Below are 107,537 nucleotides of genomic sequence, written 5' to 3'. Positions count from 1 at the left end.
GCATGGCCCCAGTGATCTGCGGATGGTACCGGGCCACGGCCAGGGCGATGCGCAGCCCGCTGCCGTCGGGCCGCTCTTCAGCGCTGATGGCTTCTGACATGATGCTCCTCCTCCTCTCTTCTCCAGCCATCGTGGCTCGTCTGGCTGATGGTCTCACACGCGCCTGGGCCTGATCCCGCAGAGATCGTGAGAAGATGGCCCAGGCGCCGGCGACGAGTGTCGAGATAGGCGCGGTTCTCTTCGCTGGCAGCGATTTCCAGCGCGACACGCTCGACCTGGAGGCCGGCGGTCTGTAAGGCCCGTAACTTGGCCGGATTGTTAGTGAGCAGGCGCAGGCGGCGCAGGCCCAGCTCGGCCAGGATGGCGATGCCCTCGTTGTAGGAGCGCGCGTCGGCAGGGTAACCAAGACGCTCATTGGCTTCCACGGTGTCGGAGCCGTTGTCTTGCAAGCGGTAGGCGTGCAGTTTGCCGGCCAGGCCAATGCCACGCCCTTCTTGGGGAAGATAGAGCAGCAGGCCACGCCCTTCGCGGCCAATGAGAGCCAGGGCCTGCCTGAGCTGGGCCTGGCAGTCGCAGCGCTGTGAGCCAAAGACCTCGCCGGTGGTGCAGGCCGAGTGGAGACGCACCAGCGGCGGCAGGTCGCCCCGATCAAGCTCCCCCAAAATGAGAGCCAGGTAGTCACGCCCCTGGCGTGTGTCGCGATAGTGGCAAAGGCGGAAGTCGCCTTCAGGTAGCGGCAGGCGCGTCTCATTGACCAGGATGACAGGCTGCTCGCGCCGAAAGCGGGAGATGGCGTCTACAGTGATGAGGCCCAGGCCGTGACGCTGAGCAAAGCGCAGCAGAGTGGCACCACGCGCCGGCTCGCCTTCTTCATCAAGGACCTCGCAGATGACTGCCCCTGGCTCAAGGCCGGCCAGACGCATGAGGTCAACCGCTCCCTCGGTGTGCCCGCGCCGGCCCAGGGTGCCGGCTGGATTGGCCCGCAGTGGGAAGAGATGGCCCGGGCGCGCGAAGTCTTCTGGCTGTGCGGTTGGGTCGACAAGCAGACGAGCGGTTATAGCGCGATCGCGGGCGGAGACACCAGTAGTGGTGCCGCGGCGGGCATCAACGGAGGCCGTAAAGGCGGTGTCCTGCAGGGGGGCGTTGGCGCGCTCGGCCAGAGGAATAGCCAGGGCATCGAGCCGCTCGCCGGCCAGGGCCACACAGAGCAGGCCGCGCGCCTGCTGGAGCATAAAGTTGATGCGCTCAGTGGTGGCGAACTGGGCCGCCAGGCAGAGGTCGGCCTCATGCTCGCGTGTCTCGTCGTCGCAGAGCAAGATCATCTGGCCGGCCTGCAGCCGGCGAACGGCGGCAGGCACTGAGAGCCACAGGTCATCGGTCTCTAACAGGTGGTTTGCTGGCATCACATGATCTCTCACTTTCTCGTCAGGTTCTGCACTACTTCTGCCTCCGACGGGGCGGCAGGGGCGTAGCAGACCTCGCCCTCGATCAGCAGGTCGTCGCCCAGAGTCTGGGTGCACCGATCGCGCAGCGTGGCCGCCAGGCTCAGGCTGGGCAGGCCCTGGCCGGCGAGAGGGACTGGGGCGCCAGCGCCGCCGATTAGCACGGGCGCGACGATGACGGCGACGTGATCGATGCAGCCACAGTCGAAGGCGCTGCCTGTGAGGGCGGCCCCGCCTTCGAGGAGGATATGCATCAGGTCCTCGGCAGCCAGACGCTGCAGGGCCTGCCGGAGATCAACGCGCCCCGTCGGCTCACAGGGCACTTCGATGAGACGTACAGCCGGACGGGCCAGGGCTGCGCGTTGCTCGGCGGGAACCTGCTCGCCGATCAGCAGCCAGGTCTCTCCAGCCTCGGGCGTGTTGAGCAGTCGTAGTTGTGGCGGGAGTTGGCCGCTGCTGGTTATGATCAGCCGTCGCGGCGGCTGGAGACGTGGTCTGCGCTCGCTGCTGGCGGCCAGGCGCACGGTGAGCAAGGGATCGTCGCGGCGCGCCGTCCCAGCTCCCACCAGGATGCCATCGACGCGGTCGCGCAGCTCGTGGGCCCAGGTCCGAGCTGGTGATCCGCTGATCCAGAAGGAGTCGCCAGTATAGGCCGCCATCTTGCCATCGAGGGTCATGGCCCATTTAGCCGTGACATAGGGGCGCTTGCTACGCACAAAGGTGGCAAAGGGACGCAGCAGCTCGCGCGCCTGCCGGGCCTGGGGATCATCCTCGTCCAGCAGCGCAACCTCTACCCCGGCCTGCTGGAGCTGCGCCAGTCCGCGCCCATCGACCCGCGGGTTGGGATCGCGAGCGGCCACGACGACGCGCCGGACCCCCGCGGCAATGATGGTCTCGGTACAGGGCGGCGTGTGCAGCGCGATGCAGCACGGCTCTAATGTCACATAGAGATCGGCCCCTCGGGCCTGTGGGCCAGCAGCCCGCAGCGCCTCGACCTCGGCATGAGGTCCATAGGGCGGAGCCGTCGCTCCCTGACCTACAATCTGCCCGTGGCGCGCAAGGACAGCCCCCACCGGCGGGCGGGGACTGGTGCGCCCCTCGACGCTGCGCGCCAGCGCCAGCGCTCGCAGCATCAGGGACCGTTCCAGTTCGCTCAACAGAATGGCAGGCCCTTCTTCAGGCATGGGCATGGCATTCCTCCAGAGCAGGCAGCGCCAGCGGCTCCTTTTGTCCGACAACGGGAGCCGGGGCCGCTTCTTGTGCAAATACGGCCTTGGCTTCCGTCCCCGACGTCCCCGGTCCTGGGACCTCAGCAGTGGGCAGCAGCGTCTCAACCAGGCACTGCAGCGGGCTACCCTGAGCGACCATCAGGAAGCTGCTCAAGAGGGCGTGATGCTCCTCGGGCTTCACGCTGAAGCGAGCCTGGGCCTGGGCAGCACGTAGCCGCGCCCGGGCTCGGTGCAAGAGCTGGCGGCAGGCGCTGGCGCTTCTGTTGAGCAGGCGGGCGATCTCGTCGTAGGGACAGGCAAAGGCTTCGTGGAGGAGAAAGACGGCCCGTTCAGCGGGACTGAGCCGCTCCTGCAGGAGCCAGAGAGCACGCGCCAGGGCCTCACGCTGTTCAAGGGTCTCAACAACCAGCGCTTCCGGCTCTGGCGTTGTCCTCGGCCCTTCCTCCGAAACCGGCAGCCAAAGGCCAAGGGGCTGCTCGCGCTGCACACGGGCCGATTTGAGGCGATCGAGGCAGAGGCGCGTCACGATCGTCTGCAGATAGGCGCGTAGCGAGCCTATCTGCTGCGCCGCTGCTGTAGCATAGCGGATGTAGCTTTCCTGGATAATATCCTCGATCTCATCGCAGCTGCCCAGCAGGCTACGCGCAGTGGCAAAGAGCAGAGGATAATAGCGATCGAACTCTTCCAATCGTCAGTCTTCTCCTATCGGACTATACCGTCGGCCCTGGAACTTCCCCAGGTCATGCCCTCGCGCTGCCATGCGACAGCGAGCGCGGGGGCGTACGGGCTATACCGCCGATCGGGAATTGGGAGAGGCCATCGGCTCAGTCAGCTCCTGAGCGCTGGCTCACATCCCTCACCCTGCCCCGAAGACATCGTTCTCTATTTTTGCTTTCTATTAGAGGAGACGAGTCAGCCCCCTCTTCTGTGACAGCTTTGCTGCCATCCTTCTGCTCAGTGCGGCTGCCAGCCAGCAGCCATACGCTTGATTTCTCAGAGGCGACAATGCTACGATTGAACAGGGCTTCAGAAGAGGAGAGCGCAGCCTATTCTATCGCCTTCTCGCGTCTCGCCTCGTCTCGCCCCGCCGGCACAAGGAGGAACCGCCTATGACAGAGCCTCAGTCTCCACAGACTCCTCAGATCCAGCCGTCATACCTGCCAGTCGCCGGCGCGGAGCGATCTCCCGTTCTACCCAGCAACGGCGCTGCCTCCCCAGCCAGCGCGCCTGAGCGCGGCCAGGAGCAGGCGCAAACCATGCTCCGCGACTACCAGTATTACCGCGAGATCTTCCGCGGGCGTCCCCTGCCTCTGGCTTATGTGGACCTGGACCTGCTAGAGGAGAACATTCGTCTGACACGCGAGCGCGCCGGCGGCAAGCGGGTGCGCATCGCCTCGAAGTCGCTACGCAGTGTCACCATCATCAAGCGCCTTCTGGCAGCCGAGCCGACCTTTCAGGGTATTATGGCCTTCACCGCTCGCGAGGCCGTCTATCTGGCCAGCCAGGGCCTGGACGACCTGCTGATCGGCTATCCGACCTGGCACGAGGAGGATATCGCAGCGGTGGCACGCGCTAGCGCGGAAGGGACCCACATCACCTTGATGGTCGACAGCCTGGCTCACGTGGAACAGATCGAGGGCGTGGCCCGCCGCTACGGCGTGCGCCTGCCGCTCTGCCTCGACATCGACATGGCCGTCGACTTCCCCGGGCTGCATTTCGGCGTCTGGCGCTCGCCGCTACGCACGGCGGAACAGGTGCGCCCGGTCATCGAGCGGATCATGTCCTCACCCCATGTCTGGCTCGATGGCATCATGGGCTACGAGGCCCAGATCGCTGGGGTTGGCGATCGCTATCCGGGCCAGGCCCTCAAGAACGCTCTGGTGACCTGGCTCAAGCGCCGCTCGTTAGGCGAGATCGCCGCTCGCCGCGCCGCACTGGTGGCCCTGATCAAGGAATACGCCCCCCAGGTGCGCTTCGTCAACGGCGGCGGCACCGGCAGCGTGCATACAACGCGCCTGGAAGCCAGCGTCAGCGAGATCACCGTCGGCTCGGCCTTCTATGGCCCGACCCTCTTCGATCACTATCGCAATTTCCGCTATCAGCCAGCGGCAGGCTTCGCCATTGAGATCGTGCGCCGCCCGCATCCGCAGATCTATACCTGCCTCGGCGGGGGCTACGTCGCCTCCGGCGCCGCAGGTCCCGACAAGCTGCCGCAGCCTTATCTGCCCCAGGGGGCGCAGCTCATCGCTACCGAGGGCGCCGGCGAGGTCCAGACTCCCATCCGCTACAGCGGCCCCGTGATGCTCTCCCTGGGCGATCCGATCTTTCTGCGTCACGCCAAGGCCGGCGAGCTGTGCGAGCGCTTCACTCACCTGCTGCTGGTCAGCAATGGAAGCATTGTCGACGAGGTAACCACTTACCGCGGCGACGGCCACTGCTTTCTCTAAGCAGCGGCCCAGCGGCTGGCAGTCCGCCAAGAGCAGGCAGCCACTGGCAGTGAGACAGGCCGCCCCCGACTCTTGCCAGGCCCGGCGTCTTGCTTCTAAACTATAAGAAATCCCCCGGCGGACCAGGCAAGAGAAGCATGGAAGGCAGCAAGCAGGCAAGGTAAGAGAGAGCAGAAGAGCACACCAGCAAGCAAGCAAGCAAGTAAGTAAGTAAGTAAGCAAGCAAGCAGACAAGAAGGAAGGAGCAGAGGCGATGATTGCCGGAGAGAAAGAGAGCTGGCGGAACTGGTCAGGTACCGTTGCCTGTCGACCGGAGATCATCCAGCCAGCGAGCCTGGAAGAGCTAGCCAGGACCGTCGCCGAGTGTGGGCGCGCCGGGCGTCACCTGCGCGTCGCGGGCGCCGGTCACTCGTTCACCCCCCTCGTCGAGAGCGACGACGTGCTGCTCTCCCTGGACCACCTGCAGGGCCTGGAGAAAGTTGACCGCGAGCGCGGTACGGCAGTCGTGCTGGCTGGCACACGCCTTGGGAGCCTGGGTGAGCTGCTGCTCGCCCACGGCCTGGCCCAGGAAAATCTGGGCGACATCGATGTACAGAGCATCGCCGGGGCCATCAGCACCGGCACCCACGGCACGGGTCTCCGCTTTGGCTCGCTCTCCACCCAGGTGGTAGCCCTGACCCTGATCACCGCCAGCGGCGACCTCATCGAGTGCTCCGAAGAAGAGAACCGCGACCTCTTTAAGGCCGCCCAGGTCTCACTCGGCACCCTGGGCGTCATTGCCAGGGTCACCCTGCGCGTCGTGCCAGCCCGTCCCCTACATTACATCGGACGCCGCGCCTCGCTGGAGGATTGCCTGGACAACCTGGAGCGCTACCGCGAGGAAAACGAGCACTTCGAATTTTTCTGGTTCCCATACACGCCCTGGGTACAAGCGAAGTGGATCAACACCACGGAGGAAGCCGTCCGCCAGAACAGTCGCTGGGGCCGGTTGTGGAGCAACGTGAACCAGCTCATGCTGGAGAACGGCGTCTTCTGGCTGCTATCGGAGGCCAATCGCCTGGTACCAACCCTTTCGGCGACCGTCAGCCGCATCTCGGCCCTGGGTGTGGCCAGCGTTGACGAGATCGACTATCCCCATCGCATTTTCGCCACGCCGCGCCTGGTGCGCTTCGTCGAGATGGAGTACAGTATTGCGGCGGACCAGCTGCGACCCGTTCTTGAGGAGATTCGCGCCTGCATTGAGGAGCAGCGCTTTAAGGTGCATTTCCCAGTCGAGTGCCGCTTCGTGAAGGGAGACGACATCTGGCTCAGCCCGGCCTATGGGCGCGACTCAGCCTATGTGGCCGTGCATATGTATAAGGGGATGGAATACAAGCCCTATTTCCGCCACGTAGAGGCCATTTTCCGCCGCTACGAAGGGCGCCCGCACTGGGGCAAGATCCATACGCGCCGCCCCGAAGAACTGGCAGCCCTCTACCCGCGCTGGCACGATTTTCGCCGCCTGCGCGCCCAGCTCGATCCCCAGGGCATCTTCTTGAACCCCTATCTGCGCGAGCTGTTCGCCGTCGACGAGCCGCTTCCCACACCCACCAGCCAGCCCGAGCCTGCTTCCTCCTGATCAGGCCAGCCAGTCAGCCAGGAGAGGAGTCGGCAGTGTGATCCAGTTCACAATCTGACTGTGAGCTGCTCCATTGCTGGCTCCCGGCCCCAACAGACATACTTTTTTTAAGGAAGCGAGCACTTATCAGGCCAGGGTCGTACAGCGGCAGGCCCGTCGTGACCTGCTCCGCTCGCCCGGTCGAGGCGGGAGCGATCTCTCATCCATCTCTTGTTTTGTCATGTATACTCTCTTTTAAAGCATATCCCAAAAAATTAAAGGTTAAAAAGTGAATGATTAGAAAGATAGCCAAAAGACGCCCTACCTCGGCCCGTCCGCTGTTTCTGGTTCTGAGCGTCCTCAGTCTGGCGCTGGCGGTCTGGCTACTGCCAACAAGCGGAGCTGGTCACTCTCAGAGCCAGGCCAATGCCGCTCCGATGGTGCAGGGTCAGCTAGCCAGCACCCCCTCGTCAGGCGGCTACCCGATCAAGGTCTTTTTCTCGCGCTACCCTGTCTCTGTCACGAGCGATCCAACCGCTGTCTCGCCGGTAGAGCGCATCTCGCCGACGCTTTCTGTGGGCACCTTTGCCTTGCAGATGCTCATCGCCGGACCGACGCCCAGCGAGCGCAGCGCTGGCCTCTTCAGCGAGCTGAATACGCTGCTGAGCGGCCCCTCGAACTGCGCGGCCCCGCTGCCGGTCGGTGGTCCAGACTTCACCCTGACGCTGAACCAGCGCGGCAGCCGCAGCGAGCCTGGTACAGCCACTGTGCGCTTCTGCCGTCAGCTTACCTCGTCCGGCATTGGTGCTGATGCACGGGTGCAGGCCGAGATCACAGCGACCCTGACGCAGTTCCCTGGCATTCGGAGGGTGGTGATTCTGACGCGCGACGGCCACTGCTTCGGCGACGAGAGTGGACTGGATCGCTGCTTGAGCTAGCTTCGATCAGAGGTCAGGCTGTAGGAGAGATGCGCCGCCCAGCCCAGGCGCAGTCGCAGATTCCTCATCTCTCCACGCTGTGCTCCTTTCCTGTCTTGTACAGGGGGATCGCTTCCCTAACGCAACGCAGCGGAGCCGTCTCATCCCCTGGGGGGATGGGACGGCTCCGCCTCCTCTGTACCTGTGCCCGGATGTGGTGCAATGCTGCTTGAAAGCACCGGGGCAGGCGCTCCTCAGCCTCCGGACCGGGGTTCCGGGCCGAGGAGCGCCACCAAGACCCCCGCGGGCAAGGACGACCCGAAGGAAGAAGCACAACTAGGGAATGATTATGTCTTGTAAGACCACTGGCTGATGGCGCGTATAGTCCAGCTCGTCGGCCTGCTGCAGGCCGGGCGGCGTCAGGGTATCCATAACCTTCGGTACCGTACCTGGATCAACGGCGCAGTGCGGGTCGCTGCTGGCCGTGGAGCAGACGCCGAAGGTATAGGGGCCAGGCGTGCTGGTGAAAGCGCGCGCCTGATCCGATTGGAAGCCATCCTGGCCCGTCAGGGTGACCGTGAAGCCCCAGCCTGATCCAGGCTGACCAAGGCTGGCCTTTGGGACGCTGAAGGTGATAAAGTGCGAGATGCTGTTTGCGCTGATGCTGACGCTTGCCAGAGTTGTGCCCTGCGCATCGATGTAGCGCTGTCCAAAGCCCTGGACCTCGATGAGCCGACTCCAGGCCGCCGAGGCAGCAATCACATAGTTGCGCTGCGGGAAGGACGGCGCCGTCGAGGTGTCGCTGGGGGCGGCATTCGGATCGTGCACGTAGACATCGATGAGCTGGGCCCCGAGCGGACTGCCAAAGGTCGGCATCAGATCGCGCACCTTCAGCTTGAAGACGATGCTGTCGCCGCTATCGATGACGCGAAACTCCAGGATGTCGAAGGCCCCAGCGTGGAAATCGCCAGCGGTCGGGTAGGCATAGTTGCCCGGCCCGTTGTCATCTCCCGCAGGATCGCTGACGTCGAGCAGCACGGTGCCCGGTGTGTAATCCCAGACAATAGTGCGCGTGGCGTGGGCTGTGGCCCCCTGCGGGCTGACAGCGACCACGGTGATGACGGTGGTGCCGCCGCTGATGGGCAGCTGGACGCTGAAGGTGCCGTCCGCCGCAGCGACCGTGCTCACGAGCGCTGTCTGACTGTTGTTATCGGTATTGGTGCCGGCTACGTAGATCGTATTGCCCGGTGCTGAGCTGCCGCGCACTGTGACCGGTGAGCCATCGACTGCCGTCAGATCGCCGGGGGAGGCGATGCTGAGCACGGCCTGGCCCGGATGCTGCAGCACATAGCGGGTATAGGTCGCCGCGGGTCGCTCCAGCAGGGTGCGAGCGCCCAGGTCGAGGAAAAGGCGCACAAAGGCCCCTTCGGCCCAGGTGAGTGGCGAGGCCGAGCCGGCGGGATGGCCATTCTGGAAGCCGATGGAGGCCACCGTCGGGTCAGTACCATAAGGCGAGGGAGCCAGGTCGGGTAGCTCCCAGTCCTGTTCAGGAATGAGGCCCACGCCCGAGGCAAAGCGCTGCATGGTGACCAGTAGCCCGCTCGCCATTGCCAGATCGCCGTTGGCCAGGGCATACTCGCCGCGCTCCTCGTCGAGCACTGGCCAGACATGGCCCGTGCCGACACCGGAGGGCGCCCAGGGATGTCCATTGCTGGCTGCGTCGCCGTAGCCGTCGCCGTTATAGCGATGCCAGCCCGGACCGCTATTTGTCTGGCTCTTGATGGTGGCATCGACCACCGGCAGCGATTCGGCGATCACTGGATCGTTGGCCGGCTTCAGTCCGAGACGAACCAGCTCCAGGAAGCCAGCATCGATGACGCTGCGCTGATCGAGGGTCGGGCCACCATTGCCCAGGTTATAGCTAATGGCTGCGTTGGGATCACCCGTTTTCGACAGGCGGATATAGTACGGGTGACTGGCCAGCGGGCCATTAGTGGTCACAGCCCAGTGCTCCAGCGAGCGCTGCCAGTCGTCAGCCACCCCCAGCCAGAGCCGCGCATTGGCCTCATCGCCATTGGCACGGGCGATCTGGGCCGCCGCCACCAGGCCGGCGATCTCAGCGGCGATCGTCGAGGGCGAGTAACCGCTCTGCTCTTCCCAGCGCTCCACCCCGTAGGCCGGGCCGTGGCTCATCACAAAATAGGCCGCAGGCTTGATATGATGTTGATAGAGATCGGCGCTGGTCATGTGGAGCTGATAGGCCATCAGGATCGGATAGCTGGTCTCATCGAGCTGAGTGCCGAAGGAATCGGGAGCAAGCTGACCGTTGAGCAGACTATTGCGCGGCATGGAGCCGTCAGGACGCTGCTGATGGTAGAACAGGAAGGTGACGGCGTCGCGCGCCGTCTGCAGGTCGCCATCCAGGAGTAGGCCGGTCCAGGCTTCGTAGAGGTCGCGCGCGAAGACCTCGCGATAGGAGCCGAAGAAGAGATTGTTGGGATCGCCGGCGGAGACAGCCTGTCCCCAGGGTGAAGCCAGGCTGGCAACGATGGCACCGGGAAAGGTCTTGTCCTCGGAAGCCTTGATAACGTTGGCGCTCAGATAGTATTCACGTCGCAGCGTCTGCCATTGGGCGTCATCGACACCCGGCAGGCGGGGCGCCGGACGTAGCCCAGCGTCATAGCGCAGCCAGCTGGCGACATAGTCGGCACGCAAACGCGCGAAGGGAACTGTCAGCGAGCCGCGCGCCGCCTGCAGAGCCTCTGTGCGCGTGGTCCCAAAGCCCAAGGCGACAGTTAGCTCGGCTCCGTGACTCAGGTCCAGCTGGGCCGTCTGCACCACGTTGCCATCGTCGGCCTCGTCGTAGCTCTGCGTCAGGGCGTGGGACTGCTCAAGCTGCAGCAGGCCATCGCTGCCCGCCCCAAGAAAGCCGTTGCTGACCTGCAAGAAAGGTCGTGAGGCAGCGAGAGCAGCATAGACCGGCACAGCATAGCTACGGTTGGCCGCGTTGCTGTGAGTATTGGTGTCGAAAGCCACAGGCAGCGGCTGACCGGTCGAGGTATCGGTTAGGGCACTGTCAGCTCCGCCGTTACCGGAGCCGCCGCCGCCGTTACCGTTGATCGTTGGATCGAAATACAGATAGAGATGATAGTCGCTCAGGCTGCCAACCAGGGGCATAAAGCGCAGGTGGATCACGACGCTGTCGCGCGCCGGATCGGTCAGATAATCAGTAACGATGCGATAGCGACCGCTGCGAGCCGTCGTGACCACGCGACAGTCGAGGACCGCCCCATCGAGCAGCTGCACACTATAGGTGGTATCGCGCGTTTGCAGGTCGGTAAAGGTCTGCCCATCGGTCACAATATACTGGAGGGCTTTCACATTGGTGTTATCGATGGTGGGATAGTAGACGTCGCTAAGGACACCGTCGGCCAGGGTAAACCAGACTTTGGAGGTCGTATTGCGGGCTGTGCCGACGCAGTCCTTGCGCGCCAGGTCGAAATAGGCCAGGGCCCCGGGTCCATCGGGGGCCAGACGATAGGGCTGCCGGGCCTGGGCACTGGCAGAGCCACCAGGGAGGACCAGCAGCAGCGCACAGCAAAGTAGCGCGAGGATCAGGCGTGTCGGTGCCGGCTGCCTCAGCCAGGCATCATAGCCGGAACTGGCGTCCTGGCTCCTTCCATGCATCAGACGCTGCATGCGTTGAACCTCTTCGGCAATCATAGCAGCTTTTACCTTCGAGCGGAGGTGGGAGCTACACTATCCAGGTGCGTCTCTCTCCTCCTGGCCGTTCTTCCCTCTGCCCTGTTCTCTCTTCCCTGCTCCCCATTGAGGCAGTTTCCTTCTGGAAAGCCATAGTTGCAAGAATCGTGCCCATTTCTGTGCTACACACAGCACACAAAGGAAGCGGCACCGAAGGCAGGCCGATCCCTGACAGTGCAACATACCAGCCGGGCGGCGAACGCGCTTACGCCACAGACTCTCAAGACAGTTTCTTTCTTACTTTTTACTTCTTACCACAAATATTATTTATCTCTACAATAACTAGATAAAAATACTTATATCCTATTCATTGACAGTTGCAAATATATTGATCATATATATTTTTGCCACTGTCGTGCTAGACAGAGCGAACGGAAGAGGAATAGTTGTGAGAGCATCTTCGCGGAGAGGAGGACAAGCATGCAATCGTGGCCGACGGCAGGAGCAGCCTATTTGCCGGAGGGATCTGGCGCGACGGGGCACACTCCCTGGCAGCAGCTGCCGCAGCGAGGCGGGTGGCTCCTGCTCCTCATCTTGCTGTATGGGCTGGCCGCCCTGCTGGCTCTAGCGGCGAGCCTGGTCAGTGTCACACTGGGCCGAGAGGCCGGCCTCAGCATTGTTTTCTGTGGTCTCCTGAGTCTGCTCCTTTTCCTGCTGGTGAACATTCTGATTCTACTCACTGATGGCCGACACTTCTGGCAACCGGGTGGCGGGCAGCCGTGGACAGCCCGAGGTCGCTGGCGTAAGTTCCTGACCGGGGTGCTCTATCTGCTCCTCGTGATCATGCCCCTGATCTACCTGCGTCAGGCCGGACGCCACTATCTTGAGGCAGCCGCCCCCCCCCAGGAGAGAGCCCTGCTGCAAGTCTGGCGCGGCTGGGGAGCGAGGCAACGTCTGGCCTTCGGGGTAGGGGGGAGCATCCTGCTGCTACTCTGCGCCCTCTGCTCCTGCCTGGCGGGCATGCTGAGTCAGAGCTTCATCCAGGCAAGCATGCCATCGGCCTCTCCCACAGTCCCGGCGGAGAACCGCGCCGTCTCCCTGGCGGCTTCACCAACTGCTGGCAGCACGGTTACCGCAAGCAGCGCAACCCCAACCCCAACAGCACGCAAGCCGGGTGCGACCTCTGCTCCGACCCGTGCGCCAACACCAACGCCAACGCCCAAACCGACCCCTACCCCATCACCGACACCCACACCATCGCCTACGCCTTCACCCGTGCCTACCGAGGCACCCACCCCCACACCAACGCCTACGCCAACGCCTAAACCGACACCTACCCCATCACCGACACCCACACCTACCCCTACGCCTTCACCCGTGCCTACCGAGGCACCCACCCCCACACCAACACCCACACCTACCCCTACGCCTTCACCTGCCCCCACTGAGGCGCCCACCCCCACACCGACGCCTACTCCCGTGCCTACCGAGGCACCCACCCCCACACCCTGCCCTGGCGTCAACTGCAATCCCTGGGGCTACAACTTCGATCCCACCAACGGTAGTCTCATCTACTCGCCTCCTGCCGATTTTTGCAGCTACTTCGACTGCATCTCCAGCTTCTGGGAGGGCAAAGGCTACGTCGTCGAGTGTAGCGACGGCATGTACAGCAAATCGGGCGGCATCCGCGGCGTCTGCTCGGGCCACGGCGGCGTCTGGCGCCCTCTTTACGCCCATTAGACTGCCAGGCCATACGCTCGTCCGTCGCGTCGCGTCGGCAGGCTGGGGCTGGGTCAGCCTCAGTCGCCGACGCGGCAGCTCTCCGCAGTGCACATCTCGGTCTCAATGCCAGCCTGGAGAGGAGAGGAAGCCTGCTGCCCCGCGCGGGCCGACGGCACCTTGCCGCGCGTATTCACCAGCAAGACCCCCACAATGACTATCAGTCCTCCGAGCAGTTCGAGCAGTGTGGGAGCTTCGTGCAGCCAGAGCCAGGAAATCGCCAGGGCCAGAAGCGGGGAAATATTGAGAAAGCTTGTGGCCAACGAGGCTGGCAGGCGAGCCAGAGTGAAGGCCCAGGTACCGTAAGCGATGGCCGCCGGGAAGAGGCCCAGATAGACTACCGCCAGCGTCGCCGCCGGTGTCGCCTGGGGCCAATCGTGTAGCAAGGCTGGCGCGAAAGGCAGCATAAAGAGTGTTCCAGCCCACATCGTGTAGGCCGTCATCTCGCTGCTGCTATAGCGCTGCATGTAGCGTTTCTGGACGATAAAGTAGACGCTTTCGCAGAGCGAGGCGAGCAGCACCAGCAGGGCGCCGGGGGTGAAGTGGAGACCCTCCTTGCCACCAAGTGAGATAATGGTGACGCCTACGACGCTGATGGTGATGCCCAGCCAGCCCCAGAGCGTCAGGCGTTCGCGCAGTACGAGCAGGGCCAGCAAGGCCGTGAAGCAGGGGACCGAGGCCACCAGGAAGCTGGCTGTGCCGGCGTTGACGGTCAGCTCACCGAAGGTCAGGCCAGCGTGGTAACCGGTGATGCCTATCAGGCCGAGCACAAGCAGGCCGGGCAGGTCGCGCCAGGCGGGCAGGCGCATGCGCGTGAGCAGGGCATAGAGTGCCAGGGCCAGCGAGGCGACGAGAAAACGCAGCAGGATGAGGGCACCGGGCGAGTAGCTCTGCAGACCTGCGCGAATGCCGGCGAAGGCCGAGGCCCACAGTAGCAGGGTGACGATCAGCGAGAAGGCGGCCCGGGCCTCGCCCGCTTTGGTCGAATGCATCGTTGCAACCTCCATTGCCAAATACCAATAGAGGTAAGTGTAACCCAGGCCCGCGCTCCTTTTCACCAGCCAGGTGCCGGGGAGGAGGCCGGCCAATGCCGCTCATACTTAGCGCAGCAGCGGGGGCGAATGAACCGTCCAGACTGGAGCCGGCTTTTGTTCATACTTTGCAGCAGGTTGAGCAGCAAGCAGCAGCGCTCATGGCGGTGGGTATCGTTTGCTGAAACGTTGGGGGACTCTGCGTAAGTGCGGTAATCCATTTGCACAATCTCTGCGTATCCTTCTCACGAGGCGGAGGCGGGTGGCCAGGGAATGCTTTGCCGCTCTGGTTTCTCAGCAGTGACGGCCCCATCCCGGTTCGGTGAACGGGCGCACGCCGTTCCCCTTCCTGGCCATCGCGCGCCGCCTTGCTGTTCGGGGTCAGGGCAAGAGATGACTTCTCAGCCAGCCAGTAGCAATGCTCCCTCAATCCAGAGCAGCCCCTCATGCAAGGGGACACGATGCTTACGATTCTGCCATTTGACATTGCGAGCGCGCAGCGGCTCAAAGCGCCAGGAGCGGAAGCCGCTGGCCAGGGCCAGCTTGCCGAGCCATTGCTCCACGGGCACATGAATCCCATAGGGGGCAGAGTCCCCTATCACCAGACAGACCAGCCCCCCTGCGGCGGTAACACGGCGCAGCGCCTGCCAGCTGCGGGCCATATCCAGAAAATAGGCGGCGATCATGGTATGGTAGGCTTTTCTGCCGCCATGCAAGAGCCGCTGCTCCTCTAAGCACGTGCAGGTGGCCCTCAGCTCCGGCTGCAACGGGGTCAGCAACGGATCAGCCAGCAACTGATCGGTCTCCTTCACCAGGTCACTGACGTGCTGGGTACAGGAGCGAACCAGATGGCGACGGACGGCCGGCTGCAGATCACGCCAGCGCTCGATCTCCCCAAAAAAGCAGAGTTCCAGACGGGTGGCATCGGCATAGTCATAGTTGTTGGCATAGGGCGGAGAGGTAATCACCAGCTCGGCCCAGCCGGCAGGCACTCCCTCGCAGGTGCGTGCATCGCCTCGCAAGATGCGCCCTTTGCCATCTCGCGCCTGCCGTTGCCAGCAGGACATGTCATCGGCCATCATCTCGACCCGGGAGAGAAAGGCCTCAAAAGGATCAGCAACCTGGGCTTTTGTCTTAGAAGGCAGGACATATTGCCACTGGGCCGTTCCTACCGAGGCACAGGGACGCAGAATAGCGGCCAGCGCCAGCCAGAGGAGTGCGGAGAGTGCCGCAGGCCAGGCAGACATCTGCTCCTGCCAGGCCCGTTGCAACTGTCTCAGCCGCTGGAGCGTCTCAGGCCGATAGCATCTGAGTAGCAGCTCAGACGGCTCCTCGGCAATTGGCGGCAGCGTCCGAGCCAGAGCAACAAGATCGGAGGCAGCTCGTCGCAGCAAGGAGACCTCTTCTCGCCAGTGCAGCTTCGCCTCCGCTACCCGTACGAGGAAGGGATGGGCTTCCAGACCCAGAGCTTCCAGACCAGCATATTCGGCTTCGACCCTGGTTGCGCTCACGCTGCAGAAGCTGACGCACCCAGAGGGCAGAGAAGCCAGCCGGATAACGGAACCAGCGATGCACAGGCAGGCTCAGATTGTCGGCAAAGGTGCCGCTGCGTTCAGGCCGCACCTCTACTGGCAGCGACTCCAGCTCGGGAAAGAGTGTTTCAGAGAAATAGCGCTCTTGTGCCACAGCTCTCGCGACGGCCTTCCAGGATGATGGCAACCAACTATCCTAGCACCATCCCTGGTCAGCATTGCTCCTCTCTCAGATCCAACATGTGTGCAGCTCGCCCGTAGTCTACTACAGAGGAGACTCACCACCGGCCCGCCCTGGTCCAGCAGTACTGCGGCTGCCTCACGCGGGGCCGAGGCGGCGACCCGGAGCAGGCCAGCCGGCTCACCTTCCTCCTTCCGGCAGGACCAGCCCGGTGACCGGGCACCGGACCAGACCACCTGCCGCCAGCAGGCCAGCGAGCAAGATCAGCGCCGACCAGGCTAGGAGGGCTTCAGACCTCCACTGCCAAGCACAGAGAGCACGAAGCGGGCCGCATTGTCGGCAGCGCGGCGCTGGTTCTCAGCCTTGTTCTCGCGCTTATGACCGTCACCCCAATCGCAAATGGCCTTGACCACGATCCACTCGCAGCGCTCGCGCATGGCCGCCGCATAGAGGCCGGCACCCTCCATCTCGCCCCCGATGGCCTCGGGTTCGATGGCCAGCAACTGCTTGAGCAGGTCAGGATGATCGACGAGCTTCTCGCCACTCAGCAGCAAGCCGAAATGCGGCTCGGCCCCGTTCCAGTCTAGCTTTGCATCGCGGAAGCGGCTCAGCAGGCGCGGCGAGGCGGTGGCGCGGTCTCCACGCGGCACCAGAACCATTTCACCGTGGGCGCCGGAGCCAACGCGCTGCGGCTCGTAGCTCATGAGCTGCCGCGAGACCAGGATGTCGCCAAGTTGCTGCTCGTCGGGTCGCAGGCCGAAGGCGATCCCCACCATGATCACCGCTGCCGGCTTCAGAGAGCGAATGGCTTCGCTGACCGCCAGCGTCGCCCCGCCGGCGCCCAGGGTTCCCATCTCGGTGCGCAGCAGCCAGGTGGCAGCCCCACCGATCTCGCCTAAAAAGTAGTAGGTCTCGATCCGACCATACTGACGCTCGAAACGCGCGCCCCACTCACGCAGGGCAATCTCGCGCACAGCTCGCACCTCGACATCGGTGGCCGTCACGAGCAGAACATCGCAGCGCTGAGCGGAGAGCGTCGAGCCGCTGCGGCGACTCTCCGCCGTCTGGCTCCCGCCCGCCTGGGAGACAGGCCCAAAGGAGGTAGCCACAGGCGCTGCCGCCGGCCCAGGTCTCTCCTGCCCTCCTTCGCCGGCAGCCAGCTCCTCAGCCAGCATGCGAATTTGTAAGGCCAGATTTTTCAGCTCCTTTTCGCGCTGCGCCGGCGGGAGGGCGTGCAGCGCTCGCCCATTGGGAGGGAAAATGACCAGATCGGCAAACGGCTCTAGCTCGTAAGGGCATTCCCGCAGCTTCACAGGAAAGAGACGCACACGCCCAGGCTCACGCTGATGACGCTCCCAGGCAAGTTGCCGTAGCTCCGGGTAGAACGGATCATTGAGCAGATCGGGGCTTAAGAGCACCAAGATGATGTCTGCGGCGCTCAGGCGACGACGGAGTTCCTCACGCACCAGTTGCCCGGCACGGAGCTGCCGCGGCTCCCAGTCGTCGATCAGCCCGGCTGTGCGCAGCGGGCGGAGGAAGGTCTTCAGCTGATCGAGCAGGCGCTCATCGTCATCGCTGCGCGCGCAGAGATAGAAGAGGTTGACAGCCACGAATCACCTCGTTTTCTTCTTCGCAGGACCGTCTTCCAGAAACAGAAATTGTACAGCATAGCTATAAAGGAAGGAAAGCAGCAGAACGGGCCGGGTCTCACAGGCTCACATAGGCCCTCCCAGTCCGCCGCTCGGGCTCTCGCTTCTTGCAGCGTACTGGCTCACATTTTGATCACCTCATCCTGTCTAATCATTATATAGAACTATTGTACGCGAAGTATAGCCCGTTTTAAATCGATAGCCTGTTTGTCTAGGAATATCAGCAAGCTATTAAATACTGCTTGCTTGTTTACGACAACATATGATCAACAGTAGTGAGAATTGATGGCAATGCCATTTACAAGAGAGCAAGCGAAGTGTATTTTGGAGAAGAGCGATATGATTCAACGAGTTTGTGGACAATCAGAGGTGAAAGTAATCGACGGAGTGATGGCAACATGAGAGGATGACCTCCACGATTCTAGTAAAGCCGGATGTTGCAGCATATCTGAAGTAGGAAGATGGCATCTCTGATGGTGCAGAAAGGATTGCATCATGGGAGAGCACAAGGAAGAACAACGTGTACTGATCGTCACAGCCCTGTCACTAGAGGCCCGGGAAGTGCAGAGCCATCTGAGTTCCTTGAGCCGTCTCTTGCTTGCCACGGACAGCCAGTATGAAATTGGAGAGTTCCGGGACACCAGGGGGAGCTGCGAAGTGATCCTTAAGGAGAGTGGGCAGCTGAACAAGACCTGTTCAGCCGTGACAGCACGTGCTATTGTGGAAACCAGGCCAGGGTTGGCCATACTGATCGGCGTTGCCGGTAGTCTACGCGACGCGATCCCAGGCGACGTGGTTGTACCTGAGCTGATCTACGACTACGAATCGGGCAAGGTAGCCGAGCACTTTCTGCCTCGCCCACGTCCCCACCGTCCTGATGCGCATTTGCTTGATCTTGCTCGCAGCATCGCCCGTAGCGAGAGTTGGCTGCAGCGCCTCCCATCCATTCCTCAGCCGAGGCCTGCATGCTACACTAAACCGCTCGTTGCTGGCGACATCTTACTGACCTCCAAAGCTTCGGGCCTCTACCACTTTATCCGCACCTACTATAGCGATGCGGTTGCCGTGGCGATGGAGGACACCGGCTTCATGGAGGCCGCTTATCGGACCCAGACCCCGGCTATTGTAGTGCGAGGAATCTCCGATCAGCTTGACGACAAGCAAGAGCGCGACGCTCAAGGCTATCAGCGGCTGGCCATGTCCCATGCCTGTGCCTTTGCCTTCGAGCTGCTGTCTCAGTGGCTCCCCCCCAGTACCCAGCCAGCCCCTGAGACGCCGCCTGTCGGTCCCGAGTCCTCCACAACAGCTCTTCCATCCAACGCCACCCCTTTGCCAATCTTTCTGCAGCAGCTTCCTGCCCACAAGGGGCTACTCGGCGAGGCCCTGAATATGCTCTTGACTTCTCCTATGATCTATAAGGATCAATGTCGGCACTACTGCCAGCAACTCCAGAGACTGGCTACGCAGTTGCAACAGGTTTTGATGAACCCTCCCGCTGATCGCGCCCTGCGCCTGCGCCTCGATAATCTCGCTCAGGCCGTCAAGGAGCTTCAACAGGCTGTCGAGCACCTGCGTCAGTGCTGCCCTCCCGGAGACACTCGACAGGAGCAGCGCGCTTACCAGGGGGCCTTCCAGCAGACGTGCCACTCCCTTCAAAAGGCCCTGGAGTGCCTGGAGCGCCTGTCTGAGTCACAAGACAAGCGTCCTCTTTAAGGAGCTGTATCCCCTGGGTTATAATAAAACCCGTGGCCGCGGTTGGCCAGGGTTTTGATTACCCCAGGAGACTGCTCTCGCGTGAGCACACTCATGATGAACGACTCGCATATTTCCTTTTCTCCTGGCCAGAACGATGATGAGGTATGGACACACCAGTACTTACGCACCGTCAAAGATAGCTTTGAGGAAATCCGCGCTATTCTCCTCTATAAAGTCAATCAGCGAGAGATCGGGGTCGCTATCTTGAATGGCTTCGATCAAGAGCTACGCAGCATCTACGAGCAACTAGCCACGAATCCTATCCTCAAGGCTACCCTCAAAAATACTCACTCCCTCACCGAGGCCATCGATAAGGCAAAGATGAGCATTAATCTCGCTATAGATCTGCAAAATATGCGCCAGACGTATGAGAATCGGAAGCGTCTCTATCTCGAATATAAGAATATTGCGATTGCCCTCTCTAATGCCATCGATATCCTCGACGATGCTCTCTCTACCCCTATTTGAATATTTGTTCTATTTTTTTTAATGCATCCTTCACAAGGCTTATGGTAATATCATATCGATTCGAGGTTCCGCGTCGCAGATAAAGCAAGCAGACAGTGACCAGGGAGTGATCGAGAGCGGGAGACTCACCAGTGTCGGCGACAAGCATATGAGGAAAAGGCTGGACTTGTACGTCTATATAAGTGATGCGATCAATCGCCTTTGAGATTCCCGCTTGTCATGCTCAGGCAGGCTCTCTGCCGCTACGACTACTCAAGTCAGCGCACCTGAAGCGAGAGGAGGGAGGTTCGCTTTGAATGATACTGTTGGCAGGCCAGCGGAGCTGTCCTCCGCCCCAACGACGAGGCACTCGCTCGACCAGTTCCGTCAGACCCTGAATCATTATTGTGCTGTGATTGGACAGCAACAAGAGGCGCTTTCGTTAGAGTACCTTGCTCTGCGGAGCCAGGCCTGTCTCCAACTGGACCAGCGCCTGCGCCTGCAGCGCCTGCTAAGCCAGTATCATGAGCAGCTTCTATCGTTCCGTGGCCTGTTAGAGCAGCCTCAGCAGCTCCCCGATGAGATCGTTCCTCGTCGCTATCTACCCCTGCTCTTCCTACACAATGCCGAGGGCCAGACGCGCCATCTGCTCGATCTACTGATAGTGCTTCCGCCTGCTGAGCAAGAGCGCGCTCCGGCCCGGCAGCGCCAGCGTCAACTACAGACCTTCGTGCAGAGCTGGGAGCAGCTGCTCCACTCCTCCGAGGAGCTGACCTTTCATACGCGCGCGCTCTGTGACCAGACGCGCTTTCTGCTGCGCCGTTTCAGCTGCGAAGCGAGGGGGGATACAGCCCCCCAACCGGCTGACGGCGATCAGGCCGCTTCAGATCGCTCCGATTCCGCTCATTCTTCAGATCAGTCTACTGAGCCATCCTCATCCGTTCCACCTGACCAGTGCGAGAGCCAGTCTGGCCTGGATACTCACGGGTGCTAGGCGCCAGGACCTGCCCTTGCATTGAGGGAGCCGGCGCGCGAAAATAAGAGGTATGGAGTACCGCACACTTGGACGAACTGGCTTACGGGTCTCACGCCTCTGCCTGGGCACCATGCAATGGGGCTGGACGGTCGATGAGCCAACAGCCTTCGCTATCATGGATGCCTTCGTTGAGCGCGGAGGCAATTTCTTCGATACCGCCGATCTCTATACGCGCTGGATTCCGGGCAAGCGCGGCGGCGAGTCCGAGGAGATCATTGGGCGCTGGCTGCGTGCACGCGGCAATCGCAGTCAGGTGGTGATTGCCACCAAGGTCTATCATCCGATGGGCGAGGGACCAAACGACCGCGGCCTCTCGCGCAAGCACATTATAGAGGCCGTTGAGGCCTCGCTACGCCGCTTACAGACCGACTATCTCGATCTCTATCTGGCTCACGCCTTCGACGCGGAGACGCCGATTGAGGAGACGTTGCGTGCCTTCGACGATCTGCAGCGCAGCGGCAAGGTACGCTATATTGGCGCTTCCAATTATCCGGCCTGGCGCCTGGTCGAGGCGCTCTGGTGCGCGCGCTATGAGCGCACGGCCCGCTATGAGGTGTTGGAACCACACTACAATCTGGTTCATCGCGCCGAGTTTGAGCAGGAGCTACAGACGATCTGCCTGCAGTATGGCCTTGGCGTGATCCCTTATAGCCCCCTGGCTGGTGGCTTCCTCGGCGGCAGCTACCGCCGCGGCGAGGGCCGCCAGAGTGCGCGCGCTGCCGCTGTCCTGGGGCGCTACGATCAAGAGCAGGCCTGGCGCACCCTGGAAACGGTCCAGGCTGTCGCCGAGGAGACCCAGGCTACGCCCGCAGCGGTGGCCCTGGCCTGGCTGCTGGCGCAGCCGGCGGTGACCGCGCCGATTATCGGCGCCAGCCAACCGGCTCATCTGGAGGACGGCTTTGCCGCTCTGACGCTCCAGCTCGCGCCGGAGCAGTTGGCTCGCCTGAGTACGGTCTCACAGGGCCTCTAGCCTGCTCTGCTCGCCTCGCTCAGCCGGGCGCCTTAACGCCTCATCTATCTACCAGAACAAGAGGGCAGGCCCTCGTCTCATCCTGATCCCATGCCTCGCCGCCCTGCGGCTCGTCGTCCGACTGGGTAACCAGCTCCCAACGGTGGCCAGGCAGTGGATACGGGGATAAGATGAGGGCCTGCCTTGCTCTACTGCGCCTGCTTCTCTTCTTCTTTCTGAACAAGCAGGGAGATTGGCCGTTCCCCGGTGAAGGAGGCTCTGCTCTGCGCTCTGCAGGTCTTTTTCGGTTTCTCAGCAGTGGACTCCGATGGCTTGCCCAGCCTTTCTTCGGCGCTCCCTATTCTGCTTGTCCGGATCTTCTCTTAGCCGCGACCGACGCCGCTGCTGGCCACAAAGGGGACGCGCTGTTCGACGCCGGCGTCCTCGGTGCTCACCTCATGATAGCGATAGCTGTTCCCTTCGGTGGGGCTGAGATAGCCAGCGTCCTGGACCACCTGGGGGGCGTCGGCTACCGTGGCGATGAGCACGGGCGTGAAAGCCCAGTTATCAGCAGGGCTTAGGCCGCCGATGACGCGCCCAAGGGCGCGATGCTCGGCCTCAATACAGGCGATCTGCCCGGCCACCTGAGCGAGATCGGGCCGCCCCATCGCGGCAAACTCTTTGATGGCTGCCAGGAAGGCCGAGTCAAAGACCCCCTCTAGCTGCTGTTGGGTCTCAATAAAGGTTTTGAGGTCGCTGAAGGTCTGGGCCCCTTTGGGGAAGCTGAAGGTGTCAGCCAGCGACTGGCCTCCGTTGGCTGTGAAAAACTGCTGGTGGATCTGCTCTTCGACCAGGGCCGCCTTGAGATAGGCCAGATCGTCGCCGCTGAGGCCCAGCGCACTGGCATTGGCGATGCCGTTGCTGTAGAAGGTAACGGCCAGTTGTTCGGCTGTGCGGGCGATCGAGAGAATCTGCGTGACGGCATCATCGATGGTGATGAGCCGCTCGGACAGCGCTCCCTGAGCCCGCACCGCCAGCGGCCTGGCGCCGCTCTCAAACAGGGCCAGGCCACCGGCGGCCAGCCCCAGGCCAACAGTGGCCCTCTGGAGAAAGCGCCGACGCCCTTGCGCCTTGCGCGGAGAGCTACGATCGATAGAGGTCTGCATGGCGATGGACTGATCCTTTCTGTAAAGCTTGAGCTAGAGCTTGCTCGCGTTTTCCGGCTACCTCCACAATCCACCGCCTCCTCTCCTCACAGTTCCACTCTAGCAGGCTCTCTAAGAAAAGGATCTACATCTATCGATTCCAGCGAGGGGCGCAGGGCGCGAGGTCAGGTCAGGGACGCGGCGGCAGCTCCCGCTCGTCGCCGTAGAAGAGGGCCAGTGTCAGGCCAAAGGCCAGATGGCGCAAGAGGTTCTGCCCAAAGGAGGGCCAGGTCGCCAGGCGCGGGAGCTGGCCACGGCGAATGAGCGGATGCAGGCGGTCGGCCAGGGGCGTGAGCCACCAGACTGAGGCCAGAAAGCCTTCGCCGAAGAGGAGTCCCTTGAGCCAGATCGGGCCGGGCAGGCGCGGCCTGACCAGAGCGGCATAGATTTCGCCCAGCAGGACCCCATTGAGGAGATGGAGGCCCCAGGCCAGGAAACGGCGACCGTCAGACCGTTTCGCTCCTCCCCCGAGCAGGCCCTCAATGAAACGCACATCGCTGAAATGGTTGCCGCTGAGACGCTGATCCAGGGCCATCACAAGGCTGTAGACGCCAGTGGCCAGGAGGCCGGCCAGCGCCGCCCGCCCAGGACGCCAGGTCGGTGGACGACGTTCAACAAGCTCTTGCATCGTTTCTCGCTCCTTCCCTTCTCCTCACCCGGCAGGGCGCAGCCGCTCCCGCTGGTCGGCCAGCACCAGCCGCGCCGTATGCGCTCCACTGCTGAGGGCCCCGTGGATGCTGCTCGAATGCAGGTATTCGCCGGTTAGATAGAGGCCCGACTCCCCACTGCGCGCCTCCGGCAGATGGGCGAAGATGCCCGGCGGCTGGGCAAATTGAGCGAAGGGCAGGCGATAGACGGCCAGCAAGCGCCACCCACTCAGGTCGCGCTCTGGGAACCAGACAGCCAGCTCCTGTAGAGCGTGCTGAGCCAGCCGCTCATCATCTTCTTCAGCCTGGGTCGCTTCATCCAGGATGGTGACCGAGAGCAGGTGCTGCCCCGGCGGAGCGTACTGCGGAACAATATTGGTGAGCTGCACAGCATGGTTGACCAGGCCGCCAGGCTCGCAGTTGAGCAGCAGGACCGGCTCGTCGTAAAGCGACTGGGGACCTGCGAAGTAGAGGCAGGTGCAGCCGCGGCCTGCAGTTGGTAAGGACAGGCCGGTAAGATGGGCTGCCGTCGGGCTAGCGGTGGCGATCACGACGGCCGCGGCCTGCAGCTCCTCGCCGCTCTCCAGACGCACGCCCGAGATCCGCCCGTCCTCACGCAGTAAGGCCACAACACGCGCACCCAGACGCAGACTGCTCGCTGGCAGAGAGGCGGCCAGCTGGGCCGCGATCGCCTCCATACCCTCCTCCGGTAAGACTATATCGCCGCTCGCCAGCATGCGCCAGACAAAGCGGAGCATGCGCGCGCTGGTCTGCAGCTCTCGATCGAGAAAGATGCCGCCGAAGAAGGGCCGGGCGAAGTGAGCGATGAAGCCCTCGCGGCTAAAGCCCCAATGGCGCAGGTACAGCTCGCTGGTCTCGTCAAGCGTGGCCACGGGCCAGGCCGCCGGGCTTTCCACAGAGACCGTCTGCAGGATCGTGCGCGTCAGGCGCAGGACGCGCCACTTGTCGGTCAGCGGAATGAGGGGGTTACTGGTAGAGGCAGCCAGCCAGCCAGGCTGGCGTCGCGGATCAGCCAGCGGATAGCGTCGGCCCCCTTTGACCAGCAAGGCCCCGGGCAGGAAACGTCTCGGTCTGAGCGCAGCGAGATCAAGCTCGCGCTGCACGGCGGGATAGGCAGTAAACAAGACCTGGAAGCCCCGGTCGAGAAGAAAGCCCTCGGGATGGCGATCGGTACTGACGCGGCCCCCGGGCCGGTCGGCGGCCTCCAGTACCAGGACGCTCAGCCCGGCGCGACTCAGGTGGCGGGCGCAGGTCAGGCCGGCCAGACCGGCACCGACAACGATGATCATGGTGACGCCTCTCTCCTTTCTCCATCAGCAGGCAGCGCGATCGCTGCTTTACCACACCTGAATTAAGCACGTGAAGGCGCCCGGCTAAGAGTCACCTCAGCCTTGCAGATCGCTGCCCTCGCCGGCTCCGGGCAGGGGTCCAGCAGCGATCAGGCCCAGTTCCTGACGCAAGCGCAACAGGGCCAGGTCCTTGGCTTTGCACTCAAGCATGACATCATAGTCAGACCAGGGAACGGCAGCGAGAAAGGCCCGGAAGCGATCGACATTGATATACTCGCTGTGGGCACCCGGACGCTTGCCAGGGTCCTGTTCGGCGTAGTGCAGCTTGGGCCGGCGCCGGCCCCAGGTCGTCAGGATGCGTTCCCAGGGCAGGCGCTCCAGCGGCGTCTCCGCGCCACCGTTGAGGGCATGATGCAGGTTGTCAACCACCAACGGCAGGCCACTCGCCTCGCAGATCGGCAGGAGCTGCCTCACCGACCAGCAGCGCTCATCGTTCTCCAGGCGCAGCCGCCGGCGCACACGCTCCGGTAGCTCATCGATGTGAGCCAGGATGCGCCGCAGCGTGGCGGCGCGGTCGCCGTAGACACCACCACCATGCAGGATGATATCACCTTCGAGGCCGAGTCGCTCCATGACCTCAGCATGATAGCAGAGGTCGCGATAGCTGCTCTGCCAGACGGGGCCATCGGCAGAGATGAGCGTATATTGACCAGGGTGCATCGACAGGCGCATCCTGCCCGCGCGAGCCAGCTGCCTCACTTCGGCAACCCGGGCCGGATCAAAGCGGATCTGCTCTAGCGCCACCTCGGGATGAGAGCCAAGCGGCACCAGATCTGAGGAGATGCGAAAGACGCTGATACCCTGAGCCAGGTTCCAGCGCAGGATGGCCGCGAGGAGCGCCAGGTTCTCATCGACCAGGGCCTGGAGATAGGCAAGGCCGCGCTCGCGCAGGGTGGCCAGGCGCAGACTGCGCATCTTCCCCCCCAGCGAGAGGTTCACACAGGCATAGCCAAGTCTCATGCCGCTCCTTTTCCTCCCCATACGGGCGGGCGACCAGGCTCACAACTCTCCTTCAAGCACGGCATGCCAGGTCCTCCCGCACAAGACGAGCCGTAATGGCGGCGGAAAGCAGGACGCCCGGGATGCCCGCCCCGGGATGGGTGCCAGCGCCCACAAAGTAGAGGCCCCCAACCTGGGCAGCGCGGTTATGTGGACGGAAGTAGGCCGATTGGAAAAGCGTCGGCTCCAGCGAGAAGGCCGCGCCCAGATGACTGCGCAGTTCAGTGGCAAAGTCGAGGGGCGTAAAGCGCTGCTCGTAGACGATGCTGGCACGCAGTCCGTGCAGGCCCGCCTGCTCTTCCAGATAGCGCAGGATGCGCTCGCGGAACGCCAGCGTCTCGCGCTGCCAGTCGACACCGTGCCCAAGATGGGGCACCGGCGCCAGCACATAGAGGCTCTCGCCACCAGACGGGGCCAGCGTGGCATCGGTGCGGGTCGGCGTGTGCAGATAGAGCGCCAGATCATCCGGCAGACCCTGGCCGTCAAAGAGCTGCTGGATCATCTCCCGATAGTCGTGGGGCATAAAGATGGTGTGATGGCGCAACTGCGGGTACTGCTGCTTCAGTCCCAGGTAGAGCAAGAAGCAGCTCATCGAGTAGCGAGCCTGCTCCAGGCGACGCACCAGCCCTCGGGGGCGTACTTCGGCGGGGAGCAGGCGCAGATAGGTGGTGGCGACGTCGCTATTGGCCACCACCGCCTCGGCCTGCAGGAGAGCGCCGTCGGCCAGTAACACGCCCCAGACCTGCCCGGCGCGCACCAGGATGCGCTCCACGGGCTGGCCGCAGCGCAGCTCGCCGCCTAGCGAGGTGAAGAGGCGCGTCATGGCCTCGACGAGCGCATACATTCCCCCGGGTACGAAGTGGACGCCACCCAGGCGCTCCAGATAGGGAACAATGCTGTAGATAGCGCTGGCCCGGAAAGGGTTCCCGCCGATGAAGAGGGGATGGAACGAGAAGACCATGCGCAACTGCGGATGGCGGAAGTAGCGCGAGACAAAGCGGTAGACGCTGCGGTGGGCCCCCAGGCGCACCAGCTCCGGGGCCACGCGCAGAAAATCGCTCAGGCGCAAGAACGGCTCGCCGGCCAGCTCGGCAAAGGCCCGCCGGTAGATGCGTTCCGTCGCCGTCAGGAAGGCGCGATAGCCGGCCACGTCGCGTGCTTCAAAGCGGGCGATTTCGGCTTCGTCTGCAGCGGGGTCGCCCCAGTAGTCGAAGTGATTGCCGTCGGCAAAGCCGATGCGATAGAAGGGGCGCAACGGCACCAGGGTCAGGTCGTCGTCCAGATGGCGCCCGGCAGCCTGCCAGAGATCCTGCAGGAGCCAGGGCGCGGTCAGCAGACTTGGCCCCATGTCGAAGGTGAAACCCTCGGCCTTGAGCTGGTAGGCCCGCCCCCCAGGCTGGGAACGCGCCTCGATCAAGATGACCTGGGCCCCGGCGGCCTGCAGACGAATGGCCGCCGCCAGGCCGCCGAAACCGGCCCCAATGACAATCACTCGCGGGCGTGCGCCGCTTCCCCCCGCCGGCAGCCTGTTAGCAGCGGATGTCACGCTGGAGCGACTGCTCATGAGTGCAACATCTCCTTTCCGGGAAAGAGGCTCAGGCCCAGCCCCTGGTCGTGATCAAGCCCTGAGAGCACCCGCACGCAACTCTCGAGCGCACTCATGAATTGGGCAGTGTCGGCGTAGAGGCGACGGAAGAGGGGCGCCCCCAGGCGCAGGGTCAGCGATGGCGGGCGTGTCTCGCTCCAGATGATACCTGCCGGAACCACTGGAATGCTGCTTCCGCTCGCGCGCTCGGCCAGCTCCACGAGACGGGCCAGGCCGGGCCGGAACGGGAGCAGGGCCTGCTCCGGGGAGCGCGGTGAGGGCTGAGGATCAACCACAGGATAACCCTCGGGGAAGATGACCAGCAGGTCGCCGCGAGAGAGCAGGGCCTGGGCCTGACGTAAGGCCCGACGTAGATAAGGAGCGACCTCGCCCATACGGTAGGCACTGATGGCAGCACCTTGCTCCTCGGAGCGCAGGCGCTCAGGACGTAAGATGACTGGCCAGCCGGCCAGAGCACAAAGCAGCTCCATGAGCTGACGCTGCCAACGGCTGCGCGCCCAGTCGAGGGCGACCAGAATGTGCACCGGACGCGGGATCACCCGCAAAAGCAGGCAACCATCGTAGAGATGGTGATAGTGGCGAGCGGCGACAATGACCGGACCGCGGGCCGGCAGGTACTCGCGTCCCTCGACAATGATGCGCAGCCGGCGACGCCAGAGCAAGAGGGCTGCCCCGGCACGTATGACCAGACGGGTAATCCTCCGCAGCAGGGCCGGCCCTTCTGCCCGGCTGTGCGCTTCAAAGCCACGGCTCCCTTGCGGGGCCTGGGCCAGATCTGGGGCCAGCCCAGCCTGCTCCGAGAGCGTCGGTACAGCGGTTCCACTTCCGCGCTCGCCTCCTTCGCTGCCATCGCGGCGTAGCACCAGGGCCGCCGGTAGTATGCCCAGCAAGAGGCCCAGCAGCGGCGGCAGCCAGAGACCCACGCTCAGATCGAGGACAATGGCAAAGAGGGTATTGGCCGCATAGATGCCAAAGGGCAGCCAGGCCACGCCCTTCAGACGGCCTTCTTCGAGATCGCTGCGCCAGAGCAGGCGACTGACCCCCATATAGAGCAAGCCAGTGACCGACCAGCCCACCAGATTTTGGACGGGCATGCCGAAGTAGGCGCCGCGTACTCCCCACTGCCAGAAGTGCAGAGGCAGCCGCTCGCTGGCCATCGCCGGATCAAGCGTCAGGTCCCAGACGGTCAGCAGGTAGGCACCCAGCAGCACAGTCCACAGGCCACGCCCTCGCTGGCCGACGCCTTGAGCGCGACGGGTCAGGAGCAGATGGGCCAGCAGAAAGGAGGAGAAGCCCATGTAGAACCAGGAGAGCGGGATCGAATAGGGAACGTGATCAAGGATCTTGAAGCCCAGAAAACTGTTGTAGGAGTAGGGGCCGAAGGGAAAGCCGGTCGAGGTTCCGATCAGCTCTATGCTGAGCGAGATCAACGTCGAGGCGGCGAAGAAGATCAGGGTGCGGCGTACCCCCACCACCCGCAGCCCAAACAGGAGCACCGTGGCCGCCCCAAAGAGGATGTGCAGCGAACCGGCATAGTTGATGCCGAAGCTGAAGACCGAGACCAGCAGCGGGCTAAAACTCCACAGTTCGGGATGGGGCAGGGCGATCAATAGCCCGGCGAGACCGAAGATGAGCGCCGCCAGATGGCAAATAAAGAGCACCTTTACGGCTTTCATGCAATACCTCCAGGAGCGTTTCCACGGATGACGAGGCGTCCGCGCCAGCGATGACGACGCCGCAGGGCCTGGCGGCCCAGCTGCAGCGTCACGACCAGGTCGCAGAGCGGAGAGAGCCAGTAAGTCCAGGGTGGACGACGATAAGCACGACGCATGCCCACCAGGGCCCCGAGACGGAGCAGCAGCAGCCCGGTATTCAGGCCCAGCATGGCGACGAGCAGCCAGAGCGAAGCCTGCCGCCAGCGCCTGCGCCCGGCGACCAGCGTGCCCGCGAGCAGGCAGAGCAGGGGGAGAGGCAGAGCCTGGACCAGCAAGACCTCCAGCCAGCCGAGGCAGGTATGCCAGGCGGGACTGAGATGATCATGCAGAGGCAAGGAGCGCGTCCAGTTCTGCCAGGCTTCGCGCGCCGTGCGATACATCTCGACGGAAGCCAGGCTCCCCCCTTCGACGAAGGCCAGGCGTCGACCGCCCTGCACCAGCAGGCGCGCTAAGGTGATGTCCTCACAGAGCGAGTAACGCAAGGGGGCAAAGCCCCCACAGGCAGCCAGGGCCTCGCGCTGCACCAGAAAGCATTGGCCATTAGCCTGGACGCGCAGCCTATCGACCGGCCCCTCATACACCACGCCCGGCAGGCCGTAGCGGTAGACGAGGGTGGCCAGTAGCGAGGGATGGAGCAGGCCCAAGAGCGGCGCCGGCGGCAGCTCCTGCTCCGTGGCCAGGCTGAGGGCCGCCAGCCCGTCGCGGCTGGCGCGGGCCAGCAGTGCGCTCACCAGGCCCGGCCCTGGTCGCACGTCGGCATCAATGGTCAGCACCCAGGGGAAGGTAGGCGGAAGTGCACGCCAGCCGGCTTCCAGACCCCAGACCTTGCCATTCCAGCCGTCAGGAATCGGGGCAGCGGAGAGCAGGCGCAGACGGCGATCGCGCCGGGCATAGGCAGAGATCAGCTCGTCCGTCCCATCTTCGGAGCCGCCATCGATGACCAGGATCAGCCCAACCTCTGGCCCTTGGGTGAGCAGGCCCTCCAGACAGGGGGCCAGGCGTTCGCGCTCGTTGAGCACAGGCACCAGCACCGCCACGCTGGCCTGCGCGGCGGCATCAGCATGAGGCGAAGAGAGAGCCGTCGGGCGCTGGCCGCCGGTGCTGCGCAACCAGCGGCGGATCACGCGCAGGGCCAGCACCAGCTGCCCTGCTGAGAGCGCGCCCAGCCAGCCCATCCATAGTAGCTTACGGCTCATCCTCAAGGCTCACCTCCAACCCGAAAGCCCCGAGCTGCTCACCACGGCGCCAGAGGCGATCGAGGGTCAGAGCAAGCATGGCCTCGCGCAGCTTCTCCGTCAGGGTTGTATGGGCGCGTGCGCGCAGCACATCGTAGTCGTGCTGCTCAATGGCGTGCAAGATGCGCCGGTAGAGACGCCCGGCCAAGAGAATCGGCAGGCGGCGATCGGGCGGCAGGAGCCAGACCCCGGGCAGGCTTTGGGCATAGCAGAGATGGGTTCGTGCCACCTCGTAGCGCATGAGATCTCGGAAGGCCGCATCTGGCCCCTGACCAGTATCGAGCAGTTGCTGCAAATGAGAGCGGGAGAGACCGAAGCGGGTCAGGTCCTCCAGAGGCAGATAGAGGCGTCCTTTGCGCAGGTCGCCCCCGACATCGCGCAGGATATTGGTCAGCTGCATGGCGATCCCGAGGCCCTCCGCCGCCGCCAGTGCTCCCTCGGAAGTCGCGCCGAGCACGTGGGCCAGGGCCAGCCCAACAGTCCCGGCCACACGATAGCAATAGGCCCGCAAACGGGAGAAGCTGGCGAATTCGCGCGGCCACAGATCCCAGTGCAGCCCCTCTAGAAAATCCAGGAAGAGCGTGCCAGGTACTCCGTAGCGCTCTATCACCTGCGTCAGGCGGCTCCCGAGCGGCTCGCGCGGAGCCGTTCCCTGGCGGTCGGCCAGGAACCAGGCCCGCCAGGCACGCAACTCTTCGGCGATGGCACGCGGCTCCTCCTCCGGCCCACGCTCGTCGACCAGATCGTCGAGCGTGCGGAAAAAGGCATACAGAGTCACAAACGAGGGACGTAGCTCCCCGGGCAGGAAGCGTGCCGCGAAATGGAAGGTTCTCCCGTGGTGCGCAAGCAGGGCCTCCTCTTGGGCTTCACTCGCTGCAGCGGCGGGTACAGAACAGAGTGAGGAAGTGCTAGCAAGCTCCTCTGGCTCTGGAGGTCCAGCTGAAGCCGAAGACGCCCCCTCTCTCTGAAAGCTCGGTTTAACCACGCGCATAGCGGCTATCTGCTCCTCTCCAGCCGGCCCGGCCTTCTCCTGTTCGGCCAGGCCAGACCAGGCCAGGCCAGAACTGGCCCCAGTCCATGCCTGGCTCAGCCGACGACAGGAGGCGGAGCAGCCGAGAGCTTCTTCCCAGGTCTGTCAGGCAGGGGACAGACTGGCAGCGGCGAGGGAAAGGGCAAAATCCGCCTGGGGAAGAGCGCGACGGCGACAGGCCGGGCAAGCATCATGGGCATAGCGAGCGTCATACGCTCCTGATCCTTTCCATATGACGCTCCGCCCGGCCCATTCTAGTAACAGCTCTTTGGCCCTTCGGGATGCCGCGCGCGCTGGAGCCTGCCAGCGCGCAGGGCGAGCCCACACGCAGAGCGCTGGGTGAACGGCCCGACCCACCAGGCAGGTTCCGCCCCATCAGGAGCCAGGAGAGCTGGCAGCAGTCGGCACTGGCGCTAACAGCTGCAGTGCACGCTGGCCGCTGGCCGCTATGTGGACAAGCAGCAGACGCCCATCGCGTAACCAGAACGGGAAGAGCTGGCGTGCGCCGGCCTCCGGCTGCGGCAGCACAATAGGCGAACCAGAGAAGATGTGGACGTGGAGGCGTCCGTCGTCGCTGTAGACCAGGGCGCGCCCATCGGGCGACCAGCTCCAGCCATCTAGCTCTCCCTGCAGCGGGAGACTGAGCAGTGGACGCCCGTCGGGGATCGCCAGGGTCGTCAGCAGCGTGTGACCTGCCGCGTCGCGCCGTGCATAGGTGAGGCGCTGGCTGTCGGGCGACCAGCCAAAGCTGGTGATGGTGAAGTCGCCGATGGGCACCAGCGCTGTCACCTGACTACTAGCGTGGTTCATCAGATAGATGGCGCGCCCTGGGCCATTCAAGCCTTCGTTGCTGACGAGCAAGGCCAGATAGCGCCCATCGGGGGACCAGGCCAGGTGCTGGACGGTCAGGCGCAGGTTCATGGTGGCCAGGAGCTGCGTCGGATGCCCGCCGCGCGTCGTTTGCCAGAGCTGGGTTTGCCCGTTCGCCCCAGTGACATAGGTGATGGTCGTACTGCCCGCGCCAGGGGTCCAGGTAGCGGCCAGAGCAGCCTCACCCAGCGGGTACATATACTGACCATAGGGCACAAGCGCCAGCAGCGGCTGCTCAGCCCCGGGCGGCGTCACCACGGTGACCAGGGCCGTGCCATCTGGCGACCAGGCGGCGTCGTGAGCCTCACGCATCGCCAGCAGTTGACTTCCTACAGGATCGCTCAGGCTGGCGGTATACATTACTCCGGGGTCGCGTCCATCCTGGATCACCAGATGGTGGCCCGTGGGATCGACGGCTACCAGGCGCCCACCCTGGGCTAGCGCTGGTGGGGCCGCCAGGGTCTGCACTACCTGGTAACGCACCCCATTGGCCAGCGGCGGCGCTGGTGGTGTCTGCGGCAAGAACAGCAGCAGTACGAGCACAAGGCAGAGCAGTAGTGTCAAGGTCGCCGCCAGGGCCAGAACCAGGCGCGAGCGGCGGCGGGTGCGCTGGTCGCGGCGCTCAGGAGCACGAGGGGGTAGCCCACTGAGGATGCGCGCACGCAGCTCGGGAGAGAAGTGAATATGGGCGGCCTGCTCCTGCAGGGCGCGCCGAATGACCTCCCCCAGGAGAACATCATCCCCAGGGGTCCGATGATTGACTCGCTCCCGCTCCTCGGCCCCCTGCCGCCCGCGGCGCTCTGCCGACTGGGCAGACTGGTCCGTCGGCAGCTCCTCGCTCGGCTGCGGCTCGTGAGGCGCATCACTCATGCTGTTCCTCCCTCCCTGAAGCGATCTGAGACGGGGGCTCATCGGCACCGGCGGCCTCTTCTTCTGCCGCTGGCCGCTCCTGAGATCTGATCTGCAAGAGGCGGCGCATCTTCTTGAGCGCCAGCTGCAGGCGCTTGCGCAGGGTGTTTTCGGCTACCCCGAGCATGGCGGCGATCTCCGGCATGGTTAGACGATGGTAATAGAAGAGAACCAGCACCGCGCGTTGTTTGACAGGGAGGCGCTGCAAGGCCTCTACCACGTCCAGCCAGTCCTCGATCCGTCCCTCGCGCTGTGTCGCCTTCTGTAGCAGCTGCTCCTGCTCTTCGCCCGTGAGACGCTCACGCAACAGCGCCGCTTGACGCGCAAGCTGGCGCTTGAGGCTAATCGCCTGGTTCACCAGGATCTTGAGCAGCCAGGAGCGCAAAAGCGCCGGGTCGCGCAAGGTCGCCATGTTCTTCCAGGCGAGAAAGAAGGTCTCCTGGACCAGATCCTTTGCTCCTTCCTCATCCTTGACTAACAAATACGCTGTGCGCAAGAGCAGCCCCCCATAGGTATCAACGATGCGCGCAAAGGCCTCTTCATCGCCGGCGAGGCAGCGCGCCACTAGCTCCCTCTCCCACGAGGAGCCAGGGACATCTTCCGCCTGACCCGCTTGACCCGGACGCTCCGCTGGCGACAGCGATTCTATTCCTTCCGCCCCCGTCTCTCCAGCAGGCGACCCCAACCGGCTGTCTCTCTCCACTCCAGATGGTTCCTGTGACACAATGTGTACCTCTCGTTCCTCACATGGCGGCCCCCCGGCCCCATGTTTGTCTTCCTCTTCGGTGGCTTCTCTGATCCAGGTGTTCCATTCTCAGGACGTGCAGAAGATGGCGAATAGGTAATCAGGCGGCGATGTTAGATACTGGTACCATTTTGCGAGAGACCTGACGTCTCCTGGATTGAAGCTTCGAATTCCGGGTACCTCTCTGTTCACGGCCTTCCTGGATCAGGGACGATCGCAATTTTGTCCTGTTGTCTCGTCATCCTTCCTCCTCACTGGGATGATGTGAACACAGGAGCGGTGGCTCTCGCGACTGGTGCGCGCCAGGCCACCTGTGTCGGGCGCGTGCCAGTCGCCATCAGCCTATCTTCAACAAGGAGGATACTTGATGCGTCGCAATGCTCTATCGGCATGTATGAAAGCGGTCCCCGCCTTTTTGCTGGCGCTGGCGCTTGTGCTCTGGCTACTACCTGGGAGGCAGGCCGCCGCTCAGGGCAACGCCCTGGTGCGGGTCGTTCATGCCTCGCCGGCAGCCGGCAACGTCGATGTCTTTGTCGATGGCGGCAAGCTCTTGAGCAACTTCGCCTTTGGTACGGTCACCGATTATGTCTCCGTGGCAGCGGGGCCGCACCGCATCCAGGTGGCTCCGGCAGGCAAAGGCATCGATGCGGCGGTGATCAACGAGACCGTCTCGGTTGATGCCGATATGGCCTACACGGTGGCCGCCATTGGCGACAGTGCTTCGAATCTGGGCCTGCAGGCTTTTGTCGATAACAACCAGCTCAGCAGTGGCATGGCCAAGGTACGGGTCTACCATCTCTCGCCCAATGCCGGCCCGGTCGATATCGTTACTGGCGGCAAGACGGTCATTAGTGGGCTGACCTATAAGAACGCCAGCGACTATTTGAGTGTGCCGCCCGGCTCCTATACCTTCAATGTGACGGCCACTCAGGCCAATGCCACCGTACCGGTCTCGGCGACCTTGCAGAGCGGCATGGTCTATAGCGTTTTCGCCGTGGGCCTTTACAAGGGCACCCCGGCATTGAAGTTTGTGGTGGCCGCGGTGAGCGGTGTGCCTGGCATGCCCAATACGGGTAGCGATCCCAATGCCCTGCCACAATCGGCGAGCACGACCACGGTCCTTCCCTGGGTGTCTGGTCTGATCGCGCTGGGGGCCCTGGGCGCGCTGGGGGCCGGCGCATGGGGGATCATGGCCCGGCGGCGTCGCTCGGCGTAGCGCAGGTTCGTCCGGGCGCTCGCCGCGGGATGGGAAGACGAGCTCCCGCGTTCAAGCTCAAGATGCTTCGGCACTCTCTCCCCTCCTCCGACAGCGGGTGCGGCTCAGCGAGCATTCCTCCTGAGCTGCACCCGCCTCTTCTCTACGAAGGAGCCTGGTCTGTGGAAGGAATGGCAAAGCCTACATGTCACGACCGCGGCCAGCCAGGTTTTGGTAGTGGCGGCGTGCGCCGCTGGCTGCTCTTGCTGCTGCCAATCCTGCTGGTCAGCAGTGGGCTGCTGGTGGCAGGTTGCGGCGCGGTCAGTCCGCCAGTAATGGATGGGAACGCAGGCGTGGAGCGCCAGCCCCCGGCTCCGGTGACGGTGACGGCGACAGCTCCTGCAGCAGTGCCCAATCCGGCGCCGCCGACCCAGCTCCTCATTCCAGCCATTGGCGTAGCGGCTCCCGTCGAGCATGTCGGCCTGGGTGCCGACGGGACGCTGGTCACGCCCCAGCGGCATCCCTGGGATGATGTGGGCTGGTATCGCTTCGGGCCTTTGCCAGGGCAGCAAGGAAGCGCAGTGATAGCGGGACATCTCGACCGGCCCGGAGGCTACCCGGCGGTCTTCTGGAACCTGCACCTGCTGCGACCCGGTATGGCGCTCACCGTTGTGGACGAGCGGGGGCAGCGCTGGCATTTCCGTGTCACGACTGTCGCCTCCTACCCACCCGAGCGGGCGCCGCTCTTTCACATTTTTGCCGATCGCTCGGGGCACTATCTGAATCTCATTACCTGCGCCGGGACCTGGATTCCCAGCGAGCATCAGACGACGGAACGTCTGGTTGTCTACAGCGTGCTCCAGGGAAGCTAGCTTCCTTGGGCACCGCTGGCCGGCGCTGCGGCAGGGGCCGAGGCCGAGGTGGGACCGGCACCTTCCTCAGCGGTGGCGCGCGCCGCCGCCAGGCGCGCCCGTCCGGGCAGGGTCAAGGCCAGGGCAGCAACCGCCAGAGCCAGCCAGAAGGTCACGATATAGGCATCATTGATGCTTTGCATGAACTGCTGCGGTACCAGCGGGCCGAGTAGTTGCCCCGCGGCGGCCTTCTGGGCGGCAGCGGCTGGCAGGCCACGCATCTGCAGTACCTGCACGAGCTGCAGGAAGCGCTGACCAAGGGCGGTGGCAGCATTGTGCAGGTCGTTGCGGGCGGCCTCCTGGTAAGCCGTGAGCTGATGGGTCACGATGGTACCCAGCATGGCGATGCCGAAGGATTGGAAGACGTTGCGTGTGGCGTTGAGCAGCGAGCTGGCGCGTGGGAGCTGGGCCGGCTTCAGGCCGGTCAGGGCCACGGTCAGCGTGGTCTGCAGTGTCAGCCCCAGGGCCACGCCCCGAATCGCTGCCAGGGCCATGATCTTCGTGTAGGAGGCATCCAGTGTCAGATGGGCGAAGCCCCAGGTATTGACAGCCAGCAGCAGGCTGCCGACAAAGATCAGCCAGCGCGGGCCGATGCGGTTATAGAGCGCGCCGGCCAGGGGGGTGACGATCCCCGAGCTGATGGCCAGCGGCAGGACCAGCAAGCCGGCCTGCAGGGGAGTGCGCTCGCGCAGGCTCTGCAGGTAGATTGGCAGCAGGAACTCGGCGCCGAAGAGGGCGATCGTGCTCACCCAGCCGATGACACTGGCCACCGTAAAGGTGCGGCGCGTGAAGAGGCGCAGATCGAGCAGGGGATCACGCCGGAATAGCTCAACGACCACAAAGACGGCGAAGGTCAGCAGGCCGATGGAGAGCAAGGTCAGGATACGGGCCGAGGTCCAGCCTTCGCTTGAGCCGCGCTGGATCGCGTAGAGCAGAGTGCCAAAGCTGATCACCGAGAGCAGAATACCAGGCAGGTCGAGACGGGCAGCGGTGCCGCGCCGGCTCTCGCGCAGCCAGAAGAAGCCGAGCAGCAGGCCGGCCAGGCCGACCGGGATATTGATGAAGAAGATGTAGCGCCAGTCGAGGTACTCCACAAAGTAGCCACCGAGCACGGGACCGCTGGCCGGGGCGACGACCAGCGGGATGCCGTAGAGGCCAAAGGCCAGACCGCGCTGCTTTTCAGGAAAGGCCCCAAAGAGTAGCGAGATGCCCAGAGGACCAAGCATGCCGCCCCCCAATCCCTGCAGGGCCCGAAAGACTACCAGCCAGGGGAGCGAGGGAGCAAAGGCGCAGAGCACCGAACCCAGCACGAAGAGGAAGAGCGAGATCAGGTACATGCGCTTGATGCCAAAGCGCTCGGCCAGGTAGCCGGCCAGGGGCGTGATGATGCCCAGGGCCAGCACGTAGGCAGTAAGGACGCCGTCGACCTGGTCAACGGGCGCCTTGAAGACATGCTGGAGAGTGGGCAGAGCTACATTGACGGCGGTGGCATCCAGGATCACCATGAAGGTGCCAAAGACGACCGAGAAAAGGACTTTCCAGCGATAGTTTGGGTCAGCCGGAGCCGCTTCAGCGGGCGCGGCGGGCGCTGTCGATGCCTGCCGCCGCTCTTCAGGCTGTGGCTGACCCCCCAGGGTCATATCGGACTCCATTGTGGAGACCTCCTTTTACTTATCAAGTGATAAATTTCTGCGACAAAAAAAGAGGATGCTCAGCGTGCCAGGCCGTAGAGGAGGACGTGCACGAGCAGGGCAGCCTGCTCGCTGGCGAGGGTCTCGCGACGGCTCTCGGCCACGGCGGGCAGGGTTTCGCGTCCCCAGACGACGAAGCGGGACATCAGGCTCATAAAGAGATAGGCGGCCATCCTGGCGTCGACGCCGCCTTCGCTGGGCGAGCGCAGCAGGCCCTGCTCCAAACCCTCGCTGAAGACTGCGGCGATGGGCGCAATCAGGCTCTCTTCGAAAAGCGTGTGGAGCTGCGCGCGCACCTCGGCTGATAGCTCGTAGCGGATGTCGTGCAGCATCAGCGCCAGGTCGTGGCGGGTCGTCGTGAGCAGGTAGCTGGCGAGGCGGCGCAGGCGTTCGGCTAGAGGCTCGCTGCGGCGCGCGATGCGCTCCAGGACCGCTTTGAGGCGGGCCAGCTCTTCGCGGGCCATCGCCAGATAGAGGGCTTCTTTGTCGGCAAAATAGTGATAGAGCGCCGGCTGCGTCAGGCCGCAGGCATCAGCAATCTGCCGCGTGGTGACGGCTCGATAGCCGTATTCCATAAAGAGCTGTTGGGCGACCTGCAGAATGAGGCGCCGTGTCTCTTCGCTCTCTTCTTCTTTGACGATGCGCGTCTGACCCTCGCGGGGGCCGCGCCGCGCTGGCTTTTTCATGCTGCTGCGCCAGGCCGCCTTTCTTTCCCGATTGGTCTGTTTATTTATCAACTGATAAGGAGTATATCCCGGGAAGGCAAGGATGTCAAGGGCCAGCCACGGGAGAATAGGGAGTAGCGAGCATGGGCCTGCAGCCCGTTTAAGGTGGTGCTTCAAAGGAGGGCAGGAAAGCCTTGTGCATTCTTGGTGAGTGTCGCCTGAATCAGATCCCTCAGATCGTCTTTGGCATGCACTGGCACATGTACGTAGGGGGTCACCAGCCTGCGATCTTCCTGGCGTCTTTCGGAATGTTTGTCTCCGCCACCGCCTCCAGCAGCCAATAGCCGTTCTCGTGCTCCATCCTTCCCTCCTCGCTCGCCGGCCTCGGCCCGGCAAGCAGGGAAGAGCTCCCAGCAGAGGGACGCCCCTCCCTGCCCAGGTTCGCCGGCTCTTCACTTTAGCTTGTCTCCTGGCTTCAAGCCATAGATGATATATTTTTCCCCTTCCTTTACGACCTCGCGGAAGGCTTCCAGAGCGGTTTTCCTGCCAGTCTGTACTGTCCGATAGGTGTCATTCAGCTCTCCAAATATGAAAGCGGCCCTGAAGCGTCAGCAGTGGGCCGGTCCTGGTTTTTCGCTCTCCCAGAAGCACCCCCCTCCGGCGGCAACCGCCCTTCTCCTGCTCGTTCGCCAGCGGTCCTGCTTCCCCTGGCTCCTCTTAGCTCCCCAGCTCCTCCAGCCCACTCCGCTCCAGGATCAGTCGATACGGTTCCCTGCCAGCCATGCCCTATATCCCCCTCTCACTCGCTAGCCCTCTCTCCCTGCGCTGCTCCTCTTCCCTCCAGTATTTCCTCCCCTCATGCTCGATCAGCCCCGCCAGCCACTCCCCCACACTCTCCGCGATCCGCTTCCACTCCTCCGGCCCATAGCCACTGTCCCCGTCGATCACCCCCCACTCCTCTCCCTCCCCCATCTCCAGCACGATCAAATCCCCATCTCCCAACGTCTCCCCGATCACCAGGTACCGCTCCGGCCACCTCGCACTCCCATACGCCAGTTCCCTAGAGACTGTCTGGCCATACACCTCCTCCGCCCGATAGAGCCGATAGCCCCACTGTCCCGCCTCCCCATCCACATACAGCTCCATCCCATTGCTCACCTGCAATAGCTCGCGATATCCCCTTGCCAACCCTCCCCTCAGCTCCTTTCCCCCCTGCCGCAAACTCACCTCCAACGACCTCACCTCTTCCTCTCCTGCTGGCTCCCCAAACTGCATCCACGCCTCCCACTCCTGCCCCTCCTCATCCCTTACCTGCACCTTCCCCCTCGGCCCAACCCGCGCCTTCAGCTCCTTCAGCCTCTTGAGTCCCTCCCGCGTCCACTCCGCTGCCTCCCTCCCTCGCTCGCTCCGCTCCTCCCTCTCCTTCCTGCTCGCTCCTCTCCTCTCTCTCCCTCGCTCCCACTCCCACTCCCGCCACCAGGGCACCATCAACCACCCATGCACCTCCCGATCCACCGGCACCAGGTTCTCCTCCTCATTGCTCCCTCCATACTCCCTCGGCACCACCTGCACCAGATCATAGCGCTTCCAGCCCCCTGGCAACTCCTCCCTCCCCTGCTCCCTCCACCTCCTCACATACCTCCTCCTCTCCGCATACCCCCACGGCTCTCGCTCCCAGGCCGCCAGCCTCCTCCTCTCCCCAAGCTCCGGCGCCTCCACCCGCTCCCCCGTACGCGGGTCCACCACCACCGGCCATCGCTTCCATCTCGCCCGCTTCCTTCCTTTCTCTTCTCCTTCGCTCTGCCCACCCCTCCGCTGTGGCGCAAACCACTGCCAGTAGCCAGCTCCTTGCGCCGTCACCAGCCAGCTGAGCCATTGCCCAAAGCTGTGCGCGATCGCTCGCCACTCCTCAGGCTTCTCTTCGCAATCCCCATACAGCACGATCCCCTCCCCACTCTGCTCACTCACGTCCCCTGTCTCCAGCACGATCGTATCCCGGCCCCCGATCAGCTCCCCGACCACCAGCCCACTGGGCAGCCAGTGCTCATCATAGAGCGTCGCCTGCCACTCCACCTGCTTGCTGATCAGCTCTGCCGTGCTGAAGAGCCGGTACCCCCACTGCCCATACTCCTCATCTCGGTACAGCACCGCGCCATTGCTCGCCTTGAGCCACTCGCGATAGCTCCACGGCAGCGGCACCTTCACCCCCGGCAACGCCAGCCGCAGCCTCGCCTCCAGCTCCTGCAGTTCCTCCTCGCTGGCGGGCTCCCCAAAACGAAAACTCACTTCCCAGCGCCAGCCCTCCACTAGCACGCGCAGGCGCCCTCGCTCGTCCAGGCTCTCCCGCAGCGCACGCATCACCTGTCTCGGATCATACCCTCGGCGATGTTCTTCGATCCGCTTACTTGGTTCCATGGCTCTCCTCCTGTTGATGCGCTTCCGGCTCGCTCTCCTATCCACTGGCTGCCCAGGTCTCCCCCGGCTCTCTCGAAATTCCTTCTTGCCCGCTCTCCTAAAAGCGGAGAGGCTTCTTCACTACTCCCCACCCCATCAGCGGCCCTGCTCTCCCTGGCTCCTCTTAGCTCCCCAGCTCCCCCAGCCCACTCTGCTCCAGGATCAGTCGATACGCCCTCAGCTCCTCCTTCGGCAGTCTTCCCAGCAGCCGCCTCGCTACTTCCCCCTCCTCCGCCTGCGGATACCTTCTCGCCACTTCCACCAACGCCGGCGCCATCCACCCCTGCACCCCCGCCCGCTCCAGCACCCTCAGCCACACCCTACACCCCCGCTCCAGCGCCGCTTTCGACCATCCCCGCCCTCCCTGCTGCTCTTCCTCCCCCGCCAGCGGGTCCAGCTCTCTCCTCCTCCGCTCTTCCAGCAGCCAGGCCAGCTGATAGTACCCCACTCCCCTGCATCCCTCCACGACCTCTCCTGCCAGCGCTCCCTGCGCCAGCAGCCTCCCGATCCCTTCCTGCCTGCTCTCTTCCTCTGCCTCCCCCAGCTCCTGCACCGCCTCCAACACGTAGGGCAGCAGTTCCTCCTCTTCTATCCCCCGCAGCTCCTCCCTCACCTCCTCCTCACTCAGGTCCTCCATTCTCCTCACCAGCACCCGCAACCGCTCCGCCCCCTGCCCTCCTGGCTCCTGCTCCTCCTCCCTCCCGACCAGCTCCCCCAGTCCCGCCCGCCGCAAAAGCTCCCGATACGGTCGCAGTTCCTCCTTCGACAGCCTCCCCAGCAACTGCCGGGCCATCTTCCCCTCCCACGTCTTCAGCTCCTGCCTCGCCACCTCCACCAACGCTGGCGCCATCCACTCCTGCACCCCTGCTCTCTCCACCACCCTCAGCCACACTTCCACCCCCGCAGACCTCTCCCCCGCCCATCCTCTACGCCACCGCCCCACCTCATAACTCAACAAGTAGAAGGCCACCGGCCCACACCGCTCCACCAGCCCCTGCTCCGTTCTCGGCTCCACCAGCCATCCCGCCAGCCCCCCATACACATCCAGCACCCAGAAGTCATAGCTCGACAGCCCACAGCCCGCCGTCTCTCCCTCCTCCTGCTCATCCCCCTCCCAATGATACGGGCGTCCTGGCACCAGCAGCGCCACCAGCAGCTGCGGGAGCAGCTCCACTGCCGGTACCCCCCATAACAGGGTAAACACCCCACGCTCATATTGGGGATCTCCCACCAGACGCAGCGCGCTGGCCAGCGCCTTTGCATTCCACGGATACCCCAGTTCCTGCAAGAACACAAAGATCGGGGTCATCCTCCCCCTCTGGCTCCGGTCCTCCAGCAGCGCCGCCAGCACCTCCACCACTCGCTCCCCCTCCGCCCGCAAGCGCTCCTTCAGCTCCTGCAGCCGCAGTCTCTCCCGCTCACCGCTATGCCACCACCACTCATGATAGCTCTCCACATAGTCTTCCACCAGCGCTCCCAGCTCTCCCCACTCCCGCCCCATCTCCTTCCCAGCCCTCTTCTCCTCCTCACTCCACTGCCCCACTCTCCCCCATTTCTCCCGCTCTGCCTGAGGGGCTGCCTCCTCGCCCACCAGCTCCCCCAGCCCCAGCAAGCGCAGTATCTCCCGATACCGCCGCAGCTCCTCCTTCGGCAGTCTTCCCAGCAGCCGCCTCGCTACTTCCCCCTCCTCCGCCTGCGGATACCTCCTCACCACCTCCACCAGCGCCGGCGCCATCCACGGCTCCACTCCCACTCGCTCCAGCACCCTCAACCACACCCCCAGCTCCCGACCCCCTGGCCTCACCCACCCCGCTGCCGGCTCTCCCTCTCTCATCCTCTCTTCCTCCAGCTCCCACACCACTCTGACATACGCCAGTCCCGTCCCCCTCTCCTTCCCTACAGACCCCAGCTCTCTCACCATCTCTCCCAGCTCCCCCTCCTGCCCACCCACCTCTGCCCCCCGCTCCACCCACCTCGGCTCCAGCAGCCTCATCAACCGCTCTTCCTGCCTGCCCGCCCCTCCCTCCTCCGGCAGCTCCCTCAGCAGCCTCTGTACTTGCTCCAGCTCCCCCGCCCCCGGGTAATGCCTCATCACCCCGATAAGCCCCGGCACCATCCATTCCCGCACTCCCCCCCGCTCCAGCAGCTCCAGCTCCATCTCCAGCCAATACAGCCGCTCCCCCTCCCTCCAGCTCCGCGACCGGCACGTCCATAGATCATCGCATAGCAGCTGGTAGTAGATCACCTCCACACACCCCCGGACCACCCCCCGATCCATCCCGGGCAGCAGCAGCAGATCCTGTATCCCATAGACATCCTCCTCCCAGGTCGTCTCCCCCGTCGTATATCGCTCGTGATACGGCTCCCACGGCCACAACAGAGCTGCGATCACATGCGGCACCAGCTCCTCCACCGGCACGCGCTGCAGAAAGGTCGCCGCATCAAGCCAGGCCCAATTATTGCGATCGCCCACGTGGTTGAGCACCGCTGGCAACGCTGCCACCTGCGCCGGCAAGGCCATCTCCTGCAGCAGCTCCAGGGCCGTCGTCGCTGAGCCCCGCCGTGGGGGCTCGGCCAGCGTCTCCAGCAGCACCGGCAGCAGCTCCTCCTCCTGCGCCAGCAGACACTCCCTCAGCCTCCTCACCCGCCCCACCAGCCGCTCCCACCCCACCACTCGACTCCGATGCACCAGCAGGTCGTAGCGATCGAAGCGCTCTTGTATCGCGCTCATCTCTGCACCTCTCACAGCTTCCTGGCACTTTTCTTGTTCAGCACACCGAGCACACCGCCACCTCCCCACCCAGCCGGCCCCCGGCAGGGGCCCTGGTCACGAAGGAGTGCACTGCTCCCTCCAGCCCCCAGCACACATCTAGACCCTGGTATAGAGGCCAATCAATCCCTGCAGCGCTTGATAGTAGTCTTCCAAAGTCATTTCCTCCCCCTCAGGAGCGATCACAATGTGGTAGACTCCCCAAGCCGGTCTCCACTCATACTTGAAGATCAGCCCATCTGGCGCTACGGTACCTCGCGGAAGTTTGAAGAAAGGTCCCTTGAGAAATGAAACTGGCTTGTCAAAGTGAGAAAGGCCTTTAATCGTTTTACCTTCAATATCTTTCCCTGGCCTCAAGGTGAGGTTAAGCCGCCCCGTACGTCGGTCCGCCGCGCGGTAAGCATCCGTCACCAGCGTTTTCGTTCTAAAGTCTTCTTCCTGCGGCGGCTGAGGGGTAGCGGAATCTTCCTCACCCCCACCAACCGGCCCTGCCCGAACGGGCTGATCAGGAGGCAACCCCGGGTCTCCTCCCCCTCCATCCAAGCGGAGAACAACTCCCCTATTATCTCGCTCCTCCGCACCCTCTCCTTCCTTGCCACTCTCACCACTTTCTCCATCCACACAGGCCATCACCGACGTCGTCATACAGTGCTGGCCAACGACATCCACCGTGACCGTGATCCCTATGGACCCGCAGCTCATCCCCACCTGTATAGAGACGCCAGTCAGCACATCCCCTATAGCCAGCGAGCAACTCAGCGGGAGCTGGCCCCCCACTGCTCCCTTCAGCGAGACCTGACTGACCAGCTTACTGCAGCCTACCACATCGTTGTAGTAGGTCTCCATACACGGGGCTGGAGTTTCCCCCTGGCCACCACCGCCATCCCCCGTCCGCGGAACCCTGACTGAGACACACCAGAGACAACCGCCACCACCAGCGGCGACCCCAACCACCCCACCAGCCGCATGCCCTACCGCCCCCCCTTCCTTCACCGCACTCGATCCCCCCCCACCACATCCCCCTACCCCAGGGCAGACATACATCAGCCCCGAGGGATCGTTGAACGTCTCCGGGTTCCCTGCAACGTAGGCGTACGGATCCCCCCCCTGCGCATTCCCCTGGACCGGGTCCGCCGACAGAAACAGCCCAACCTGCGGGTCATAGTAGCGCGCCCCATAGTAGTCCAGCCCGCTGACATCATCCCCATACTGGCCCGTAAACCCTCGCGCCGTCCCCATGTCGCCCGCCCGGTAGCGCTGGTTCCCATACGGCCCATACCCCTGGTTCCCAACCAGGGCCGCCGCCCCATCCGCATTGCTGAAGGTCGCAACCACACTACCCACCTGGTCCGTCAAGAAAAGCTGCGTCTTGCCCGGCTGGCTCCCCACACCGCTCAGCTCGCCCAGCAACTGGCCCCCCAGGTCATAGTAGTGCGTCGTGCTCAGCAGGCGCCCATCACCGGTGTAGGCATGCTCCTCCAGCCCGAAAGCGTAGACCGTCAGCGTCGCCGACCCCGGCGTCACCGAGCGACGTAGCACCCGCTCACCAGTGGCATCGTAGACATACCACTCCTCCGCCGAGGCAGTCGGATTCTGCCAGTGCACCAGCTCATCCAGGGGATCATAGTCCAGTGTCTGCGACGTCCCGTTGAGACTGCGCGTAGTCATGTTCCCCCAGAGGTCGTAGCTCGCCGCGTAGGGCGCCACCACGCCGCCAGTGCCTGAACAGGTCGTTCCGGCAGGGTAAAGCCCCGTCAACTGGTGCGGGTGCGTGCTGTCGCAGTAGAGGTACTGCAAGGCTGGCCCATTGCCATTGAGCGGCCCCTGCCACAGTTGACCGAGATTGGTGTAGCTGAAACTGCTGCTATAACCCGCCCCGCTGATGATATTGGAGGGCGTGGCACTACCACAGAGACCATTGCCCGCCGCCGGCGGCGTCCCCAGGTTGCCCGCCCAGACAAGGCGCTCCTGCGCGTCATAGCAGAAGACCTGCGTCTCGCTCCCGCCGGAGTTCGCTACACCCGAGACAGTGCTCTGCTGCGTGGTCAGGCTGAGGACGTTGCCAGCGACATCGTAGCTGCGCGTCTGGCTGAAGATGCTGCCACTCTGACCGCTACCGCTGCCCCAGAGCGCCTGCACCGCCACCGGACGCAAATCGGCATCGTAGCTGAATTGCTCCGTGGCGGCTGGAGCACTTCCACTGGCTGTCTGGATCGTCACCGTGTCAGGCAGAGCGCGCGCGTTGTAGGTCACGCTCGCCAGCAAGGGACTGCTCCCCGTCGTGGGACTGAGAGCGACCAGGGTGCCAGCGTCGGGATCATAGACCTGCGTGAAGCTGTAGCCCGGGTCACCCGCTACACTGGTGCTGGTCGTGGTGGTCGTGACCTGATCGGCGTCGTTGTAACTGATCTGCTGCTGATAGGTCGGCAGCGGGGTCGTTACGTTCCAGGAGGCCGGCAACCCCAGCGCCAGCGTACTGGTCGTCAGGCGCCCACGCTGGTCATACTGGAAGCGTTCAGTGACCGTCGCCGAGCTGCCGTCGGGATACCAGGTCGTGGCAACGCTCTGCGTGAGGCGACCAACGGGGAAGTCGCTGTCCCCCTGGCTACCCAGGGTGCTTGTGTCGTAGGTGTTCTGGACAAAGGGATGGGCCCCGCTGCTACAGGCCACCGCCACGCTCTGGGCCGGGGCTGCGTCTTGCATACAGACCAGCCGCCCCAACAGGTCATAGATGTAGCCCAGCGTGCGCGAACCGGAGACATCGGTCACTAGATGCCCATCGGGATCATAGCTATAGTCGTGGGGACCACGATCGGGATCAAAGAGGTGCACGAGCCGGCCCAGATCATCGTAGCTCATGCTCGTGCTGACACTGGTGATGGTCTGGCCGGCCTGCGGCGCTAGATCGGTCACGGTCACAACGGTCGGTTCGTCAAGGGCGTTGTACTGCACTGCCCGCTGAGCGGCTACGTTGCTACTGATCGCCGAGGCCGATGGGCTGGCCACGCTGTTGTAGGTCTGGCTGTAACGAGTGCGGCCCAGGGCATCGCTGAAGCTGACTGTCATGTGATTGTCAGCATCGATGCTCTGAACGTAGCTGTAGAGCGTGCTGTCTCCGACCGGGCTCCCCAGACCGTAGTTGACACAAGCGGTGTAGGTCCCACTCAGGACCGCCGAGCAGGCAATCCCTGGCTCCTGGCTGGAGCCGTAGTTTGGATCACGCTCAGCGATGACCCGCCCGAGCGCGTCGTAGAAGGTGACAGTGCCGCCAGGCGCCTGGCCATTGATGTCAACGGCGCCGTTGGGATCAACCCAGCCGCTGCCGCTCGCAACCTGGAATGGCACGCTCCGGAAGACGCTGTTGGTGCTGTCGTCGTAGACCGTGAAGACGATCGTGTCCTGACCCGACGTGGGACCCGGCGTGCGCGTCTCGACAGCCCGCCCCAGCGCATCGTAGAAGGTGCGGCTGACAGCGTTGGGGTAGAGGCTGCTGACTGTGTCAACTTCGTAGCAGGGCAGACTGCTGCTGGCGGTACAAGCGGAAGGATTGACGGTCTCTTGATCCGTATAGCTGGCCGTCTCCAGCGGCAGCGTGACGCTGGTGGTCGTATTGGCGCCATTGTAGCTCACGTTCTGACTGGTGGTCTGGCCATTGACATCGGTCGTACTGCGCAGGAGGCCGCCTTGAGTATAGTCATAGGCCAGGGTCACCGTCTGCCCCAGGGCGTTCGTCTCACTAACGGGACGAGCCTGATAGCTGTCGTAGGTGGTGCAGCCGGTGTAGTGACCGGTGGTCCAGGCAGAGGACATGAAGGAGGGGGCGCTGCTCAGGCTACAGCCCGCATTCGCGTAGAGGCTGGGGTTGGCCACGCCAACGGCGTCAACGCTCGCCAGCAGATTGCCATCGGCGTCGTAACCGTAATAGGTGGTCAGGGCCGTCTGGCTGGGGTTGGTGCAGTCGCTGGAGGTCGTGACAGTTGTGGGCCAGCCGGCAGCCGGACGCGGCACCCCCGAGGCCGCCCCCTCATCGTAGCTCGTGTCCTGGCAAAGCCAGACATGGCCGCTACTGTCAGTGAGCTGGCTATGCACAACCGAGCGAAGATTGTGATAGACCCAGCCGTTGATGGTGGTGTCGGTGGGCTGATAGGTCCAGCTGCGCGTGATCGTGGGAGCGTTTGAGGCCGTGATCTGCTGCGAAAGCAGGTTCTGATACTGGCTCTGATCGATGCCGTCGGTGGAGCTGTAGCCCGCGTAGGTATTGCTGACCTGGACCCAGGGGGCATTACTGTTGTTCGTCCCCTCGTAGAAGGTGGTCTTACTGGTCAGCAAGAGCACAGCACAAGGGACGTAGGTGAGATCGTAGCGCCCATCGCAAGCATTGTGCATGCCGTTGCCGGCGTAGACATTCCTGGTCTGCTTGAGCAGCGGGCTGCTGGTGCTGTTGCCTTGATAGATGTCCTCCTCATAGAGATTGCCCGCCGTGTAGTTGCCACTGTCGCCAGCCTGCGAACCCCAGCCGTTGGTCGTGGCGTAGGCTCGTGCAATCAGGTTGCCAGCAGGGGTCGTAATGTAGACCCACTGGAAGCCGCGAAACTCCTGATGGTAGAAATCCATCCAGTCGCCTTCGCTGGGGGGAGCCCAGCTATCGGCCAGACAGTCGCTGTCGCCCTGGGAGTCTGTGGGACAACCGGTGCCTACAACCTTGAGCCGATAGTGGAAGACATAGGTGGCTTTGGGAATGGCCGAGGCGCTGCTGTCTGTGCCCAGAGCGGTGATACGGGTGACAACCTGGACGCCCCACTGCTTATCGTCGGGATGAGCAAAGGTCCCCGTACAGTCGCTGTGCGTACTGCAATAGAGAGGATCGTGGCGATCGTCACCGCTGGCGCTGTCATAGGGGGTGCCGTGAGCGTTCGCGGTGGCCGTGGCATAACTGATGCTGGCTCCCTGACCAGTCTGCTCATCAACTACCCGGGTCAGATAACGCCAGTAGGTGATCTGAGTATAGTGTTGCTGGCCATTCTGTATGGAATGGCTTAAATCGATATAGCCATCGGCCAGCCCGTCCGAAGTATAGGTCAGTACCAGCGGCCTCAGGTTATGCGCAGTGCCGTTCTGATAGACGGTTGGAGTAACCTGGGTGAGCAGGTGATTGCCAGCGTCATAGGTCTGGATCTGAGTATAGTCATCCCAGGCCTGTGCAAAGGGATCGTCGTGGTAGGCGAATTGATAGCTATAGGCTCTGTGCGAGGCGCTGCTGTCATCACCAATGTAGCTGACAATCTGCTGCAGGCTGAAGGTGCTCATCACGGACGGAGCCGATAGACCATTGGGATGATCCAGGGGATCATCGCAGCGCAGCGTGGTATCGGCGGGAGGCGCCTTGCTGCAGTTGTAGTTTGTTCCGTAGCTGGTGACATAGGGCTCGCTACTGAAGGGAGCACGGTAGTAGAAGTCAATCGTGCCGGCCACACCGGAGGCATCTCCGTAGACAATCTGACGCGGCGCCGCGCTGCGCACCCCATGCGAGGTCTTGTCTTGAAAGTAGGTGATGTTGATGTAACGCCCCGCGGTCCCTGGCCCTTCATTGGCCAGGGTGATTCGATTCAGGTCCCACTCGTAGTTCTGGCGTGTCCCATCGCTCTCAATGACATATTGCAGTGAGTCGCTGGTACAGCCGAAGGTGTAGTAATTTCCAACAGCGTCCCAGACCTGGAAGCAGGGCGTGCTGGTATTCGCATTCATCATCTGAATGCGATAGCCGTTAATGTGCTGTGGGGTGAAGCTGGTGGTGCTTCCCGGATTGGGCACAAGGCGATCGCTGGCACCAGCTCCGCTCAGGAAATACCAGGTTCCCGCTTTGGCACTGCCGCTGGGATAGTCGTCAGCAGTGATCGCTCCCAGGCCAGATAGGGACCAACCTTCCCCCAGCATGCCACTGGGAGCCGAGGTGTTGTGACGCTCGTTGGTGCTCTCGCTGGAATAGACCAGGGCCAGGGCCGGCGTCGTGCCCGGCGGACCAGCGACGACCGAGAGTGGATAGCTGTAGGAGAACTGCCCTGAGTTGCCTTGCACAGCGTCCAGCAGCGGGGTCGGTGGTGCACCATTCGCTGCAGCACCGCTGATGGCCAGCGTGCCACTGGCCAGCGCTGTGACCTGAGCCGACAGCGTGTGCGTTTGCGGGTCGTTCTGGAGAGGAACCTGATACTGGGAGAAGGGTTGTCCAGCAGCACGCGCTGCCGCAATGGCATCGGGCCAAGTCAGCCAGAGCGTGCCCGGGTCGAGATCGAGGCGGGCCAGGTCATCTGGTTGATAGTGGTAGAGGAGGGTAATAGGCTGTTGCAGACGAACGCCGCTCACCAGACGACCCTGGCTGTCGGTAACCTGGATCTGATACATACCCAGCACACTGACCGCCGCAGGGAAAAGACCGTGGAGCTGGGTCACGTTCAGTGAGAAGGGGGGTGTCGGCGTACCCGTCGGTGGAGGAGTGGGTGAGGGAGTAGGCGAGGGAGTGGGTACCGGCGACGCCGTGGGTGAGGGAGTAGGCGTCGGAGAGGCTACGGGAATGGGAGTAAGCCGCGGGGAGGGAGAGCTAACGCTTGCGCTGGAAGCACTAGTGTTGACAATCTGCGCCTGCGAAAAGTCAAGTGATCCAGCAGGAATCTGGATCTCTAGACGCCCATCACTACCCTGGAGATCCAGAACACCGCTGCCGTTGCCCGCTGAGCCGCTCAACAAGGCCGGACTCAGGCTCTGCGCAAGAGGCTTCATGGTCGCTGGCTGAGCGCTGGGGAGCGTGGCCAGCTGGGTCGGCTCGCTATCGACAGGCAGAGCCGGCACCCTGGCTGGGAAGCTGAACGAGTCTGGGTTATTTGCTGGCTGACGCTGCTGCAGAAACTGGGCAAAGGTCAGCTGCGCCGGAGCCAAGGCCGGTGGCCATGATTGGGCATGCGCTACCGGCGCGATGAGTGTCCACTCCTGCCCTAGCAGATGCCATATGAGCAGGCACATGAAAGCCAAAAATAAAAAAACCGTTTTTTCCGCCTTCACGAGTAATAGTATTTCTAACTGTATGGGGACAAAAACGGCCTGAATCATTATGAGGAGCATTCGAAGACATAAAAATACCCCCCTGATCATGTGGATCACTGCAAGAGTAGGCTGCAGGTAGACAGTACGTATATATATAGAAAGAGGAGGGAATCGAGAAGGATCAGAGTTTGATCCTTAGAGTGCCTCTCCTATATATAATATCCTGTATATGATATACTCTAATAAATAATGATTGTCAATATCTGGCTGCTCAAGTAGAGCAACTTTACGAACAGAGTTCCACAGTTAGGAAAGGGAGGCACTATCCTCCTTCTAACCAACGAAGCTTCTCTGGCTTGAGAAGCCTACGCTAAGATACAGAGCTTTACCTGGACATAGGGGTGGCAGCGGAGTTCAAGGCGACCTGCCATGATGTATACTAAGCAATAACAACTATGGTCAGCCTGGCCGGCCTGTTGTCGGGGGAAAGATGCAGACAGCAAGACACCCCACCCCTACATCAGCACGGCAGCATCAACAGGCCAGACCAGGGAAGAAGGTGCAGCAGGCTTCTCTGTGAGCCTGCGCCGTCCCCTTGTCGACGGGAACGATAAGGAGGGAGAATCTGTATGGCCGCCACTACCAAGGTCTACCGCAGCGAGCTGACGCCGGTCAGCTTTTTGGAGCGCAGCGCTCTCGTCTTCCCCAATAAGGTGGCTGTAGTCCACGGCGAGCGCCGCTATACTTACCGCCAGTTCGCCGAGCGCGTCTATCGCCTGGCCAACCAACTGCGCGCCGCCGGCCTGCGCAAACACGACCGCGTCGCCTTCCTCAGTCCCAATGCCCCCGCCCTGCTCGAAGCTCATTTCGGCGTGCCCGCCGCCGGCGGCATCCTGGTGGCAATCAATACGCGCCTGACCAGTAGGGAGATCGACTATATTTTGAAGCATTCCGGCTCACGCTTCCTCTTTGTCGACGCCGAGCTGCTGCCACTGGTGGAATCCTTAGAGCTGCCCGGCGTCGAGCTGGTGCGCATCGATGACACCGGGCAGCCAGACGATCCCTATGAGCAGTTTCTGGCCGCCGGTTCGCCAGAACCACCGGAGAGCTGGCTGGAGGACGAGGAGGAGACGATTTCGATCAATTACACGTCAGGCACAACGGGCAACCCGAAGGGCGTGATGTATACCTACCGCGGCGCTTATCTGAACGCCCTGGGCGAGGTCATCGAGACAGGCATGAGCAGCAGCAGCGTCTATCTGTGGACGCTGCCGATGTTCCACTGCAATGGCTGGTGTTTTCCCTGGGCAGTAACCGCTGTGGGAGCACGCCATATCTGCCTGCGCAAGGCCGATCCTGGTCTGGTCTGGGACCTGCTGGAGCAGGAAGGGGTGACGCACTACAACGGAGCGCCGACGGTGCATATCTTTATTGTGAACCATCCGAAGGCCCACCCCATCGAGCGCGGGGTAACGGTGACCGTCGCCGGCGCGCCGCCGTCGCCGACGCTGCTGGCGCAGATGCGCCGTCTGAATATGCGCCCGATCCACGTCTACGGGCTGACGGAGACCTATGGACCGTACACGGTCTGCGAGTGGCATGAGGAATGGAGCGCGCTGCCCGAGGAGGAGCAGGCCCGCTTGCTGGCGCGCCAGGGCCAGGGCTACGTGGTCGCCGAGCGGGCGCGCGTGGTCGACAGCGAGATGCAAGATGTGCCCTGGGATGGGCAGACGATGGGCGAGGTGCTGATGCGTGGCAATAATGTGGCCAAGGGTTATTATGAGAATCCCGCGGCGACGGAGAAGGCCTTTGCCGGCGGCTGGTTTCACTCTGGTGACATGGCGGTCTGGCATCCCGATGGCTATATCGAACTGCGCGATCGCGCCAAAGACATTATTATCTCGGGCGGCGAGAACATCTCAACGATCGAGGTCGAGCAGGTGGTGGCGCGGCATCCCGCCGTGCTGGAGTGCGCGGTGATCGGTATCCCCGACCCGACCTGGGGCGAGCGCCCGAAGGCCTTTGTGACGCTGAAGCCCGGCCACGGCGCGACGGCGCAGGAGATCATCGAGTTTTGCCGCCAGCATCTGGCGCATTTTAAGTGCCCCGTGGCAGTCTCCTTCGGCGCCCTGCCGAAGACATCGACGGGCAAGATTCAGAAGTTTGTGCTGCGTGAACGCGAATGGGCTGGACGCGAGAAGCGTATTAATTAATTAGGATAAGAAGCAGCGGCTGCTGACCATGTTTCTCCAGAAGAGCGCCCAGTCTTAGAACCGCCTTGGGCGCTCTTCTGGGCTGGGCCCGGCTGTCTCCCGCTATGCCACTTGAGTGGCGACCACGCTCTTACGCCTCCACTGTGCCTCTTGCTTTCTTCCCTGCTGTTACATATACTGGTTACAGTCGGTTAACGCTTATCTATCTCTAGCTGCGTTGCTGCACCCTGAGCAAGGCAGGACGTGAGGGAGGGCAATGGAAAGGCCCTGCGCGATTGCAGTCTTGGTTTCCTGGTCCGGGACTGTTACCGATGGCACCTGGCACGAGCGCCTGCTGAGGCTGCTGAGGCCGCTGGCGGCTCAGGGTTGGATCGCGCTCGGGGACGATGGCCCGCCCTCTATTGACTGCGCAGGTGGTTCTTCCGGTGCTGCTCTCTTCCTGGCTCTGCTCAGCCCCGATTATCTGGTCTCGCCGGCGTGCCTTGCTGAACTGCAGCAGGTTCGGCAGCGTCATGATGCCGGTGAGAGGCTGCTCCTCCCGATTATGCTGCGCGCCTGCGCGTGGAGAGAGAGCGTGGTCGGCGATCTGACGCCGCTGCCCGCCGATGGGCTGGCGCTCGTCAGTCGCGACGATCCCGAGGAGGGACTGCGCCAGGTTGAGCGCGGTCTCCGTTGCGCTCTGGGCCGTCTGCTCTTTGAGCGCATTCGCCAGCGCGACGCCGTCGCTGCTGAGCTGCTGCTCTTCTGCTCCTGCCTGGCGCCTGCCCCTGTTCCAGAGAGCCTGCTGACAGAAGGGCTGGCCCGAGTGTCACACCCGCTGGCCGCAATGGCTGCTGATCGCTCTGCCCTGATGGCCGCGCTTGCGGCGCTGGAAGCCGATGGTCTGCTCGCCCGTGCGCCTCAGAGCGGCAATCTACAGCTCCATGAGCTGGTGCAGGAGACCCTGCCTGAGCAGTTGCCTGCAGAGGAGCTGACAGCCCGGCAGCGATTGGCCATCGAGGCCCTGGTCACCGCTTACCCGGGTCAGGAGCCAGAGCACTGGCCCCTCTATGAGGGTCTGCTGCCGCACGCGCTGCACTGCGCCGCCTGGATCGCGAAGGAGCCAGCGCTGCAGACCGCCGCCGCAGCCAGCTTGCTTCAGCAGGCCGGCACCTATCTGCACCAGCACGGACGCTATCAGGAGACAGTCCCTTTATTTGAGCAGGCGCTCTCTATTCGCGAGCAGGTGCTCGGCCCCGAGCACGCTGAGACGGCGGCTTCGCTCCACGATCTGGCCTTCGCCTATCGCCTCGTGGGTCGTCCCTCGGAGGCCCCACCTCTGTTTGAGCGCGCACTGGCTATCCGCGAGCAGGCGCTCGGTTCCGCTCACCCTCTGACCGTCGCTACGCTTGAGTCTCTGGCTTCTCTCTATTTGAGGGCAGGACGTTTGACTGAAGCGTTCCCTCTCTTCGAACGCCTGGCCCCGCTCGCCGAGCAGGTTTTCGGTCCATCCCATCCTAAGACGATTGCCGCCCTGAACACGCTGGCGCTCTGCTACGAGCGTCAGGGCCGCGTTCCAGAGGCGTGCGCCCTCTTCGAGCATGCTCTCTCGCTCAGCGAGCAGGCTCCTCAGCCGGTCCCGAGCCTTACCGGCGCTATTCTGCAGAATCTGGCGCTCCTCTATCGCAATCTGGGCCGCCTGGCCGAGGCCCTTGCTCTGCTGGAGCGTGCTCGTGCAATCTGCGAGCAGACCTTCGGTCCAACTGACCGGCGCGCCGCCACTATCCTGTACAATCTGGCGCTTCTCTATAAAGATGTGGGTCGCTCTGAGGAAGCGCTGCCCCTGCTTGCGCGCGCACTGGCCATCTACGAGCGCTCAGCTGGCCCTGATCATCCGCTCACCCGCCGGCTACGCGAGACCTACCGCCACTTCCAGCAGGCCCACACTGAGCAGTGATAGCCCCTTTCCTCCGCTCGATCCTTCCGACCACTCAAACCATCCACGACCGCCACGAGCAGCGACGACTCCAGCGCCCGTCTGAAGCAGACCGGCTGACCATCCCTCGCTCCTCGCACTCACTTAACAGCTCTCCCTCCCCAAAAGCAAGCGGACCGGCGCCGCAGTGCTCACGCTGCAACACCGGTCCGCCTCTGGTCTGCTTCCTTCCCGCCTTCCCATCTTCCTCCCTCATTAAACTATAAGAAAGCGCCATGCGCCTCCTCATTTCCCAGATGGAAGTACATACAAGCAATGACCAGGGAAAAGAGACTCACAATCAGCAGCGCATTACGAATAGCCACCTCGAACTGCCAGCCCAGCCAGACCACCAACAGCGTCACCACCAGGCCGAGAACCCCCAACGTGCGATAGAGTCCCACACTGGGATAGACCATATCAGACACCCCTTTCCGAGATGCTTCCTTTCGTCCCGTCGCTGACTTGCGCAGCTCACAGCCGGGCCGTCCGCCCACAGTGCTAGCAGGCCCAGATCCTCAGACAGCGCACAGGCGACCAGTCAGCCACCGAGCATCGATCGCACTTCTCTCTATAGCACGAGCGCCGCCGAAAGGCAAGAGGTCCTAGCCGCCCCTGGCCGGCAAAGCAAAGCACCCGCTGCAGTGCCTTGCTCTGGTTCATCAGGCCCACACCGACTGCAAGAGCATCGCCGCCCGCAAGGCCCCATAGAGAGGCGCATCGGCTCCAAGCTGTGAGGCCACCAGCGGCGTCTGCCGCACACTCGGGGACCCATAGCGCTGCAGCCCTTCGCGCAAAACCGGGGCAAAAAGATCGAAGGCCCCCGTCAGCGTCCCCCCAAAGATCAGGACCTCGGGATCAAAGACGCTCGCCAGGCCCGCCACCGCTATACCCAGCACTGCCGCACACTCATTGACCAGCTTCACACACGTCGCCTGCCCCTCGCGCGCCCGCGTAATGATCTCCTCCAGCGACAGCGGCGGATCAAGCAAACGTCCCTGCGAGGCCAGCATCGAAGCCGAGGCATAGCGATCCAGATAGCCATGCTCAGCATCAGGCGCCTGCTGCCGATCCAGGGCCAGCCAGCCCAACGCCCCGGCGCTCCCGTGGGCCCCGTGCACAATGCGCCCTCCAAGCATCAGCGCCCCATTGATCCCCGTTCCCACACTCACCAGGGCAGCACTTTGCCGATCGCGCGCCGTCCCACGCCAAATCTCGCCCAGCAAGGCCAGCTGCGCATCGCTGGCCAGCATCACCGTGATCCCCAACCGCGCCCGCAGATCATCAGCCAGATCGCGCCCGTTCAGATAAGGCAGCGAGGGCACCCAGACCACTCGCCGCTCAGTACAGTTGCCAGGAATACTCACCCCCACGCGCCGAATGGCCTCGCCAACGCGCGAAGCCTCCTGTACCTGCTGCACCAGCACCTCTAGCAGCTCTTCATAGCTGGCCGGCACCGCTACCGGCGGCGTCAGCACGACCTCCTTCTGTTGAAAGTAGGCCCCACGTAGAGCCTGTTCACTCACCTCAAGACCGAGATACATGCTTCACCCCCTGTCCTTGCCTGGCTGCCGCCCGCCGGAGCAGAGCAGACGCCAGCCACTGCGCTGCGCCTTCCGTCCCCGTCCGACCACCCCTCCCTCCACCACACTCTTTGTGATTCATTGTAATCTTACCGCATCATCCCGCTAATCAGCAGGAACCCTACAGGCAACCTTCTCACCGTCCAACGAACTCCCACTACCTCCCTACCACTTCTATAACGCAGCAACCTCAGCCCACGACTCCAACCACAGAGGAGACTTCTTCACCCCTGGCTCCAGCAGATCGACAGGCAAGCACCAGAATAGAGCCAGCCAGCAGGGGGAACAGAACCAGGAGAGAGATACCCACAAGAGAAAGAAGCACACAGCGAGCGTTTGCAGCGGCTGCCGACAAGCAGGCGGTTTGACCACGCTGCCCCCGACAGACCGCTGCCCTCACTCAGCGAGGGAACAGACAAGAACAGTAGGAAGTAGGCAAAAAGCCGGACTCCACCAAGCCTTACTGCTGGACCAGCCTGGCCTGCAGGCGGATCTCCGTGGCGGCCAGCGCCCTTGAGACCGGACAATTCTGCTTGGCCTCATTGGCCAGCTCCTGAAACTTCGCCTCATCGATCCCAGGCACCACCGCCGTGGTCTCCAGCTCGATCGGACCAATAACATAGCCCTGAGCTGTGGGATTGAAGTGCACCCGCGCGTTCGTCTTGACGCTCGTCGGCGTAAAGCCAGCGCGCGCCAGACCCGCCGAGAGAGCCATCGAGAAGCAGGCCGCATGCGCCGCCGCGATCAGCTCCTCGGGATTGGTCCCCGACGTATCGTCACCCATGCGCGTCTTAAACGAATACTGGCCCTCAAAGGCCCCTGTGCCCAGCTTCAGCTGACCCTGGCCACTTTGCAGGTCACCTTTCCATTCCGCCTCAGCGGTGCGAACTGGCATAGCAAGATCCTCCTTACGCAGATATCGAGATCGTTTCTCATCTCCTGAGACTCAGCCGTAAACAGGCAAGAGAGCCTCTCTCAAGATAATAGCACACGGGAAGCAGGACCCCAGAAGTGACCTGAGTCTCATTCCAGGACTCCTCTGCCCCTGCTCCCCGTGTGCACAGTCCTGACCAGCTGCCAGCCCGCTCGCTCGCTCGCTCACTGGCTCAGCCCAGCGGCCACCGGCCAGCCGCTATTCGCCTGAAGCGGTCGAGAAAGCCGGGCGCCCATCAAAGGTATAGAGGTGCTCGGTCTGAATGAAGTCGAAACCAGCCTCGGCCAGACGATGCAGCAGAGCAATGACCTGCTGCGGACGTAGGGCCTGCCCATCGTCGGCCAGGAAACGACAGCGCCAATGATCGGTACAGAAGGTCTCGGGCAGCCCATTGGGCCAGACCTTCGCTCCCCGATTCGTAATCATCGTCAACTGCAGCCCATCGCCCTCCAGCCGCTTGATGGCGTCGCCCAACTGATCAGGGCCACCGCCGCGCCACTCCAGAAAGACATCCACCCCCACCAGATCCTTCTTCTCCAGCGGCTCCTGACTGAGGTGCTGAATGTTGGCCAGCTTCGGCGCCGCCGTGTAGTTCACCGCCTTGAGCGTCTGCGGCATCTGACCCAGACGCTCAATGATGGCCTGCGCAAACTCCTTCGTTCCAACCTTCTGCTTGCTGACTCCCTCGCTGTAGATGTCGTAGGTATGGATACCATCCTCTAGCGTGCGCAACCAGGCGTTGTGCACCCGCGTCGCCACCTCCGGCTGCCCGATATGCACGAGCATCAGCACCGCCCCCAGCAGCAGACCCGAGGGATTGGCCACGTTCTGACCAGCGCGCCGCGGCGCCGAGCCATGAATGGCCTCAAACATGGCACACTGGTCACCGATGTTGGCCGAGCCAGCCATGCCCACCGAACCAGCTATCTGGGCCGCCACATCCGAGAGAATATCACCGTACAGATTGGGCAGCACCACGACATCAAAAGCTTCCGGTGTATCCGCCAGCTTGGCCGAGCCAATGTCAACAATCCAGGTCTCGTTCTGGATGTCCGGATACTCGGCGGCCACCTTCTCAAAAATCTTGTGGAAGAGACCGTCCGTCTGCTTCATGATGTTGTCTTTGACGAAGCAGGTGACTTTCTTGCGGTTGTAGGCCCGCGCATACTCGAAGGCGTAGCGAATGATCTTCTCGCTGCCCGGACGGCTAATGAGCTTGAGGCTCTGCACCATGTCGTGCGTCTGCCGGTACTCGATGCCGGTGTAAAGGTCCTCTTCGTTCTCACGGATGATGACGACGTCCATCCCCGGATACTTGGTATCCACGAAAGGATAGTAGGCAACACAGGGACGCACATTGGCGTAGAGGCCGAACATCGTGCGAATGGTGACGTTCAGACTCTTGTAGCCCCCTCCTTGTGGCGTGGTAATGGGCGCTTTGAGAAAGACCTTGGTACGGCGCAGGGACTCCCAGGCGCTCGGCTCAATACCCGAGGGCACACCGCGCAAGTAGACCTTCTCTCCTACTTCGATCTCTTCAATGTCGATCCGCGCCCCAGCGGCCTTGATCACTTCCAGGGTGGCCGCCATGATCTCCGGGCCAATGCCATCCCCATACGCAACGGTAATGGGCGTATTCTGTGACATGGATCTTTGTACCTCTGTTGCGTCTCTAGTGGTGACTTGCGTTCTCTGGCTAACGAACCAGTGGGTTCTCAGTGGAGATTGCCACTTAAGTATAGCACACGACTAGCTCAACAGGACCAGCCTCTCCCCCGACTCGCTCCTGCGGCTGGGAATAAAGCGGCAGGCGTCGCTGGTTATCTTTAAACAAATGCAGCCCTATGATCTGATCATTGTTGGCGCCGGCCTGGTGGGGCTGGCAACGGCGCGCGAGTATGTGCGACGCCGTCCTGGCCTGCGCCTGCTCCTGCTGGAGAAAGAGCCACGCATCGCCGCCCACCAGTCGGGGCACAATAGCGGCGTGCTGCACACCGGTATCTACTATACCCCCGGCTCGTTGAAGGCCCGCGCCTGCGTGGCCGGCCATCGGGCCATGCTGGCCTTCTGCCGCGAGCATGGCATTCCGTTCCAGCTCTGCGGCAAGGTAATCGTGGCACTGACGGAGGAAGAGCTGCCACGCCTGCAGGCCCTCTATGAGCGCGGCCAGCGCAATGGGGTCCAGGGTCTGGAGCTAATCGGCCCCGAGCGCCTGCACGAGATCGAGCCAGCAGCAGCGGGACTAAAGGCTATCTATTCTCCTAATACAGGGATCGTCGATTTTACGCGCGTGGCCACCACCCTGGCCGCGGAGATCAGCGCGCACGGCGCGGAGCTGCGCCTGAGCTGCCAGGTGGTAGGTCTCTTGCCGCGCGCCGATGAAGTGGTGGTCCAGATCCGCACCCAGGCACCGGCAGCCTCGGGTCAGAGCAGCAGCCGGGAGGAAGAGCTGAGGGCGCGCGCCGTGATCACCTGCGCCGGCCTCTACTCCGATCGCCTGGCGCACCTGACCGGCGACGACGGCGGTCTGCGCATCGTGCCCTTCCGCGGTGACTACTATGTGCTGCGCCCCGAAAAGCGCCCGCTGGTGCGCGGCCTCATCTATCCCGTCCCCGACCCGCGCTTTCCTTTCCTGGGGGTCCACCTGACGCTGCGACCCAACGGCGAGGTCTGGGTCGGACCCAATGCCGTACTGGCCCTGGCACGCGAGGGCTATGATCGCTGGCAGCTTCACCCGCGGGAGCTGTGGGAGACCCTCAGCTACGCCGGCTTCTGGCGTCTGGCGCGGCGCTACTGGCGCATGGGCCTGGCCGAACTCTATCGTGACTACGTGAAGCGCGCCTATGTGCGCCAGGTCCAGCGCTATGTGCCGGCCCTCGAAGAGCGGGACCTGCTGCCGGGTCCGAGCGGTGTGCGGGCCCAGGCCCTGGCTCCCGATGGCAGCCTGGTTGATGACTTCGTGATCCGCCGCGGGCAGCGCGTGCTGCATGTGCAGAATGCACCATCGCCGGCAGCCACCTCTTCGCTGGTGATCGCCCAGATGATCGTCGACGAGGCCCAGGCTCAGTTTGCCCTCTAGCTCGCGCTCTTTCACGCCACCCGCAGCCTCCCTCATCAGCAAAGGCTCCCGATTGAGCCTGAGCCTGCATTGATCCCTGAAAAGACACGCTGGCCCGCGTTCTCCTGTATAGACATCGAGTACCGAAGAGATGCAGGAGGATCGTGATGATCACGCTCAATTCCTCAGAGCCGGCCTCGGCTTTCAGCGAACAGATCCAGCTTCAGACCGCTACTGATCAAGCGCCTGCGGACCTGCAAGTAGCAGCTTGTGAGCGTATGCTGGCAGCGCTCCAGGAGATAGAAAGCCAGCTTCTCCGCGTCGAACAACTCCTGCGCGCGGTCAACCTGCAGCTTGTCGAGGCACAGGCTGCCTGGCAGGGAGAGCTGGCCGCCATGAAAGGCAGGCTTCATTATCTCAGCGATGCGGGAGGAGGACCAGAGCGCCTTCACCCAGTCCGCACCTCACCTCTCACCGCTGATCCCCAGCCCGGCGTCAGCACCAGCGCCAACGCCAAAGGAGCTTCTCCGCCCGGGCCAGCCATTATCTCCCTGCAAACGCATCCCCGCTATCTGCCGTCCACTGAGGCTGGCTCGACCACTACCCTCCCGCCGCTCTACATCACCTGCTTCGGGCGCTTCACCGTCCGACGTCTGCACACCCAAGGGGCACTGATCCAGCTCTGTCGCAACAGCAAGGGACAGGCCATCTTGCGCTATCTCCTGGCTCAACCTCAGCAACAAGCCAGCATTGATATGCTGATGGCCGATCTCTGGCCAGATGAAGAACGCGAGACCAGTCGTCATAAGCTGCAAATCGCTGTCAGCGCCCTGCGCGCCTCCCTCAACGGCGAGCAGGTCCAGTCAGGCGGCGGCTATATCCTGTATAAAGAGCAGACGTACTTGCTGAATCCTGCCGCCAGCTTCATCACCGATGTCGCAGAGTTCCGGCGCCTCTTCGCCACGGGCCGCCAGGCCAACGATAGCGATGTCACCGCTCGCTGCTATGAACAGGCCTGCAAACTGTACAGTGGCCCCTTCCTGACAGAGGACCTCTATGCCGAATGGTCGTTTCTAACACGCGAGGAGCTGGCCCGGGCTCACCGCCAAATGAGTACCTGGCTGGCCGAGTACGCCCTGCAGCGCGGCGAAGCTGAGACCGCCCTGACCTGGGCCAGCCTCCTGCTGAAACTGGACCATTACGATGAAGAGGCCTACCGCAAGATAATGCGCGCTCATAGCCTCAGCGGCAGACGCAACGAGATGCTCCGCTGCTACCAGCAATGCTGCCAGACTCTGCGGGAAGAGCTGGGCCTCGAACCACTGCCCGAGACACGGCGTCTCTTTGAGCAATTGCTGGGAGCCGCAACCCCTTCCCCCCTGCCATAGCAGCAAGCAGACGTCATCATAGCAACCATCAGACAGGCCGGCCCCCGCCTGTCCACTCGCTCCTTCCCCCGTTTAGCTCAAGCGCTGGATAGCATTGCTGGCAGCAGCACAGACGAACATCGGGAAAAAGTTGCCTGGCTGCTGCCCCGCCGTTACGACATCGGAAGGCGCCGCTCCCACATGCGCCACCGGATGAAGCACCTCGGGATGATCCACCAGACTGACGTACCAGACCTCATTGGTAGGAGAGCGCTCGGGCACCAGGATGGCCGTTTGCAGGCTATTGGCCCAGTGCAGGAAGAAGAGAGGGGCCCCCTGACTACGGGCCAGCTGCGTGCGCGTACCGGTCGCCAGATCGAACCGGCTCAGGGTACCGCTGCCGTCCGGCTGCTGCTCGGTTACATAGAGCGTATGATGATCGGAAGCTAGCAGGACTCCGATGGGATGCTGCAAATCGGAGAGCACCGTTGTCACTGTTCCACTGTTCAGATCAACTTTGACTACACTGCCCAGCGGCCCGCTGTCGTTGTAGAGCGCCACATAGGCTACATTGCCATCAAGAGCGATTTGATGCGGCGCCGCCAAGCCGGAGGCCACGACGGTAGCTTGACTGCGATTGGCCCCGACCGCGAGATTGACACGGTAGAGATTGCCCCCGCGCTCGGTCAGGTAGAGCGTATGGCCATCAGACGCCACAGCCACATCTTCAAGCAGGCCGTAGCCAGTGCCCAGCACCGAGTAGGCTGGACTGCTCCCCGAGGCATTGGTCAGCAGCGAAACCTTGCCTCCATACTCGACGAAGAAGAGTCGATCACCGGAGTTGACGTATTGGGCGCCGATGGGAGCGGCGAGGCCCGTGACCACTGTTGTGACCGTCTGCGCCTGCGGTGGCGGGGGATTGGCCAGAGCAGTGGCCGTGGCATTGGCCTGGGCCGTCGCGGTGGCATTGGCCTGGGCCATCGCCGTCGCCTGGCTGCTATTCTGCGCCGCCGCGGTGGCATTGGCCTGGGCCGCCGCCGTCGCCTGGCTACTGACCGCCGCCACTGTGGCCGTGCTGGCTCCCGTCTGTACCAGGGCCGTCAGGGTGGCCGCCACATTGGGGGCGGGAGTAGAGACCGCCGTCCCCGGCTTGCCTGGCAGCGGCACCAGTCCCCGAGCCAGGGCCAGCGCCCCCCCAGCGATCAGGACCACCGCCAGCAGGGCCGGGATGACCCAGGGTGGCAGCAGCGCTTTGTTGACAAACTCGCCAGCGGCACTCTGGCTACGCTGCTCCCCAAGCGCTTTCAGATGCACCTGGAAGGGAATGCGCTCCTCCCGTCCTATCAGGCGCCGCCGTTCCTGCACGCTCAGCCCGACTCGCGCTTCCCGTCCGGTATCTAGCTCCAGCGGGTTCACCCGGAAAAGGTAGCGCAGTCGCTGCTCGTCATCTTCTCCCTCCAGCTGATAGCGGGCTGGCGCGTTGCCAGCATTGGTCACCGCCAGGGTGTAGGAGGCCCGGCCCCGGCCACTGGCGCGCCGTGGCTCCAGCCGTAGCATCTCCTCGCTGAAGGGCTGCACAGTCCAAATGCAGCTTGTCTGACTGTATTCCTGGGGCACCTCACGCGAGCGGGCCCGAATTAAGACATGGTATTGCCCGGCGCGATGCGAGGGACGACGCGCGACATTGACGGTCAGGGTGACTGTCTCTTGCATGCCGGGATTGAGCTGCACCTCTTGCCCGGCGCCATGCAGCCACTCGGCAGGAACGCCGTCGACCGTCGGCGTGAACCAGTCAACGGTGCTTCCCATGTTGGTCAGGGTAAGCTGGACGGTGGCCGTCTGACCCGGCACCAGCGTCAGGGTCTTGGGCGAGGCCACCAGGCCAATACGCTCCGAGACCAGCGAGGCCGGCCCCTGGCTGCTCGCTGTGTTCGCAATGGTGGGTGTGGCATAGTTGCCATAGGTGCTACTCCCCATGCCCGCAGGCCGGCTGGCACCAGGGAGGGGAGCCGGCCCTGCTCCTGAACGGATGAAGGTCGCTGGGGGACTGGCACCTTCCAGACGCAGCCAGAAGGGGCCAAGGCGGACCATCTGCCGCTCCTGCCAGACCTGGCTGACCTGCGGCATGAGACGCACCCCCTCTAGTAGGGTGCCGTTGCTCGATCCCAGATCCAGAACCCGCACCTCTTTGCCGTCCCAGGTGATGCGCAGGTGCTGGCGCGAGACCTGCTTCGAGAGCAGAACGATGTCGCTTCCTTCCTGCCGGCCTACGATGATGCCCGCCGGCCTGACTTCAACGACCTGCAGCGTCCGCCCGCTCTCATCGATGACGCGCACCCGAGGCACGTCGCTATAGCCCGGCATGGTGGATACGGTGGGCGGCGCCGGGAGCGCTGACGGCGAGGCCGGCGCATCCAGGGTGGTGCGCGTCTGCAGACTCGCTTGCTGCGGCCCAGGCCCCGAGGTTGCCGCTAAGGCCGAAGCCCCCTCTCCGCTCCCCCCCAGCACGTTCTGCAGGGCATTCGCCAGCGCTTGCCCCGTGGCAAAGCGCTCCTCGGGCTTCTTGGCCAGACAGCACATGACAATCTCTTCGAGGATGGAGGGTAGTTCAGGCCGCAGCTCGCGCAGACGCGGCGGCGTGGCGTTGACGTGCTTGTAGATGGCGTCGGCTACGCCGCTGATCTGAAAAGGCAGGGAGCCAGTGAGCATCTCGTACAGGACAACCCCGAGGGCATAGAGATCGCTGCGCCCATCAATAGTCTTGGCGCCAAGACATTGCTCGGGCGACATGTAGGCCAGCGTCCCCATCGGTGTGCCGGTGACTGTCTCAACCCCTCCTTCTACCAGACGCGCCAGCCCGAAATCGCTGATCTTGACGAGATAATGCTCACGCCCCGACCCAGAGCCAGCAAGATGCCGCAGCAGGAGATTGGCCGGCTTGATGTCGCGGTGCACCACCTGAAGGGCATGGGCCGCCGCTAACCCCTGCGCAATCTGGATGCCCAGCATGAGCACTTGCGGCAGCGGTAAACGCTTCTCACCCTGCCGCTTGAGCAGGCCACTGAGCGCCCCGTCGCCCATGTATTCCATGACCATATAGAGCAGGCCATGATCATCGCCGTAGTCGTAGATCTCGACAATGTTGGGATGGTGCAGGGCCGCCGCCGCTTTGGCCTCCTGCAGAAAGCGAGCACGAAAGTCTGAGCGCGCCGCAAAGCTGGGCAGCATGACCTTGATGGCCGCCGGGCGATCAAGCAGCTGATGCACGCCGCGAAAAACCTGGCCCATTCCTCCCGCCCCCAGCACCGCCTCGATCCGATACTGCCCGACGGTCCGGCCTATGTACTCTTCGTTCATCATGGGATGACCTCCAGTATGTACCCGGCATGCGCTGGCTTGTGTAACTGAATCAGCTCTTCCAGGAAGGCACGATCAACTAGCTCACCGCCCACCCCCGGGGCCAGCCTGACACGTACATGAAAGATAAATGGCTCTTCCGGCTTCTCAAAGATCTCAGGCTGTAGTCCAGTGCAGACTTCAATCATGCGTTTGAGTCCATAGAGGGTACCGCGCCAACTATACAGTTCCCAGGCTTCAGCCAGCAGACGCCGCTGACGCGCCTCCGGCCAGTGGGGATTGAGCGGAATGTCCAGCCAGCTCGCCAGCCAGGGCAGGAAGCGCGTCGGGCAGGTGCGCGCATCAAAGTACATCTCAATATGATCCTGGCGCTGCTCCAATGGCTCCCAGATGTCTTCAAAGATGTGGAGGAAACGCTGCAGAAAATCGCTCTCCTGGTAGATGTCGGGGAGATAGCGCAGATAGAGGCCACCGATACTCGGCCCGGGCGGCGTGCTCAGGGGAGTGACAGGCCGCGCTGCCTGCGCAGCGGCGGGACGCACTGTCGCACGCGGCGGCACGACTGGCGTTGGAGGCCGCGCCTCTGCTGCTCTCTTTTCTGCTTCAGCCGACCCGACTGCCAACGGCTCCGCCGTGGTCTTCGGAGGCTGCTCCTGCGCCGGTGTCGGCAGGCGTGGGGCCGTCCCCGCCTCCGCCTCATAGGTGAGCAGATAGGGACCAATCTGAAAGCTCGCCCCATCGCGCAGCAAGTAGGGCTGATGCGGCAGCAGGCGCTGCTGACCCACCAGGGTCCCGTTCGAGCTGCCCAGGTCTGTCAGAAGGCAGCCCTGGGGTGTCAGGCGCAGCTCAGCGTGGTGGCGCGAGATGATCTGATGATCAAGCATCAGATCGCTCTCCGGCCCCCGCCCAATGCGCAGCACCGGTGTCGTCAGGGGCACCGTCTTGATGATGTCGCCCTGCAGGCGGACAACAAGCTGTGGCGTGGCCATCTCTCTCAGCGCACCTTTATCTGATGTTGCCCGGAACAGATGAGACCGTGACGGGGAATCTGGACCGTCTGCTGATTCGCCGGCAGGGGCTTCTCCGCCGCTCCCGCTTCGCTAACGCTGATGACCAGATTCTCCACATACTCAACATGCTCAATACGCTGCAAAAGTCCGTATAGCTCGGAACGGTTGAGCGCGCGCCCGAAGGGCCAGCCGTTGCCGCGTGGTCCCCCGAGATAGGGATTGAGGTAGCGCCGCAGGGCCTCCAGGGCCTCTTGCTGGACCGCCTCGATCAGGGCGGGATCGCTGTGTTCCGCGACGCGCAGCTCGGCCTGAACTGAGACGCTCACATACTGGGGTGAATGGACCTCCAGGGCGGTGCCGAGCAGACGCCGGGGCTGGAGATAGGAGAGAACGGCGCTGCGCAGCTCGGCGGAGAGCGCCAACTGTTCCGGCACCAGGGGTCCTTCGGGTTGATCAACCTGGGGCAGGACGATGACAAAGACCTGCCCTGGACGCGGATCACCACGTCCGCCCGGCTGGGGGCCGGGGGCCAGACAGCGTGCGCGCGCTACCCCAGGCACCTGGCAGGCCAGATACTCGTAATCGTCGGCAGTCACGGCCCGAGTGCGTGCGCGCAGCTTCTGGGGCGCTCGCAGCCGGGCCTCCTCCAGGCTCTGGGCATCGCGCCCACCAACGGCGGCGGTCCGGTTGGTGACGTGGGCCACATAGGGGATCGAGGTCTTGAGGACCGTCAGGGTGCCACGCGCGACATTGCCGACCACGCCTCCCCCGTAGCGATAGCGCTTGAAGACCAGCAGGCTCCCTTTCTCAGGGACACGGCCAAAGCGGTAGACAGTGCCGTCGGGCTGCAGGAGGGCCGGCCCGAGCGTGAGCGTGCCGTCGAGCTTATCGAGGGTGAAATGGCGATCGTCAGGACCGGATTCGGCAAAGTCTTCGACCTCGTGCCAGATCTGGGGCTTGTCGCCCGGCGGCTCGCTGACCAGATATTCTTGTTGTGGATCGAGGGCCAGAATGGGGGTATGCTGGAGCTGAAAGACCTGGCCCGGGGTGCCATCGCTGACACCTAGCACTTCCTCTTTGGCAGTGATGGCATGGCGCGCATTGACGGTCCCCCCGCGAGCCTCGACGCGCAGCCGGCGTAGTACCGGCGAAACCTGATAGGACCCCGGTCCTCCTTGCGCCTCGGTCAGTCGGCAGCGCAGCCAGTAGCCGGTGACGCCTGCGAACTCAGAGCGTACCATCTCCGGCAGATGGAGGATGATCTCACCGGCTTCGTTGAAGCCGCCGGTGCCGTCGTATTCGAGCTCGCAATTCACCCAGCGCGCGGCCCGCCCTTGCCAGACCTGCCAGGTCAGCGGCGGCTTCGTCGGGTCGACGCCCGCCCCACCGGCGCGCTCGCAGTCCACGACCAGGGCCAGCAGGTGATTGCTCAGGTCGTTCTCAAAAGCCAGCAGAAAGGCATCGCCCGGGGCCGGCTTCTGCGGAAAAAGGGCAACACGCTTCTCGCGCCCGCGCACTCCCTCGGGCGGCAGGTTGTGGCGTAGCCAGTTGCTGCCCTGGCTGGCGTTGCGCGTGAAGGTGTCGATGAGCCGCGGTGGACGCACGGTCAGCGGCTGCTCCGTGGTGAAGATGATGGCCGGGCTGCTCTCGGTACGCACGGTGGCGACTTCGGTATCGGCGGGAATGGTGATCTCCGTCGGCTGCGCCGCGGACAGATAAAAGGTAATGGGCACGGTCGCCGCTCGCGGCGGCTCCAGCCGAATGCCGATCAGTTCCAGAAATTTGATATAGTTCTTGTCTGGTACCTGGTTGACGCGATAGAGCAGCATGTCGGTCATCCAGGCGAAGAGTTCGATCAGGGTCACGCCCGGGTCGCTGACGTTGTGGTCGGTCCACTCGCGGCAATAGTGGGGAATGAGCAGCTTGGCCTGATCAACGATGTCTTGAAAGTGGCGATCGTCTAGCTTTGGCGCAGGCAGCGGCATGATGGTTAGCCCTCCCTCTGGCCAGTGGTCCCCGCCGGCTCGCTCTCGCCCTCGCCCGGAATGCGGTAGAAGGGGAAGACAAGCGAGCGGCGGTCATGGGTGGCCTTGATTTCATAGCGGATGTCAATAAGCAGGCGCCCCGGTTCGGCAGGATCGGGACGCGCCTCCACGTTGAGGACGCTGATGCGCGGCTCCCACATGCCCAGAGCATCTTCTACATAGTAGGCGGCCAGGCCGCAGGTGGTGGCGTTGTTGGGCGCAAACAGCAGCTCGTGAATCTGGCAGCCGAATTCAGGCCGCATCACGCGCTGCCCCTTGGGCGTCAGCAGGATAATGCGGATGGCTTCCTCGATATCGCGCTCCTGCCGCGCCAGCGCGATGCGCCCGTGGGCATCGATGTGAATCGGGAACGCCCAGCCGGTTCCAAGAAAATCGCGCATAGTGCTCGTTCCTCTCTTTTCTTTGACCTTCTATCTGCCTGGTGCAGCTCTGCTCTGCCCTGCCCCACCCGCCGGTACCGGCGGCTCGTCACGGCCAGCGCTGCCTCTGCTGTCCCCCTAGCCGATGAGCACGGTGCCCGTGGCCACGACGGTCCCCACTGGCATATCAGCAGGATCGTTGCAGGTCATGGCGGTGTCTCCGCTGCGTGCCGCTGGCTTGCCATTGATCAGGACGGTGGCGCTGCCGTTGATGATGACCCCACGGTTGCTTGGAGGACGCTGGAAGGGGCCGCCCTGGGGAATGTGTGGCGGCATGTTGTCGGCGGTGCTGCCCTGGGTAGCCGCTGGCAGTCCCATAATCATGACATTCGGGCTGAGATTGCCGTTGATGATCCCAGCGAAAGGATGCGGCAGCGGCGTTGGCACCGCGCCCCCCGGCGAGGGAATGAGGACAATGTGGGTGTCAACAGCGGTGATCTGGTCGCCCTGCTTGGCCGCCGGCTGCCCCATGCTGGTCGTTCCTCCTCTTTTTTATTTGCTCTCTTCTCTGTTCCTCGCTTGCGCTGTCTTCAGGAAAACGCGCCAGTGCTTCACAATTTCGGCATGCTTTTGCCGGGGACAGGCAGCACTGCAGACGAGTACCTTTCCGCTCGCTTCTGCTCGCTCAGTTCAGATTAATCGTTGTACCTTTGACGGTGACGACGCCGGCGCCTCCATCGATGTTGACGCCCTGCCCTTTGAGCTGGACCTGCCCCTGGGCTTCCAGGGATAGGGAGCCTCGAGCTTTCAGGCTGATGTTGCCCTGGACGCTGATCTGCAGGCTGTTGGAGGCGGTGTCGATCTTGATACTGTTCCCCGCGCTATCGCTGATGGTGATGCCACCACCCCCTTCGCTATCGTCCAGGGTGATGAGGTGGCCAGTACGCGAGCGGAGGAGGCGCTTCTGGACGCGGCCCCCGCTGGCGGCCTGCGGCTCCGGCGGCCTGTCTTGACCGTTCCAGAGGCCGCCCAGGATGTAGGGGTGCTGGATGTCGCCCTCCAGGAAGCCGACCAGGACCTCATCGTTGACCTCGGGCAGGAACTGGATGCCACGCTGAGCGCCGCCCCCGGGGACAACGACACGGGCCCACCCGCTGGCATGCTCCTCCGAGAGGGAGGGATATTTGACTTTCACTCGTCCCCAGCCAGCGGGATCGTCATTGTCGGTGACGATGCCGATGACCAGGCCCATGCCCGTGGAGAGCGGTCCAGCGAGCGTGGCCGTTGGCAGGGCCTGGCGCGGATCAGCGCCGCCCAGCAGGTTCAGTACGGTTGCGGGCTGGTAGCCGCTGACGCTGAAGCGGGTGAGGTAGCCATGACGCGCGCTGTAGCTGTGCAGGGTGCTGGTGACGAAGTAGGTGCCGCTGAAGCGGGTGCCCACGGCTTTGATGCGCACGCTGACCCCTGCCACCAGGGCGGGCAGGCCAGCGCAGGCTCCTTCGGCTTCGATAAAGCGCCCGGCGGCTCGGTCGGCCACCGCCTGCGCCAGGCGATCCGCCTCGGCCTGGGTGCGCACCGACCCCGCGGCGACGAGCGCTTCCGCTGTCAGCTGGAATGCCTGCTGAACCAGCTCGCCCCCGCTTTGCTCTTGCCCAATCTGGGGCGCTCCCCGTCCGTTCTGCGCCTGGCTGACGACGGCTCGCCGCTGCGCAGGGTCCCAGCCGCGCACGGTGACTTTGCTGAACTGGCCAAGGGTGGTCAGGCGCGGCGCAAATTCGTGCAGGTTGACCCCCCATTCCAGTTCAAGCTGGCCCCCGCCGTTCTTGAGCGGCTCCACGTGGAGGGTCTTCCCCTGGACGTAGAGCAGGCAGCCCAGGGCCGCCGCTCTTCGCTGGAGAAACTCCAGGTTGCTCTCATTACTCTGCAAGATGTAGTCATGGACCTGGCCACCGACCCGGACTTGCGCCTGCAGCCCGGCCTCCGCCGCCAGTTTCCTGATCAGGTCCTCATCGCTGACGTTGACAAAGGAGCGCACCCGGCTTCCGCGCCCCAGACGGTGCAGGCGATCGAAGGCGCGAATGATCAGTTGCTGGTTGCTGGCGTCAAAGGATGGCTCAATCTCGACAATTTCACCATCGAAGAGTAGCTTCGATTGCCGTCCGCTGTGCGCTTCGATCTGTACGCTCTGGCCGGGCAGGAGGCTATTGTCATCGATCCAGTGCAGCCGTGTGTCGTGCAGGACGATGGTGGCGACGTCCGGCAGATGGAGGCTATTTTCGATGGTGACCTCCAGCAGGTCGCTCATGAAGTCCGGCGACACATCGGCGCCTCCAATTTTGATGGAGAGCAGGCTGAGCAGGTTTTCATTCTGTGGCATTGGGGATCTCCAGCAGCAGACCTGGCGTGAGCTGCCGCACACGGGTCAGGCGGTTGGCTTCGGCGATCAGGCGCCAGCGGTTGGGGTCGCCGTACTCTTTGTAGGCGATCCAGGCCAGGGTGTCGCCTTCGCAGACGCGCCAGACGCGCTCTCCCCCGACACCGCCCGACGTGGGGTTGGTCGCCGGGTAGTCGTCTTTGTCCTGCACTTGCTGAAAGGTGACGTCCAGGGTGGAGCGCACCGGCGTGCCATCGGGCAGGAAGAGGGTGAAACGCTCGCGGATGTTGGTGATGACAGCTTTGAAGCTCCAGACGGCCCCCCATTGGAAGCTGACGACCGGAGGCCGCCCTTTCTTATGTTTGGCGCCTCCTCCTCGACCTCCCAGCGGCCCAAGCGCCGGATCAACTTTCATCATGTTCCAGATTTTTTCGGTGTAGGCTTTGCGTACGTCTTTGGAGCCGCCTCCTTCGCCGTTGCTTTTGATGTTGGTATAGGTGTCAAAGAAGAGCTGCATCTGCAGCGTGGTGGGCTGGCCGCTGCCAAATTCCAGGCGGGCGATGTTGGTGCCCTTGCTCTCTTTGGCAGTCCACGAGTTCTGCTTGCTAAAGGTGTATTCCTTGGGATTAAACATGCATTCGACGCTGCTGCCGTGATCATGGTCGACGATGGTGGCCAGGGCCAGCGGGCTACTTTGCATGGCTGCACTCCTTCCTTGATCGCCTTGCTTCCTTTTTTATGAGAGCAGGCGGCGCTGCTCGGCGCTCAGGCGGCGCTTGAGCAGGGTATAGACCTGGCGCGCCAGGGCGTCGAGATCCGGCTCCGGTGGGCGAGCGGCTGGCATGGCTGACTGCCCTTCACCCTGGTCCCCAACAGGTGTGGCCAGGCTGCGCTCGACGCCGGCGCGGCTGCTGCCACTTTGCTCCTCCGGGAGAGCGCTCCCGTTGGCTGAGACAGGGAGCGGCTGGTTGGGGGTGAACGCCGGGGGCGGCGGTGCGAGCGGTGCCGAAGAAAGGCTTGCACCTGACGTCGTCTCGCTCGCGGGCGGGCTGCCGGAAGAAGCCGGCGCGGTCAGCCAGGCCGGTAGTGGCTCCCAGGGAGCCGGAAGATTGCCCCAGATGCCACGCTCGCCCTGGTTGGCATCCTCGCCCTCGGGTGTTCGACCCGCGTTGAGGGTGGACGGCTCCGTCGCGGTCATGGGCGCTGGCGGCACCGGTGAAGCGGTCACCGCGAAAGCCGTCCGTGCCTGCTGGCGGACGCGGCGCTCGACAGCAAGGGCTACCTGCTCTTCATCAGCGAGTGGGATGGCTGGGGCTGGTTCAGCAGGCTCTCCTGCTTCGGACATGGGCGCCGGGCGGATGACCGGCGGCAGGAAGCGCGGCCTGCGCCGGCGCATGATGTGCGTCAGCTCATGAGCCAGCAGGCCGAGGCCCTCTGGCGTGGTTTGCTCCTCCTGGGGAGCCAGCTCGATTGTGTCAGCATCGCTGAGCGCCTCCGCAGCGTGGGCTGCTGTGGCGCGAGCGGCCCGGGCATCGCGATAGAGCGCAACCTCCGCCAGGTCAATGCCCACGAGCGGCTTGAGGAAGCGGCGGGCGATGAGGGCCGGCGGCTCTGCGTTCCTGGGTCCTCCTGCTGGACTCGACGAGGAGCGTTGTGTCGCAGCAGCTGCTGCAGGCCGCTCCCTCTGGAGACCGGCAGTGAGCGGAAGGAGCGATGGCTGAGCGGGAGCCTGGGTGTTTGCCTGGAAGGCGCTGGCAGCGCCCGCTGGCCGGGCCGGTCCTGTCATGCGATCAGGTTCCTGGTCCGGCTCCGCGCCCTTAGCTGGTTGCCTCTGTGCTGGTTGCCTCTGTTCGCGTTGGGCCTGTTCCACCAGGCGCCTGAGCCAGCTCTGTGGCGAGCGTTCAGCCTCGTCCAGACGGGGCCGGAAGAGCTGAGCCGCCTCATTGGGCAGTTCCGGCGCTGCCGCCACCTCAGAGTCAGAGGTTGAACCAGGGGAGGCTGGCAGACTCTGGCTGATCCTGGCGAGGTCACTTTCGGGTGCATCCAGGGCAATAGTATCATAGGGTGTACTGGCTGCACCCAGCTCGATCACCCGCGCGTGGCCTACCGGAGGCGTCGCCGGCAGCGGCGGCGAGGTCAGAGGCCCGGCCTCCTGTCGCTGATTCTCGTCTGGCCTGGGCGGGGCTGCCAGCTCCTCCTCGTCGGTAGTGGCAGCCGCTCGGGGCTGGTTCTCCCCCGCAGCCGGCGCCGGTATTGTCTCTGTCGGATTCAGCTGCTCTGGAGGCCAAGGCCAGGGAGCGACAGACGCTTGCTCCCCTTCCTCTGGCAGGGGGGACGCTAGCGGTGGCGCCTCGCCGATGGGTTGCCGGGCGGCCAGCAGGCGTGGAGACCAGAGCGGCTGCCCTGTTGCCAGAGGCTGCTGAGGTCGGTCATCAGCGGCCAGGGCTGTCAGGCCGAGGGCGGCAGCCAGAGCGCGGTGCCGCTCCAGAGAGCGCCGCAGCGGCGAGGCCGGCCTGAGAGCGAGCAGCCGCTGGCGGCGGCGCAGAGCGGTCAGCAGCAGGTGTCGACGCACAATAGTCCTCCTCCGTCTCAGCCAGTCGGGCGCTGGTTCAGCCGAGGGTCACGCCCTCATGGGCCAGCTCCAGGGTCTCGATAGCCGCTGTATTGTCCGGCGCGCGCAACTGGGGGCCGACCCACTTCACCGGGTAGGCGTTCAGAAAATTCCAGCGCATCAGTTCGTTGCCCGCCACGTCATACATAACAACCGAGATATGGCGACGCTTGAGACGCCCGCTGGCCACATCGGCCAGCCAGCGATAGAACTCGTTGGAAGTGGTCAGGCCGCGCTTGAGCGTCAGATTGCTCACTTTGGTAAAGCCAGGCAGGCGATAGACAAAGCCGTTATTGCCGCCCTCCTGGTACTCCATGATGTCCATCTCGACCTGCAGGCCGCTGACCTCGGTAAAGACGCCCTGGGCCTGGCCCTCGAAGAGGACATAGAAGCGGCAACCCGGATAGGCTTCGGTGGCCATCAGCTCTTCACCTCCCGCGCCTCAGCGGATACCCTGGCCCCCGTTGTCCACGAGCCAGGGAGAGGCGTACCTCCTGAAGCAGCAAGTGATAGACTTTCTCTGCCAGTCGCTCGATGTTGATCGCGGCGCCGGCGTCCTCGCGCACCGGCAGGCCCGCAGTGCTGGCGCCGGTCGCCTCTCGATTAGGGGCTGGGAGATCCGTCATCAGGTTCACCACCTTCCGCCAGGTTGAGCGCGAAACGCAGGCCACAGCGGGGACACTGCGTCTCGAACAGCGTCGTGCCCACTTCGTTGATTTGGACATAGAGCCGCTGCAGATAGGCGAGATCGGCGGAAAAGAGTCCTTCGATCACACTCACATCGACGGGATAGAGGTCGCCCAGGCGCGTCACGACACGGCTGAGCACCAGGATCGTCAGGTAGGCCTCATTGGCGCGGACCCGCGCATCCTGCAGCGGCTCGATCTCATCGAGGGCGGTGGCCAGGCGCATCGTACCCTGACGATGGAGGTTCCCGCGCGCGTCGACGTAGCCGCAGGGCAAGGTAAAGGGAAACTCGGTCTGTAACATTGTTGACTTGGCTCCCCGAGTGTGCCACGGGGCCTTAGCTCACGCGCTCGTAGCCCTCGTGGGTGATCTCCAGTTCTTCGATGGCCACCTCGTTGTTGCTGGCGTTGGCACTGGGGCCGGTCAATTTGCTTGGCCAGGCGTTGACGAAGTTCCAGCGCGCCACTGGCTCGCCCTGCTGATTGTACATGGTGATGGTCCCGTTCTTGCGCGCCTCCTCGATCTTGCCCTGCTCGACGAGCTTGCGCCACTGCCACATGTCCATCGAGTCGGTAATGCCGCGCTTAAGGGTGATGTTGTTCCATTTGAGGCGGCCCGGCACCTTCTTGATGACGAACTCGCCGCGTGGCCCGCTGGCTTTGTATTCGACAACCTCGTTCTCGCTGCCCAGGCCGGTGCACTCGCGGAAGGCGCCGACGATCTGACCTTGAAATTCGACGCCAAACCATGATGAGACTAGCGGATCTTTCTCTGCCATGTGTTCCTCCTCCTTTGGTCTTCAATATGAGACACTGATGCGATCGATTGCTGCTGGGCGGATTGCTTGCTCAGGCGCCGCCACCCGCCCACTGGCGCAGACGGAAGACCACGAATTCGGCGGGTTTGACGGGGGCCAGGCCGATATCGATGAAGAGCATGCCGCGGTCGCGCACATCGGGTGGATTCAGCTCTTCGTCACACTTGACAAAGAAGGCTTCTTCGGGCGAACGGCCAAAGAGCATGCCATCGCGCCAGACGCCTGTGAGGAAGGCCGTGATGTCGCGTTTGACGCGCGCCCAGAGGTCGACATCGTTGGGTTCGAAGACCACCCATTGGGTGCCGCGCTCGATCGACTTTTCGATATAGTTGAAGAGGCGCCGCACGTTGATGTAGCGCCAGGCGGGGTCACTGCTGAGGGTGCGCGCGCCCCAGACGCGCAGGCCACGCCCGGTAAAGGAGCGGATACAGTTGACGCCGCTGGGATTGAGGGTATCTTGCTCGCCTTTGGTCACCTGGATAACGCCCTCCAGGGCGCCGCGGACGACCTCATTGGCGGGGGCTTTGTGGACGCCGCGCTCGTTGTCGCTGCGGGCGTAGATGCCGGCGATGTGGCCGGAGGGCGGCACGGCCAGGGGGCGGCCATCGGGGCCAGAGATCTTGATCCAGGGATAGTAGAGGGCGGCGAATTTGGAATCGTAGGCGGCCTCAGCCTCACGCCAGACCTTGACCTGCTGCGGTGTGAGGTCCGGCAGGGGGTCCAGCACAGCGATGCGGTCGCCCATGCGCTCGCAGTGGGCAATCATGGCCAGTTGCACGGCTTTGACGCCCTCACGAGTGATCAGGCCGGCCTGGTAGGCGGCCATCAGGTCGGGGCAGCAGACCATCGTGACGTCTTCGGCGACTTCCAGCCCTTCGAAGCCGCTGCGCTCGGCGGCGCTGCCGGCGAAGTGGTCGGGCTGGACCTGGGGCAGGGCGAGCTGGGCCGGCGCCCGCAGGACGTAGGTGCCTGGCTCGGGGGCCCGCTCTATGGCGCTGCCGCTGGTCTTCGGTTCGACCAGACGGATGAGCTGACTGAGCTGATTGACCGTCTCAACGGCGGTCTTGCTCCCGGCTCCTCCCCCGCTGCCAACGCTCAGGTTCTCGTAGATCTCTTCTTCTTCGCCCATCCGCACTTTGAGGGTGAAGAGGCCGCGATTGCCCGGCACCGCAGAAGTTGCGGGGGACGCGGCTTCTCCCTCTTTCTGCTGCTCGCCTTCAGCTGAGGCGGGAGCCGGCGGGGGCGGCAGGGTTTTGGTGGGCGGCAGCACTTCGATCTGGATGTCCTGCTGCGGCACGTTTTTGGGATGGACGATCAGCGAGGGCACGGCTTTGGAGGCGCGACTGGGCAGCAGCACTGGCGCGGGCTTATCCGTCTTGGTGCTGTTGTTGACCAGGCGCGTGACGTAGCAGCGCCCGCCGCCATTGAGGAAGTAGCCGTAGACGGCGTGCGAGAGGTAGGAGCCGGGCAGGTGGGGGTTGCGTACGCCTCCCTCTTCGAGGCTGCCGAAGGTGGCGACATACTGCGACCAGTTGGTGATGAGCACCGGTCGGTTAGCCGGCCCGGCAGGGGCAAAGCCGACAAAGGCCGCTGTGGCGGTCCCAACGCCTTCGATGGGCCGTGGCCCGCTGTCGACTTCCTGAATGTAGACGCCGGGTGAGAGATATTCGGGCATGGTCCCAGGTCCTCCTTGGCATGATTTATCAGGAATAGATGATCAGATCTGTTTGTACACAGAACAGCGCAGTGTCTTGAGTCAGGTTTCTAGCACAGGCAGGGCCTCCAGGACGATCTCGTAGGAGAGCACACCGGGCGCGCCCGGCTGGTCGGCAGCGGGAGCCACGTCGTTGCTTCCGTAGTCGATGGTCAGGCGCCGGGCCGGCCCTTCTGGCGGCGTGAGGCGTAGAACGGCTCGTCGCGGCGGCAGCTGGCTCAGGATGAAGCGCCCGCTTTCGTCAGTGATGCTCTCTTGGACCCGCCCTTCCAGAGCGACGCGCACGCCAGCCAGAGCTTCGCCCTGCTGGTTGCGTACCAGGCCGCCGAGCTGGATGGCGCTCTCAAGGGCCTGCCCCTCTCCCGGCGAGAGGCGACGATAGCGGGCAGTGCGCTGCAGAACGAGCGGGGCCTCTCCGACGGCTGCCAACTCCACGGGCACGGTGACGGTATAGGCCAGGGCTGGCCGCGGGGGACTGCCCAGGCCATTCCAGAGAGCAATGAGTGGTCCGGCATCGTCTTCCTGGGCCAGCCTGGTGACCAGCGGCACAGCCCCAGCCCGCAGTTCCTCGGGCAGCAGTTCCTCGGGGATCTGCGGGTAGCGCACGAGCGTGGTGAGTACGCGCCAGAGCAGTTGCTGCTCGTCTTCGATCTCGCTGCTGATGGCACTGACCATGTAGCGCAGGTCGAAGCGCCGCGGCAGGGGTCGGCGCTCGGCGCGCCCGTTGGTGGCGACGGTCTGATAGCTGCTCTGGCGGAGCTCGACGTTTTCCTGAATGGCGTAGAGGAAGAGGCTGATCGTCGGCTGCCAGAGGCGCTCGATGCGCTCTGGGGTTGGGGCCTCGAAGATGATCGCCACCTCTTGCTCGTTGATCTGGCCACGCTCGTAGAGCAGGCGTCGCAGGATGGTCTGCATGGTGAGCAACATGGCCCTTGATCCTCACTCACTTCAAGGCTGCGCCCAGGAGGGAGCCGCCGACGAGGCCTCCAAGTCCTCCAAAGAAGGCACCCACTGGGCCGCCGGCCAGAAAGCCACCGACTGCGCCCCCGATTCCTCCCAGCCAGGCCCCGAGCATTCCGTGTGGTGCGCCCTCACCGCGGCGCACCTTGTCAATATAGGGCTGCAGCGTGGAGAGGTCCTTGTAATCCTGGAGGGTGGCCGTGCCGTCCCGGGTGCGCCGCAAGGCCCGGTTATAGTCCTCGATCGCCTCGGCCTGCTGCTCAGGATTCCACTCCTCCCAGGGCGTCCCGGCCTGAATCGCCGCCCGCCAGTCATAGGCACCGCCGCGGCTCCCGCCTCCTATGGAGGCCCGGATCTGGGCGACCAGGCTCTCCGGGATGTAGGCCAGGCCACCGTGCTGGTATTGCCAGACATGCCCCATCTCATGGATGAGGATCAGTTTGCCTTCCGGAGTCAAATTGAGCGTATCGCCGTCGTAGTAGGCGTCCTCAAGATTGATGGTGTTGCCGACCGTGCGAGAGGCGCCCGAGGAGAGAATGCTATGCTTCGTAATTGTGATTGCCGAGTAATCGAGGCTATCGGCATAGATTTCGCGGGCATAGGCGATCTCATCGGGCGTGAGCGAGCGACGCTGCTGCGAGAGCCGGTCACCTGCGGCAGCCCCTCCTAGCAGGCCGGCCACGCCGCCGATCACTGCCCCCGCCGGGCCGCCGATGAAGAAGCCGCCGACCGCCCCCAGGACAGCCCCCCCAATTCCGCCGAGCACACTCCCCAGCCAGGAGCGCCGAATGACCTGCGCTGGGGCTGCCGTCGAGAGGCGGGCCGCAACAGGCTCTGTGAAGGGGGCCGCCGTGACCTGGGCCGCCACCTGCTCAGCCTCGCGCTCATAGTGATCGTCAACGGGTCCGACAACCAGGGGAGTTCCAGGCGCGATCTCGCCCGGCTGCTGTACAACGTGGCTCAATTCGTGTGCCAGCAAGCGCCGCCCTGCGTCCGTCTGCGGTGCGTAGGCCCCCGGGCCGAAAAAGATCTCCTGGCCAACGGTGTAGGCCCGCGCATTCAGAGCCTGCGCCGTCTGGGCAGCCTCAGCGTCGGTATGGATGCGCACCTGCCCGAAGTCGTGCCCAAAACGCGGCTCCATGAAGGCCCGCACCTCCTCCGGCAGCGGCTCCCCTGCCACAGGACCTGCCGTCGGGTTCGTCGTAGCGGTGAGGTGCTCCGGCATAGGTGCCAGGCGACTGATCTCGCCCTCCAGTGCGGCGTTCGTCGGCAGAGCCTGCCGCTTTCGCTCTCTGTTCACAGTCATCATGTACCTTTCTTTGACAGAGGAGACAGCCAAGACAGTCACATCTTCCTCCAACGCTGCTGTTACTCCGCCTCAGAAGACTAGCGCAGGGTCAGCACGACCTGGCCATTCAGCAAGACCACCACCTTGCGCCAGGCCTGGTCTTCGCGCTGATCGGGCGAGCCGGCCTGCAGGGCAGCCGTCTTTCCATGACCAATGACGCTGATCTGGCGGTCGGGAAGAGCCAACGCCGGACCGAGCACATCGCGAATGGCCTGCAGCGTGTTCTGTGCGCGCAGCTCGGAGAGGCGTTGATTGCGCGCCACCGTTCCGGTGGTGCTGGTATAGCCGTCGATGCTCAGGCGACTCTCGGGATTCATGAGGGCCGCCCGCTGCTCGGCGCACATCTGGCGAATGGCCCGCCAGCCCTCGTCGGTCAGGCTGGGATCGTCGACCGCAAAGTGCACCGTCGCCTCGCTCTGATAGCCGGCCTGTGCCGTGAGTGCATGCTGCTCCTGAGCGGCGCGGATGGCCTCCTCGCGTCCGCCAAACAGATAGCCCGCATACATCGAGGCAGTTGCTCCCGCAGAGAGGCCATAGATGGCGGCCCAGCCGCTGGCATCGCCGGTCAGTACCGGAAAGGTGCCATCGCCATAGAAGTTGATGAAGGCCGCTGGCGTATAGCTGGGACCGACCACTGCCGTGCCGCCAGCTGAGCCCCCCGTGATCAGATAGGGGCCGCGGAAGTTGCCGCTGGTCCAGGCAAAAGGCGTCTGTATCTCGCTCCAGGCTGTAGTTTGACCGACTGTGGTGCCCGTAGAGAAGCCCAAGGCAGCCGTGCCCATCAGGGTGAAGTACGAGGCCGTCCAGGTATCGGGCGCCAGCTTCTCGATGACGAAGGCACCGAGAAAGCCCCCCAGTCCAACCCCCAGGTCGACATCCCTGCCTATCACACTGAAGCGCCAGCGATACTTGTGCTGAGGAGCATTGGGGTCCGACGGCCCGCGGGGCGAGATTTCCAGCAATCGCTGAATATCCGCGGTGTAGCTCGGCTCGGCGGAGACGATGATCTGCAGCCAGTCCCAATAAGGGCGCGTGACCTCTCCGCTCTGCAGCATGGGATTGACCAGAAACTCGCGCAGGCGCCGGATGACGAGCGGCATCTGCTGCGGGGCATAGTAGCCCATGAGCGTTCTGATGAAGTTGTTCAGCACAGACGCTGTGGCTGAACGCCCCACACTCTCGCGCGTTGTGGCCAGATACTGGCGAATGAGCGCCTGGATCTGGGTCCCTCCATCCGCAAGGCGCTGCTCTTCAGCGCGGTCCAGCGGTGCATTCTCGGTCGCCTGGACCAGGGCTCGCGTCTCTGCCGGGAAGGCCTGAATGGCCTGGTCGGAGAGATGCGCCCCCGTTGCGGTGCGCTCGAACTGATGCGACCAGCCGCCGAGCACGAGATTGCCCTGCTCATCACGCTCAACGGTATCGCCGCCCTCGTGCATCCACATGCGTACGGAGGTGCCGCTCCGGCTGACGGTCAGCGTGCCCGCATAGGCCGTACCGCCCGAGGAGACGCGCCGATAAGCGAAGGTCACGTGATCGCCACCGTCCTCGGTCAGGTCGCCCGAGAGGCGCATGGCAGTCAGATGGGCGCCGCTGCTGCTCCTGTAGCTCCGCAACTGCCACCAGCCCTCAATATGGCGACCGGCCTGATTCAACTCCACGGTGATGCGGTTGTCGCCCCCCGGATCAAGAGCCTCATAGCTGCCGGTCACATCGAGGGCGGTCATCTCAGGCTGGGGCGCGTCAGGCTCGGTGGCATGCGCCTCGCGCTGGACGAGCGGCGCCCCCAGGCGGCTCACCGCTCGCGGCGCTCCCACTGGTCCAGGCGCCGCTACCACTTCCTGCGCCACCCGCCGCGCTTCCTGCTCACTGCTCTCCCCGCGCTCGCTCACTCCCTGCACTCCTCCGCTCGCCCCCTGCTGCTGCAGCGTATGCGTCAATTCGTGTGCCAGCAAGCGCCGCCCTGCGTCCGTCTGCGGTGCGTAGGCCCCCGGGCCGAAAAAGATCTCCTGGCCAACGGTGTAGGCCCGCGCGTTGAGGGCCTGCGCCGCCTGCGCTGCCTCAGCGTCGACGTGGATACGCACCTGCCCGAAGTCGTGCCCAAAACGCGGCTCCATGAAGGCCCGCACCTCCTCCGGCAGCGGCTCCCCTGCCGGCTGCTCTGTCGACCGCAGCGACTCGGAGGTCGTGATCGACGACTCCTGCTCTCGTCTCATCTTCCTGAGATACCGGGTCATCAGCGGCTCCTTTCCTTCCTGCTCAGCTGAGTCGTACCAGGCAGCCTAGCCTAGATCTTCACACTTTTGAGAGCGGCGATCAGCGTGGCGCGCCACCAGGGATCGCGCGCGGGATGGCTGACAAATTTATCCACCAGCCCGGTCACGGGGTCGGTGATGGTGGCAGGGGCCGGCGCTGTTCCGCCAGCGGCGCTCATGGCGGTCCAGGCCGTCTGCATGGCCGTGCCGATCTCCTTGTCCGCCTCCACCGCCAGGGTGCGTGAGACGCCAAAAAGCAGGTGTTCGGGTGAATCCTTGGCGATCTCGGAGTGCGTCGGTCCCAGACCTTTGGCGTGGGCCTCAGCCGCTGCCTGAGCGGTCTGGTTCTTCGCCTGCTGCTCCAGGATACCGCTGCGTGCGGCGGCCAGGGCGGCCGCCCTGGCTGCCAGGATGGCCGGGAAGAGCACACGGAGGAAGAAGGCTGTGCCGAACAAGCTAATGAGCCTATCCAGAGAGAGGCCCTCCAGTGCGCCGAGGCCGCCGCCGATGGCCCCGCCGACGGCGCCCAGCGCTGTGCCTCCGATGCCCGCACCAGTACGATAGCCGCTGGCTGTACCAGACACGGCTCCAGAGGCCGCGCCGCCGAAGAAGCCGGTGATGCCGTGCCAGACGGCGCTCAGGCCGGAGTGGGTGCGCCAGCCCTCCGTCGCGCCCTCCGCTGCACCCGTGACCGTGCCGCCGACACCGCCAAGCACGCCGCCGATGACGCCACCGATCAGGCTGCCAGGCGCGCTCCCAGCAGCCTGACCACCATGCCAGCCGACCTCCGCCAGGCGCGCGAGGACATCTCTCTCGGTCAGCCCCATCATGCGGACGTAGCCCTTGATGAAGGAGCGCGTCAGTTCGCCGTTCTCAGTCTCTGTGCAGATCAGCTCCAGACGGCTGACCCAGTCGTTGGCGCCGGGGGCATAGGTGCCGGTAATGATGCCCGGCAGGGCCGGATTGAGGGGATCGTGGCCACCGATGAGGGCCACATCGTTGCCCAGCTGTGATTTGACCAGCGCGTTGTACTGCGTCGCCGTGATCGTCCCATCGCTCTTCAGAATCCAGAGGGCCACCTCGACAAAGTTGGAATGGGAGTAGTAGTCTTCGATGGCATGCAGCGCGTTCCCCATGGCCGCCATCCCCTCGGGCGTGCGCCCGGCCACAATCGCCTCCTCCAGCTTTCGCTTCGCATGAAACTTCCCACGCTCGATGTATTCCGGCAGGCCGCTGGCAGCGGCGGCATGTTTGATGTCAGCCAGGTGGGCCTGTTCCTCATCGTAGGCCGCCTTCTGTTCGGGCGAGAGCTTCTTTTCGGCCTCGGCGCGCTCGGCGGGCGTCAGGCGGGGATCTTCGAGAGTGCCGCCGCCCTCGGGATTATCCAGGTGCTCAGAGGGCACATAGGTCCCCAGGTCCTCCTGTCGTACCTCGCGACCAAACTCGCCGAGGGCCAGGATGTTAATCAGCGGCAGGGCCTTGGGAGGGAGCTGCGAGAGGTCGCGCAGCCAGTTGCCGAAATAGACGCTGCGCGCCTCCTGCCGGCTGAAGCCGACGGCGGTCAGGGCCTCCTCTTCGATGCCGCCATGACCGGCCTCACCGGCCTGATAGCGCCAGAGGCGGCCCCGCGTCGCGCTCTGGCTCACAGTGACACGGGCTCCTTGCCCCCTGAGGACCTGATCGGCGATGGCCGTGGCCTCGCGCTCCTGCGGCTCTCCCGGCTCGCTGACTTGCATCTCCTGAGCCTGCGCAAAGAGAGGGCTGCTGGCAGGCGTGGCCTGCTGCAGCGTCTCACTCTGCTGCACCACATGCGTCAGCTCGTGCGCCAGCAGCCAGCGGCCTGCGGCGCTCTGCGGTGCATACTCCCCCTGGCCGAAAAAGATCTCCTGCCCGACGGTGTAGGCCCGCGCGTTGAGGGCGCGCGCTTCCTCGGCTGCCTGCTCATCGGCATGGATGCGCACCTGACTGAAGTCGTGGCCGAAACGCGGCTCCATATAGGCGCGCGTGGCCGCATCCAGACTTTCGCCGGCGCCCGCGGCAGTCTGGATCTCTTCCTCGACGCCCGGCGACCAGAGAGGCAGCTCGGCCTGCACCTGTGGCGGTCGATGATCGGCATCGCCTCTGGACAGTTTCCTCATCGCCAGCCTCCGATCTCAGCCTCGGTAAGGGGCTTCTCTAGCTTGGCATACTCGGCGGCGGCGGCGCGCAAGAGGTGGCTCATGCGCAGCGGCTCGCCGGCTTCCGCCGCCAGGAAGGCCCCGTAGAGGGCGATATTGCGAATGTTGCCGCCGGCCACGTGCAGGCGGGCCAGCTTCTCCAGGTCCAGCCCTTCGCGCGGCACGCTTGCTGGAAAGACACGCCGCCAGATCTCCAGGCGCATGGCCAGGTCGGGAAAGGGAAAGTGGACAATGAAGCGCAGACGACGGAGAAAGGCCGGGTCCAGAGCATGCTTGAGGTTGGTGGTGAGAATGGCCAGGCCGCGATAGGTCTCCATGCGCTGCAGCAGATAGCTGACTTCGATGTTGGCATAGCGGTCGTGGCTGTCTTTGACTTCGCTGCGCTTGCCAAAGAGGGCGTCGGCTTCGTCGAAGAGCAGGACGGCGCCCCCCGTTTCGGCGGCGTCGAAGATGCGCCGCAGGTTCTTTTCGGTTTCGCCAATGTATTTGCTGACGACGGCGGAGAGGTCGATGCGATAGAGGTCGAGCTGTAGCTCGTGGGCGATGACTTCGGCGGCCAGGGTTTTGCCGGTGCCGCTGCTACCGGCAAAGAGGGCGCTGATGCCCAGGCCACGCGCTCCCTCTTCCTGGCGCCCGAAGCCCCAGCGCTCGTAGACGGTGGCGCGCTGGCGCACGTGGGCCACGATGTCACGCAGGAGGCGAAGCTGTTCTTCGGGCAACACGAGCCGCTCCCAGCTCGCGCCGGCGGGCGGGATGCGCTGGGCCAGGTCGTCGAGGACGGGGCGCGCCTGCAGGCGGCAGGCGTTCCAGAGGCGCTGTGCTACCTCGTCGGCGGGCAACTCCAGGCTCCCGGGTTCGGGCAGAAGCTGGGCGCAGATGCGTTCGATGGCGGCCCCGCCGAGGGGGAATTGCATGGCCAGCGCTTCGACATGGCCGTTGAGATCGACAGCCAGAGGCAGGGCGCTGAGGGCGCGTCGCCAGAGCTGCTCTTGCTCGGTCAGCGGCGGCGGCTCCAGCTCGATGCTGACCAGGGAGGCCGGCGCCAGCGAGAGCCGCAGGGCGCTGGCCTCGCGACAGCCAAGGATCAGCGGCATCTGCAGCAGACGGGCCAGGTGCTCAACGGCCTGCTGGGTGGGACGGTCTTCGGGCGCGAGTTGACTGCAGTCCAGGAAAAGGGCACTGCCTGTCAGAATGGCCTGGCGCTCCCAGAGGCGGGCCCAGCGCTCTCGCTCGCTCACTGCTGTGGGCAGGTCGGCTGCCGACAAGGCGAAGAGGCGCAGGCCCAGCTCCTCACAGGCCCGCGCCGCCAGACGCAGCCCGTCCTGAGCCTGGGCGGCAGCAAGGACGATGAGCGGCGGGCGCTCCGCACCAGGCTGGCCCTGGAGGCCGACGGGGCGCGCGCTGGCAAGCCGCTCGCTCCAGGCGGCACGTAGCCGGACGCAGGCCCGCTGCTGCGAGGGAAGAAGCTCTCCCGCTGGTGGGGGCACGGGCACGAGCAGGCTCAGGCGCGGGTCGTGGTAGGGCAGGCCGACCAGATAATGCAGGATCGGCTCGTCGATGCGCAGGGGAGTCATGGTAATGGTGGCGCCAACGCCCAGAGTGAGGAGTAGCCAGCGACGCAGGGGGGCCGTGGGCGTGATGGCCTCCCAGTGGGCTTCTGGAAGGGCGGCCAGTGCCAGGCTGAAGGTGGGTAGGGCAGCCTGACTGCGCTCGCCCGCGGGCAGCCCCATCGCTTGCGCGCAGAGACCGGCGAAGCTGCTGTCTAGCTCGACGCCAGCACAGAGGAGTAGCAGATCACGCTCAAAGGGCGAAAGGCCAAAGGCGGCGCAGAGTCGCTGCAGCGGGGCCGGCTCCTGCAGAGCCGAGGCCGCCTGCTCCTGATGCAGCCCAAGCATGGGGTCGCTCTCCTCCGGTAGGGATGTCGGTTCTGGCTCTCCCCGGCAGTGCGCGCAATGGCGCACCAGGGCGTGACGCACACGAGCCAGGGCGACCAGGAGAGCACGCTGCGCTGCTTCCGCTTGGTTCTGGCTGACTAGAGATGCTTCGCTCGCCATCGTCATATGGGTTGCCTTGTGATGCCAGATTCAGGCCCGACCGCGCCGCTCTGGCTGCGCTTCGTTCAGCAGAACTGCGACTTCATAGGCCATTGCCAGCCGGGCATGAGCCTGCCAGGCGCTCCAGAGGCGGGTCTGCTCTTCCATACTGAGAAATTCAGGTCGAATGCGCAAGGCCCGGAGCGGCGCCGCACTCGCCAGGCGCGTCAGGACGCCTGTCTGCGCTGTCCCTGTACCGTCCAGGCTTAAAGCCTGCAACAAACTCTGAAGCCGTTCGCCGGCAAGGAGGGCGGCTTGTTGCAGGCAGTCGATGGCCAGGCCAAGGAGCAGCTCGGCCTGCCCGTCACGCTCACCGTAGGCGCTGAGCAGGTAGTGGAGCTTCAGGGCCAGGGGCTGTCTGTCAGCCTGCACGCTCTCAGAGCCAGCACCAGCTCTTTCCCCCGCTGGGTTTTGTCGCCAGCTTGAGTCAGGAGTCAGGCGATAGAGATAGAGGTTGAGCTGAGGTCGCTCCTCCGCTCCCAGGACGATGCGATCCGGCGGCAGGGCAGTGATCAGCACTTCGCCCAGGCCAGCCTGCCCGGCCTGGCCAATCAGGGCGTTCTCCAGGAGACCCTTGAGAATGAAGGTGACTGCCGTCATGCTCCAGGCACTGTGCATCTTGTTCTCCCGACGCTCCGCCAGCTCGTCGCGGCTCATGTGCTCCCAGCCTTCTCCGCCCTCTCGTGCTGCTGCCTTCTCTCCTCTTCCCGGCGTGGGCCTGTGTGCTCGGTCCAGTTTGCCACTATGGGCTTACTTAACAGTAGCATAGGGCGCTCTTTTTTCGCTCTATTTGCGCTCTGTTACGAGGCTGTCTGGAACTCTATGAGCGAAGAGGGGAAAATCTGCGCTTTCTTTCTTCAGCATGCCCACCGGCTGCCTCAGCCTGGAGAGGCAGCCCTACCTACCCCCTGTTATGCCGCTTGCCTGGATTCGTTTCTACCTGTTGTCAATATTCGTTCGTGAGCAGTTCATTCGCTCCCGGAGGAACGGTATGGGCGAGTCTTCTTCCTCAGACCAATCTTCTGCGACCAGGGTAGCTGCGCCCTCGCCCTCACCGGTGCGAGCGCTGTCGGCCATGACACCGGGCCGCGCAACGGCGTTGCAGTCCTGGCTGACGGCCTTGCGCGAGGCGCTGCCCGCCTATCTGCTGAGTCACGCTCTTTTTGTCACACTGACCTACCTGGCTCCGCTCTTCACGCTGCCAGACTTCAGCGCGCAGGCGCTGCCACCCAGTAGCCTGGTGCATAGCTGGCAGCATTGGGATGCTGCTCATTATGCGTCCATCGCTCGCTCAGGCTATGTGCAGTGGTGGCAAACGGCCTTTTTTCCGCTCTTCCCTTTGTTAGAGCAGTTCGGCTCGCTGGCGACGCTCGGAAGCACCCATGTGGCCGGCCTGCTGATCGCTAATCTGGCTGACCTGGCGCTGCTGGCTGTCCTCTATCGTTTGCTGACAGAGGATTTTTCGGCGGCCCTGGCTCGCAGGACGCTGCTCTGTCTGGTGCTCTTTCCAAGTGCCTTTTTCCTGGCCGCCGCTTATCCTGAGTCGCTCTTTCTGTTGTTGTCTTTGCTCTGCTTCTATTGCCTGCGCCACCAGCGCTGGTGGCTGGCCGGCCTCTGCGGCTTGTTGGCCGCGCTGACACGCCCCTCTGGCCTGTTACTGATCGTGCTCTTCGTCTCTGAGTATGGCCGCCGCCGCGGTTGGCGCCTGCGCCGTCTGGGTCCGAGCGCGCTGGCCGCCGGCCTGATCCCCCTGGGCACGGCCCTTTTTGCCCTCTATTGCCTGCTGCGCTTCGATGATCCTCTGGCCTTCTCACACGCGCAGGTCCGTTGGAATCGTTATCTGGATCTACCGGGGCTGAGCGTTCTCCACACGGCTGTCCTGCTGCTGAAGGGTCCTCTGGTCTCTTTTACGACCCTGCATGAGGCGTTTGATCTGGTTTGTGTGCTCTTCATGCTGGTGCTGGTGGCCCTGGCCTGGGTTGGCCCCTGGCGCTTTCCACCGGCGCTGCGCGGCTATGCGCTTTACGCTCTGCTTTTTGGCCTCTTCGCGCTGCTCTGGCCGATGCGCGACGGGGACGCCTTGAATGCCTTTCCGCGCTATCTGCTGGAGGCAACACCGGCTTTTGTGGTGCTGGGGCTGCTGTTGGAGGGCGAGGGCTGGCCTCGCTTGCGCGCACTGCTCGGCTGCTATCCGGTCTGCGCAACGGCCCTCTTGAGTTTCGCCTTGCTGCAGTTTTTGACGGGGCACTGGATGGTCTAGCCCGCTCACTGGAGCGAGGCCAGGCCGGGAGCGCCGGCGCAACGTTGCGCGCTCGTGCGTTGAGCCAGGGGCTGCGTCAGGAGTATAATACAGGCAGTACTCTAAGGGAGGCTGTTCTTATGGCTTTTGATCCCCGGCACCGCAGTCGAGTGCTGATCGATGGGCGCGAGCGGGCCGCGGCTCGCGCCATGCTGAAGGCTATCGGTTTCCGCGATGAGGATCTGCAGCGGCCCTTGATCGGCGTCGCCAATACGTGGATCGAGACCATGCCCTGCAATTTCCATCTGCGCCGCCTGGCCGAGCGGGTCAAGGCTGGTATCCGCGCCGCCGGCGGAACACCGATGGAGTTCAATACGATCGCGGTCAGCGACGGTATTTCAATGGGCACCGAGGGCATGAAGGCCTCGCTGATTAGCCGCGAGGTGATCGCCGATTCGATCGAGCTGGTCAGTCAGGGCCAGATGTTTGATGCGGTGATCGCACTGGCGGCCTGCGATAAGACGCTGCCCGGGACGGCGATGGCGCTGATCCGCTTGAATGTGCCCAGCCTGGTGCTCTACGGCGGTTCGATCGCTCCCGGCAGGTTCCGCGGCCAGGATGTGACGATCCTGGATGTCTTCGAGGCTATCGGGGCGACCGCCGCCGGACGGATGAGCGAGTCGGATCTGCGTGAGCTGGAGAATGTGGCCTGTCCCGGCCCGGGAGCCTGCGGCGGCCAGTATACGGCCAATACGATGGCGATGGCTCTGGAATTCTTGGGCCTTTCTCCGCTGGGGACGGCCAGCGTGGGGGCCACCGATCCACGCAAGGATGAGGTGGCCGAGCGCTGCGGACGCCTGGTGGTGGAGATGCTCCATCGCGGTCTGACGCCACGCGATATTTTGACGCGCCAGTCGTTCGAGAATGCCATCGCCGGCGTGGCGGCCTCGGGCGGGTCAACCAATGCTGTGCTGCATTTGCTGGCGCTGGCGCGCGAGGCCGGTATTCCGCTGACGATCGATAATTTCGATGAGATTAGCCGCCGTACGCCGCTGATCGCCAGCCTGAAGCCGGGCGGGCGCTATGTGGCGCTGGATCTGGATCGCGCCGGCGGGACGCCGCTGCTGGCGAAGCGCCTGATCGAGGCGGGCCTGATGCATGGCGATCAGTTGACGCCGACAGGCCGTACGATCGGCGAGGAGGCGGCTCAGGCTCAGGAGGCCCCCGGCCAGGATGTGGTGCGCACGGTGGAGAATCCGATTAAGCCGAATGGGGGCCTGGTGATTCTCAAGGGGAACCTGGCGCCGGAGGGCTGCGTGGTGAAGATCGCCGGCCATGAGCGCCTCTATCATCGCGGCCCGGCTCGCGTCTTTGATCGCGAGGAGGATGCGATGCAGGCGGTGATCGGGCGCCAGATTCAGCCGGGCGATGTGGTGGTGATCCGCTATGAGGGACCGCGCGGCGGTCCGGGGATGCGCGAGATGTTGGGGGTGACGAGCGCTATCGTGGGCGAGGGCCTGGGGGAGACGGTGGCCCTGTTGACGGATGGCCGCTTCAGTGGGGCGACGCGCGGGCTGATGGTCGGCCATATCGCTCCCGAGGCGGCGGTTGGCGGCCCGCTGGCGGCCTTGCGCGATGGCGATACGATTGTGATCGATATCGAGAAGCGCACGGTGAGTGTGGAGCTGTCGGATGAGGAGCTGGCGGCCCGTCTGGCAAGCTGGCAGCCGCCGACGCCGCACTATACGAGCGGGGTCTTTGCCAAGTACGCGGCGCTGGTTTCGTCGGCTTCGGAGGGGGCCATTACGCGCCCGCCTCAGCCGCGTGCTTCGGCTTGAGCTGAAGCTGACGCAGAGCCGGACGGGAGTGGACAGGTCAGCGGAGCCAGCAAGTATACAGGTTTGCTTGCTTACAACACTCTGCCCTGCCCGCTCCTCCTGCGGTCTGGGTTCCCTCTCGCTGCGCCCGTTGAGGGGGAGGCAGCGAGGCCGGCGTATTCTTTCTCTGGCAGGTGAAGCGAGTACAGCCTACCAGGCAAAGAGCAGGATGCGGAAGGGCCAGACGATGGTTCCTCCTTCTTTCCAACAGCAGTCAGTTCTCTGCCCTGTTCTGGTCGGGCGCGCGGGCCTTCTCTCAAGCTTGCAGGAGTGCATTGAGCGTCTGGAGGAGTCGCGCGGGCAGGTGATCCTACTCGTGGGCGAGGCAGGTGTGGGAAAATCGCGCCTGGTGGCGGAGATGCGCCGTTGCGCTGAGCAGCACGGACTGCTGGTCCTCCAAGGCGAGTGCTTCGAGTCGACGCGCTCTCTGCCCTATGGGCCTTTCCTCGATGTGCTGCAAACGCTCCTGCTGCAGTGGCCTGCCCCTGCCGCTGCCCGCCTGCTTGAGCCGACAGCCGGGGAGCTGAGCCTCTTGTTGCCCGAGCTGAGCCGGCTGGCGGGGCTGACGGCCTCTTCCAGCGTTCCCACGTCCTCACCATCGACCACGACGGCGGAATGGTCCCTGTCGCCCGAGCTGAGGCGGCGCCGTCTCTTCTGGTCCTTCACCCGCACGTTTCTGCACATGGCCAGCCTGCAGCCCTTGCTGCTCGTCATCGAAGATCTGCACTGGAGCGATGAGACGAGTCTTGAGCTGCTCCTCTATCTGGCACGTCGGTTGAGCGATCAGCCCTTCCTGCTGCTGTTGACCTGCCGCAGCGAAGAGCAGCAGCAGCCTCTGGCTCGCTTTCTGGCTCAGCTCGACCGTGAGCGCTTGGCGATAGAGTTGAGCCTGCCCCTGCTGAGCCGCGACGAAGTTGGCCAGATGCTAACGGCCATCCTTGCTGCACAGCGGCCTTTGTCTGCATCTGTAGCTGCGCCTTCTTCTTCGGCTGCTCTGTTGCCCCCCGGACTATTGGATTCCCTCTTCACACTGAGCGAGGGCAATCCCTTTCTGGTTGAGGAGCTGCTCAAGTCGCTGCTCATGAGCGGCAGGCTAGTCCCGACGGCAACGGGTTGGCGCTATCAGGCGCCGCTCTCATTACCGTCCGTCGGCGCCTGGCGAGCGGAGCGCAGCCTGATTCCGCGCAGCATTCGTGAGGCCGTGCAGCAGCGTCTGCCGCTGCTGAGTGCTGAGGCACGGCAGTTGCTGCTGCTGGCGGCGGTGGCCGGGCGACGCTTTGATCTGTCGCTGCTGCAGCAGGTGATGGGCCTCGCTGAGTTGCAACTGCTGACGCTGCTCAAGGAGCTGATCAGGGCGCAGCTGGTGGTTGAGGTCTCCGCCGAGCACATCGCTTTTCGCCATGAGTTGATCCGCCAAGCGATCTACGCCGATATGTTGGTGCGGGAGTGCCAGCTTTTCCATCGCGCGCTGGCCGAGGCGCTCGAGCGCCTGGAGCCGGCAAGGCTGGAGCAGCGTTTGAACGATCTGGCCCTGCATTGCTATGAGGCTGGACTGTGGGAGAAGGCCCTGGATTATGCACGGCGGGCCGGCGAGCGCGCTCTGGCCCTGCAGACGCCGCGCGCGGCTCTCCTGCACTTCTCTCGCGCGCTGGAGGCGGCGGCCCATCTGGGCCAGCCAGCGCCGGCGCGCCTCTGGCATGGGCGGGGGACGGCTTGCGCTCTGGTGGGCGATTTCGCTCAGGCCCGCAGCGATTATGAACAGGCGCTGCAACTGGCTCAGGCGGAGGGCGATGAGCGATTGGTCTGGCAGTGCTTGATTGATCTGGGTCTGCTCTGGTCAGAGCGCGCTTATGAGCAGGCGGGTCTCTTCTTTGAGCGGGCGCGGGTCCAGGCGGAGCGCCTTGGGGAGCCGCTGCTGTACGCCCATAGTCTGAACCGTCTGGGCAACTGGTTGGTCAATGTGGGACAGCCGGAGGCGGGCCTGCAGGCTCATCGTCAGGCGCTGACGATTTTTGAGGATCGACAGGATCGACCCGGTATGGCTCAGACGCGCGACTTGCTCGGCGTGGCCAGTGCGATCGCCGGGGAGCCTCTGGCAGCGGTGGAGCACTATGGGCAGGCGATTGCGCTCTTCCGCGCTCTGCAGGAGTATCAGGGACTGGTCTCCAGTCTGGCAATCCGCAGTACGTTGACGAGCCGCGGCTTGAATGAGGCAGTGACAATCTGGGCCTGGCCACCGGCGGTCTGCGAGGGTGAGGCGCGCGAGGCGCTGGAGCTGGCTCAGCGTTTGGATTGGCCCGCCGGGGAGGTGCTGGCCGAGCATTGCTTTGGGCTGGTGTTGCTCTCCTATGGGCGCTTTGGGCAGGCGCAGGCGCATTTGCAGCGCGCCTTGCTGCTGGCGAGCGCCATCGATCACCAACAATGGCAGGTGGCCGCCCGCCATCATCTGGCGCGCTTGTTTGTGCTGATGCTGGCGCCAGAGGAGGCCTTGCGCGAGCTGGAGACCGCTCTGCCGCTGGCTCAGAAGCTGGGTTCAAGTTGGTGGCTGGGCCATCTTACTGTCTGCCAGTCTCTGGCCTACCTCTTGCTGCGCCAGTTTCGCGAGGCCGAGGCGCGGCTGAGCGCTTTGCTGCCGGCGGAGAGGCCACCTCGCACACTGGTCGAGCGCCGCCTGGCCTGGGTCGCGGCTGAGCTGGCGCTGGCCCGGGGCCGGCCTGCCGAGGCTCTGAGCCGCTGCGATGAGCTGCTGACGGCTTCGCCGACACCGCCCGTCTCTGAGCAGGGGCAGGCGACGGCCTTGCCCAGTCCCTGGCTGCTCCGGCTGCGCGCTCAGGCCCTGCTGGCTCTTGATCAGCCCGAGGCCGCCGCCGAGACGCTGGCCAGCGCCCGCGAGAGTGCCTGCGCCAGCTATGAGCTGCCCATTCTCTGGGAAATTTATCGCCTGCAGGCCCAGGTCTGGCTGCGCCTGCGCAGCCAGGAGCAGGCACGGCAGAGCTGCCGCGAGGCCGCGCGCCTCATTGCGACGCTGGCGCGCAGTATCACAGAGCCGCCCCTGCGCCAGCGGTTTCTCCAGCGCGCCGCTGCGATGTTGCCGCTGTCGTCGGTGCTCAGGCGCTGGCAGCCCTCCCACCAGGGAGCAGGACCAGCAACGCTGACGCCGCGCGAGTGGGAGATTGCCCTCAAGGTGGCTGCGGGCAAGTCTAACCGCGAGATTGCCTCTGAGCTGGTGCTCAGTGAGCGCACGGTCGAGAGCCATGTGAGCCATATTCTCGCCAGGCTGGGCTTTAGCTCGCGGACCCAGATCGCTACCTGGGTCTTGCAGCAGCAGCCGCCGCTCTCCCAGCCCAGTTGATTCGTTGAGCCCCTCTGGATCGCTCGCCTCCTCTCCAGCTTGCTTGCTCTCTTTCCTTCTTCTCCCTGAAATCACTGATCCTGGCGCGACACTGGCTGCGGGTACCTCTGGGCGCTTCCGTAGTGGCCGTGTCTCTGGTTCCGTGCTTTCCACGATGGCAGGACTGCGCTCTCCGGCTAGACTCGTTGTTGATACCACTCCTGGCACTATGTTCGCTTCGCGAAAGGAGGTCTTGCTGATGGAGGCGCTCGATACGGTGCTGGCGGTCGAGGGGGCGATTGTGGCCTTCGATTTCGCTCCCGATGGGCAGTTGCTTGCAAGCCGGTCCAGGACCGAGCTGACTCCCGAAACGCTCAAGAGCCTGGCTCAGGTCAGCGCAGCTATTACTCAGCTCTTCAATAGTCTGGCGCCCGCGTTGCCCGCTCTGATGGGAAGCGGCTGGTCTCCGCAAAATGGCTGGCTTTATTGCGGCGGCAATCTGACCCTGGTGGTCGATAATGGACGGCGGGCTGTGGTCGCTGAGGCCGCGCAGGTCGATCTCAATCGGACCGTCGATGCGCTTTTCCGCAGTCGCTAAGGGGACTTTTGTAGACTGAGAAGCAGAAAGGAGGGTGTCGAGACGATGGGCAGCGCTCAACAGCAGGGAGAGATTTGGGGGGCACGTGCTCAGGATTGGGCGGAGCTTCAAGAGCGGGTGCTGCTGCCGGCCTATGAGGAGGTGCTCAGTCGCTTGCAGGTGGGGAAGGGGACGCGCTTGCTCGATGTGGGCTGCGGCGCGGGGCTGGCTGCCATCCTGGCGGCTGAGCGCGGCGCTCAGGTCTGGGGCCTGGATGCTTCCAGCGCGCTGATCGCAATTGCCCGCTCACGTCTGCCCGCTGGCGATTTCCGCGTCGGCGAGATGGAGGAGCTGCCGTACGCCGAGGGGAGCTTTGATGCGGTGACGGGCTTCAATGCCTTCCAGTATGCCGCTAATCCGGTGCATGCGCTGCAGGAGGCGCGCCGGGTGACGCGCCCCGGCGGGCTGGTGGCGATGGTTGTCTGGGGCCAGGCCCGCGATTGCGAGCATGCGGCGACGCTGGCCGCGGTGGCTGCTTTGCTGCCGCCACCTCCACCCGGCTCGGAGGCGGCTGGCCCCTTCGCGCTCTCGGAACCGGGCAAGGTTGAGGCCCTGATGAGCCAGGCCGGCCTGACGCCCCAGGAGAGCGGCGAGGTGGCCTGTCCTTTCGAGTATCCCGACGCTGAAACGGCCTGGCGCGCCATTAGTTCGGCTGGCCCGTTGGTCGTGGCCATCCGCCATGCCGGCGAGGAGAAGGTTAAGGCGGCAGTCCTTGCTTCCCTGGAGCCGTATCGCACCAATAGCGGCGGCTATCGCCAGCGCAATCTGTTCCGCTATGTGATTGCCCGGGCCTGAGCCGCGCCGCCAGCCTCTCGCTGGCTGCGAGGAGCGAGCTGGCAGATGCCGGCTCGCTCTCTTTTTGGGAATGGGCAGGCCAGTATGCCGCTCGCTTGCCCGGACTAGCGGAGACCGGCCTCTTGCAGGGCCTGCTCTAGCAGGTCTCTCACCTGAAGGGCGATGGCCTGCGCTCGCAGGTAGGCCAGGTCTAGCTGAGACCCCTGCACCCGCAGGATTCCGAGTATGTCATTCCACTGCCTGGCGGAACTACGCCCTCCCAGGACATACCACTCTAGCTTTTGCAGGACGATGACCTCGGGCGGGGCGATAGGGAAAAGACGCTCTCCCCCCTGCTCCAGGGGCCGATAGCGAGCCAGGGCGAAGGCGTCGCGGTCAAGGGCGCGCGGCTTGGGAAAGAAGATGTCAACTTTGGTGTATGTTTTGAGCGATATAATGCTTAAGCTTCTTTTATAGTGAAACGCCTGCCGAAAAGCATCTTCGTCAATATAGTAGCAAGGAGCGACTTTCTGGACGAGGGCTTTGAGCTGCTGGGGGTCGAGCAGCTCAATGACTACGTCCAGGTCGGCTGTCTGGCGTGGTTCGCCATACAGCGAGCTGGCGACAGAGCCGCCTATCACATAGCGGATACCGAGCGCTTCCAGGGCTTCGGCCAGAGGCAATAAGGTCTCTTCAAGAGGAGGAGGAGAAGAAGACACCCACTGACTCCTTTCTTGTTCAGAACTCCAAACCAGTTCGAGCGAGGGCCTCCTCTAGCTGGGGTAGACATTGGAGGTCGCGGGCCAGGGTCCTGAGCAGCTCCAGGTTCAGCCCAGATGGCCGCTGCATTTTCAGGATAGCCAGGAAATCATACCAGCGCTCATCATGAGTCGCCTCTTGCTCACCCTGCCAGGCAAGCAGATAGAGAAGCAGGGCTTCAGGGGAGGGCACGGCGATCGGTGGGGCCTCTTCCAGCAGGGGCGTCACGCGGCGGCTGTCAAGCAGGAGCCGCAGGAGGGCGGCGTTGTCTCCGCTGTCGGCGGGCCAGAGCCAGACGGGCAGCAGGCTTTGCAGCTCGACCAGGCGTAGACCCGGCTCGGCTTCAGCAGTCTCATCGAGCCAGAAACGCTCTGGCAACCGCTGCTGCAGGGCCTGGCGCTCTGGCAGGCGCTCGACGGCCAGCGAGATGTCGCCCAGGGCCCGGTGGACGCCATAGAAGGGGATGGCCAGCGAGAGAGGGACCGCTGTGATCTGCAGCGCCTCCAGGGCGGAGAGGAGCGGCCAGAGGACCTCTTGCAGCGACGGGAAGCGCTTCGCTTCCGCCTCCGATAGGCGGCGACGACGCTCCTCGGCGAGGCGCACAATGGCAGCCCCGTAACGGAAGCGCGCACGGCTCAGGGCAACCTCATGGGCATCGCTGTCGAGGTTCTGAGTTGAGGCATTCAGACGCCCGATGTTGATCGCTGAACCGGTCCAGTCCCAGGCCATCGCCACGCGCCTGGCCGGCGGCAGGGCGCGCAGCATGCCCAGCCAGACCCTTTCCGTTTCCAGCGGCGTATCTGCAGAGAGAAGCGCCTCCATCTGTCGCCTCTTGCTTCTTGATTGCGATGCGCATCATCGCTTTCACACCGGCTGGTAGCTTTGGAGGCTACCAGGCAAGGGCTGATAGCTTCAAGTGTGCCTGTGGGCCTTATTTCATCGGCCACTTCAGGCTACCACGGCGAGGAGTGGTTGTCAATCAGCTCAGCGCGAGTCTTGCCTGATGCTTTCGACCATCACGGCCAGCTTGCTCCTGCAAGGCGCCGGGCAGGCCGTCCAGGGAGCTGGCAGACGTCGACGCCGCGCTCTACGAGCGGGGTCCTTGCGAAGCATACGGCCTGGTCTCGTCGGCCTCCGCAGGAATCAGCCCACGCCCGCCACCAGCACTAACTCATTCTTCCTTCTCTACCACGGGCGAGCGGGAGCAGCCTGGCTCGCCCTTTTTTCCCAGGTAGAGAACAGGACGGCACACACCCCAGAGTGGAGATTGCGCAAAGTCTCTGGCAAAAGGAGACAACGAGCTTAAGATACAGGCTACAGCGAAGGGGAGAGGACAGGAAGGCCAACGGGAGCCTTTCGTGTGGTGAACCTGACAAGCGCATTACTTGCCAGCCTGCGAATAGGAGTTCAGGTCAAGACGCCTGATCTTCAGGGTCAGGCACCCATTCGTAAAGATCCTCTACGCGCACTTTCAGGGTACGGGCAATCTTGTCGAGCGTGACATAGGTCGGATGGTAGGTCGTCGGCTCTCTGACCATCTTCCGAACCAACAGTTCAGGTACCTTGGCTTCTCTCGCTAGCCATGACTGGGTCCGCCCTCTCTCCTTGAGCAGCTCAGCTACTCGCAAGCGATACATCGCTAGCTCCTGGCTAAGTGTACCCCTACTATAACGCTTTTTCGGAACATTTGCTAGACAACATATTTACGGTATTGAATTTATGATATATCTATCTTATACTTCATACCGAAATATATTTCGGACAGGGATTGCAGGCAACCAAGTTCTGCCATTCATCTATAGGAGGTGATAAGGTTCCGCGCGCTCCGCCTCACGTACCTCGGCTATCTGAGACGAAAAAAGTAGAGCACCACGCTATCACTGGCCCATCTTTTGCCTGATTTCAGGTTGCGGCGACCTACGCCCTGCAGCTGTGTAGCCCGGGCTCAAGCGTGATGCTCGACAGAGGAAATGGAGCAAGGAAGGCGCAACGGATCGAGCGCGAGAAGCTGTCAGGAGCCGCCTGCCTCTGGTTCCTTTTCTAGCGGCGGGTCCAGCTCGATCAGCTCGGCCAGCTCAACACGCAAGGCCCGCGCCAGCTTCTCCAGCGTTGACAGCGTGATATTCGTATATGGATCGTGATAGATGCGCTGGATCATGCCGACATTCAGGTCGGCCAGACGCGACAAGCGCGACTGACTTACCCCTTTCTGCTGTGCAAGCTCACGAAGCTTAATGCGTATCGGCATGGTGCGAGCGTATCATATATCCCCTCCTTTTGTGGAGGCCCTACAAAAGCATTTTTATCAGAGCATATTCTTATAAGAATATGGTTGACATCTACCTCTTAAAAGGATATACTTTTTGTAGTCAGTATAGCCGTTGCCCCCAAGGGGGCAGCGCGAGCGGGGCAGGGACGCCAGCGAACCAGCCCCGGGCCGGGCGCTCGGGACGCTTCTCAGCGATTGGAAACCTATCATCTATTGGCAGTACGGTTCTATGGTTGAAGAGTGTAGGAGATGACTGCATATGTTTCGCAAGCTCTGTTTCTGGCGTCGCGGCTCCCGCCAGGCGCGGCGGCCCGCCTGTCTGCCTGGGCCGATCCCTCCTCCGACGCCGCTTGATAGCTATCGCCTGGAAGTGCTCACCCGCCACTACCGCATCGCGGTCGACTTCAATGAAGCCATTCGCCGGCTCCTCAACAAGGCCCCCGAGCAGCTTGGTTTGCTCCTGGGGCTGAACGAACCCTTTACCATCCGCCTGGAGCACTCCACCTGGACCAACGGACTCAGCAAGCCCCCGCTGCATGTCGCCACCTACTACTACCCCTGCTACAACCCGTCTCAGCTTCGTCAGGCGGCGGCGGCACAGGCTGGTTGGCGGAGGGCCGGACCGAAGTGGCCAGCCGGGACGATCTCCTACTACGTCTTTGCGCACTGATGCTGTCCTCAGCCACGCCCTCACGCTGGGTCTCCGGCGCCATCGGGCGAGAGGAGAGGCCAGGCCGGCATCTTGACTGGAGGAGCTATTGTCTTGACCTGCTGATGTATGAGGAGGAGAGAGCCATGTTGTTGAGTCGGCGCACCATCTGTCAATCACTGCCCTTCCTTGCCACGGCCTGGAGCAGCGCAGACGATCCCACTCTCGTCCTGCGCTCCCTCAGCGAGCCGGACCTCTCGGCGCGCCTGCTGATGCGCAGTGCCGTCATCCCCGAGCGGGCGGGCCGCTATCTCGAAGCCCTCAGCCTCGTCCAGAGTGCCCTGGCACTCGTCCGCGGGCGCCCCTACGAAGAAGTCTGTCACGCCTACCGCGCCGTTCTCCTGGGAGAGTACGCTCGTGAAAAAGGCGATCCCGGCGCCCTCAACGAGGCCACCGCCGAGGCTCGCCGCCTGAGCGGCCAGATCCTTCACGACGGCGACATCTTGCAGCTTCGCTACCAGCTTGCCTGTCTGGAGGGGCGCGAAGAGGCCGCGCCCGTCCTTGTCCGCCTCTCGCTCGACGTCTGGCGGCAGCCCGGCCAGATGCTCACCGACGGGACGTGGCACTGGGCTCGCGGTGGCTTCATCGTCAAGAGCCTCGAAACCCTCATCCTCAGCCAGCACCTGCGCGAGGCCGACCGGCTCGCGCAGGAATTCCTGCCGATCGAAAACCAGACCTTCCACGCCTACCGCGCCCTCGAATGGGAGTGGGAGGCCATCAAGATCAAGCTCTACGGTTCACCGGAGGAGCAGCGCAGCTTTCGCCGGCGGGCCTGTCAGGCCGGCTACGTCCGTCAGGCCGTCATCACCCTGTAAGAGCAGAAGCGTCATCCCTTGAGCGCCAAATCACGAGAGAGAGGAGGCTACCCGGCATGCCGCCACACCCGCTGGTCGATCAGCGCGTCCGCTACTACCTGCCCGGCCTGCGCCCGGGCATCTGGTCGGGCCGCGTGCTGGCTGTCGACGAAAAGACCGCTCGTTTGCGCATCACCCTGGAAGAGCCGGGCTACGAGGTAGAGATCCCGCTCCACGCCCTGCGCAGCATCTACGATCCCGAGCGTCAGATCTGGAAAGAGATCCCCTTTCCAGACCGGAGGAGCGGATGAGCGGTCAGACCATGTGGTGGCGTCTCCTCCAGCCCGGACCCGGTCCCTGGAAAGGAGGAGCGCCCGCTATGTCCCACTTCGACTAAGCGTCCAGGTGAGCGAGCAGATTACTTCCACTTCCAGTCAACACCCTTCTTCTACCAGCGCATAGCTAGCTGCAGTCGCCAGCGGTAGGAGGAGCCGGCGCCCGTTCCACAGCGGGCGTCGAGCGCGCCCACCCTCCTCCGCTGGCTTCCCTGTTGCAGTGTGGGTCGTAGCCGCCAGAGCCAGGCGGCCCCAGTTCCGCACCCGCGCGCTACTTAGCCAGATCGCGCGGATCGAACTCGTGCGCCCTCTTGCGTATCCGCGACGGCCACGGATCGCTTAACTGGCGGCCCAGCAAGCGATAGGCCCGTTCCGTCGAGATCTGTTCTTCGCCCGGTACACGCCCCCGACGCAACAGCAGCAGATCCAGCACCAGCGGCCCCAGCAACCCCCAGGTCAGAAAGGCAAAGCCGATCAGCAAGAGCCAGGTCGCCACCTGCCAATGATCATCGTAGAAGCCCCGGGGATAGGCGCGGTAGTCCGCCGTCGTAAAGGTGTACGGCTGGCCGTCTCTGGTCACCAGCGAAAAGGCCACCACGCGGTAGCCGCTGCCCGTCAGCCGCTCGCCGTTCTGCAGATTCAGCTCTACTGGCTGCTGCGCATCGCTCTCATAGACCAGCGAGAGCAGCCTGGGCTGCGTATCCGTAAAGACTCCGCCGGGATAGGGCGAAAAATCGGCGTCCTTGATCACGTAGAACTGCTGGCTGTGATTGATCTGCACATAATCGTAGCCCTCGTCAGAAGAATAGTCCTGAAACCAGGCAATCGTGGGAGCATTCTGAAAGTGGACCTGATGGGAGGTTACGCCCCACAGAAAGCCGCCGATCAGCAAGCCCGCGGCAGCCAGCAGATTGCCTACGCGCGTTGAGATCAGGAACCAGAGCAGGCGCAGCAGCGCCAACGCCAGGTTGGCCAGATTGAACATGATGCGTGCAACCTCCTTACCTGGCTCGCCTCGCCAGACGAAGCAGCGGACGAGACGAGCGAGTTATGAGCGTTGCTCGCCGGGGAAAGACAAGCTGGCAACGAAGTGCAGGCGCGGGCAGCTCGACCCCACCCAGTTGGTGGCGAGAGCGCTGCCCCGTCCCGGCAATGCCACGCTACGAAGCAGAACAATTAGAAGTAGGAGCGAAACACCATTGATCACGTACACAAGAAAAGAAACACCCTGTCACACTCAAGTGACATCAAGGCCAGCAAAGAAGCAAGCGGTATACTTTCTTCTCCACCCCCTTTTAGTCTAAGGTCTTGCAAATTTCCATAAAAGGATACATAAATAGAAGAGGGATACAACTTCTGCGACGCGCCTTAGAGACAAGAACGGTCCAGGTCCAGACCACAATAGCGGTACATTCGGGAATCCTCATCGAGAACTCTCTTACCTGCGAGACGTACCATATCACAGGAGAGACAGGCAGACAGATAAATCTGGTTTAGTCAAACCCAGGCGGGGGGCAGTATGTATGCAACACACATCGCTGCACTGTGAGCCGACGCTGAGTGAACGCCTGCCGTTAACCATTGGTCTGGTGGGAGGGGCTATCACCGCAGCGGGCCAGTTTTTGCTACTCTTTGCCCTCTTCTTCGACCAGCTCGGGCTGGCGTGGGCGCCGGAGCTACGGCTGCTCATGCTGCTGGGCCTCTGGCTTGGGCTGCCCGGCAGCCTGGCCTTACTGCTGGCGAGCCTCATCGCGCGCTGCACCGGGGTGCGCGACGATGGTTACACCGTCGGGGGAACGACCGGCTGCATCGCCGCCCTGCTGACCACCGTCGGCACCGGCGTCTGGCTGGTCATCACCATTGTCTCCATGCTGCCCGCGACCCGGTCACCGCTCATCGACCAGAGCGCTAGCAGCGTCTCCGTCTCCATGCCCAGCAGTCAACTCCTGGAGTTCTACATCGTCCTCATCTTCATCAATCTACTCTCGTTCCTGCTGGCCCTGCTCGGGGGCATCATCGGCGGCAATCTCGGCTCGGCGCATGCCAACACCGCCACGCCGCACTAGCGCCCGGCGGCCATCTGCAGGCAAACGAGCAGGGTAGCTGACTGACTGACTGACTGACTGATTGATTGGCTGGCTGGTTGAGAGCAGGCTGACCCGGCGGCCATCTCAGCCAGCTCCAGCCCTGTCCAGATCAAGCATGCCCACCAAGCATGCCCACCTCACCTTAGCGTCCCGTCGTCCGTCCCAGCACGTGAATCGCCTGACCGAGCGCCCCCTCGGCGCTCTCCAGCCAGCACTCGCTTAGCGAAGGATGAGCATAGAGCAGCTCCGCCAGGTCGGTCAGCGTCGCCCCCATCTCGATGGCCAGCACGCCCACAGCGATCAGCTCTCCGGCCCGCGGTCCCACGACCGTCATGCCCAGCACGCTCTCATCCTCGGCGTTGGCCACCACCAGAGCCGTTCCCGTCTCGCCGCCCAGCATCAGCGCGCGACCGTTGGCCCCCAACGGGAAGCGCCCCGTCTTCACGCGGTAGCCGGCGCGCTCGGCCTCTTGAGCCGAGTAGCCCACAGTCGCCAGTTCCGGCGACGACAGGACCACGCGCGGCAACGCCAGCGGCGCAAACTGCACCCGACGCCCGCAGAGGGCCTCAGCCGCCACCTTGCCCTGCTTGATGGCCACACTCGCCAGCGGCGGCGCCCCCGTCGCTGCGCAGTCGCCGGCAGCATAGACGCGCGCGATATTGCTCTGCATCGACGGCGAGACCCGAACGGCCCCGCGCTCATCGGTCTGTACGCCCGCCGCCTCCAACTGCAGCCCCGCCGTACGCGGGCGCAGCTCGCCGCAGACCACCAGCGGACGCTCCTCTACGCGCTCAGGCGGCAGATTGCTGCTCACCTGGACCCCGAGCTGACGCAGTCCGGCCTGCACCAGGCGCAAGGCCGCTGCCTCCACGCCCGGTAGCAGCTCCTCGCCCGGCAGACAGAGCCGCACGCGCACCCCCAGACGCGCAAAGAGCGTCGCCAGCTCCAGCGCCAGATAATCGGCCCCGGCCACTGCCAGTCTCTCTGGCAGCTCCTGCAGGCTCAGAGCCTGCTCCGGCGTCAGCAGCGTCCGCCCATCGTAGTCCAGGCCCGGCGGCGGCACGGTCTCGGCCCCGACAGCGATCAGGCAGTGCTCAAACTTGAAGCGCTCGCCCTGCTCGCTCTCGACGCGCACCTCCTCGGGACCAAGAAACCAGGCCCGGCCCGCCACATACTGCACGCGATTGCCAGCCAGCAAGCGCCGCACGCCCTCGGCCAGGCGTGCCACAATACTGGACTTCCAGGCTTGCAGGCGGCTCCAATCGAAAGTAACCCCCGTTAGCGTTATACCCAGCGGCTCCAGCGTCTCGCGCCGCAGCCCGGCATAGCGCTCGCTGGCGGTCAGCAGCGCCTTCAGAGGGATGCAGCCCCGATGCAAGCACGTCCCCCCGGGCGGCACCGGATCAACCAGCGTCACCTGACGCCCCAACTGCGCGGCCCGAATAGCGGCCACATAGCCAGCCGGTCCCCCGCCGAGGACCAAGACATCGACCGCGGTGGTCACATCGCCCACAACCATAGCGTCCGTTCTCCTCTCGCTACAGCACTCTTGCCTCTCTGCGCTCTCGCCGCTCCCGGCTCCCAGACGCGCCCGCTCTGGAGAAGGAGAAACAACGGGCCGCCGACCTCCCTGTCTCGGCCAGTTTTTCCCAGGCAGCGCACGCCCACTGGTCAACGCCGACCAGACCAATCAGGCGCTTGCAGCAACTCAGCCGGAGCGCTCTTCGGCCAGTACCTCATCGACCAGGCGCCAGCCATACTCGGTTAGGGTATGCCGCCCATGCTCGACGCGGCGGAAGACATCCTTGAAGCGAGGGCCCACCTTCAAGGGATGGCTGGCATTCTCCACCCGGCGCGGGCGCGCTGTTCCATACTTGATCTTCGAGACCCCATCTGAGCGCATCATCTGAAAGATCCCGGTATAGCTGCGCTCCCAGGTCGGGCGATCAACCCCGAGCTGGCGACGAATATCCTCGCGGCTAAAAATCTCCTTGCCCTCTTGTTTTACCAGAACGGCGACAGCCTTAATGATCTCCTCGGCAGTTGCCACGGTCGGCCTCCTTCCGACACGCTTGCCCCAGGAGGGTCGGGCCGCACAGTCCCCTTCCCCGTCCGTGCCGCGCGGGCCGGCCCTCCTGACCAGATCTTGAGTCAATCGTTGAGATTACACCACATCAAGCAGCAATTGCTGCGGATTCTCGACCAGCTCCTTGAAACGCGCCAGAAAGGCACCCGCCTGGGCCCCATCGATGAGCCGATGATCGAAGGAGAGCGCCAGCGGCAGGACTGGACGCGCCACCAGGGAGCCGTTGCGAACCACGGCCTTCTCCTGGAGCCGGCCCACGGCCAGAATGGCCGCCTCGGGATAATTGATAATGGGGGTGCCAGAGCTACCGCCGAAGCTCCCCACGTTGTTGAGCGTGAAGGTACTGCCCGTCAGCTCGTGCAGGCCCAGCGAGCGCCGGCGTCCGCCCTCGATCAGACGCTCCAGCTCGCTGGCGATCTGCGCCAGGCTCAGCCGATCGGCATGGCGCAGCACCGGCACAAGCAAGCCCTCGGGCGAGGCGGTAGCGATACCAATGTGGTAGACGCGCTTATAGACAATCTCGCGCCGCTCCTCATCGAGACTGGCATTGAAAATGGGGAATTCCTTGAGGATGGGGATGAGTAGCTTGACCAGGAGAGGTAAATAGGTGAGGCGCAGCCCACGCCGCTCAGCCACGGGTAAGAGGGCCTCGCGTAGGGCCACCAGGGCGCCGCCATCGGCCTCGTCGAAGGCCGTGGCATGGGGAATGCTGCGCCAGGAGCGTTCCATGCGCTCGGCAATCCGGCGGCGCAACCCTGTCAGGGCCTGGCGCTCCTCCTCTGGCGCGGGAGCCGCCCCGGGCTGCGGCTGCGCACCATTGGCCGTGGCAGCGACCGCGACCGGTTGGGCTGGTTCTGGCCTGCTCTCGGTGGCCGCCGTTCGCTGGCGCTCGGCGAAAGCCCGCACATCGGCCAGCGTCACGCGCCCCTCGGGTGTCGACGGCGGGACCTGCTCCAGATCGACCCCCAGCTCAAAGGCCAGCTTGCGCACCGCCGGAGCCGCCAGCACGCGGCGCCGTCCCCCGCTCGCCGCTCCCGCTCCCGCCGCGGGGGCCACCGTCGTAGCGACGCCCGCCCCCGCCTGAGCCGTCGATCCACGCGAAGCTCCCGTCGCCTCAGTCGTCACAGCCGTCGCAGCCGTCACCGGCGACGACTGCGCGCGCTCTCCCGCCGACGCAGCGGCCTCCTCCTCAAAGACCACCAGGACCTCGCCCTTGCGCGCTCGCGTTCCCTCACCGACGCGAATCTCCGCCACCCGGCCCGTCACCGGCGATGTAATCTCTGTCACCGCCTTATCGGTCTCCACCTCCGCAATCGCCTGGTAGGCCGTCACGCGCTCACCAACGCGCACCAGCCAGCGGCGAATCTCCGCCTCCTCCATACCCTCGCCCAGATCGGGCAATCTGAACTCGACCATAGCAAGCAAACCTCTTCCAACGCGGGCCAGGCCCGAACGCAGAGGCCAACGCCCCCGTCCTCGCCGGGCGGACACCATCGTTACCCGCCCCTTCGTCGCCGTTCAGCCCGCGTCTTCCTCTTTGATCTCGCACGCGATCTTTTGCAGACTATCTTGCCAGCCACCCCGCGCTCGCTCTCTGGCGTCGGCCTCACCCTGATTCCCGGAGAGAGCGCCGAGGCAGCCAGCGCCGTTCAGGGGTTCAGGGTTCCATCACCTGGCGCAGGGCCGCCAGCACCTTCGCCGGCGTCGGTAGATAATAGTCCTCCACCCCGGGCACCGGATAGGGCGTATCGTAGCCCGTCACGCGCGCCACCGGCTTCAGCAGCGAATAGAGGCAGCGCTCATTGATCAGCGCCGTCACCTCGGCCCCGATGCCGCCGGCGCGCGGCGCCTCATGCACCACCACGGCGCGCCCCGTCTTCTCCACCGAAGAGACAATAGCCTCCTCATCCAGCGGCCAGACCGTGCGCAGATCGATCACCTCCACACTGATCCCCAGCTCCTGCTGCGCCTGCCGGGCCGCCTCCAGCGCCACCGGCACCATCGCCCCATAGGCGAAGACACTGACATCGTCGCCTGCCTGCACCGTCTTCGCCTTCCCCAGCGGCACCGTATAATACTCCTCCGGCGTCTCCTGACGGAAGGAACGATAGAGCTTAATATTCTCCAGAAAGAGGACAGGATCGGGATCGGCCACCGCCGCCGCCAGCAGGCCCTTGGCATCGTAGGGATTGGAAGGAATGACCACCTTGAGGCCCGGCGTCTGCAAAAAGACTCCTTCCAGGCTATCGGAATGCAGCTCGGGCGTGCGCACCCCGCCGCCATAGGGCGAACGGACCACCAGCGGGCAGCTAAAGGCCCCGCCGCTGCGGAAGCGCATGCGGGCCGCCTGCGTCACCAACTGGCTCATGCCGAGGAAGAGAAAGCCGGCAAACTGAATCTCCGCGATCGGGCGCAGCCCATAGACCGCCATGCCGACCGAGGTACCGATAATGGCCGATTCTGCCAGCGGCGTATCGAAAACGCGCCGCTCGCCAAAGCGGCGCTGCAACTGATCGGTCACACGGAAAACCCCACCATTGAGGCCGATATCCTGTCCGAGCAAGACCACCCGCTCATCGCGCTCCAGCTCCAAAGCCAGCGCATTATTGAGCGCCTCAATCATTGTCATGGGACGCAACGCCATTGCGCTCACCTCCCTTCCTTCCTTCCTCATTGCCGCTCGCCCGGCTGCTGCTGGGATGGAGACGGCGCCACAAAGCGCAGCAGCTCGGCGCGCTGCTCCTGCAGGCGCGGCGGCAGCGTCGCGCTGACATAGTCAAAGAAGCTATCGGGAGCCATCGGCGGCATGGCCTCAGCCTCACGCACCGCCGCATCGATCTCCGCCAGCACGGAGGCCCCAATCTCCTCATCCTGCTCCTCGCTGAGCAGATCGCGGCGCCGCAGAAACTTCTGCAGGCGGGCAATGGGATCTTTGGCGCGCCAGGCCTCGACCTCGGCGGGATCGCGGTAGCGGCTGGCATCGTCGGCGGTCGTATGCGAGCCGAGACGGTAGGTCAGCAGCTCGATCAAGGTTGGCCCATCGCCGGCGCGCGCCCGCTCCACGGCCTGACGCACCGTCTCATAGACCGCCAGAATATCGTTGCCATCGACCAGAGCCGAGGGCAGGCCGAAGCCGACGCCGCGGGCCGCCAGCGTTGGCGCCGCCGACTGACGATGGCGCGGCACGCTGATAGCCCAGCCATTGTTTTGCACAATGATCACCACCGGGGCACGGAAGACCCCGGCAAAGTTGAGCGCCTCGTTAAAGTCGCCCTCGGAGGTCGCCCCGTCGCCGCAGACGCCGACCGCCACCACCGGATCGCCGGCGATTCTGGCCGCCATCGCCAGGCCCACCGCATGGGGGATCTGCGTTCCAATCACAATCTGATAGGGGAGACAACGCGTCTCAGCGGGCCAATTGGGAGGAGTATAGCCCCGGAAGGAATAGACGAGGGTACTGAGGGGGACACCCTTGACGATCAACGAGGCAATCTCACGATAAGAGGTTGCCAGCCAGTCCTGGGGCTGCAAGGGCGCGGCCAGCCCCACGGTGGCCGCTTCCTGACCGGTGAGGGAGCCGAAGGTCGTGGCCCGTCCCTGGCGCTGCATGGCAATAATGCGGTCCGAGAAAGCCCGCGCCAGGCGCATCATCCGGTAGAAATAGAGCAGGCGCTCCGGCGAGAGAGCAGGCATCTCTCCCACCAGATTCCCCTCGGGATCAAGAATCTGAAAAGGGACCAGACCGGGATCAATCTGGTGAATCGCCACTTTGCGCTCCTTTTCTTCTATATTCGCTCCGCGCGGAGGCGGGCCGCAGCCTGGCGCTCGCTGGCCGCACACACATCCGCGACGGAGTGACCGGTCTGCTAACGTCCTTGCTCGCAGCCGCGCCGCTCTGCTCCGTCACACCCTCCTGACTGGCCTTGCCTGGCCAATCGAACGGCCACAGACAGCCCGGCAGCGGAAGGCGGGACGGAGGGCG

The 107,537-nt window shown here is 63.8% G+C and carries 79 protein-coding genes; 24 read left to right on the top strand and 55 right to left on the bottom strand.

Annotated features, from left to right (window positions below; all coding sequences use genetic code 11):
* Positions 1–77 precede the first annotated feature (77 nt).
* From BGC09_RS03920 to BGC09_RS03910, 3 genes are read right to left on the bottom strand one after another with little or no spacing between them, the layout of a single operon-like run.
* Positions 78–1,403 carry a bifunctional 3,4-dihydroxy-2-butanone-4-phosphate synthase/GTP cyclohydrolase II gene (locus BGC09_RS03920; RefSeq protein WP_069802303.1) on the bottom strand — a complete coding sequence of 442 codons (1,326 nt, stop codon included), beginning with the start codon at positions 1,401–1,403 and terminating at the stop codon, positions 78–80.
* Positions 1,404–1,414: 11 nt separating this feature from the next.
* Positions 1,415–2,626 carry a bifunctional diaminohydroxyphosphoribosylaminopyrimidine deaminase/5-amino-6-(5-phosphoribosylamino)uracil reductase RibD gene (gene ribD / locus BGC09_RS03915; RefSeq protein ID WP_218103953.1) on the bottom strand — a complete coding sequence of 404 codons (1,212 nt, stop codon included), beginning with the start codon at positions 2,624–2,626 and terminating at the stop codon, positions 1,415–1,417.
* Positions 2,619–3,359, bottom strand: a complete 741-nt coding sequence (locus BGC09_RS03910; protein ID WP_069802301.1) for a sigma-70 family RNA polymerase sigma factor — start codon at positions 3,357–3,359, stop codon at positions 2,619–2,621. Before BGC09_RS03910 ends, ribD begins: the two co-directional genes overlap by 8 nt.
* A gap of 568 nt (positions 3,360–3,927) precedes the next feature.
* Between BGC09_RS03910 and BGC09_RS03905 the strand changes: the two genes are divergently transcribed.
* The 3 genes from BGC09_RS03905 (at position 3,928) to BGC09_RS03895 (ending at position 7,653) form a co-directional block, all read left to right on the top strand.
* Positions 3,928–5,118: an amino acid deaminase/aldolase gene (locus tag BGC09_RS03905; protein ID WP_069802315.1), complete on the top strand. Its 1,191-nt coding sequence runs from the start codon at positions 3,928–3,930 to the stop codon at positions 5,116–5,118.
* A gap of 253 nt (positions 5,119–5,371) precedes the next feature.
* Complete coding sequence (locus tag BGC09_RS03900; RefSeq protein WP_069802299.1) at positions 5,372–6,736, top strand: D-arabinono-1,4-lactone oxidase; 1,365 nt, start codon at positions 5,372–5,374, stop codon at positions 6,734–6,736.
* A gap of 272 nt (positions 6,737–7,008) precedes the next feature.
* Positions 7,009–7,653: a GerMN domain-containing protein gene (locus BGC09_RS03895; RefSeq protein ID WP_069802298.1), complete on the top strand. Its 645-nt coding sequence runs from the start codon at positions 7,009–7,011 to the stop codon at positions 7,651–7,653.
* 315 nt (positions 7,654–7,968) lie between these two features.
* On the opposite strand, the gene BGC09_RS03890 is transcribed toward BGC09_RS03895, so the two are convergent.
* Positions 7,969–11,355: a glucodextranase DOMON-like domain-containing protein gene (locus BGC09_RS03890; protein WP_218103951.1), complete on the bottom strand. Its 3,387-nt coding sequence runs from the start codon at positions 11,353–11,355 to the stop codon at positions 7,969–7,971.
* A gap of 459 nt (positions 11,356–11,814) precedes the next feature.
* Here BGC09_RS03890 and BGC09_RS23095 point away from each other — a divergent pair, with 459 nt between their 5' ends.
* Positions 11,815–13,074, top strand: coding sequence for a DUF3761 domain-containing protein (locus BGC09_RS23095; RefSeq protein WP_069802296.1), 1,260 nt, complete (start codon positions 11,815–11,817; stop codon positions 13,072–13,074).
* Between the two features lie 59 nt (positions 13,075–13,133).
* On the opposite strand, the gene BGC09_RS03880 is transcribed toward BGC09_RS23095, so the two are convergent.
* Positions 13,134–14,105 carry a DMT family transporter gene (locus BGC09_RS03880; protein ID WP_069802294.1) on the bottom strand — a complete coding sequence of 324 codons (972 nt, stop codon included), beginning with the start codon at positions 14,103–14,105 and terminating at the stop codon, positions 13,134–13,136.
* A 95-nt stretch (positions 14,106–14,200) separates the two neighbouring features.
* Here BGC09_RS03880 and BGC09_RS23365 point away from each other — a divergent pair, with 95 nt between their 5' ends.
* Positions 14,201–14,329 (top strand): hypothetical protein, encoded by a 129-nt coding sequence (locus BGC09_RS23365; protein WP_275935488.1) that lies wholly within the window; start codon positions 14,201–14,203, stop codon positions 14,327–14,329.
* Positions 14,330–14,545: 216 nt separating this feature from the next.
* Here the strand turns inward: BGC09_RS23365 and BGC09_RS03875 are convergent, their stop codons facing one another.
* Entirely contained in the window at positions 14,546–15,655 is a 1,110-nt protein-coding gene (locus BGC09_RS03875; protein WP_069802292.1) for a hypothetical protein, read from the bottom strand.
* 480 nt (positions 15,656–16,135) lie between these two features.
* Complete coding sequence (locus tag BGC09_RS03870) at positions 16,136–17,467, bottom strand: phosphorylase family protein (protein ID WP_069802290.1); 1,332 nt, start codon at positions 17,465–17,467, stop codon at positions 16,136–16,138.
* A 534-nt stretch (positions 17,468–18,001) separates the two neighbouring features.
* Here BGC09_RS03870 and BGC09_RS03865 point away from each other — a divergent pair.
* The 4 genes from BGC09_RS03865 to BGC09_RS03850 all read left to right on the top strand — a co-directional run bounded on the left by BGC09_RS03865 (position 18,002) and on the right by BGC09_RS03850 (position 21,714).
* Entirely contained in the window at positions 18,002–19,219 is a 1,218-nt protein-coding gene (locus BGC09_RS03865; RefSeq protein WP_069802288.1) for a 5'-methylthioadenosine/S-adenosylhomocysteine nucleosidase family protein, read from the top strand.
* A gap of 81 nt (positions 19,220–19,300) precedes the next feature.
* Entirely contained in the window at positions 19,301–19,729 is a 429-nt protein-coding gene (locus tag BGC09_RS03860) for a hypothetical protein (protein ID WP_141727621.1), read from the top strand.
* Positions 19,730–20,021: 292 nt separating this feature from the next.
* Positions 20,022–20,702, top strand: coding sequence for a hypothetical protein (locus tag BGC09_RS03855; protein WP_069802284.1), 681 nt, complete (start codon positions 20,022–20,024; stop codon positions 20,700–20,702).
* A 52-nt stretch (positions 20,703–20,754) separates the two neighbouring features.
* A complete protein-coding gene (locus tag BGC09_RS03850) occupies positions 20,755–21,714 on the top strand; it encodes an aldo/keto reductase (protein WP_069802282.1) in 960 nt (319 codons plus the stop codon).
* A gap of 362 nt (positions 21,715–22,076) precedes the next feature.
* Here BGC09_RS03850 and BGC09_RS03845 read toward each other — a convergent pair whose 3' ends face one another.
* From BGC09_RS03845 to BGC09_RS03800, 10 genes are all read right to left on the bottom strand, one after another.
* Positions 22,077–22,859: a ferritin-like domain-containing protein gene (locus BGC09_RS03845; protein WP_069802280.1), complete on the bottom strand. Its 783-nt coding sequence runs from the start codon at positions 22,857–22,859 to the stop codon at positions 22,077–22,079.
* 169 nt (positions 22,860–23,028) lie between these two features.
* Positions 23,029–23,526 (bottom strand): hypothetical protein, encoded by a 498-nt coding sequence (locus tag BGC09_RS03840; protein ID WP_069802278.1) that lies wholly within the window; start codon positions 23,524–23,526, stop codon positions 23,029–23,031.
* Between the two features lie 24 nt (positions 23,527–23,550).
* Positions 23,551–24,855, bottom strand: a complete 1,305-nt coding sequence (locus BGC09_RS03835) for an NAD(P)/FAD-dependent oxidoreductase (RefSeq protein WP_069802276.1) — start codon at positions 24,853–24,855, stop codon at positions 23,551–23,553.
* 96 nt (positions 24,856–24,951) lie between these two features.
* On the bottom strand, positions 24,952–25,875 hold the full coding sequence (gene uvsE, locus BGC09_RS03830) for a UV DNA damage repair endonuclease UvsE (protein ID WP_069802274.1): 924 nt from the start codon (positions 25,873–25,875) through the stop codon (positions 24,952–24,954).
* A 52-nt stretch (positions 25,876–25,927) separates the two neighbouring features.
* Complete coding sequence (crtI, locus tag BGC09_RS03825; protein ID WP_069802272.1) at positions 25,928–27,478, bottom strand: phytoene desaturase family protein; 1,551 nt, start codon at positions 27,476–27,478, stop codon at positions 25,928–25,930.
* Entirely contained in the window at positions 27,475–29,196 is a 1,722-nt protein-coding gene (locus tag BGC09_RS03820; protein WP_069802270.1) for a carotenoid biosynthesis protein, read from the bottom strand. Before BGC09_RS03820 ends, crtI begins: the two co-directional genes overlap by 4 nt.
* Complete coding sequence (locus BGC09_RS03815; protein WP_084657911.1) at positions 29,193–30,431, bottom strand: glycosyltransferase family 2 protein; 1,239 nt, start codon at positions 30,429–30,431, stop codon at positions 29,193–29,195. Before BGC09_RS03815 ends, BGC09_RS03820 begins: the two co-directional genes overlap by 4 nt.
* On the bottom strand, positions 30,421–31,461 hold the full coding sequence (locus tag BGC09_RS03810) for a phytoene/squalene synthase family protein (RefSeq protein WP_069802266.1): 1,041 nt from the start codon (positions 31,459–31,461) through the stop codon (positions 30,421–30,423). Before BGC09_RS03810 ends, BGC09_RS03815 begins: the two co-directional genes overlap by 11 nt.
* Positions 31,462–31,875: 414 nt before the next feature.
* Positions 31,876–33,240 (bottom strand): TolB-like translocation protein, encoded by a 1,365-nt coding sequence (locus tag BGC09_RS03805; protein WP_069802264.1) that lies wholly within the window; start codon positions 33,238–33,240, stop codon positions 31,876–31,878.
* Complete coding sequence (locus tag BGC09_RS03800; protein WP_170293277.1) at positions 33,233–33,982, bottom strand: RNA polymerase sigma factor; 750 nt, start codon at positions 33,980–33,982, stop codon at positions 33,233–33,235. Before BGC09_RS03800 ends, BGC09_RS03805 begins: the two co-directional genes overlap by 8 nt.
* 409 nt (positions 33,983–34,391) lie before the next feature.
* Here BGC09_RS03800 and BGC09_RS03795 point away from each other — a divergent pair, with 409 nt between their 5' ends.
* Both BGC09_RS03795 and BGC09_RS03790 read left to right on the top strand, forming a co-directional pair.
* The gene (locus BGC09_RS03795; RefSeq protein ID WP_069802260.1) at positions 34,392–35,240 is read left to right on the top strand and encodes a DUF4397 domain-containing protein; all 849 of its coding nucleotides are present in this window, start codon (positions 34,392–34,394) and stop codon (positions 35,238–35,240) included.
* Between the two features lie 170 nt (positions 35,241–35,410).
* The gene (locus BGC09_RS03790; protein WP_069802258.1) at positions 35,411–36,091 is read left to right on the top strand and encodes a class F sortase; all 681 of its coding nucleotides are present in this window, start codon (positions 35,411–35,413) and stop codon (positions 36,089–36,091) included.
* Here BGC09_RS03790 and BGC09_RS03785 read toward each other — a convergent pair.
* From BGC09_RS03785 to BGC09_RS23350, 5 genes are all read right to left on the bottom strand, one after another.
* Entirely contained in the window at positions 36,088–37,782 is a 1,695-nt protein-coding gene (locus BGC09_RS03785; RefSeq protein ID WP_069802256.1) for a DHA2 family efflux MFS transporter permease subunit, read from the bottom strand. The genes BGC09_RS03790 and BGC09_RS03785 overlap by 4 nt on opposite strands.
* Positions 37,783–37,841: 59 nt before the next feature.
* The gene (locus BGC09_RS03780) at positions 37,842–38,507 is read right to left on the bottom strand and encodes a TetR/AcrR family transcriptional regulator (RefSeq protein WP_069802254.1); all 666 of its coding nucleotides are present in this window, start codon (positions 38,505–38,507) and stop codon (positions 37,842–37,844) included.
* A 765-nt stretch (positions 38,508–39,272) separates the two neighbouring features.
* Entirely contained in the window at positions 39,273–40,901 is a 1,629-nt protein-coding gene (locus BGC09_RS23360) for an SMI1/KNR4 family protein (protein ID WP_069802251.1), read from the bottom strand.
* A gap of 163 nt (positions 40,902–41,064) precedes the next feature.
* On the bottom strand, positions 41,065–43,671 hold the full coding sequence (locus tag BGC09_RS23355; RefSeq protein ID WP_069802249.1) for a hypothetical protein: 2,607 nt from the start codon (positions 43,669–43,671) through the stop codon (positions 41,065–41,067).
* A gap of 138 nt (positions 43,672–43,809) precedes the next feature.
* Complete coding sequence (locus BGC09_RS23350; RefSeq protein ID WP_176728830.1) at positions 43,810–50,640, bottom strand: RHS repeat domain-containing protein; 6,831 nt, start codon at positions 50,638–50,640, stop codon at positions 43,810–43,812.
* Positions 50,641–51,374: 734 nt separating this feature from the next.
* Here BGC09_RS23350 and BGC09_RS03760 point away from each other — a divergent pair.
* Together BGC09_RS03760 and BGC09_RS03755 are read left to right on the top strand one after the other, a co-directional pair.
* A complete protein-coding gene (locus BGC09_RS03760) occupies positions 51,375–52,958 on the top strand; it encodes an acyl--CoA ligase family protein (RefSeq protein WP_069802245.1) in 1,584 nt (527 codons plus the stop codon).
* A gap of 256 nt (positions 52,959–53,214) precedes the next feature.
* The gene (locus tag BGC09_RS03755; RefSeq protein WP_069802243.1) at positions 53,215–54,894 is read left to right on the top strand and encodes a tetratricopeptide repeat protein; all 1,680 of its coding nucleotides are present in this window, start codon (positions 53,215–53,217) and stop codon (positions 54,892–54,894) included.
* A gap of 239 nt (positions 54,895–55,133) precedes the next feature.
* On the opposite strand, the gene BGC09_RS03750 is transcribed toward BGC09_RS03755, so the two are convergent.
* The 4 genes from BGC09_RS03750 to BGC09_RS03735 all read right to left on the bottom strand — a co-directional run bounded on the left by BGC09_RS03750 (position 55,134) and on the right by BGC09_RS03735 (position 59,076).
* Positions 55,134–55,331 carry a hypothetical protein gene (locus BGC09_RS03750; RefSeq protein WP_069802241.1) on the bottom strand — a complete coding sequence of 66 codons (198 nt, stop codon included), beginning with the start codon at positions 55,329–55,331 and terminating at the stop codon, positions 55,134–55,136.
* Positions 55,332–55,574: 243 nt separating this feature from the next.
* The gene (locus BGC09_RS03745) at positions 55,575–56,456 is read right to left on the bottom strand and encodes an ROK family protein (protein ID WP_069802239.1); all 882 of its coding nucleotides are present in this window, start codon (positions 56,454–56,456) and stop codon (positions 55,575–55,577) included.
* Between the two features lie 499 nt (positions 56,457–56,955).
* Positions 56,956–57,390: an OsmC family protein gene (locus tag BGC09_RS03740; protein WP_069802237.1), complete on the bottom strand. Its 435-nt coding sequence runs from the start codon at positions 57,388–57,390 to the stop codon at positions 56,956–56,958.
* Between the two features lie 237 nt (positions 57,391–57,627).
* Positions 57,628–59,076, bottom strand: coding sequence for an NADP-dependent isocitrate dehydrogenase (locus BGC09_RS03735; protein WP_069802236.1), 1,449 nt, complete (start codon positions 59,074–59,076; stop codon positions 57,628–57,630).
* A gap of 187 nt (positions 59,077–59,263) precedes the next feature.
* Between BGC09_RS03735 and lhgD the strand changes: the two genes are divergently transcribed.
* Both lhgD and BGC09_RS03725 read left to right on the top strand, forming a co-directional pair.
* Complete coding sequence (lhgD, locus tag BGC09_RS03730) at positions 59,264–60,508, top strand: L-2-hydroxyglutarate dehydrogenase (protein ID WP_069802234.1); 1,245 nt, start codon at positions 59,264–59,266, stop codon at positions 60,506–60,508.
* A gap of 146 nt (positions 60,509–60,654) precedes the next feature.
* Complete coding sequence (locus BGC09_RS03725; protein ID WP_069802232.1) at positions 60,655–61,875, top strand: AfsR/SARP family transcriptional regulator; 1,221 nt, start codon at positions 60,655–60,657, stop codon at positions 61,873–61,875.
* Positions 61,876–61,947: 72 nt separating this feature from the next.
* Here BGC09_RS03725 and BGC09_RS03720 read toward each other — a convergent pair whose 3' ends face one another.
* From BGC09_RS03720 to BGC09_RS03630, 19 genes are all read right to left on the bottom strand, one after another.
* On the bottom strand, positions 61,948–65,214 hold the full coding sequence (locus BGC09_RS03720) for an FHA domain-containing serine/threonine-protein kinase (protein WP_084657907.1): 3,267 nt from the start codon (positions 65,212–65,214) through the stop codon (positions 61,948–61,950).
* Entirely contained in the window at positions 65,211–66,200 is a 990-nt protein-coding gene (locus BGC09_RS03715) for an FHA domain-containing protein (protein ID WP_069802228.1), read from the bottom strand. Before BGC09_RS03715 ends, BGC09_RS03720 begins: the two co-directional genes overlap by 4 nt.
* A 5-nt stretch (positions 66,201–66,205) precedes the next feature.
* Entirely contained in the window at positions 66,206–68,206 is a 2,001-nt protein-coding gene (locus tag BGC09_RS03710; RefSeq protein WP_069802226.1) for a putative baseplate assembly protein, read from the bottom strand.
* 5 nt (positions 68,207–68,211) lie between these two features.
* Positions 68,212–68,646 (bottom strand): GPW/gp25 family protein, encoded by a 435-nt coding sequence (locus tag BGC09_RS03705; protein WP_069802224.1) that lies wholly within the window; start codon positions 68,644–68,646, stop codon positions 68,212–68,214.
* 117 nt (positions 68,647–68,763) lie between these two features.
* Positions 68,764–69,156, bottom strand: coding sequence for a PAAR domain-containing protein (locus tag BGC09_RS03700; protein WP_069802222.1), 393 nt, complete (start codon positions 69,154–69,156; stop codon positions 68,764–68,766).
* Positions 69,157–69,310: 154 nt separating this feature from the next.
* Positions 69,311–71,002 carry a VgrG-related protein gene (locus BGC09_RS03695; RefSeq protein WP_069802220.1) on the bottom strand — a complete coding sequence of 564 codons (1,692 nt, stop codon included), beginning with the start codon at positions 71,000–71,002 and terminating at the stop codon, positions 69,311–69,313.
* Positions 70,989–71,699: a CIS tube protein gene (locus tag BGC09_RS03690; RefSeq protein ID WP_069802217.1), complete on the bottom strand. Its 711-nt coding sequence runs from the start codon at positions 71,697–71,699 to the stop codon at positions 70,989–70,991. Before BGC09_RS03690 ends, BGC09_RS03695 begins: the two co-directional genes overlap by 14 nt.
* A gap of 36 nt (positions 71,700–71,735) precedes the next feature.
* The gene (locus BGC09_RS03685; protein ID WP_069802215.1) at positions 71,736–73,571 is read right to left on the bottom strand and encodes an eCIS core domain-containing protein; all 1,836 of its coding nucleotides are present in this window, start codon (positions 73,569–73,571) and stop codon (positions 71,736–71,738) included.
* Positions 73,572–73,608: 37 nt separating this feature from the next.
* Positions 73,609–74,031, bottom strand: a complete 423-nt coding sequence (locus BGC09_RS03680) for a phage tail protein (protein ID WP_069802213.1) — start codon at positions 74,029–74,031, stop codon at positions 73,609–73,611.
* Between the two features lie 7 nt (positions 74,032–74,038).
* Positions 74,039–74,236, bottom strand: a complete 198-nt coding sequence (locus BGC09_RS03675; protein WP_069802211.1) for a hypothetical protein — start codon at positions 74,234–74,236, stop codon at positions 74,039–74,041.
* On the bottom strand, positions 74,214–74,600 hold the full coding sequence (locus tag BGC09_RS03670) for a hypothetical protein (RefSeq protein WP_069802209.1): 387 nt from the start codon (positions 74,598–74,600) through the stop codon (positions 74,214–74,216). Before BGC09_RS03670 ends, BGC09_RS03675 begins: the two co-directional genes overlap by 23 nt.
* Before the next feature lie 34 nt (positions 74,601–74,634).
* Complete coding sequence (locus BGC09_RS03665) at positions 74,635–75,075, bottom strand: phage tail protein (RefSeq protein WP_052890462.1); 441 nt, start codon at positions 75,073–75,075, stop codon at positions 74,635–74,637.
* A 70-nt stretch (positions 75,076–75,145) separates the two neighbouring features.
* Positions 75,146–76,789 (bottom strand): phage tail sheath family protein, encoded by a 1,644-nt coding sequence (locus tag BGC09_RS03660; RefSeq protein WP_069802207.1) that lies wholly within the window; start codon positions 76,787–76,789, stop codon positions 75,146–75,148.
* Positions 76,790–76,870: 81 nt separating this feature from the next.
* Complete coding sequence (locus BGC09_RS03655; protein WP_069802205.1) at positions 76,871–77,755, bottom strand: Pvc16 family protein; 885 nt, start codon at positions 77,753–77,755, stop codon at positions 76,871–76,873.
* 16 nt (positions 77,756–77,771) lie between these two features.
* Positions 77,772–79,097 carry an eCIS core domain-containing protein gene (locus BGC09_RS23090; protein ID WP_069802203.1) on the bottom strand — a complete coding sequence of 442 codons (1,326 nt, stop codon included), beginning with the start codon at positions 79,095–79,097 and terminating at the stop codon, positions 77,772–77,774.
* 77 nt (positions 79,098–79,174) lie between these two features.
* Positions 79,175–81,370 (bottom strand): eCIS core domain-containing protein, encoded by a 2,196-nt coding sequence (locus BGC09_RS03645; RefSeq protein ID WP_069802201.1) that lies wholly within the window; start codon positions 81,368–81,370, stop codon positions 79,175–79,177.
* Between the two features lie 50 nt (positions 81,371–81,420).
* Positions 81,421–83,526: an eCIS core domain-containing protein gene (locus BGC09_RS03640; protein WP_069802199.1), complete on the bottom strand. Its 2,106-nt coding sequence runs from the start codon at positions 83,524–83,526 to the stop codon at positions 81,421–81,423.
* Positions 83,523–85,625, bottom strand: a complete 2,103-nt coding sequence (locus BGC09_RS03635) for an ATP-binding protein (RefSeq protein ID WP_218103950.1) — start codon at positions 85,623–85,625, stop codon at positions 83,523–83,525. The genes BGC09_RS03640 and BGC09_RS03635 overlap by 4 nt, the downstream gene beginning before the upstream one ends.
* 24 nt (positions 85,626–85,649) lie before the next feature.
* On the bottom strand, positions 85,650–86,315 hold the full coding sequence (locus tag BGC09_RS03630) for a Pvc16 family protein (protein WP_069802197.1): 666 nt from the start codon (positions 86,313–86,315) through the stop codon (positions 85,650–85,652).
* Between the two features lie 334 nt (positions 86,316–86,649).
* Here BGC09_RS03630 and BGC09_RS03625 point away from each other — a divergent pair, with 334 nt between their 5' ends.
* The 5 genes from BGC09_RS03625 to BGC09_RS03605 all read left to right on the top strand — a co-directional run bounded on the left by BGC09_RS03625 (position 86,650) and on the right by BGC09_RS03605 (position 94,537).
* Positions 86,650–87,918, top strand: a complete 1,269-nt coding sequence (locus BGC09_RS03625) for a mannosyltransferase family protein (RefSeq protein ID WP_069802196.1) — start codon at positions 86,650–86,652, stop codon at positions 87,916–87,918.
* 119 nt (positions 87,919–88,037) lie between these two features.
* Positions 88,038–89,735 (top strand): dihydroxy-acid dehydratase, encoded by a 1,698-nt coding sequence (gene ilvD, locus BGC09_RS03620; protein ID WP_069802194.1) that lies wholly within the window; start codon positions 88,038–88,040, stop codon positions 89,733–89,735.
* Positions 89,736–89,943: 208 nt separating this feature from the next.
* Positions 89,944–93,126, top strand: a complete 3,183-nt coding sequence (locus tag BGC09_RS03615) for a helix-turn-helix transcriptional regulator (protein ID WP_069802192.1) — start codon at positions 89,944–89,946, stop codon at positions 93,124–93,126.
* Between the two features lie 238 nt (positions 93,127–93,364).
* Positions 93,365–93,703, top strand: coding sequence for a DUF2173 family protein (locus BGC09_RS03610; RefSeq protein WP_069802190.1), 339 nt, complete (start codon positions 93,365–93,367; stop codon positions 93,701–93,703).
* Between the two features lie 45 nt (positions 93,704–93,748).
* On the top strand, positions 93,749–94,537 hold the full coding sequence (locus BGC09_RS03605) for a class I SAM-dependent methyltransferase (protein ID WP_069802188.1): 789 nt from the start codon (positions 93,749–93,751) through the stop codon (positions 94,535–94,537).
* Positions 94,538–94,641: 104 nt separating this feature from the next.
* Here BGC09_RS03605 and BGC09_RS03600 read toward each other — a convergent pair whose 3' ends face one another.
* The 4 genes from BGC09_RS03600 to BGC09_RS03585 all read right to left on the bottom strand — a co-directional run bounded on the left by BGC09_RS03600 (position 94,642) and on the right by BGC09_RS03585 (position 97,523).
* Positions 94,642–95,235: a nucleotidyltransferase family protein gene (locus tag BGC09_RS03600; RefSeq protein ID WP_069802186.1), complete on the bottom strand. Its 594-nt coding sequence runs from the start codon at positions 95,233–95,235 to the stop codon at positions 94,642–94,644.
* A 19-nt stretch (positions 95,236–95,254) separates the two neighbouring features.
* Positions 95,255–96,097, bottom strand: a complete 843-nt coding sequence (locus BGC09_RS03595) for a hypothetical protein (RefSeq protein ID WP_069802184.1) — start codon at positions 96,095–96,097, stop codon at positions 95,255–95,257.
* Between the two features lie 590 nt (positions 96,098–96,687).
* A complete protein-coding gene (locus BGC09_RS03590; protein WP_052890474.1) occupies positions 96,688–96,912 on the bottom strand; it encodes a helix-turn-helix domain-containing protein in 225 nt (74 codons plus the stop codon).
* A gap of 374 nt (positions 96,913–97,286) precedes the next feature.
* A complete protein-coding gene (locus BGC09_RS03585; RefSeq protein WP_069802182.1) occupies positions 97,287–97,523 on the bottom strand; it encodes a helix-turn-helix domain-containing protein in 237 nt (78 codons plus the stop codon).
* Positions 97,524–97,803: 280 nt separating this feature from the next.
* Between BGC09_RS03585 and BGC09_RS03580 the strand changes: the two genes are divergently transcribed.
* The 3 genes from BGC09_RS03580 (at position 97,804) to BGC09_RS03570 (ending at position 99,358) form a co-directional block, all read left to right on the top strand.
* Complete coding sequence (locus tag BGC09_RS03580) at positions 97,804–98,214, top strand: hypothetical protein (RefSeq protein ID WP_069802180.1); 411 nt, start codon at positions 97,804–97,806, stop codon at positions 98,212–98,214.
* A gap of 125 nt (positions 98,215–98,339) precedes the next feature.
* Complete coding sequence (locus BGC09_RS03575) at positions 98,340–99,068, top strand: hypothetical protein (protein ID WP_141727617.1); 729 nt, start codon at positions 98,340–98,342, stop codon at positions 99,066–99,068.
* 56 nt (positions 99,069–99,124) lie between these two features.
* Positions 99,125–99,358, top strand: a complete 234-nt coding sequence (locus BGC09_RS03570) for a hypothetical protein (protein ID WP_069802176.1) — start codon at positions 99,125–99,127, stop codon at positions 99,356–99,358.
* 295 nt (positions 99,359–99,653) lie between these two features.
* Here BGC09_RS03570 and BGC09_RS03565 read toward each other — a convergent pair whose 3' ends face one another.
* Positions 99,654–100,367 carry a hypothetical protein gene (locus BGC09_RS03565; RefSeq protein ID WP_069802175.1) on the bottom strand — a complete coding sequence of 238 codons (714 nt, stop codon included), beginning with the start codon at positions 100,365–100,367 and terminating at the stop codon, positions 99,654–99,656.
* Between the two features lie 538 nt (positions 100,368–100,905).
* On the opposite strand from BGC09_RS03565, the gene BGC09_RS03560 reads away from it, so the two are divergent.
* Positions 100,906–101,448 carry a hypothetical protein gene (locus BGC09_RS03560; protein WP_069802174.1) on the top strand — a complete coding sequence of 181 codons (543 nt, stop codon included), beginning with the start codon at positions 100,906–100,908 and terminating at the stop codon, positions 101,446–101,448.
* A 163-nt stretch (positions 101,449–101,611) separates the two neighbouring features.
* On the opposite strand, the gene BGC09_RS03555 is transcribed toward BGC09_RS03560, so the two are convergent.
* From BGC09_RS03555 to pdhA, 5 genes are all read right to left on the bottom strand, one after another.
* Positions 101,612–102,988: a dihydrolipoyl dehydrogenase family protein gene (locus tag BGC09_RS03555; RefSeq protein WP_069802173.1), complete on the bottom strand. Its 1,377-nt coding sequence runs from the start codon at positions 102,986–102,988 to the stop codon at positions 101,612–101,614.
* A gap of 189 nt (positions 102,989–103,177) precedes the next feature.
* Positions 103,178–103,519 (bottom strand): hypothetical protein, encoded by a 342-nt coding sequence (locus BGC09_RS03550; RefSeq protein ID WP_069802171.1) that lies wholly within the window; start codon positions 103,517–103,519, stop codon positions 103,178–103,180.
* Between the two features lie 114 nt (positions 103,520–103,633).
* On the bottom strand, positions 103,634–104,971 hold the full coding sequence (locus BGC09_RS03545; RefSeq protein WP_069802169.1) for a dihydrolipoamide acetyltransferase family protein: 1,338 nt from the start codon (positions 104,969–104,971) through the stop codon (positions 103,634–103,636).
* 241 nt (positions 104,972–105,212) lie between these two features.
* Positions 105,213–106,178, bottom strand: coding sequence for an alpha-ketoacid dehydrogenase subunit beta (locus BGC09_RS03540; protein ID WP_069802309.1), 966 nt, complete (start codon positions 106,176–106,178; stop codon positions 105,213–105,215).
* Positions 106,179–106,225: 47 nt separating this feature from the next.
* Positions 106,226–107,323 (bottom strand): pyruvate dehydrogenase (acetyl-transferring) E1 component subunit alpha, encoded by a 1,098-nt coding sequence (gene pdhA, locus BGC09_RS03535; RefSeq protein ID WP_069802167.1) that lies wholly within the window; start codon positions 107,321–107,323, stop codon positions 106,226–106,228.
* Between the last annotated feature and the right edge of the window lie 214 nt (positions 107,324–107,537).

This window comes from Thermogemmatispora onikobensis, from assembly GCF_001748285.1.
Classification (GTDB): Bacteria; Chloroflexota; Ktedonobacteria; order Ktedonobacterales; family Ktedonobacteraceae; genus Thermogemmatispora; species Thermogemmatispora onikobensis.
This window is presented reverse-complemented; position numbering and strand designations above follow the sequence as displayed.

Coding starts and splice junctions, on each gene's coding strand:
- BGC09_RS03655 (WP_069802205.1), bottom strand. CDS start 77,755: ATGTTGCTCACCATGCAGACCATCCTGCGACGCCTGCTCTACGAGCGT.
- BGC09_RS03635 (WP_218103950.1), bottom strand. CDS start 85,625: ATGACGATGGCGAGCGAAGCATCTCTAGTCAGCCAGAACCAAGCGGAA.
- BGC09_RS23365 (WP_275935488.1), top strand. CDS start 14,201: ATGCCGCTCATACTTAGCGCAGCAGCGGGGGCGAATGAACCGTCCAGA.
- BGC09_RS03705 (WP_069802224.1), bottom strand. CDS start 68,646: ATGCGCGATTTTCTTGGAACCGGCTGGGCGTTCCCGATTCACATCGAT.
- BGC09_RS03565 (WP_069802175.1), bottom strand. CDS start 100,367: ATGTTCAATCTGGCCAACCTGGCGTTGGCGCTGCTGCGCCTGCTCTGG.
- BGC09_RS03675 (WP_069802211.1), bottom strand. CDS start 74,236: ATGACGGATCTCCCAGCCCCTAATCGAGAGGCGACCGGCGCCAGCACT.
- BGC09_RS03815 (WP_084657911.1), bottom strand. CDS start 30,431: ATGAGCCGTAAGCTACTATGGATGGGCTGGCTGGGCGCGCTCTCAGCA.
- BGC09_RS03895 (WP_069802298.1), top strand. CDS start 7,009: ATGATTAGAAAGATAGCCAAAAGACGCCCTACCTCGGCCCGTCCGCTG.
- BGC09_RS03575 (WP_141727617.1), top strand. CDS start 98,340: ATGTTGTTGAGTCGGCGCACCATCTGTCAATCACTGCCCTTCCTTGCC.
- BGC09_RS03865 (WP_069802288.1), top strand. CDS start 18,002: ATGGGAGAGCACAAGGAAGAACAACGTGTACTGATCGTCACAGCCCTG.
- BGC09_RS03605 (WP_069802188.1), top strand. CDS start 93,749: ATGGGCAGCGCTCAACAGCAGGGAGAGATTTGGGGGGCACGTGCTCAG.
- BGC09_RS03570 (WP_069802176.1), top strand. CDS start 99,125: ATGCCGCCACACCCGCTGGTCGATCAGCGCGTCCGCTACTACCTGCCC.
- ribD (WP_218103953.1), bottom strand. CDS start 2,626: ATGCCTGAAGAAGGGCCTGCCATTCTGTTGAGCGAACTGGAACGGTCC.
- BGC09_RS03540 (WP_069802309.1), bottom strand. CDS start 106,178: ATGATTGAGGCGCTCAATAATGCGCTGGCTTTGGAGCTGGAGCGCGAT.
- BGC09_RS03670 (WP_069802209.1), bottom strand. CDS start 74,600: ATGTTACAGACCGAGTTTCCCTTTACCTTGCCCTGCGGCTACGTCGAC.
- BGC09_RS03645 (WP_069802201.1), bottom strand. CDS start 81,370: ATGACCCGGTATCTCAGGAAGATGAGACGAGAGCAGGAGTCGTCGATC.
- BGC09_RS03555 (WP_069802173.1), bottom strand. CDS start 102,988: ATGGTTGTGGGCGATGTGACCACCGCGGTCGATGTCTTGGTCCTCGGC.
- BGC09_RS03880 (WP_069802294.1), bottom strand. CDS start 14,105: ATGCATTCGACCAAAGCGGGCGAGGCCCGGGCCGCCTTCTCGCTGATC.
- BGC09_RS03615 (WP_069802192.1), top strand. CDS start 89,944: ATGCGGAAGGGCCAGACGATGGTTCCTCCTTCTTTCCAACAGCAGTCA.
- BGC09_RS03785 (WP_069802256.1), bottom strand. CDS start 37,782: ATGGAGTCCGATATGACCCTGGGGGGTCAGCCACAGCCTGAAGAGCGG.
- BGC09_RS03660 (WP_069802207.1), bottom strand. CDS start 76,789: ATGCCCGAATATCTCTCACCCGGCGTCTACATTCAGGAAGTCGACAGC.
- BGC09_RS03900 (WP_069802299.1), top strand. CDS start 5,372: ATGATTGCCGGAGAGAAAGAGAGCTGGCGGAACTGGTCAGGTACCGTT.
- crtI (WP_069802272.1), bottom strand. CDS start 27,478: ATGAGCAGTCGCTCCAGCGTGACATCCGCTGCTAACAGGCTGCCGGCG.
- BGC09_RS03920 (WP_069802303.1), bottom strand. CDS start 1,403: ATGCCAGCAAACCACCTGTTAGAGACCGATGACCTGTGGCTCTCAGTG.
- BGC09_RS03735 (WP_069802236.1), bottom strand. CDS start 59,076: ATGTCACAGAATACGCCCATTACCGTTGCGTATGGGGATGGCATTGGC.
- BGC09_RS03710 (WP_069802226.1), bottom strand. CDS start 68,206: ATGCCGCTGCCTGCGCCAAAGCTAGACGATCGCCACTTTCAAGACATC.
- BGC09_RS03585 (WP_069802182.1), bottom strand. CDS start 97,523: ATGCCGATACGCATTAAGCTTCGTGAGCTTGCACAGCAGAAAGGGGTA.
- BGC09_RS03640 (WP_069802199.1), bottom strand. CDS start 83,526: ATGAGGAAACTGTCCAGAGGCGATGCCGATCATCGACCGCCACAGGTG.
- ilvD (WP_069802194.1), top strand. CDS start 88,038: ATGGCTTTTGATCCCCGGCACCGCAGTCGAGTGCTGATCGATGGGCGC.
- BGC09_RS03745 (WP_069802239.1), bottom strand. CDS start 56,456: ATGTATCTCGGTCTTGAGGTGAGTGAACAGGCTCTACGTGGGGCCTAC.
- BGC09_RS03610 (WP_069802190.1), top strand. CDS start 93,365: ATGGAGGCGCTCGATACGGTGCTGGCGGTCGAGGGGGCGATTGTGGCC.
- BGC09_RS03595 (WP_069802184.1), bottom strand. CDS start 96,097: ATGGAGGCGCTTCTCTCTGCAGATACGCCGCTGGAAACGGAAAGGGTC.
- BGC09_RS03665 (WP_052890462.1), bottom strand. CDS start 75,075: ATGGCAGAGAAAGATCCGCTAGTCTCATCATGGTTTGGCGTCGAATTT.
- BGC09_RS03740 (WP_069802237.1), bottom strand. CDS start 57,390: ATGCCAGTTCGCACCGCTGAGGCGGAATGGAAAGGTGACCTGCAAAGT.
- BGC09_RS03850 (WP_069802282.1), top strand. CDS start 20,755: ATGGAGTACCGCACACTTGGACGAACTGGCTTACGGGTCTCACGCCTC.
- BGC09_RS03560 (WP_069802174.1), top strand. CDS start 100,906: ATGCAACACACATCGCTGCACTGTGAGCCGACGCTGAGTGAACGCCTG.
- BGC09_RS03810 (WP_069802266.1), bottom strand. CDS start 31,461: ATGCGCGTGGTTAAACCGAGCTTTCAGAGAGAGGGGGCGTCTTCGGCT.
- BGC09_RS03690 (WP_069802217.1), bottom strand. CDS start 71,699: ATGCAAAGTAGCCCGCTGGCCCTGGCCACCATCGTCGACCATGATCAC.
- BGC09_RS03905 (WP_069802315.1), top strand. CDS start 3,928: ATGCTCCGCGACTACCAGTATTACCGCGAGATCTTCCGCGGGCGTCCC.
- BGC09_RS23095 (WP_069802296.1), top strand. CDS start 11,815: ATGCAATCGTGGCCGACGGCAGGAGCAGCCTATTTGCCGGAGGGATCT.
- BGC09_RS23090 (WP_069802203.1), bottom strand. CDS start 79,097: ATGATGACTGTGAACAGAGAGCGAAAGCGGCAGGCTCTGCCGACGAAC.
- BGC09_RS03760 (WP_069802245.1), top strand. CDS start 51,375: ATGGCCGCCACTACCAAGGTCTACCGCAGCGAGCTGACGCCGGTCAGC.
- BGC09_RS03890 (WP_218103951.1), bottom strand. CDS start 11,355: ATGATTGCCGAAGAGGTTCAACGCATGCAGCGTCTGATGCATGGAAGG.
- BGC09_RS03630 (WP_069802197.1), bottom strand. CDS start 86,315: ATGAGCCGCGACGAGCTGGCGGAGCGTCGGGAGAACAAGATGCACAGT.
- BGC09_RS03725 (WP_069802232.1), top strand. CDS start 60,655: ATGATCACGCTCAATTCCTCAGAGCCGGCCTCGGCTTTCAGCGAACAG.
- BGC09_RS23355 (WP_069802249.1), bottom strand. CDS start 43,671: ATGAGCGCGATACAAGAGCGCTTCGATCGCTACGACCTGCTGGTGCAT.
- BGC09_RS03695 (WP_069802220.1), bottom strand. CDS start 71,002: ATGCCACAGAATGAAAACCTGCTCAGCCTGCTCTCCATCAAAATTGGA.
- BGC09_RS03590 (WP_052890474.1), bottom strand. CDS start 96,912: ATGTATCGCTTGCGAGTAGCTGAGCTGCTCAAGGAGAGAGGGCGGACC.
- BGC09_RS03625 (WP_069802196.1), top strand. CDS start 86,650: ATGGGCGAGTCTTCTTCCTCAGACCAATCTTCTGCGACCAGGGTAGCT.
- BGC09_RS03795 (WP_069802260.1), top strand. CDS start 34,392: ATGCGTCGCAATGCTCTATCGGCATGTATGAAAGCGGTCCCCGCCTTT.
- BGC09_RS03545 (WP_069802169.1), bottom strand. CDS start 104,971: ATGGTCGAGTTCAGATTGCCCGATCTGGGCGAGGGTATGGAGGAGGCG.
- BGC09_RS03755 (WP_069802243.1), top strand. CDS start 53,215: ATGGAAAGGCCCTGCGCGATTGCAGTCTTGGTTTCCTGGTCCGGGACT.
- BGC09_RS03840 (WP_069802278.1), bottom strand. CDS start 23,526: ATGCAAGAGCTTGTTGAACGTCGTCCACCGACCTGGCGTCCTGGGCGG.
- BGC09_RS03805 (WP_069802264.1), bottom strand. CDS start 33,240: ATGAGTGATGCGCCTCACGAGCCGCAGCCGAGCGAGGAGCTGCCGACG.
- BGC09_RS03845 (WP_069802280.1), bottom strand. CDS start 22,859: ATGCAGACCTCTATCGATCGTAGCTCTCCGCGCAAGGCGCAAGGGCGT.
- BGC09_RS03750 (WP_069802241.1), bottom strand. CDS start 55,331: ATGGTCTATCCCAGTGTGGGACTCTATCGCACGTTGGGGGTTCTCGGC.
- BGC09_RS03700 (WP_069802222.1), bottom strand. CDS start 69,156: ATGGGGCAGCCGGCGGCCAAGCAGGGCGACCAGATCACCGCTGTTGAC.
- BGC09_RS03720 (WP_084657907.1), bottom strand. CDS start 65,214: ATGATGAACGAAGAGTACATAGGCCGGACCGTCGGGCAGTATCGGATC.
- BGC09_RS03715 (WP_069802228.1), bottom strand. CDS start 66,200: ATGGCCACGCCACAGCTTGTTGTCCGCCTGCAGGGCGACATCATCAAG.
- BGC09_RS03780 (WP_069802254.1), bottom strand. CDS start 38,507: ATGAAAAAGCCAGCGCGGCGCGGCCCCCGCGAGGGTCAGACGCGCATC.
- BGC09_RS03680 (WP_069802213.1), bottom strand. CDS start 74,031: ATGGCCACCGAAGCCTATCCGGGTTGCCGCTTCTATGTCCTCTTCGAG.
- BGC09_RS23360 (WP_069802251.1), bottom strand. CDS start 40,901: ATGGAACCAAGTAAGCGGATCGAAGAACATCGCCGAGGGTATGATCCG.
- BGC09_RS03790 (WP_069802258.1), top strand. CDS start 35,411: ATGGCAAAGCCTACATGTCACGACCGCGGCCAGCCAGGTTTTGGTAGT.
- lhgD (WP_069802234.1), top strand. CDS start 59,264: ATGCAGCCCTATGATCTGATCATTGTTGGCGCCGGCCTGGTGGGGCTG.
- BGC09_RS03835 (WP_069802276.1), bottom strand. CDS start 24,855: ATGATCATCGTTGTCGGTGCCGGTCTGGCCGGCCTGACCTGCGCCCGC.
- BGC09_RS03820 (WP_069802270.1), bottom strand. CDS start 29,196: ATGAAAGCCGTAAAGGTGCTCTTTATTTGCCATCTGGCGGCGCTCATC.
- uvsE (WP_069802274.1), bottom strand. CDS start 25,875: ATGAGACTTGGCTATGCCTGTGTGAACCTCTCGCTGGGGGGGAAGATG.
- BGC09_RS03580 (WP_069802180.1), top strand. CDS start 97,804: ATGTTTCGCAAGCTCTGTTTCTGGCGTCGCGGCTCCCGCCAGGCGCGG.